Below are 115,343 nucleotides of genomic sequence, written 5' to 3' on the forward strand. Positions count from 1 at the left end.
CACGATGACCCCGATCAATGTGACTGCACTAGTTACAAATTGAGTCAAATTTTGTTGCAGCGTGCTTGCGATGTTATCCATATCATTGATTGCTCGAGACATGATATCGCCATTTGTATGTGTATCATAATAGGAAATCGGTACACGATTCATTTTGGCTTCCAAGTCATGACGCAACTCATAAACTGTCCGCTGTGAAACACGTGTCATAATAAACTGCTGTAAAAAGTTGAATACAGCTGAGATCAAATACATCACGATTACTGTTGCAATGATTTGCGCAATTTTATCAAAATCTATCGGAAATTTTGTTACTTGTTGCCCTTGTTGCATCTGTTGCGCGCCAGCCATTACACCTTTGAATATTTCTGTAGTTGCTTTCCCCAAAACTTTTGGTGTTTGGATTTGGAAAATCACGGCTGCTATTGCTAGTATAAATACAGCGATGATTGCAACCATACGTTTAGACATATAGCCAAACAATCGGCGTACTGTTCCCCAGAAATTTTTAGGCTTTTCCCCTTTTACACCGAGATTCCTGCCAGGTCCGCCGTGTCCTGGACCGCCTGCTGGTCCGTGAGAGGGACGTGTGTTTGTTTTACTCATGCTAAGTCCTCCTCTCTTAGTTGTGAATGAACGATTTCTTGATAAGTTTCATTTGTTGCCAATAGTTCTTCATGTGTTCCTTTGCCAACTAGTTTTCCTTCATCTAGTACAAGGATCATATCTGCATCCATTACTGTACTTACTCGTTGAGCAACTAAAACCGTGATACTTTCTTTCATATTCGTTTTCAATGCTTGGCGAAGATTGGCATCCGTTTTGAAATCCAATGCTGAGAAGGAATCATCAAACACATAAATGTCTGCTGTTTTGACTAATGCCCGTGCAATTGCTAGACGCTGCCTTTGTCCGCCGGAGAAGTTTCCTCCTCCTTGTTCCACATGGCTGTCTAATCCATCTTCCATCTCTGAAACAAAATCTTTAGCTTGTGCGATTTCTAACGCTTTCCAAATCATTTCATCTGTTGCATCCGGCTTACCATACTGCATATTGTCTCGGATCGTTCCAGAGAAAAGAACTGCTTTTTGAGGAACAAAGCCCATTAGCTCCCGCAAATTATATTGAGTCATTTCACTGATGTCCGTTCCGTTTATTTGGATCGAACCAGATTCGATGTCATATAATCGGGGGATCAAATTGACTAAGGTCGTTTTACCTGAACCAGTTCCTCCTATGATTGCGACGATCTCGCCTGACTTAGCTTGAAAATCAATATCTTCCAATGCAAGTTTTTCTGCTCCATGATATCGATAATTGACATGATTGAAGGCCAATGTTGCTTCTTTTCCAGCAAAAGAAACGGTTTTAGGATTTTCAGGGTCATGGATACCGATTTTTTCATCCAACACCTCATTGATACGGTCAGCTGAAGCTTGTGCACGAGGTACCATGATGAAAATAGCGGAAAGCATCATAAAGCTGATCAAGATCTGCATCGCATAAGTCATAAATGCAATCAGATTACCGACTTCTAAGGTCATATCTGCTATGTAGTGTCCACCAAACCAAGTGATTGCTACGTTTGTACCGCTCATGATCAATGTCATCATCGGCATCATCAATGCGACGATCGTATTCACTTTGATTGCCGTATTTGTATAGTCTTTATTCGCTAAATCAAAACGATTTTCTTCAAAGCGCGTCTTATCGAATGCGCGGATGACTCTGACACCTGTCAACCCTTCTCGAAATACCAAGTTCAAACGGTCAGTTTTCTTTTGCATGCTTTTGAATAATGGAACAGCAAAATACATGATTCCGCCAATCAAAATAATCATTACTGGGATGACGACTAAGAAGATTTTTGTCAACTGATGATCTTTTTGATAAGCAAGTATACTCGCGCCAATCAACGTGATTGGTGCATTGATCATCATACGTAAAAACATTTGTGTGACCATTTGGATTTGAGTCACATCATTGGTTGTTCTTGTGATCAAAGAGGCCGTTCCGTATTTGTCAAACGCATCTTTTGTCAGGCTCTCTGATTTTTTATAGACATCCGTACGCAATTGCTTACCCAGTTTCTGTGATTCTCGAGTAGCAAAAAATGTATTTGCAATAGCAGCTAAGATACTGATCAAAGAAAAGCCGATCATCACAAAACCTGTATGCCAAATATAATCGACATCTCCTTGCGCTACCCCTTTATCAATAATATTGGAGGTAAGTGTCGGCAAATATAAATCTGCCAGTACTTGGATCACCATGAAAACTGCAGCTGCAATTGCTGAAGTCAAGGAGATCCGTTTTACGATTTTTAGCATCTAGTTCCCTTCTTTCTATTTATATACTCCGTTTTTCAGCCAAGAAAGTTTCAAATTGAATTCACTGATTGCTTGCTCTACTGAGTAATCTTCAGATGTTGAAAATAAGCGATACGAATGCGCAATTGTTGTAAATACAGTATTCATCACTAATTGGATCAGTAATTCCAATTCATGATCATTTTTTACTTTCAACTTCGTCCGATCAATCAATTCAAGCAACTCTTTTGCATCTTGTTTGTGTTCTTTATGTGGATCATGAGGCGTTTTTTGGCGACTCGTATGAGGAGCGACTTTTCTTGAGGCACGGTAATCCATGTTCATAAACAAGTTACGATAAAAAGAAGCATTCTCACCTTCCAAAATCTCATAAATCATTTTAGAAAAATAGGATTCGAATCCTTTGAATAGATCACCATCGGATTCTTTCATTAGTTGCAACATATCTTTAGAGCTGTCACGTCTCATTGTCTCAAAGTAATAAAAATAAAGATCCTCTTTATCTTCAAAATACTGATAGAAACTGCCTCTAGGGATATCCGCTAATTTGACGATATTAGCGATCGAGGCTTCTTTCAAAGGTACTCTAGAAAACTCGATTCTCGCCGCTTCAATTAACCTTTTTTGTTTTTCTTTCGGCAAATGGAAAAATGTCTGTGTCGGCATATGGATCCTCCTTTCTTCTAAGATGACACATTGTCATATGACGCTATGTCATTATAACACCTCCCACCTGTTTTGCAAGACATTTGCATAGTTTTTTTCATTATTATCCGATACATTAAAAAAGTGATAAGAGGAATCCTTCCATTTGAATTAATGAGAGCTGCCCATTAAAATAGCCACATACTAAACAAAGGATGAGATAAATGGCCCAATCAATTAGTGTCCAAGACTTCAATAAATTGCCTCTCGATGCTGACAGCATCGTTTTAGATACAAGAAATACTTTAGATTACACAAAAAAACACTTGAGCCACTCGCTTTCTATCCCCGCTGCTATCTTGCCAAGACAATTAAAAAATCTAGATCCAAAAAAACTTTATTATATTCTAAGCTACACAGGCAGACGATCAGAAGCATTAGCCGATCAACTTACTGCTAGCGGATTTCGTGCTGTTTATATCATTGGTGGGATGGAAGCTCTTCAGTCAAGCGTTGCTTGAACATTGCTTGTTAGATTCAAAGGGGGCTGTGACAAAAATCGTGTCACAGCTTCTTTTATATCCTGTTTTTTTAGTTATTTATTCTTCAACCTTATCAATATGACTTGATAGCCTTTTCTTTTTCGAGTAAACTGATTTTGTTAGTCATAGTTATAACAATCATAGCAATAAAAGGAGAAGGTAAGCATATGGCATCTGTTTTAGTAGTCAAAGGTCATCCCCTAACTGCAGAAGAATCACGTACAGTTAAGGCATTGACGTCTTTTTTAACAAGTTATAAAGAAAATCATCCAGATGATGAAGTGACTGTTTTGGAACTTTATCGCGATGATATTCCAGAAATTGATGAAGAATTATTATCAGGTTGGGAAGCATTACGTGCTGGTGCAGAATTCACTTCCTTATCAGAAAGTCAACAACAAAAAATCGCTCGTTTCAATGAATTGACTGAGCAGTTCCTTGCTGCTGATAAAGTCGTTATCGCAAACGCCTTATGGAATCTAAATATCCCAACAAAATTAAAAGCTTGGTTCGATACTGTCAATGTAGCTGGAAAAACGTTCCGCTATACAGAAAACGGGCCAGAAGGATTAGTGACAGGTAAAAAAGCACTGCACATCCAATCTAATGGCGGTGTATACAACGGACAAGACTTTGCCTCTCAATATGTAAAAGGTATTTTGAACTTTGTAGGCATCGATCAAGTAGAACAACTATTCATCGAAGGAATCGATTATGACCCTGACCGTGCAGATGAGTTGATGCAAAATGCATTAGATAAAGCTGCTGCTTTAGGTAAATCATTTTAAAATTGAGGTAAATGTATATAAAAGAGACAGAGGGAAAAATCTTCAAAGCAACATTTGTGCTTTGGATATTTTCCTCTGTCTCTTTTTGTTATTCTTTCTGCTTTTTCAACGGATTTTCTTCATAAAGAGAAGAAATCGTTGTATACCATTCAAAAACATGAGTGATCACTACTTTAGCTGCTGCATAAACAGGAATCCCCAAGATCACACCAACGATCCCGAACAATTTCCCTGACGTCAGCAGCACTAATAAGATCGTTACTGGATGGATTGCTAACTGATTTCCCAATACTAACGGAGAGATCAAGCGTCCTTCTATTGTCTGTTCTACTGCAAAAACGATCAGTACCTTGATGATCATGAATGGACCTGCCACAATAGCTAAAAAGATGGCTGGAATCATTGCTAAAAATGAGCCTAAGTATGGGATCAGATTCAAGAACCCTGCAATGATTCCCAACGTGACAGCATATTCTAAACCAATGATTGCAAAACCAATCATAAACATGATTGCCACAGCAAAAGCCACAGTTAATTGCCCTCTTATATATGAGGAAACTTGACTATTCATTTCACTCAGCACATTCAACGTCGGTTTTTGCATGCGTGTTGGTAAAAACTTGACGAAATAAGGGGCTAATCGCTTACCATCTTTCAATAAATAAAATAAGATAAACGGCATCGTCAGCAAAGCTACTAAAATAGTCGCTACCGCACCAACAAAACTCCCAAGACTCTGAACTGTACTCTTAGATATGTCTTGGATCATATCACCTGCTGAATTCATGAACTTATCACCTGCTGTTTCCAACTGTTCTCGAAATTGGTTGAACAGCGGGTCTCTCAAGATCTCGGTCAATTTATTATCGATCGTATCAACGTATTGAGGAAAGTTACTGATAAAGCTGACTGTTTGTTCCTGGATCTTAGGTATGATCACTACGCTTCCCCATACGATTAATGCAACGACCAAAACAAACAGCCCAATGATACTATAGAGCCTTGGTACTTTTCGCTTCTCAAAGTAATCAACTACTGGATTCATCAAGTAATACAAGATGCCTGCTAGAATGATAGGTAGTCCTACGATTGCTAAAAATTGCCAGATCGGTGCAAACAAATAAGAAACTTTTGTAAATAAAAAGACGATCAGCAATATTAACAATACAACAAGTAAAGCTGTGACCACTTGATTATTTAAAAACCAGCGCCAAAACCAAGACACCGGTCTGTTCTTCTTATTTTTCCCTTCCATAAGTCCTCCCGTTAGTTATAAATAATTTGGCTTCCCAAACCAATAGCAGGCAGTTCATGCGGATGGAGATAGATTCCGTTTGCAATTTGTCCTTCTTCTGGACAGGTATCAAAAATCAATGATACGTGAGCTACCGTCTCTAAATTTCCATTGGCCATCGGACCGACATAATCGATTGTATACGACTGATCGTCAAAAGTAATCGTTCCGCCTGCTTTCAAAGAAAAAGGTTCGTCTTTCGACACCTCTTGAATCACCGAATATTTTCGCAAGGCAGCTGTTGCTGTTTTATCGAACAAAATCAGCATCGGTTCTTCCTTGTTTATTGCTTCTGTTCCAATTTCTGTAATCGTTGCCTGAATCATCGCACTCTCTCCTTTACTTGCTTTCAAAAACAGTATAACACATTCTCATTCTTTAGCCGTGGGGAATAATTATGTGATAGAATAAAAACGAAAACTATTTCATTACCATTAGGAGGAATCATCTCATATGATCGAAAAGATAATTTTAGGAACCTATACACGGCGCGAAAGCAAAGGAATCTATACGATCGATCTTGATACAGAAAAAGAAGAATTATCCAGTCTTTCATTGGCTGTTGAAGAGAACAGCCCTACCTACCTAGCAAAAAGCAAAGCTGGCAATCTTTACACGGTTACCAGTGTAGACGGATTAGGTGGTGCCGGTGCGTACGATAAGGATTTTCGTTTTTTGAATGCGGTAACAGAGTCTGGGGCTCCTTTATGTTATGTAGCGGTTGATGAAACACGGCAATTGCTCTATGGGGCCAACTACCATAAAGGCGAAGTAAATGTCTATCACATATTAGGAGATGGCGAGCTGAAAGCAGCGGATTCAGTATTCCATCAAGAAGCGACAGGCCCTCATAAAAACCAAGATCATGCGCATGTCCATTATACGGATCTGACTCCTGACCAACGATTAGCCGTATGTGATCTTGGTACAGATCGTGTGTATACTTATGATGTGTCCGAAAACGGCAAATTGAATCTTATAACTACCTTCACTGCAGAGCCAGGAACAGGACCTCGCCATCTCGTCTTTCATCCGAATGGACAATTCGCCTATTTATTTGGTGAATTAGACAGCACAGTCCGAGTGCTTTCTTATGATAAAGAAACAGGTGATTTTGAAGAATTACAGAAAATATCGACCTTGCCAGAAGAATTCGACGGTGAAAATGGAGGGGCTGCTATTCGCATTTCCAATGATGGCAAGTTCCTTTACGCTTCTAATCGGGGACACAACTCGATTGCCGTATTCGCAGTTTCTGAAGATGGTTCTCACATCCAAAATAAACAAATCATCTCAACAGAAGGAGATTCTCCTCGCGATTTCGCACTAGATCCAAGCAATGGTTTTGTCGTATGTGCCAATCAGAATACCGATAATCTGACATTATACCGCCGTCATCCTGAAACAGGATTACTGGAATTATTGCAAAAAGATGTCTATGCACCAGAATGTGTCTGTGTTTATTTTGATCGTTAGCAAGAAAAGGAGAATAAAATGAATCAGCAAGACGTATTAGACAGGCTGCGGGAAGAACTGAATATTCCTTTCTTTGATGGGAAAATCGAAGATAAAGAGTATAGCGAAGAGGAATATCAGAAACTCAAAGCCGTTTTACAGAACTACTTTGAACAATATGTACGGAATGTAGAAAACTAATCAACCTTCCATACTATCTGAAAAGGACATCAGCGCAAGACTTTTTCGTCTGTTCTGATGTCCTTTTCTATAAATAAAAAAACCGCCGAGTTGGTTAGACCCTGCGGAAAAGGAGTATTTACTCAATTTTGAGTAAGTACAAGGTTGTTGGTTATAGGTATGTTCTTATCATAAAGGATTTTGTTTACTCTATCATAAAGACAATATTACATTTATATTAGATAACTCTAGTTTTTATTGTCATCAAATTTTTCTTTTATTTTTTCAATAACAAATTAGTCATTTTTTGGATGGCAGCTGTCAATTGGTCAGTCGCTTGGTCTTGTTTTGCTTCAGATGTATTGAATAAATCTTTATCTACCCCTGACTCAAGATCAATACTTTGAATCATTTCTTCACAGCCTGCTACATATGAAAGATAAGCTTTTTCAAAATTTTTATGAATGCCCATTGCTTTTGCTGGTGGGCGCAATGTACTGACTTTCTTGAGCATTGCTCGATATTTTTTTGTTCCTTCTTCAAATAACTGGACGGTCTCTTCAAGGGTCGATCTGTCTAGTTCACTTGTTTTTCCTTCATCGATTGCGTTTCTGATCACTTCATATTTCGGATGCATTCCTTCTCCGATTGCTTCTGTTTCCTTGACGATTTGATCGATGGACTGCACATAATAGCCAATATTCGGTAACATGTTCGTTTTCCTACTTTCTCCATTGTTGTTATTATTTATTCTACTTGTTTTTATCCGCAAATGACAAGTACTTGAAAAAATTTAATGGTTTCTATACAGCTCGCCATTCTTATTCGTGCTCAAAGAAACCATCTGCTAAACTATATTGTTTCCCTGCGACAATGTCATATTGGATCAATTGATATTCGTCGTAAATCTCTTGTTGCGAGCGATTGAATTGCGCTTCTTTATACCACTGTCCGTTTTGATAGTACAGTTCTCGTTCAAACGCCGGAAGTTCTTGTTCTAATGATAAAAGCAGCTGATAAAAGCCATTCGTTGTCTGATTCGTCTGTTCCATTAGATTCGCTGCAAAATAAAAAGGACTGGTGATTGCATCTTGAGTCGTTTGCTTTTCTAATTTCCCTTTACTGTCAAACATCAAGAATTGTGTTTCATGTAATGTTTGTTTATCATTTTTGGCTTGGATGGTATCTGAATAGATCCCTGGCAGATGATCCCCCCAAAAAACAACTAGAGTCCTTCTAGAAAGATTCTTCAATTCTTCCGTGAACTGCTTCAGTGCCGTGCTGCTATAGGAAATATCTTGCAGATAATTCTCTAAGTCAAGCGTCCCACTTCCATCTGAAATTTCTGCAGAATAGCCCAGTCTATCATACTTTCCATTGTAAGGCATATGTGTCTGCATCGTGACTAAATGAATGAACTGAGGTGTTTTTTCTTCCTTGAGAAGTGTCATTACTTCTTTGTATGCTGACTCATCAGAAATATATGGATTATTCTCTATCGTATCCGTATAGGTCATCGTACGCTCGCTGATGAACTGGTCAAATCCTAATGTCTGATAAACATCCTCTCTTTTATACATCGAAGTATTGTATGGATGTATCGCTGTCGTCTGGTATGATTGTGCGTTTAACGCTGAAACGATAGAAGGAAGCTGATCCATTTTTGGTACAAGCATCGTGTAAGGGGTGGTGAGTTGCGCATTAAACAACGCCATAGAAAAACCAGTCAATGCTTCGAATTCGATATTTGCTGTTCCACCGCCATAGTTTTGAGAAAGCATATTGCCACTATATGTTTGATCAGCTACTTCATAATAATCTGCCAATGGCTCACCAGATACTTCTACGCCGTTTAATCGACTAGGATCTGAGAAACTTTCACTCATCACGAACACGATGTTCGGCGACTCTTCCTCTACAGCTTTATTTTTTTCATCGGCTAGCTTCTGGTATTTTTCAGTGATTTCTTTGATCTTTTCTTTCGAATATCCTTCAGGTTCATCCATTGGTTCTACCTTCAGATTGTACAAAAACCCACCGATAAAACCAGTGTTATAGTAGTTCATTTTCTGGCTGTAAGGTATCCATAGTGCCGTTTTATTATATGCTTTTCGCAACAAATTATCGGGATTGTTGAAATTACTGATATACCCTAGCAGTCCAATTGCCACAAGCAGTGTCGTTAATCGGATCAATTGGAATCGCCTTCCTTTTTTCAGGCTTCGAAACATGTACCAGCAAAACAATCCTAGCACGGTTCCTGCGGCAGCTAAGATCACTGTAAACAGCATAGTGCCGGTCATATCTTTCAGCAATCCGATTTCAGTAATCATCTTCAAATCGTCTGGATAAATCGGTTCTTGCCGATAACTCATTTTCATATAATTTGCAAAACCTAATACACCGATGGCTACGACATACGTAAGGGAACCTAAAGGGACAGATCCTGCTAGTGCAATCAGAAAAATAAGAATGATCAGCAAGACGAGACAGGCTAAGAAGAATTTTTCCGTATGCCAAGAAAAAGCAAATTTCAACGCAAGGTCTACGGATAGATCATTTTGACACCACTGCAAAAACAAATTACTAAAAACAACAAGAAAAAAGATACTGATGATCGTTGCTGTTCCTTTTAAAATCTTTTTCTGTTTGGTTGAAAGTCTGCTTATATATCTTTTCAAATGCTTGCTCCTTCATTTCTATCAATAAAAGAATGTTGTTTCTCTTATTTTAGTTGTACGAAATTCGAAAGTAAAGAACGGAAAGAAGAATTAATGAAATCCAAATATTCTCTTTCTTTATGGCCTTTCTGGTTTCTTTAATAAGCGGACCTTTCGTATTCCAGAAATTTTTTCTAGCTGTTGTTTCACTTGATTGAGCTGTTCAAAATCAGTACTGTCTATGTCAATCAATATGTAGACATGCTCATTCTTATGGTTTCGCGATATATCTGCGATCGCTAGTTCGTTCTCATTCAGCAGAGAAAATATCTCTGCTAATATATTGGTTTTCTTTTGATAAAATATAGTGAATCGAAACGGCGCTTGGAAAAACATTCGTGCGGATGGATAATTGACCGCTTCTCTAACCGTACCGAACAAAAGATAATCTTTTAAGGCTTCAACTGCCAAACGTCCGCTGTCTGCCAAAGCTTCCTGAGTCGATCCCCCTAGATGAGGCAACATAAGTATACGGTCATTTTCTAAGAACTCTTCTTCTGGAAAATCAGTCACGTATTTGGCCAGATGTTGTTTTTCCAATGCTTGCATAACAGCATATTTATCAACGATTTCACTTCTTCCTACATTGATAAGTACAGCATCTTTTTTCATTTTTTCTATATTCACCTGATCAATCAATCCTTTTGTATCTTCTGTCAATGGCAGCATGACTACGATGTAATCCGAGGCAGAAAGAACTGTTTCTAAATCTGCTTGCCGAACATAATCCAACTGGGCATCGCGGATAGAATAACCCAAGACATCCATCCCTAAGCCATAGCAACTTAGCGCTACTTTTGTACCTATCGCGCCAAGACCAAGAAGGCCAATGGTTTTGCCTTGCAACTCTCGTCCCACATAAGCACTTCTTTTGTTTTCTGCCTGTTCTAAAATATTAGGACCTGTTAGTGTTTGTACCATACGACTTGCTTCGATTATCGGACGGGAAGATAAGAGCAAACAGCACAAAACAAGCTCTTTTACTGCATTAGCATTTACACCTGGTGTATTCATGACGATCGTCCCGTTTTCAGAAGCTTTTTCAACATTGATCGTGTTCACCCCAACACCAGCTCTTGAAATTGCTAGCAAATCTGGTGTAAGCCATTCGTCTTTCACTTTCGTACTACGAATGACTATTCCTTCGGCTGGCAAATCATCTATTATTTTGAAATATTCCCCTTGTAACTTTTCTATCTCTTGTTCTGGAATAGCATCAATCAAATGAACGTGATACATAAAACCCCCTCCTTACTAACAAGTATCTCGAAATTTTTGCAATTAGACAACTGTTTACCATTTGACTTCCTAGAAGCAAAAATAGCAGTTAGAGCAAAGTAGGCTTAGTGATAAAAATAAGGCCATGACAAGTTACTGCCATAAGCCTTATTTTTGAGAGCAAAATATTGTGGGTGAGATTTCTTGATAAATGGTGTTCAGTTAGCTGACATTGATGATAAGCCAAAATTTCAAAAATAGTTGAAAAGCAAATTTCGTCAATCTCTTCTTATTTCTTAAAACTAAGTGGCTTTTTCACAACCTCTTTTTATCTAATAACAACTGTTTCCAACTCAACTAATTTTGCCCATGTTTCAATTTGATCTGTTGTTAGATTTAGCGAGACAACGGTATGATGACCGCCACCTGCCTGAATCCATGAATGGACACCTTCATGGAAATTCGGTTTAGTTTTCCATAACACACGTGCAACAGGCAAATTAGGTGCTTCAGTCGTTGGTTCAAAGGCTTCTACTTCATTGATCAGCAGTTTATAATGCGTACCGAAATCTGCCATCGATACGACTACCCCTTCTCCTGCTTTCCCATCAAATACAAGACGCGCCGGATCTTCTCTATCTCCCATTGATAAAGGAGAAACAACGATTCTTGGTTTCGTCGCAGCAAGCGTCGGATCTACTTCCATCATATGGGATTCCAAGATTGCTTCTTGGCCACTAGCTAGCTCGTAAGTATAATCTTCCATGAATCCTGTGTCTTTTCCTCGAGCCATGATTTTCAGCAAACGATCAATCGCTGCAGTTTTCCAGTCGCCTTCCCCAGCAAAACCGTATCCTTCTGCCATCAAACGTTGTACAGCTAGTCCGGGCAGTTGTTTCATTCCATAAAGGTCTTCAAAATTAGTCGTAAAAGCGTTATAGCCTCCTTCTTCTAAGAAACGGCGAATACCGATTTCCTGCTGAGCTTGTACTTTTACATGTTCTTCCCATGTCTTTTCTTCATAATCACCATAGTCGAAGGTATACAATTCCTTGTACTCTTCAAATAATTGTTCGACTTCTTCGTCTGATACGCGATCGATTACTTGTACAAGATCTCCGATACCAAAATAATCAACAGTCCAACCAAATTGAATCTGTGCTTCCACTTTGTCTCCTTCTGTGACACCCACGTTTCTCATGTTGTCACCAAAACGAGCCACTTTTATTCCAAAACTTTCATTATAGGCTACTGCAACATCCATCCAATCAGCAATCTCTTTTTGGATCTCAGGTCGTTTCCAGTAGCCAACGACGATTTTATTTTGTTTATTTAATCGAGCATTGATGAACCCATATTCGCGGTCGCCATGAGCGGATTGATTTAAATTCATGAAATCCATATCGATCGTTTTCCAAGGAATGCTTTCGTTATATTGCGTAGCTAAATGAAGCAATGGTTTTTGTAGAAGCTTTGTCCCACGGATCCACATTTTTGCTGGTGAGAAAGTATGCATCCAAGTGATCACACCTGCTACTTCTTCTCGATAATTGACCTCTTTCATGATTTTTGTGATCGTATCAGCAGTAACTGCTAATTCTTGAAGGCGGATAGGATAAGGCAATTGGCCATTTTCATTCAGTTCATCGACCATTTCTTGTGCATGTTTCTTTACTTCTCGCAGTGCTTCTTCCCCATATAAATGCTGTGATCCTACAACAAACCAAAATTCTTTTTCTCCAATATTCAACATAATTAGCCACTCCTTTTATTTGTTTTGTCCGTAATACGCATTTTTTCCGTGTTTTCGTAAATAATGTTTATCTAAAATCCGTTGAGGCAGCTCTTCTGAAAATGAATTGAGCTGTCTGGTAAATAAATTCATCTTGCATACTTCATCTAGTACGACTGCGTTCATTACCGCACTTTGCGCATCTTTCCCCCAAGTAAATGGACCGTGTCCGTGTAAAAGTACCCCTGGAATTGCTAAGGGATCAATTTTGCGTTCTTTGAATGTTTCTATGATAACTTTTCCTGTTTCATATTCGTATCCGCTGTCGATTTCCTGTTGTGTCAAAAATCGAGCACAAGGTACCGATCCATAAAAAGTATCTGCATGCGTCGTCCCCATCGCAGGAACATCCAATCCTGCTTGTGCCCAGATCGTCGCCCATGTCGAGTGAGTATGGACGATTCCTCCGATTTGAGGAAATGAACGATATAAAACAGCATGAGTAGGCGTATCCGAAGAGGGATTGAGTTTACCTTCAATGATATGATTGTCCAAGTCCACAACGACCATGTCGTCTGCTGTCATCTCTTCATAGCTGACCCCACTAGGTTTGATAACGAAATATCGTGTTTCAGGATCAAAAGCGCTCACATTTCCCCATGTATATTTGACAAGTCCGTGTTTAGGCAAGTCAAGATTTGCTTGATACACTTCTTCTTTCAGTTGTTCCAGCATTTTCTATCACTCCTTTTTCTTGCAATTGATGAATCGCTGTTTTTTCAATGTCGATCCCCTCACGGTAACGACTCATAAATATCTGATAGCCTGCTATTTCTTCTGCTGAAGGTATGATGGTGATTCCTTGGTCTTGTCCAAACACGTCTTCTGCCAAGAAGTTTTCTAAAGACTTCCCATGTCGATCCATCATATAGGCTGCTAATAACGCGATTCCCCACGCTCCACCTTCTCCGGCTGTGTCCATCACTGTAACTGGTGCCTCCATAGCAGATACTAGAATCCGCTGTCCAACTTCTGGTGTTTTAAAAATCCCCCCATGCCCCACTAAACGATCAATTTGGACATCCTCAGATTTCAATATATCCATTCCGATTCTCATTGCACCAAAAGCACTGGCTAAATGGATCCGCATGAAATTTGCTAAATCAAAACGGCTACCTGGTGTACGTACAAATAATGGCCTTCCTTCATTTACTCCTGTAATGTTTTCACCGGAAAAATAACCATAAGAAAGTAATCCCCCGCAATCCGTATCGCCTTCTAGCGCTTTGTTGAATAATACCGTGAATAATTTATCTCTGCTTATCTCCATACCCAAAGAATTGGTAAATTCTTCAAAAATATTGACCCAAGCATTGATATCCGAAGAGCAGTTATTCGTATGAACCATACCTACTAGTTCTCCTGAAGGTGTAGTGACCATGTCGATTTCCGGATGGACATTTTCTAGTTCTTTTTCTAATACGATCATAGCGAAGGCGGAAGTACCAGCCGAAATGTTCCCTGTCCGTTTGGCTACACTGTTCGTAGCGACCATACCGGTTCCTGCATCTCCTTCTGGCGGACAAATCGGGATTCCTGGCTTCAGGTTTCCCGTAGGGTCGATCAGATAAGCCCCTGATTCGCTCAACTTGCCAGCTTCTTCTCCTGCTACTAGAACTTTAGGCAAAATGTGATCCAAATCAATCGCTATACGCTCTTTTTCGATTAATTGACCAAAAATATTTTTCATTTCTTGATGGTAGGTTTTCGTTGAAGGATCGATAGGAAACATGCCTGATGCATCTCCTACGCCTAGTACTTTCTCACCAGTAAGCTGCCAATGAACATACCCTGCAAGCGTTGTCAAAAAATCAATTTCTCTCACATGTTCTTCTTTATTCAAGATAGCTTGATACAAATGAGCGATACTCCATCTCTGCGGAATATTGTATTGAAATTTTTCCGTTAATATTCGTTCTGCTTCTTCAGTGATTGTATTTCGCCAAGTACGAAATGGTACTAGTAACTGTTCCTTGCTATCAAATGCTAGATAACCGTGCATCATTGCACTGAACCCAATCGACCCGATTGTTGTAAGATTCTCGCCATAGATTTCGAATACTTCTGCTGCCATTTTTCGGTAACTGACGCGCAGTCCTTTCCAAATATCTTCTAATGAATAGGTCCAGATACCATTTTCTAGTTTGTTTTCCCACTCATAACTACCAGCTGCAATAGGAGTAAAAGATGAATCAATCAATACAGCTTTGATCCTAGTTGATCCAAACTCAATTCCTAAAGATGTACGACCATCTATGACATCTAACATACTTTGCGCATTTACTTCCTTCATAATGATCTAACTCCCTCCTTCTCGTCAAACCTGATCAAACCGTCTTTTTTAGTAGCGCTTACAATGATTATTGTATACTTTTGTACGTACGTGTCAAGTGGTTATTTTCAAGAATATAATAAAAAACGCTTGTTTTGTACGTACATAAGTTATAGAATGAAATTGCTTACAAAATCTGATCAACCGCCTTCTCGAAATTCTAGAAGGAGAGAATACTTATGAAAAAAGAAAAAAAGTTTCCTCATCGTTTATTTATTTTTTTGGCGCATTTGGCGGCATTCTATTTGGATATGATATTGGTGTTATGACCGGCGCTTTACCTTTTTTACAACATGATTGGGGTTTGGCAGGTAAGGCTTCTTTGATAGGATGGATCACGTCTTCGGTCATGTTAGGTGCGATCCTTGGTGGCTCTTTATCTGGTCTTCTTTCTGATAAGCTTGGACGACGAAAAATGATTCTTCTTTCTGCACTTATTTTTATGGCTGGTTCTGTCCTTTCTGCATCTGCCCCTCACAATGGTTCTTATTTTCTGATTGCAGCAAGGATTCTTCTAGGTTTAGCTGTTGGCGCTGCATCTGCCCTAGTTCCTGCTTATATGTCTGAAATGGCTCCTGCTAGACTAAGGGGAAGATTGTCAGGGATCAATCAAGTGATGATTGCTTCTGGCATGCTCCTTTCCTATGTTGCAGATTATTTGCTAAAAGGGTTACCTGAAACGATGGCTTGGCGCGTGATGTTAGGACTCGCTGCTGTCCCTGCACTGATTTTATTTTTCGGCGTTTTAGCTCTACCAGAGTCACCGCGTTTTCTTGTGCAATCTGGTCGCTTGGAAGAGGCAAAAAGAGTATTGAACTATATTCGGACACCAAACGAAGCTGAACAGGAATTCGAACAAATCCAGCTGAATGTCAAACAAGAAAAGACAACCGTAACTTCTTGGCATACTTTATTTTTAGAAAAGTATCGTTCGTTAGTTATTGCCGGTATTGGTGTAGCAGTATTCCAGCAATTTCAAGGAGCTAATGCTATTTTTTACTATATTCCACTGATCGTAGAAAAAGCGACTGGGCATGCAGCGAGCGATGCATTGATGTGGCCGATCATCCAAGGAATCATTTTAGTTGCTGGTTCTTTGCTCTTTTTGGTTATTGCAGACAAGTTCAATCGGCGAACTTTATTGAAAATAGGCGGTAGCGTGATGGGACTTTCTTTCATCCTACCAGCTGTTTTAGGAACTGTACTGGATGCTCATACAAATTCGTTGTTGATTCTCTTGTTTTTATGTATTTATGTCGCATTTTATTCTTGCACATGGGCTCCACTGACATGGGTAATCGTAGGCGAAATATTCCCACTAGCTGTCCGCGGGCGAGCATCTGGCCTGGCCTCTTCTTTCAATTGGATGGGTTCTTTCCTAGTCGGCTTGCTTTTTCCTGTGATGACTGCTTCTATGTCTCAAGAAATCGTTTTCGGTATTTTTGGGATCATCTGCTTTTTAGGGGTTTTATTTATTCAAGAGATCGTACCAGAGACTCGTGGGAAATCTTTAGAGGAAATCGAACAAAGTGCATCTAAAAAAACTTATCCTAAACGTATTTCTATCCATCATTCTTAAAGAGGTTGTGACAGAAGTAGGCAACTTCAAGAAACAAGAGGAGCCGCTTAGTTCCGAGACACAAGGAACAAGTTCAAAACACAGTTTCTCATATTTGATGATTTTTGCCACAGTCTCAAATTGATATAAAAAATAAGAGGCGGTAAAAACCCGTCTCTTATTTTTCGTTTTCTTTTACTGTTTCCCGTTCAACTAGTACAGGCTCATAAAGAATATTCGGCTGTGCCTGTCCTTTTTCAATCGTTGTGACGATCCACCGTGCGGCATCTTGTCCCAACTTTTCTTTTGGATGCGTCAATGTTGTCAATTTTTTATTTCCTAAATGGCTTAAAGAAGAATCGTCTGTTCCTACGATCGATAGGTCATCTGGAATTTGATAGCCATTTTCTGTCAGCTTATCTAGCAATAAACTAGCTATTTGATCGTTATAGCAAATGATGCCATCTAAAGCTTGTTCTTCTTTCAACCGTTGTACTGTTTTTTCAGCGATCGTTTCTCGTGTTTCCGTGGTGAAAGTAATGATATCTTCTGTCAAAAATCGCACATTATACTGTTCACACGCGCTGATAAAACCTTTCATCCTGTATTTTCCTTGAAGATCGTCGATTTTTGTAATGAACAACAGACGTTGATGTCCTTTTTTTATCAAATATTCTGCTGCCATAAAACCGACTTTCACATCATCTAAACAAATATAAGAGGCATTTAACTCTTCATAAGCAGCATTGATCATCACCATCGGAATACCTTGTTCTCTTAAAGCAACATAAAGTGCTAAGTTTGGATTATACTGATTACTTTTCGTAGGCTCAACGATCAAACCATCTACCCCATAAGCAATCATTTTCTTCAAACACTCTTTCTCCAATTCGTGATCGTTATTCGTACTGGCTAAAAGCAATGAATACCCAGATTTTCGTAATTCATTTTCGATTCCTCGGATAATCGACGGAAAAATATAATCAGAGAGATATGTGGTGATGACACCGATCGTTTTTGTTCTGTTCAATGGTGCTTTTTCTGTCTTATAGCTGTCATCTACATATGTGCCCGATCCTTTTTCTTTACGCAGATAGCCCTCATTTACCAACACAGCGATTGCTTGCCGAATCGTATGTCTGCTGACGTCATATATTTCTTGCAGCTTGAATTCTGAGGGAATGGTTGTATTTACTTCGTATTCCTCATGAAGGATCTTTTGTTTTATCTCTTCTGCAATATCTTGATATTTTGCCATTTACCTTGCCCCTTTTTATTTGTACGTACATATGTATCCATTATACACAAGAAAGAGACAACTTGGAAATATCCAGTTGTCTCTTTCTAATTATTTCTTTCTCCTGTTTTTAGGAAACTATATTCCTTTTTCTAAACCAACTGGTGTTATTCTTTTATCTGGATTCTTTAGTCCAATCGCACCAACAACCGTCACTACGAGCACCAATACTGCTAGAAAAATATATGTTTCTTTAAATCCTATGCTGTCATACATTTTTCCAGCAATAGTAGAGAATGCAAAAACTGAGATTTGCTTGGAGAAATTAAACCCTAGAAGATAAACAGTTGCTGACAATCGCCAATCGAATGCGCCAGAAATATATTTCATAACGGAAACAAGAAGCAGTGGCATTTCTACGGCTGCAATCAATCGAGCACCTGACAATACGATCCAGTTGGGAGCCAATGCACTAAGCATCACTCTTATAAAAATCAAACAGCCAAACAGGATCATCCCTTTTTTCGCACCGATTTTATTGATAAGGCTCGGCATTGGGATCATGATCATCGCCTCCAATGCTACTTGGATTGAAAGCAATCGACTGTAGATGATTGTTCCCTGAGATACCTCATGGAAAAAAGTCCGATAGTAGATAGCAAATTGCTGATCTACTACATCATAGATAGCGGCTGTCCCAACAAAGAATAGACACAAGAGCCAAAAGTTTTTATTTTTAAACAAAGTGAAAATCTCTTTTCTGGTCACTTCATTTTTTTCCTCTACTGGTACTTCACTGCTTTTAAGATTTACTTTATCTCCAAAAATCACTAATCCAGTTAAGATTGTCGCCATAAATGAGCAAAGCCAAAAAATAGAATTAGGATTTTGCGTAAAGATAATTCCGCCTACGAATGCCGCAACAGCGCCAGCAATCGAACCGCCTAAACGCGAATGTCCGTATTCGAATTTATTCACTAAACTTGCCCGTTCAACGTAAGTCTCAACTACTCCTACGCCACCATTTAAAACAAAAGCTAGATAAATACTGCCGATGATCGCTCCAAAAAAAGTATTGATTGATAAAAGAGGAATAAAGAGCCATTGGAAAAATGGGCCAATGAACATTCCAGCTATCGTGATAGTTATCAATAGATTCTTTTTGAATGCTAATTTATCCGACAATATCCCAAATATCGGCTGGTAAAACAAAGAAACGAATGCCATGAACGAAAAGATGATACCTGCTTGCGTTCCGTCAAGATTTGCTACTTGCTGCAGCCATAACGACAAAAATCCGAAAACTGTTGCCCAGATAAAGAAATACGTAAAATGGGTTCCCGCAAAGCTCCAAAAATGATTCGATTCGTTTTTCATGATTCTCCCTCTTTCTCTTAGTCATTCAAATATGGAAGCGGCTTGCCAAAAATTGGGAAACCATCGTTACCCCAACCAAAAGCTTGTACTTTTGTGTGTCTGTTCGGGTCGTATAGCGGATCACCTTTGATTTCCGTATAGTCCCGACAGTGATAAACCAGGATATCTGTTTCTCCATCTTCTGCAATAGTAAAAGAATTATGTCCAGGTCCGTATTGTTGTGTAGAAAGGTCGCTCTGGAAAACAGGTTCTGTCACCTTTGTCCAATTTTCTCTTTTCAATAAGTCAGATTCCAAATCAGCATAAATCATTCCCATACAATAATTTTCGTCGGTAGCGCTTGCAGAATAAGTGATGAAAATTTTTCCATTCCGCATCAATACTGCAGGCCCCTCATTCACTTTAAAGCCCTTACATTCCCACGCAAATTCTGGTTTTGTCAGCATAACTGGTTCTGTTTTCAATGTCCACGGATTAGTCATTTCTGCTATATATAAATTAGAATTTCCTTCAATAGCATTGTCTTTTTGTGCCCAAACATAATATAAATGATTATTATGTTCAAACACTGTGGCATCTAAACAAAAAGTATCTAAGTGCGACACCACTTGACCCTTTTCGTGCCAATTTTCGTCTACCATCGGATCTTGCGCTTCACACTCTAAACAATACATTCGATGAGTGAACAATCCATCAATAATCTCTTCTGTATGCGTTGCAGCAAAATAGATATACCATTTTCCAGCAATATAATGGATCTCTGGAGCCCAGATTAGTTTGCTCATCTCGCCCGTCTCATGTTTTCGCCAGATTGTACGGGGTGTTGCATAAGCTAGACCAGCAATCGTTCTTGAACGGCGTAATTCAATACGATCGTATGAAGGTACAGAAGCAATGAAATAATAATATCCGTCCTCATGTTTATAGATAAATGGATCTGCCCTTTGAATAATCAGCGGTTTTCGATAATTCTCATTCATCTCTTTGATTTTTACTTCTTCTTGTACTTCAACTGTCATTGTGTCTCCTCCTTAATTAATTTATAAATGAATGTTAACTCTTCGAGAAAGCGTTGTCAATAATATTTTTGTTAATTAAAAAATAAAAATTAGATATAATTAATATAAAAGTTAATAATAAAAGCTGTAATTTATAAAAAGATTGACTATATTAATGTTAGTGTTAATATATAGTTAACAGAAAAATAAGCGAGGAAAATTATGCAACTACAAATAAACGAGGAATCCTTACCGGTATATGAAGCATTAGCTAGCAAGACAAGAATCAGGATCATTCAGCTGCTTTCCAAAAAGAAGATGAATGTCAAAGATTTGGCAAAAGAACTTGGAGTAAGCAGCGCGATCACGACGATGCACGTGAAAAAGTTAGAAGAAGCGAACATCATCAAAACAGAGAAAATAGGACAACAAAAAATTTCGAGCCTCCGTGTCGATAAAATAGATATCAGTTTCCCAGAAAAAATATTCAATGCTTTTGACACGAAAGAAACATTGATACCTATTGGTCACTATACGAATTATGCAATTGAACCGACATGTGGTTTAGCGACGATCCATGACTTTATCGGAAAAGTGGATGAACCACGCTATTTTGTGGATCCTCGAAGGATGGATGCTCGTATCCTCTGGTTCACCAGCGGGTTTGTCGAGTATCAGTCACCTAATTTTTTGAATGCAGAGGATACATTAGAAATGTTGGAAGTTTCTGTGGAAATTTCTTCTGAATTTCCTTTTTCAAATGACAATTGGCCTTCCGATATCACTTTCAGCCTAAATGGCGTAGAGCTAGGAACATGGACGAGCCCTGGAGATTTTGCTGATATCCGCGGGAAATATACGCCTGATTGGTATCCAGATAATCTTAATCAATACGGCTTGCTGAAGACGATCCGAATCACCAAACATTTGACAAATATGAATGGGGAACCTTTGTCAGACATCACGATCAACGACATTCCTAAAGATCAAGACACTTGGCATTTGCGAATCGAAGTAAAAGAAGATGCCGAACATGTAGGTGGCTGTACTTTATTTGGTAAAGGATTCGGTAATTACGACCAAGATATCAAATTAAAAGTTTACTACAGCTGATAGTTTTCTTTTCTATTTTATAAAGCAAAAACAGCCAATCCCTATGAAGGGATTGGCTGTTTTTTTATTTTATTGTTATTTCCAAAAATCATCCAAAACAGAAATTGGCAAATGACGTTTATGCTGTGTCTTGTTCCACCACGCTTCGATTTTTTCTTGTGCTTGAGCGGGAACTTCTTTTCCTTCTAGATAATCATCGATTTCGTTATACGTAACACCTAGTGCGACTTCATCCGCAATCATTGGTTTTCCATCTTCAAGATCTGCAGTCGGAATTTTTGTGTATAGCTTTTCCGGTGCATTCAATGCTTGAAGCAATTGTTTCCCTTGCCGTTTGTTCAAACGGAACAATGGTAAGATATCGGCTCCCCCATCACCAAATTTCGTGAAAAAGCCAGTGATGTTTTCTGCAGCATGATCTGTCCCTAATACAGCTCCTGCTCTTTCTCCAGCTACGGCATATTGTGTAATCATTCGTTGTCGTGCTTTGATATTTCCTTTGTTAAAATCGCTGATTTCCACACCTGCTTCACTTAATACTTGTACTTGTGCATCAACAGCTGGTTTGATATTTACTCGCAGACTGACATCAGGCTGGATAAAGTCAAGGGCAGCTTTTGCATCTTCTTCATCTGCTTGTTCACCATAAGGAAGACGAACAGCGATAAATTGATAGCTTTCATCTTTCGTTTCTTCACGCATTTCTTCCATCGTTAGTTGCGCCAAACGACCGGCTAAAGTAGAATCTTGACCACCGCTAATACCTAATACGAAGGTTTTAAGAAACGGATATTTTTTCAAATAAGCTTTCATAAAATCAATACTTTTACGAATTTCTTCTGTTGGATCAATTGTTGGTTTGACACCTAATTCATGGATGATTTCTGTTTGCAGGCTCATTTATTCTCCTCCTATGCTTCTGTATGAAGTTCTGCTACGCTTTTTTTCATTCGTTCCATCGTAGCCATTTTATGGTTCCAGCATTCAGTAGATAGATCGACCGGATATTTTTGCGGATTCAAGTCTCGTTTGTACTCTTCCCACAGTGAATCTAGATTTTCTTTTGTATATTCTTTGATTTCGTTTAGCACGGGTAGTTCGTATACTCTTTTTCCTTCGATAAAGATATCTTGTAAAACGGGGCGAGCGGTAAAATCCCGAACAGTTTTATTGATAAACGTATGCACTGGATGAAACATAAAGATAGCCTCTTCTTCTCGAGGATCTTCATCCCATAATGTGACATAGTCTCCTTCAGATTTCCCATCAGAGTTTCGAGTAATACGCCATACTTGTTTTTTTCCTGGAGTTGTCACTTTTTCCGCATTGCTTGATAACTTGATCGTATCCACCATATTTCCTTCGCTATCTTCAATTGATACTAGTTTGAATACTGCACCAAGGGCTGGCTGATCATAAGCGGTGATCAGTTTTGTTCCGACACCCCATACATCAATTTTAGCTTTTTGCATCTTTAAATTCAAAATCGTTGCTTCATCTAAGTCATTTGAAGCATAGATTTTTGCTTCCGTAAATCCAGCTGCATCTAATTGTTCCCGAACACGCTTAGATATATAGGCCATATCTCCACTGTCGATACGTACGCCTTGGAAGTTGATTTTATCACCTAATTCTTTTGCTACGCGGATTGCACTTGGCACACCTGATTTCAACGTATCATAAGTATCGACTAAGAACACACAGTCTTTATGGGTTTTAGCGTACGCCATAAATGCTTCATAATCATTTCCATAAGATTGGACTAACGAATGCGCATGAGTCCCGCTAGCTGGTATCCCAAATATCTTTCCAGCACGTACATTGCTTGTAGCATCTGCTCCGCCGATATATGCCGCTCTAGTTCCCCAGACTGCCGCATCCAATTCTTGTGCTCGTCTAGTCCCAAATTCCAAGAGCGGATCTTCTCCGATCACAGATTTGATGCGAGCTGCTTTTGTCGCGATCAACGTTTGGAAATTGACCATATTCAACAGTGCTGTTTCTACTAATTGACAATGTGCCAAAGGACCTTCCACTTGGATCAATGGTTCATTTGCAAAAACTAATTCACCTTCACGAGCAGAACGAACCGTTGCTTTAAATTCAAAATTTTGTAAATACTCCAAAAACCCTTCAGGATAGACTTCTAAGCCACGTAAGTAAGCAATATCAGAATCACTAAACGTCAGATTCTCTAAATAATTGACTAACCGTTCCAATCCTGCAAAAACCGCGTACCCGTGGTTAAAAGGCATTTCTCGAAAATAACATTCAAAAACAGCATGTAAATCAGCTCGACCTAATTCCCAGTATGTCTGCATCATATTGATTTGATATAGATCCGTATGCAGCGTCAAACTGTCGTCTGGGTAAGTATTATTCATCTTGTATTACTCCTCTTGGCAAGTTTTCATTTCCTACCCATTATAACAAAAAAAATTGATAGGAAAAGAAATCTTCATTATTTTCTGAAAAAGAGGTTGTGAAAAAGCCGCTTAGTTTCGAGTATTAAGAAAAATTTTGTGAAAATGGCTTTCCACATTTTTGCATAAATTGGACTTAATACCGAGAAACTGGCTTTTGAGCACCGTTTATCCGGAAAAAAGGGCTGCAACAAGACTTTTGTCACAGCACCTACTCTTATCTTTACTACTTCTTATAAACCAGATTTCACTTAATATTCGATATGAATCACCTTCTGCGGAATTTCTTTCCTCTGCGATATACATAGAAACCACCGACTAAAAGAACCGCTGCTAGGGCTCCAATAATGATATACAACAAAGAATTTGTATTATTTTCTACAGTAAAAACCTCATGATTAACTGAGTTTGCTTGTTCTTTCGTAATCGTAAAGTCTTTTGTCAGCAACCACTTTTGCCCTGTCTCATCTTGTGCTTCGACTAAAAGCTGATAATCCCCAGATTCTAAAGGTTTCGTATTTCCCGCTTCCCCATGATAAATAGGCATAGCAAAAACTGATTCAGGAGCAATGCCACCATTTTCGATTTTTCGTGTCATTATCGGTTCTTCCCGTCCTTTTGAATGAACAGTTGCTTCAACGGTCACTCCCTTGATATTGATTGGTTGAGGATTTTCTAGCACAGCAACCACACCAGCATTGTTGGTAATCACTTCGGAACGTACCTCATTCAACTTCAGATCCGGCACAACTTCCTTGTCATTTGCGCTCATCATCAACCCAACCACATAAGCGTATTCGCTAAAAAAAGGCTGATTACTTTCTTCTTTTTCAGCTGAAAAATCTTTTTTCACTTGGATCCCGCCTAATAAGATTCCATCAAAGGAAGTATCAGGTGCTTGTACTTCTAAAGTAACGACTCCTGCTTTATTCCCTGGGATCACTGCTTCTTTTGGATAATCGACCAATGCGCAGATGGGTTGCTGAACGATTGACTCCTCTGGTAATTCATTTTGTCCGTAGTCAATCACTATGTTTCCGTTTGTCTGAGCTGTATTGACATTGATAAAATACGTTTGCTCCTGATCAGAAAAATTATTGATCTGGATCTGTAGTGTCTGTTTTGTTCCAGGTTCTACTCGTAAATCAAAGAATGAACGTCCTTCTCGCTGATTGTCCGGTAAAATAGGATGGACGCTATAGTCTGCTCCATGATTTTCATCAGCAAAAACGACGATTCCAGGAAAAATTAGCTGTATTAACAAAGTTATCAAAACCAATACTAAATGTCGTCTCACTTTTCATCCCTCCATTTTATGTAAAAAGGATGGAGTTAGCTTATCCGCTCCATCCTTTTGCGGTTGTTTACAAGTAAAACAAATTATTTTACTTGAAATACTGCTGTTAGATCGAATCAACTGCTGTGTAAGTAACTGTCCCAGTATACTCTCCAACCGGTGTATTCGCTTTGACTGTTAGTGTTGGCGCTTCTGATGTGAGTTCGTTTATATAATCAAAAGTACCGGAAACATAAGATATCGGAAGAGTTGTTGCAGATTCTAATACATTTTCTCCATTGATCGTAAGAGCAGAAGCAATATCATCTGTTAAGTTTGTTGCACTGACTGTCAATACCCAGTCTCCCGCAACTACAGCATTCTCCCAAGCTGCTGTCAGCTCTGTTGTATCTTCAACACCAGTGTATTCGCTGATCAATTCTAAAGCTTCTGTTTTGCTGACTTCTAGCGGACGAAAATCGGAAGCTTGCAATGCGCCATCAAAAGTACCATTGACAGTTGTGTTTGCGCTGATTTGCGCAACCGTATGTTCACCAAAATCGATATCAGGAACAGAATCTAGTGTAAAAACCCCTGGATAAGTTGGAAGTCCATCCTCTACTAAAAAGTCAGTAATCTCCACTCTGGTCGTTCCATCCATTGGTTCATCAAATTCTGCTGCCATGACTGTTGGTGCAAAACATGTAAATAACATCGCACTTGTACTTAAAACCCCTGCTAATTTTTTCATTTTTTGTCCTCCTTTTTTTCTCATCAAAATTCTGCATTCACAAATCGCCAATAATGTTTCGAGTAGTAATGACCACTAGATGTCCCCTCAGGAAAAGAGAGTGTTGACTGCTCGCCAGGAATCGTATATGTAACGATTCCACGTTCTTTGTTTCCTGTTGACTGGATGATCGTACGATACTCTTTTCCTGCATCTTGGTGATCATATTCGAAAGCTTCCAATCCTTCGACTGCTTCTTCGTTCTTTCCGCTGAACATTCCTCTGCCTAATTGATAATCGGCAGTCAAAAGATGGCCATCTTTTTTACAACGGAAGTCTTCTGTTTTCAGTTGTAGTTGCCATTTTGTGCTCTCTTTTCGAGAATCAAGAAAGGTAATCGATAAATCGTTGCTCTCTCGATGGATTTGATTGTGTTCATCTGTATAGCGCGATACGAACAGTAAATCATCAATGTATAGCATCCGTGGAAATTCTTCATTCAAAGGAACGATTTTCAGAGAAGTCGTGCCCTCGGTCTGTCCGTGAACAGCAGAAGAACAGCTAAACATTCCTATGAATAATGCACTCCATAACGCTAGCGAAAATCTAATTTTCATGTTTTTCGCCTCCACGTATTTGATGACGATAGACTAAAATAACGCCGATAATCAACAGCGTCCCAACAAATGAAATCAATCCTGCCTTTGCTTCATTTGCCTCTGGAAAACTGCTTTTCTGTTTTTCTTCTCCCTTTTCAGTCTGCTTTCCTATCTCCCGTTCATTGATTTCTATGACTGCATGCGTTTCACCAGCTTGGGTAGCAGCATTCACCACTGGCATCGATAACGAGAACAGGAGTAGAAGAAGAACAGAAATCATCCAGTCTCGGGTTTTTGATTTCATTGTTTTCTCCTTTCCACTTTTTTTCTAGTATCTAGCCAGCCATACGATCCCCCCTTTCAAAGCTAGCTTCTTGCTATAACACATCTTCAATTTTCCACGTGATCGTTCCAGAATATACGCCTAACGCCTCTTGATTGTTTAGCCGCAGCAATAGCCCTTCTTCCTCCGAAAATTCATACTTTTTGTCAATCTCAAGCGTTAAAGCAGAAAGTGCGATTTCTCCCCATTCATTTTTGAACACAAGATACTCTTCACTAATCGCATGTTGCATATCCACATGATTTAGTTCTTCAGCGGATACGGTCACTCTATATGAATCCGATGTATTCAACGTGTTTCTAGTAACAACACGCATCCCTTCCTCACGAGCTTGTGCTTGTCTGTTCATTGGCAATTGTGATCGAGCATACTTCCAGCTGTATTCTTCTGTCACGAATTCAAATCCGATAAATCCTTCAACAGTGAAGGTTCCATTTAGCTCTAGATAAGTAATCTCATCATTGATAGGTCGATTATCAGTAAGGGTGAGCTTGATTGTATTTTCTCCTAGTTTGAAAACACCTTCTGAATCTTTTAGATCGATTTTGAACCCTCGTGATTGATGCATTTTGAATTCTTCTTCTGCATCTGTGATTATCTGATTTTCAATCAATAACTCATCATTGATCCATACGCTGTAATACAAACGATCTAAGTCTGGATCAAGATAATCAAATGTAAAATGGAACGGATCTTGAAAATCAATAAATGTATTTTTTTCGCCAAACACTTCATTTGTCGTTCGTAAGTTGTCAATTTCTGGTGGGTGGTTAGGTTCACGCTGGATCTCGTATTCAACTGCATGTTCGACTTGAGCATGATAATACTCACCGGTTGTAGTGCCTGTTCTTCCAATAAACTCTACCCGTTCATAGACGTTATGGTTTTCAAGCCCTTGAAACTCTGATTTTACTTTTGTTTTGTAATGCAACGTCACTTCTGTTCCTATAGGGATCTCGATAGCTTCCTCTGGATAAAAGCGCTGGGTGGATGAAACATAAAAAGCATTTACATTTATTGATCTAGCATTTTCACCGTCACTATCTAGTTCTTGATACGTAAAATATGGTTGATAGCCATCTTCTAATAAGATTAATTCAGTAAACTCAAAAGGATTGGATCTACTTTCTTCTTCATCAGAAGTCAAGATAGTGATACCATTATCTTCACTAGGATTAAGGAAGATACTACCATCGCCTTCTTCGTTGTAAAATGTAACGGTGTGTTCCAATTCTGTATTGATAGGGATTTTTTTGCCATTCACATTCACCGTCACACCTTGCTCTTGCGTTGTAATCTCATGCACCAATTCCCCTTGGACCTCAAATCGTGGATTGGTTAAAAAGATTGCTGCATCTGCACGAGGACTAAGAAGAGAAAATTCAGCAGTCGCAGTGAATCCCCAATATAGTTTCTTCGATGGAAGATTGGTAAAATAGTCATTGATATTGATGACGCCTTCTGTTATGCCATATCCTCCTGTTTGGCGCAGATCCTCCATTGTAAAGGTAAGCATCCCTGCTGGGGTAATGTTGATATCCAATTTCCACCAGCTGTTAGTCGAAAATTCACTATTTCTGCCAAAGTCTTTTTTAAAAGATTTAGTAGTCGGACTACCTGAAGGCGCTGCTGCAATATGGGCACCAGAGAATTCTCGATCTCCTAATGCATCGGGATTTAGAAGAGGGCCATTAGAAATTTTATTATCGAATTCAAGAATCATTCCATTCGCTATATATTTATCAATAGGAGCTATACCTGTCAAAAGATCTGGGTGATAATACGCTCCTAATGACTTAGGTGAATGCCCTGCTGTAGGATCATACATATTGTAGATACCCCGTCTGCTGAAAAACAAATTAGTAGGATTCCCATCATGAAGAAAGAACGTGATTCCCTCTGTATCTTCATCAAAATAGAGGTAACTTGTAAATCCGATATCCGTAGACATGTTCGTAAAATCAATCCTGTTAGAACTTGTTGAAACCATATGCCCTCTGTTATATAGCAATGAACTCAAATTTGAAGGCGTCATATAACTTAATCGGTAGTCTTGATCTAATGTTGCGACATTAGGTGCAAGTGTGAAAATATGACTTGGTCTTGCAAACAAGTGATTTAAAGGAATAGCATCTGCAAAAGCACCATTCAAATTGGGATCTAATATACTGGGAGCGGCATAGTTTTCAACTTCTTCCGCTTCTGTTTGAGCTTCTTCCACTGGTTCTTCTCTTGATGCTTCTGGCTTATCAGAAATCTCAGTAGGCTCCCCATTTATTTCAGGTACGGCAGTATTTTCCGATAAATCGACTGCGACTACGTACTCTGTCTGGTCACCGATGAATATCTCTTCTAATTCATCTCCTGTTTGTTTCATCAGTCTTGGCGTAATTTTTAGATGGTATTGATTGTATTCTTCTACTATGAGGCTTTTAAAAACGATTTCAATTCTCTCATTCTCCGAAGAAAAATCACCTGCGTAGTACCATTCCTCATCAACTGGTCCTACTTTTCCAAAGGTTCGTTCGATTTCCTGAATGCTTTCTCTCAGTAATAATCCTTCATGTTCAACTATTTCCAGCTTAAATTGCATTTGATATTCAGCTTCATCTTTTGCATGCTTCTCATATGTCATACTCCATTGTATCTGCTTCAGTTCCTCATCCATTTCGTAATCGATCACAATATTCGCATGTTCATCAGCTACTACTTTTTCAGACTCAGTCTTGGCAAAAGTGATCTGCGACAGTCCCGTAAGTTGCGATAAAAATAGGACAGCAACCATAAAAACTACACTGCCATAATGTGAGACAGTTTTCGTTTTTTTCATTTCCTCTCTTCCCCTTCTTGAATATTAGTGAGATTTTTTCAAAAAGCTCCGATATAGTCGTTCTCATCTTTTATCCGATACCTAAAATTTAACTTAATTAAAATAAGATTGCAAATAGATTAGAAAAAAGGGGTGTTGAAAAATATAATAACAGAAAAATACCGTAAACAGCCATTAAATCCATAATAAAAGGGAACAATCAACTTAATAAAAAACATTGACCCCTAAACAATGGAAGTGTTTTCTCAAATAAATTGTATTTATCGATCAAATTTGAGACAATAAAATGGGAATAAAATCAAAAAAATGAGAAAAATATAATTTAAGTGGATATAAAGAAAAATGAAGAGGTATCTAGAAATGATCTGGAGTTGAATAATAGTTTATAAAATATTTGTATTTTTAATTATTTAAAGAAATAAGCAATCAAAAAGGAGGTCCTATGTTTTTCAATATTGTGTTTACCCAGAAAGAACGCCGCAAGTTAGCAATTTTTCATCTATTGGAGGAGCAACATGAATTAACTATCAAAGAAATCAGTAAAAAACTTGATTTATCTTCTAGTGTCGTAAAAAATATATTGAATGAAATGGAGAATGAATTTGATGACTTTTGCTTTTCTGGATTCAAATTATTGTCAAAAAACAAGATCAATCAGAATCTGCCAACTGATTTAAACTATGATTATTATTATTCCTATCTTATCCAGCATAGCCTCCCTTATCGCGCGATTAAATCTTCTCTTTTCTATCCAGAGAAAAATCTGATGGAATTTTGCCAAGAAAATTTCATTAGTCGTGCTTCTGCTATGCGGCATCTGCAGTCATTAGCCGATTATGTACAGGAATTCGATGTCATTTTTAATCGCAGCCAATTATCTTTCAAAGGAGACGAACGCTTGATTCGCTTGATATTATTCAATATTCTTTGGGCAGCTTCTCGCGGAAATGAAGATTATGCTTTTTACGTCTCAAAATCTGAGTTATTAAAAAAATTGGCTGAACTTACTAAGCATACATCTTTAAATTGGAGTTTCGTAGGAAAAAAAGAAGTTTGTCTTTTTGCTGGGATTACCACTCAGCGGATTGCACAAGGTCACTATGTAGAGGATGACCCTCGCTATAGCGAAGCAGTTTTTAGTAATGATCATCGAATAAAATGCCTTTTTGGTGAACATTTTTCTATTCCCGCCTCTCATCAAGATAGTGAATTTCGTTTTGCACAATTTATGGTGTTTTATGCACCGACCTTTCAATATGAGAATCCTACTCTTAATGAAGCTTTAGACATATTCGACAAAAAAGGACTGCTGCTTTCTTCATTATTGAAAGAACTTGACAATTATTGGCAAACTGAGATTTTTCCTAATGACCGTGTTTTTCAACACAATCAAATTGTTCACCTCCATTTATTTAATATTCTTTTTTGTTATTATCTTTTTCCAAAGCGTGTACCGACACTCTTCTTTCTAATGAATTACTTTCATAAAAAGAAGTCTTCAAGTTATTACTATTTAAAAGAGCATTTTACCTTTTTCTTGAATAAGTTGGGGCGTCGACATAATTATCAATGGCTTTCTATTTGCTGTAACGATTTAGCTGAAATATTTGCATGGCTGACTTTGCAATGTTGCGAGGACAATGAAAATTCAACTAAGTTACAAGTTTCTTTAGTGATGGAAACAAATTATTTTTTTACCCAAGATATCAAGAATTTTTTAAAAGACTTGTCCTTTATCGAACTGAAGGAATTATCCTATGAAGAAATACAACCCATTGATTTTCTAATCGTCTCTTCTGTACATCTTATGCCCAAAGAAACGGATACAAGTTATTATGTAGTGAATTTTTTGGAAGGAAAGACAGATTATGTCAAGTTGTACCTTGAATTGAAAAAAGCTCATGAAAATAAGAAGTTTCACTTGCTTTTAAAAAGACCTGAAAGAAAAAAGCTGCCGTCAATTAAACCACAACTGTTCGTATAATTGGACACCAAAAAAAGGGCTGCGACAAAAGTCTGTCACATTCCCTTTTTTCCGAATAAACGGTGTTCTCCTGCCAACTCCTCGGTCACAAGTCACAATATCCATAAAACATAAGAAACTGTTTTTTGAAATTGTTTCTTGTGACTCGGAGCTGAACGGCAGGCTTACGACCTCTTGGTAAACGGTGTTCAAAAGCCAGTTTCTCGGTATTAAGCCAAATTTATGCAAAAATGTAGAAAGCCATTTTCACACAATTTTTCTTAATACTCGAAACTAAGCGACTTTTTCACAACCTCTTCCTTAAACGGTGCTCAAAAGCTTGCATCTGCGGTAATAAGCCCAACCAAACAAAAAATATGACGAACTATTTTCGTTTGGCTGTTCTTATTACGTGATGCAGAACAGCTTTTTCACAACCTCTTTTTGCTGTATACATCATAAGTATGGAGCGGTTTAGCATAAATTAGGACATCAAGCCATCGTATTTTTTTGTTCGACAACTACAATATCTTTATTTGGACGTTTGAATTGTATTCCGGCACGTTCCAGCTCCTGTTTCACTCCTATATGGACTTTGACATCTTCCCGTGTCATTTTTAAAACGTGATGAATCGCATAGTCGATTTCTTGCCTTGTGATTTTTTTCTTCGTATTGATCATCACAACTTGCTTTTTGTCATATGTGTCCACTAGCAGCAACTGTGTCCGATCTAACGAAAATAATTTGTAATAATTAATGGCCGTATTCCCAAAAAAGAATTCTACTACTTTAGGATAAAATGTCTTAATATTTAAATTACTATTCACAGGTGTTTCGATTAGCTTCATCTCATTCCTCTTTTCTATATAGTCGATTTAGATTCAATCCCATATATATTCCCCGTCGTCCCCAACATGAAGGAATCGGTTACAATTGAACCTTAAAAAACAAAAGGATTTACCTTTTATCACTTAATAGTATAACATAATTTTATGAGAAAAAAATACACTTTTTTCTTGACCTTCTCGTTACGTAAAGGATTATGCTTACATTTGTCAGGAGGAAAAATAATGGAATACACAATAAAGAAAATGTCAGAGATATCGGGAGTCAGTCCGAGAACCTTGCGCTTTTATGATGAGATTGGACTGCTAAAGCCAGCTAGGATCAATTCCTCAGGCTATCGGATTTATGGCAAAAAAGAAGTCGATCGTCTGCAACATATCTTATTTTATCGAACGTTGGCATTCAAGTTGGAGGATATTCAAGAAATCTTAGATAATCCGCATTTTGACCACCAGAAAGCTTTAATCGAACATCAGCAGATGCTTCTAGAAAAACGGGCACAAATCAACATCCTCTTGGCAACTGTCCAACAAACACTTGATAGGTACGAAGGAGGAAGAAAAATGAGTGATAAAGAAAAATTTGAAGGGTTCAAACAACAAAAATTGAAAGAAAATGAAGAAACTTATGGACAAGAGATTCGACAAAAATACGGGGAAGAAAAGGTTACAGCATCCAACGAAAAATGGATGAATATGGATAAAGAAACGTATGAAGAAATGCAAACTGTTGAAAAGCAGATGTTAGCTGATCTCACTCTTTATTTACAAGCCTCTGCAGATGAAAACTTAGCAGATCGCATCTTTCAAGCTCATAAGAAGTGGCTATCTTACAGCTGGTCTGAATATCAGCCAGAAGCGCATAAAGGATTAGGGATGATGTACGAAGCCGATGAACGATTCACTGCATATTATGACGAACGAAGTGGTCAAGGTGCAGCGAAAGCATTAAATGAAATCATCCAAAAAAAGGCATAGCAGTTTACATGATCCGACAAAAACGACCGAACAACAAAACATCAGACACCAAAGTTAGATTTTTTATACTAACATTTGGTGTCTGATTCATTTTTTACAAGTGTTTTGCCAAAATTCAGCGCTGAATAAACGTATAAGGTATTTTCACTTTATCCTTTTTTTCTGTAAGAAACAATTGAAAAGCCATTTCTCCGCAAGCTTCCAGATGGTGATCGATCGTTGGAAAGCCAAGAAGCTCGCTGATCAGCAAATTATCGCGTCCAATCACCACTGGTGTCTTATCTTGCAGATAGCTTTGCAAGATGCCTGCTGCGACCATATCCGAATTTGTAAAGACCCCATCAACTCTATGATCTTTAAAAAAGATACCTGCTTGTTTTCCTTTCTCTGCATCTATGCAATCCCAAAAAACAAGTGACTCATCAAAAAACGGAAAAAGTCGACGACATAGTTGCAAAGTGATCTTTGAATTATAACTCAGCCTGCCACTTCGCCCCAATGTGATGCCCAATCGTTTTACCCCTTGCTGCTTCAAATAAGAAAGACCTTCTGTAATCGATTGTTCTCGATCAATAAAGACGCAACTTGCCTGTTTTTCCTTGATTTCTTCACAAAAAACTAGAGGACCATATTTTTGATAATCCAGCAAATCTTCTAGTGTATTGGCACGAGATGTGATGATCAAACCATCGAACGCTTTAGCTGCAAATTCTTCAAGATAGCTTCGCTCTTTTTCTTTCTGATAACCCGTCGGTAAAAGCGTCACTTTGTAATCATAATCAAACGCCTCTTCAATGATCCCACTGATCAGCTGATCAAAGTACGGATGGTTGGTATAAGGCAAGATTACTCCGATACTTTTCGTTTTTCCATAACTCAACTGTCTGGCTTTTGCATTAGGGATATAATCGACTTCTTTCATGACCGCAAGTATTTCTTTCCTTTTTTCCTCATCTACATATGGATGTCCATTGATCACACGTGAAATAGTAGAAACTGAATAACCTGTGAGCTTTGCGATATCTCGAATATTTGCCACTGCTGCTTCGCCACCTATACAAAAAGATTTTCTTGTAAATAGTCTACCACAGCTGGACCGCATTCAAAAAACTGATACATTTTTCCATCATGAGAAAAACTAATCCGCTGGCCACCCCAATATATATCTTTTGTCAACGTTTCGATTTCATTCATCGGTATTTCTTTTACTATATTCTTATTCAGTCCTTGAAAACTGTACAACGTTAATATGGAACCCTTAAACTCGACAAACGCATAAAAATAATTGTTCGTTGTGCCATCTGTTATCTCTACATAGGTATTCATTGCAAGCCCTCCTTTTGATACTTTGAGTATAGTGTATGAAACGCGTCTCATATCAAGGAGTTTGTTTTGCAATAGAAAAGTTCTATTCCTCTGGTTCACCTAAATTTGGATCTAAGCGGTTTGCTGCTAAAATAAATGGCGCCCAGATCAAAGCAGCTACTATTAAATTAATGATTGTTAAAACGATGGCTCGCCAATCTCCCGCAGTAGCTAAAAATCCACTAATGATCGTTGGCATGACCCAAATCACATTTACTACAACCGGACGAACAAGCCCAGCCATCGTGGCAAAATAGGCGATCGTTGCAGTCGCAAGAGGTGCCAAGATGAACGGAATCATCAACAGCGGATTCAACACAACAGGAAGACCAAACATCACTGGTTCATTGATATTGAAAATTCCTGGTGCAAGCCCCAACTTTCCTACCGTTTTATAATCTGCCCGCTTAGATAAAAATAAAATCATAACGATCAACACCAGCGTGACTCCAGCTCCCCCCGGCCAGACAAAAGCTTCAAAAGAACCTGCCACCCATTTGAAAGGAATGGGTTCATTATTTTGAAAGGCATTCGTGTTTTCGACCATCGCGGTACCATATAAGGTCTGCAAAACAGGTGACATGATATTTGTGCCGTGAAGACCAAAAAACCAAAGAACATGCACAAGAAGAACAATGATAAAGACCGCTCCATAACCTTGTGACAAGTTCATCAAAGGAGATTGGATGGCTTCAGAAATCCAGTCAATCAGCGGCTCGCCAGCTGTTTGTCTAAAGATATAATTAATCACTCCAACGACGTATAAAGAAACTAATGCAGGAATAATTGCCGCAAAAGCTCTTGCTACAGCAGGTGGCACAGAATCCGGCATCCGTATGATGATCTTTTTCTTGATCAGAATCGCAAAAATAATGACAGAAATAAATCCAAAGATCATAGCAGTGAACAAACCAGACCCACCCATATATTTACCAAAATTAAAATAGCCCCATGCGCCTACTGATAACGTTTGTCCTCCGTCTGGCGTTCCAGCAATCACACCACCTGCAGAAGTAATCAAATCTGCTGCGTCTTGCGAAAGCTTCTCGGGCAATGTCAACACCGCTGTTGCTGCATCGGGTAAGCCAATAATAAAAGCAACCAGAGAAACAATACTTCCTGAGACAGGATCGACCTCATAGGCTTTCGCTAGATTCGCTCCTAGTGATAAAGCAAAGACCACTGCCATAATAGCTAAAGTACCATTCCAGATCAATCCATTTACGCCAATGACTGGGGTAAAAAATGTCGTGATTGCATTCCCTTCACCTAGATACGTATTCGGAAAATCCCGCATAAATGCGTTCAGTAAAACAGCAATTGCTCCTGCCATCGTAGCTGGCATCGTACCAATAAAAGCATCTCTCAATGCAACCAAGTGTTTCTCCGACCCGATTTTCGTTGCAACTGGCAAAATATACTTCTCCATCCAACTCATTAATCCATTCATTTTTTCTCCTCCTGTTTTTATTGTTACCGAAGCTCCTTTTTTGAATACGCATACATTATAATGATATTATAAATATAGCATAGTTATTCCTATCTGGCTATCTGTTTTTAGCAGATAAAATAAATAACTATGCGAATTCAAAAAAATATGCATAATCCTTTATAAATAGTATAGTTTCCTACTACTAGCAAAAGCAAATGATACCATTTAAATAACATTTATTATGAATAAGTATACAAAAAAAGTAGAAAAGGAAGTATTTCGCTTCCTTTTCTACTTTTTTATCTATCTTTCTCAAATAATGGGCTACGCTAGATAAACAAGGTGCTTTTCTTACATCATACCGCCCATCATTGATGGATCCATTGCAGGAGCTGCTGGTGCTGCTGGTTCTGGTTTATCTGCAACGACTGCTTCTGTTGTTAATAACAAGGCAGAAACGGAAGCGGCATTTTGCAAGGCAGAACGTGTTACTTTAGTTGGGTCTACGATACCTGCTTCAACCATGTTTACCCATTCTCCAGTAGCAGCGTTGAAACCAGTACCTAGTTCTACGTTCTTCAATTTATCAACAATCACTGATCCTTCATAACCAGCGTTTTCAGCGATTTGACGAATTGGTTCTTCTAAGGCACGAACAACAATCTTGATACCTGTTGCCACGTCTCCTTCTGCTTCTACAGCAGAAACTTTGCTGATAACGTTCACTAGAGCTGTACCACCACCTGAGACCATTCCTTCTTCTACTGCGGCACGTGTAGCATTCAATGCATCTTCAATGCGTAATTTCAATTCTTTCAATTCTGTTTCAGTAGCTGCACCGACTTTAACAACAGCTACACCGCCTGCTAATTTAGCTAAGCGTTCTTGTAATTTTTCGCGGTCAAAATCAGAAGTTGTTTCAGCAATTTGGTTTTTGATTAATTGCACACGCGCTTCGATGGCTTCTTTTTCTCCTGAACCTTCTACGATCGTTGTATTGTCTTTATCTACAACGACTTTAGACGCATTTCCTAAGTTTTCGATTGTTGCATCTTTTAATTCTAGACCTAGATCGTCAGTAATTACTGTACCACCTGTCAAAATAGCGATATCTTCAAGCATTGCTTTACGACGATCACCGAAGCCAGGAGCTTTTACAGCTACTACATTGAATGTTCCGCGGATTTTGTTCAAAACAAGCGTTGGTAATGCTTCGCCATCTACATCGTCAGCAATGATCAATAATGGACGTGATTGTTGCAAGATTTGTTCTAACAATGGCAGAATGTCTTGGATGTTAGAGATTTTTTTGTCTGTAATCAAGATATATGGGTTTTCTAGAACAGCTTCCATTTTGTCGTTATCTGTTACCATATATTGTGATAAGTAACCACGATCAAATTGCATACCTTCTACAACATCTAGTTCTGTTTCGATTCCTTTTGATTCTTCAATTGTGATGACACCGTCGTTTCCAACTTTTTCCATTGCATCAGCAATCAAATGCCCAACTTTATCAGAGCCTGAAGAAACAGCTGCTACTTGTGCAATGGCTTCTTTTGAATCAACAACAGTTGAGATATTATGCAACTCTTCCACTGCTGCTTTTGTTGCCAATTCGATCCCGCGGCGAATGCCTAGAGGATTAGCACCTGCAGTTACGTTTTTTAAACCTTCGCGAACGATTGCTTGTGTCAAAACAGTTGCTGTCGTTGTTCCGTCACCGGCAATATCATTTGTTTTTGATGCTACTTCTGATACAAGTTTTGCACCCATGTTTTCAAAATGATCTTCTAACTCGATTTCTTTTGCGATCGTCACACCATCATTTGTGATCAATGGAGAGCCGTAAGATTTTTCTAGTACGACATTTCGGCCTTTAGGTCCTAATGTTACTTTCACTGTATCTGCTAATTTATCTACCCCGCGTAACATAGCTGCGCGTGCGTCTTCTGCAAATTTCAATTCTTTTGCCATGATTGATTCACCTCATCGATTATTTTTGATTATTTTTTCTATCTTCAAAATTTACTCAACAATCGCCATGATATCTTTTCCTGCGACGATCAGATATTCTTTTCCTTCGTATTTTACTTCTGTACCGGCGTATTTTTCGAACATAACTTGGTCGCCTGCTTTCACAGCGGCAGGAACTTTTTCACCGTTTTCCAACAAACGGCCCTCACCGACTGCAACAACTGTCCCAGTTTGAGGTTTCTCTTTAGCTGCAGAAGCTAAAACGATTCCTCCGACAGTTTTTTCTTCTTCTTTTGCGACTTCGATAATGACGCGATCACCTAATGGTTTTAACACGATAAATCCCTCCGATAACTCTTTTTTTAATTCGTTAGCACTCTTAACCTTCGAGTGCTAACCTACATTTTTAATAATACTCATTCTCCCTCTTTTTTGCAAGCTTTTAAATCAAAGAAAAGAAATTTTATTCTGACAGTTGCTTATTGAAATTATGATATAATTGAAATCAATCGATAAAAGCTTGCCTTGCATGCTTGTTATCCCTTAAAAGGAGGAATTACATGTCTTTAAAAAAATATAGTTTCCTCAGCATTTTTTGCTATGGTCTAATTTTTATCTCACCCTTGATCCTCGCTTCGATAGGACTTGTAAAATCTACGTCTGAGTTGATCACAGCAACTGCAGTCATGTATATATTGGGCGCGGTTGTCCTAGCTATTTTTTATTTTAAGCAACCTGAGCCTTTAGCGATCGAATCAGCAGTAAAAAAAGCTTCTGTTCCAAAGATCGTTATTTATGGATTAGTTGGGATCTTTGTCGCATTGCTTCTGCAAAGCATCGCTGTCATGTTGGAATCTGTATTGTTTGGCGAAGCAACCCCTTCTGAGAATACACAAAATATCATCCAGATGATCATGGAAGCACCTGCTTTTATTTTGGCGACAACTATTGCAGGACCCATCATGGAAGAGTTCGTATTCCGCCGCAGCATACTGGGGATCATCAGCCGGTATTCAAATTTTTGGGTCGGGGCAGTGATCAGCTCTTTGCTGTTTGCATTTGCTCATAATGATGGTCATTTGCTGATTTACTTTTTCTTAGGTTTCTTCTTCAGCCTAGAGTACAAAGCTACTGGTCGGATCTGGACATCAATGATCACACACGTAGGAATGAACACATTAGTTGTTCTTGTTCAATTAGCTGTCCAAAAAGGACTGGTATAAACATGATTAGAAATACTCCTGTCATCCTAGATTGGTGATTTTTCCAATCTAAAGCGACAGGAGTATTTTTGTTTTTTTAGTCGATGATCTTTTCTGCTGTTCCAGCATTTTTTGTCTGTCTTTCCTTTTTGAAGTTTGCAGAATCTATTTTTTTCAAAAATGGGAAATAAATGAAAAAACTAATTGCCAACACGATACCTTGTAAAATCGCTGCAGGCACTCCGCCTACTAAAAAACCCGAGAGGATCGGCGGTGTTGTCCAAGGAACTTGGACCGCTGTAAATAAAGGAACGAATCCAAAATATAAAGCGGAATAGGTAATCAATCCTGAGAGGATCGGCGCGAAAATAAAAGGAACAGCCATCATCGGGTTCATCACGATCGGTGTGGAAAAAATAATCGATTCATTGATATTGAAAAAGGCTGGTAAAAGAGAAAGTTTTCCTAATTCTCGGTACTTCCTCGATTTCGCAAAAAACATCATAAAAAATACAGCCCCTAACGTCAAACCTGCTCCGGTAACAGTCATGAATTGATCAAGAAATTGCTGAGTAACGATATGCCCGCCATTTGCCACAGTCAATTCTTTTCCAGAGGCTAAGATTTCTGCATTTGCTAATGAGTTTGCTTGTAAAATCGGACTAACCAACCCATTGACCATCGCAGATCCATGAAGACCAAATAGCCATAAAAACGGGACAAAAAAACCTAATAAAAGCACACCGAATAACGTGTCTATCAACGATTGGATCGGAAGCTGGACGTACGTCCATATTCCTTGAACAACAGTCATCCCGAACAACTGTTGAAAAACAGCTGAACCTATAAGCGTAAAAATGACTATAGCAAGTATTGGAATCAATGAAGTAAAAGACTGCCAAACATTTTCAGGAATCTTCCCATTTTGCCTCCACCCTTTCGCAAATCTTGCTAAACGTGCATAGCCCCATCCGATGAGGAGCCCGGTTGCAACTGCTCCTAGTATCCCTTCACCGCCTGTCCAGATATTATCTATCTCTCCCTGAACATTAAGTGGCTGAATAAGTAGTAGGTAAGCAGACAAGGCTGTCATGCCGACTGGCAAGCGATCGATGTTTTCTTCTTTTGCATAAGCATACGCAATAGCAAAAACGATCCAAAAGGCTATCACGTCAAATGTAGCCTGGTATACTTGTGTAAAATACATAGAAAATCCTGTTTTGTCTATCCACTGAGCGATGTAATCTACAGGAAAATGAGCAAATAAGAAAAACAGCGAGCCAGCTATAATTATCGGGATCGTATAAGTCATTCCATTACGCAAAGCAGTTAAGGGTCTAAGATTCACAACAGATGTTATCATTGGTAAAAAGGCACGATCTAACCACTCTTTCATTTCTTATCTCCTTCATCTTCTATTTGATTAACCAGTTTTCTTAATTTAACTATACCTAATGAACACGAACCATGAAAGGAATGCGCACTAAGCTTTTCAAAAAACGGATTCTTTGACGAATATCCAGTAACTGCTTACAATGGACAGGAATAAAAAAGGAGGTTTTTTATGAAAATCGCAATCATTAGCGCTACTGGTCATGCAGGTTCATTTATTTTAGACGAAGCATTGTCCAGAGAGTTAGATGTGACGGCAATCGTGCGTCATCCAGAAAAATTACCATCAGATGTTCCGTTTATACAAAAGGATTTATTTGAGTTGACAGCTACTGACCTTGCATCTTTTGATGTTGTCGTTGATGCTTTCAACGCTCCTAAAGGAAAAGAAGAAATGCATCAAACTTCTTTGTCCCATTTGATTGAGATACTTGAAGGAACCGATACACGCTTAATCGTCGTTGGGGGTGCCTCTTCGTTATTCTTGGATACAGAAAAGACGACTCGTATGATTGACCAAGTACCTAAAAATGCACCCTTCTATCCAACAGCTTTCAATATGTACGAAGGATTGCTAAAATTGAAACAATCTAAAAATCTACAGTGGACTTATATCAGTCCAGCTTCTTTATTTGATCCACACGGCAAGCGTACAGGCACTTATTTATTAAGTGATGATTATCTACAAAGAAACGCTGCTGGCGACAGTACGATCAGCATGGCAGATTACGCGATTGCATTAGTAGATGAGATACTGGATAAACAACATGAAAAACAGCATATCAGTGTAGTCAGCCGATAACACGGTTGTTTTGTCAATGTTCTGAAAAATAAAAACAGAAGATAAAACCAACACTAATTGATTTTATCTTCTGTTTTTATTTTTTTATTGACTGAACTATTTAAATCGAAAATAGCTCAGTTGCTTCATCTGGATCTGTGTCATAGATTTCAAAATCATGTCCAACGCCAAAATCTTTTTCTTTCAAAACATTTTCCATCGTTAAATGAGCAAGTTCTTTCATATTGTTTTCCTTGCTAAGATGACCAAGATAGATCCGTTTGGTCCGATTACCGATCACATCAGTCATAACAAGTGCACCATCTTCGTTGGAAAGATGCCCTCTATCTCCTAAAATACGCTGTTTTAGATTCCACGGATAAGGTCCCATGCGTAACATCTCAAGATCATGGTTACTTTCCATCAAATAACCATCGGCATTTTCAATGACACCTCGCATGTAATCACTGCAGTATCCGGTATCCGTCAACATGACGAATGAACGGTTTTCTTTATGGAAACGATAAAATTGCGGAGCTGCTGCGTCATGGGAGACGCCGAAACTCTCAATATCGATATCGCCGAATGTTCTTACTTTTCCCATCTCAAATAGATGTTTTTGTTCCACTGGTACATTCCCAATCAGCGGCTCCATCGCTTCCCAAGTCTGCTGATTGGCAAAAACATCCAAATGATACTTACGAGCCAAGACACCCACACCATGTATATGGTCTCGATGTTCATGCGTCACAAGTATTCCATCTAATTGGTCCGGTGTCCGATCAATTTGAGCCATCAAGGAAGTGATTTTTTTACCGCTAAGTCCTGCATCGATCAAAAGCCGTTTTTTTTCACTTTCGATATAAAGTGAATTACCCGAACTTCCACTTGCTAGGATACTGATTTTAAAAGCTGGTTTTTCTTCAGCCATTTGACTCCTACTTCCCTTCTTACTTTGTAAACTTTTTTCATTATACTCGCTTTTTTATTGATCTTCCACTTTTGGTACAGTGTTGTTTGTCACGATCGTATTGCTGAAAGCGTTGACGCTCTCGATTTGAACCACTTTATCACTTGTTTCGATCGCTACATGCCAAACAGGAACATACACATTTTTTTCCCGGACTTTCAGAATACAGGAATAAGCTAGTTGACGCCATAAGATTTTTGATCCTCTTGGTATTTTGTTATTGATGTACAATGTATTGATTGCTTCCTCTTCTGTATACAGTTCCGTCTTTTCACGCAGCTGCTCGATATCAGATAAATGCGTCTGCATGTATTTCGTGATACTATAATCGTTATCGTTTTTTTCTAAAGAAAGAACGATTTTTGCTGTATCATCATTGAACGGAATACCTTCATACTCTTGGCTTGCTTGGATTTCTAGTGGTTCTTCTTCTAAATGAGAAAAGTTTTTCGTATACACATACTCATTACCGAACAAAATATTGTCTTTGTTAGCTAAAAAATCTTCCAAAGAACTGCTGATCTTATCTGGATCAATCACGTTCTTTTCAGATTCTGAGCTGGATAAGGATTTTGTCAAAACATCGCCGTCTAAAAACACGCCACTTTCCAACAATCCGCTTTTACCAGCCTTGCGATAATTTGCTAATGAAGTGCTAAGATTGGTCTGTTCCGCGCTAAGATAATAGCCTTGCTTGCTCTCAGAAGAAATCTTCCCCGTATAAGTGATATCGTCACTAGCCAGACGTTGTTGGATGGATTCAGTCTGATCAGAACGAATAACATTGTTTTCTTGGTATACCGCATCATGATAACTGCTGAATAAAAACACATTCAACCCTAAAAAAGCGACGAAAAATATCCATTCGATTTTTTTAAAATCCAATTAATTCGCCTCCAATCCAGGTAATTTTTCCAGAAGGTCGTTAGCTGAATACCAGTTATCTTCATATTTCACATACCATTCAGGTAAGAGATCAACGACGCGATTCGTTTCTTTAACATTTTGCCATGTATAGCCAACGATTACTGAACCAATCTTGTTGCTATCTGCTCCCTTAGCTTCCAGCTGCTGGATGATTTCATTCGTACTTGCAAGTTCTACTTCTTCATCTGAAGGTATCGGTACTTGAATCGTATTCAAACTGGTTTGAATATTCACTTGCACCGAACCGTTCGTTTCACCGCCAACTTCCACACCGATCTGTCCTCTGCTGTCCGTCCCAAAAACCGGGAAGCCTTCCACGAAGATCCGGTAATCGATGGTATTGTCACTGCGGTCAAAATATCTGAGATTCCCTAAAGAACTGCCTAATTTGCTAATATAGGGAAAACTTTCAGAAAATACACTAGCATTTTCTTTTTTCTCTGGCAGCTCTCCTCGAAAATCAACTACTTGCGTTTCCGAATGGATAGACATCGTTTCATTCCCACCGTAAAAAATCAATTCATTGCTTTCATCATTATTCTTCACGCTATCTGGTTTCTGGAAAAAAGCATTTCTAAAAAGTGTATAGGGTTGCTGCGAAAGGATATAGCTGTACTTTTTCAACTTGATTGAATGTTTCGTAGCATATTGGGTGTCGATCGTCGACGGTTCTGTTGACATTTCTGTCCATTTCGTGTCGTTTGCTGTTAATTCTTTGTTGATATCCTCCCAATTCAACGAAATATTCGCTTCATATACAAGGTGGTTCGAATAATTCAAAAATCGGATTTTTTTGTTTCCTTGATCGAATTGTATTCTAGTAAAATACATATTTTCGCTTTCTTTTGCCAAATTCGAGACGTCTACATCTAAATCAAATGCTTCCTTATATTCTCTTAGCAAAAAAGGCGCATTATAGGCCAACTCGAAACCAGATGTCAGATTTTTCACTTGTTCGAATTGTGATTCATCTCCCGAAACGACTTCAGAAAGCTTCCCAAATCTTGCTTTATCGATGATCAATTGCAATCGGTACACGAGATTTTCACTGTTGGTTTCTTGGATCGTTCCCGAATGGTGCCACGTGACATGAAGCGGAAGAAAAACTTCAGAAGTTTTCCGATTGCTTTGAGACTCGATCATTTGAGTGTTTGTCTCATCGACGCTGATCGAACTTTTCCCTGCTGGACTCAGCCAGATGGCATAAGAGAAATATAAACTTAATGCAACCATCAAAATAAGTCCTACGCGAACGACTTTTTCAGAAATTCTCATTCCCACCATTCCTCCTCATAAGGTTCGTATGGCAGCGAGATATAAAAAGTCGATCCTTTTCCTTCCTTGCTCTCTGCCCAAATCGCGCCTCGGTGCGCCTTGATTACTTCTCTAGAAATAGCTAATCCAAGTCCTGTCCCACCTTGTGCTCTTGCACGTGCTTTATCTACTCGATAAAATCGTTCGAACACTCGGTTCAGATCTTTTTTAGGAATCCCCAATCCTTGGTCGGTAATACTTAAAATCACGTTATTATGCGTTTCTAATAAGCGACAGGTGATCGTTCCCCCATCTGGTGAATACTTGATCGCGTTATTCATGATATTATCGACTACTTGGATGATTTTATCTGTATCTACTTCGACCCAAAGATCTCTTTGCGTGAATTCGCGACGGATCTTATAATTTTTTTCTTGGTTTCCCACCATCATATCAAAACGGTCAAGAACAAAATTCACTAACTCGTTAAAATTGACATACTCTAATTGAAGCTGGGTATTTCCTGTATCCATGCGAGATAGATTCAGGAGATCATTGATCATTCGAATCATCCGATCTGTTTCATCCAATGTTACTTTCAAAAAATTTGGTGCTACTTCTTCGTCTTTCCATGCACCTTCGCTCAATGCTTCGATATAACTGCGCATGCTTGTCAGTGGTGTACGAAGCTCATGGGAAACATTAGAAACGAATTCACGGCGTTCCCGTTCTGTTTTTTCTTGTTCTGTCACATCATGCAAGACAGCTACTAATCCGCTGATAAAACCTGATTCGCGACGGATCATGGAAAAGTCTACTCGTAAGATCATCTGATCGCTCTCCAATGTACTGGTTGAACGGTCAAGTACCATTTCGTTTGGATCTTCTAATAATTTCCGCAAGGTATATTCTTCTTCGATATCCAAAAGTGTCAAAATCGATTGTCCAATTGCTTCCTCATTTTTGACATCTAGCAAGGAAACAGCCATATCATTGATCGTAATGACTTTCCCCCTGCGGTCTGTCGCGATGACGCCGTCTGTCATATGAGACAGCACGCTATCCAACCGATTGCGTTCAGCTTCCATTGTATCTTGAGCTTCTTCGATACGTTCAGCTAACTGATTGAAGGTATCAGCCAACTGCCCTAGTTCATCTTGTCCATGCACTTTGACTTTCCGGCTGTAGTCTCCTCTGGCGATTCGAATGGCTTGTTCTCTCATTTCACCGATTGGCTGAGTAATCGAACGAGCAACTAAAACGGAGACGATCATTGAAATAAACGCAGCAATCAGTGAGGCAGTAAAGAAAATGACTGCTGTATTATTGATTTCCGAATATTTTTGTTCGATATTACTTTTGACGTAAAGAGCCCCGATAACGGCATCGCCGGTCGGGGACAGGATCGGTTGAACATTGATATTCACCCGTTTATCGTCGTTATCTAAAGCAACATACCGTTTAGTTGTGAAATCATTGATATCGACATAATCATTTTTCTTTCCCACAGCGCTTTGTTCATTGACATCAGTTGTTCCTCGGATGATCCCTTTTTCGTCAACGACCCGTATTTCGATGATATCGCTAGTCGCACTGTTTTCAATAAATCTCTTGATATTCGCATTTACCTCTTCGTCATCTACGTTATCTTTGCGATTTAATTCCGGACTGATTGTCGTCGCTAATGATTCCACCGTTTGATTCATATCTTTAATAAATGTATTGATCGTGGAACGTTCCAATCCACGTATAAAATAGGCGCCAATAATTTCGATCGAGATCAATAAAATCAAAATAAAAGTAATAGCGATCTTAAAATTGACTGATCGAAAAAAGCGGACTTTTCTTTTCATCCAATTACTCCTGTTCTGGGTTACGCAAATAGTAACCGACACCACGGCGTGTCACTAAATAATTTGGATGGCTTGGATTATCTTCGATCTTCTCGCGCAACCGACGAACAGTTACATCCACTGTTCGTACATCTCCAAAATAATCATAGCCCCAAACCGTTTGTAATAAATGTTCTCTTGTCATCACTTGCCCAAGGTGCTTCGCCAAGTAAAAGAGTAGTTCGAATTCACGGTGTGTCAACTCGATTGTTTCTCCTCGTTTCGTCACCATGTAAGCTTCTGGATGGATGGTCAAATCACCAATCGTCAATTCCGCAGGAGCCGCATCTTCTGGTTCCTTCGTAGCCGTGGCACCACGACGAAGATTCGCTTTGACCCTTGCCACTAATTCTCGATTGGAAAATGGCTTAGTCACGTAGTCATCCGCGCCTAATTCTAAGCCTAGGACTTTATCAATTTCAGAATCTTTGGCTGTTACCATAATGATTGGCATGTCATACGTTTTGCGTACCTCACGAGCAACTTCTAAACCGTCCATTTTAGGTAGCATCAAATCAAGTAAAATCAAATCAGGTTCTACCTCAGCAACTTTTTCCAAGGCTTCTTCCCCATCATATGCAGTATAAACATCATAGCCTTCTTTGGCTAAATTGAATTTGACGATATCCGAAATCGGCTTCTCATCATCGACAACTAAAACTTTTTTCATAAAGAGCCACCTCTTATATATTATTGTCACACCTTTTCATTATACCGTATTTCTGGTTTTGTTTCATCTTTGCCTATAAAACAAAAGAGAAAATTAACATGGGAGTGCAAAATACTTCCTTTTTTGTTCTAACTTCAATAAAAAAAGGAAAACACTGATTTTCACCTCACTGTTTTCCTTTTTTTGATTTATCCTTCTAAAACTTGTACGCCGACACCTAATAATCCCGGACCAGTATGGACTACTAATGCCGGAGAAATTTGACCAAAGTAGATTTGGTTTGCTTGCGGGAACTCTCTTTTGAGCCTCGCTTCCATTTCAATCGCTTCTTCTTTCGCATCACCGTGGGCAACGGCTAAGTTAAAAACCTTGGCATTGCCGATTTTTTCTTTGACGTAAGCAACCGTCTTATCCAAACTTTTTTTACGTCCTCTAGCTTTTCCTACTGTGTAATAGATTCCTTCATCATTACAGGAGATGATTGGGTTAAGCTTTAAAGCGGTTCCTAAAATAGAAGCAACCAAACCAATCCGTCCACCTTTTTGGAGATATTCCAATGTCGCAACATTAAAGAAAACTTTTGTTCTTTCGACTAATTCATTCAAATTACTGATCAGCTGATTCCACTCGACACCGTCTTCTAGCCATTTCGCTGCTTGTATTGCAGAAAAACCCGCACCAATACCGATATTTTTCGTATCTAGTACATACGCTTCTAGTTCTTCTTGCTGTTCTGCAATCAAACGAACCACGTTATACGTCCCGCTCAATCCGCTGGAAATCGTTACCGCAAGTACTTTTTCATAACCATCTTTTTTGATTTGCTCAAAGATTTCTGTGATCGACTCACCATCAGGCAAAGATGTACCTGGAATTTCCTCTGGCAAACGTTGATAGATTTCTTCAGGTGTAATATCTATTTTATCTGTATATACCTGATCTTTATAAATAATTTTCAAAGGAATCATGTACATCTCATATTTTTTTATCAATTCTTCTGGCACATCCGTACCAGAATCTACTAAAATCGCGATTTTATCATTTTTCATTTGTTTTCTCCTCTTTTAAGTATTCGGTTTCTAGAACAATCGTTTTTTCCGCAAGAAGTTTCATTGCAAACGATAAAGTTGCTGCTCTTACAGCAATATATTCTACAGGGGTTGCCTGGTCGAATTTTTGGGGATGGGATTTGCCTTGTGCTAATTGGCTGACCATCCATACAGCTGCTTCTTGTTCATCACAGAATAGATTATAAGCTTCACGAATCCCCACTGTTTTTCCTTGGAACAATATTCCTTCTTTGATTTCAGGAATAGTCAATACTTGTTTCAATGTAGTGATTGCAAGTAAAAATGCTACATGTTCTTTGTTGTATCTTTTTTTAACTGGTGCTGGTATCAAACCCAGTTTAACGTAGTTGTTTACCATAGAGGAGGTTAGCAATGGATGTTTTTCTCCTTGTATCACAGGTGAAAGATAACGATCAACTAACGTTCTGACTTGATCCATATAAAGTTCTAGGTCGGGGAGCTCTTCCCAGTGAGGCAGACGGAATGTTTCCAGTTCTTTTCCCCACTCCATTAATTGCTGACGCATTTTTTCCATCGTAATCGCTCCTTTTTTCATTTCACTAACATGATACCAAAGTTACCATAAACATTCAATCTAGTTATTTGAACTAGATGATTTAATTAATGGAATTTTATAAAAGCAAAAAAACAAGAAGGCCAAGCCTTCTTGTCTTTTATCGTTAAGAACAGGAGACCCGCCGGGGAGACGGCGGGAAAGGAGTAAAAAATGAAAAAGTGTTAGGGTTTGTTCTCTTGCAAGAACTTTGTTTGTTGGTATGCTTATATAATAACGAGCAAATGTGAATAATCTATGAATGATTTCCTATAAGGAAGTAAAGATTTTTCTGATTTTCTTTAAATGTAGTCTTGCATTTTAAAATTCTTAGTGCTACTATTATTAAGTACTTTTTGTATGGGCCGTTAGCTCAGTTGGTAGAGCAGCTGACTCTTAATCAGCGGGTCGCGGGTTCGAGCCCCTCACGGCCCATTGGGTGCCAAACCCACGAGAATGGTAGTTTGTCGGCGTCTTCGGACGTTTCGAAGACGAACTGCGCATTCTCTTTTTTTATAGGCAAAAAAAGAGACAGACGAATATGGAGCTTCCAAAACTGGATTTTTGATCCAATTTTGGAAGCTCCATTTATTTTGTTTCCGTCTTTTTTATTTTTTCCAGCTTTCGACTAATTCTTGGTTCTCTTTGATCCATTCTTTTGCTGCTTGCTGTGGATCTTTTCCATTGTTGATTTCCAACATGACTTTTTCCATATCTTTTTCTGACCAATGGAAATTGTCTAATACTTTATAAGCTTCTGGCTGGTCTTCTTTCAATCCTTTTCGAACCATCGTATGGATCTGCTCTTCGCTTCCCATTCCGTTTTCAGGATCTTCCAAGTATTTCAGATCATATTTGGCAAACATCCAATGAGGTGTCCATCCTGTAACTACAATTGGTTCGTGTTTTTTGATTGCTTGTCCTAGTGCAACGGTCATTGCTCCTGAAGAAGATGTCTCGACTTTCCAGTCTTTCAAGTTGTCATATTTTTGGATCGTGTTTTCAGCAGCCGTAACTACACCAGCTCCTGGCTCAATTCCTATAATTTTCTTACCTGCCTGATCGGTTAACTCATCGATCGAATTTACATCCATGTAGGCTGGTACTGCTAAACCGACTTTTGCTCCTGTCAAATTGGCACCTAGGTCTTCGACTTGATCTTTATATTGTGCATACTGTGAACCATGAGTTTTAGGTAGCCAAGCTGAAACCATGGCATCTGACTCGCCATTTGAAACAGATTTCCACATGATTGAATTATCTAGCGGTGTCATCGTTACATCATAGCCCATTTGTTTCAACACTTCACCGACTACATTTGTTGAAGCAACTTCTGTATCCCATTCGACATAAGACAAGTTGATACGTTTTGTTTCTTTGGCAGAAGAAAAACTTCCTATACCAATCGCGCCTAAGATCACTACTACTACAGCACCAATGATCAATCCTTGACGTTTTTTACTTTTTTGTGTTGCAGCTCCTGCAACTTTCTTATTGTTTGGCTGATTCAAATGCTGCGTAAAACGGTCAATGATGATTGCTAAGATAACTAATGCAACCCCGTTGACAAATCCATTCCCGACTTGTGCTCTTTGTAAAGCGGACAATACTCCCCGTCCTAAGCCGGGTGCACCGATCATAGAGGCAATAACGACCATTGAAAGTGACAGCATCGTTGTTTGATTGATCCCTGCCATGATCGTACTTTTAGCTAAAGGCAATTCTAGTTTGAATAGTTTTTGACGACTTGTGCTCCCGAATGAATCAGAAGCTTCTACTAACTCTTTCGGTACTTGTCGAATCCCTAAATTCGTAAAACGAACGGTTGGTGGCAAAGCAAAGATGACTGAGGCAAATACCCCTGGCACCATCCCGATACCGAAAAATGCAACTGCTGGAATCAAATAAACGAATCCTGGCATCGTCTGCATAAAGTCAAGGATCGGCTTGATGATACTTTGAGCTTTACTGCTTTTTGCCATCAAGATCCCTAACGGTACACCTATGATGATGGAGATCACACTAGATAAAAGAACAAGTGTGACAGTATTCATCAAGTCATTCCATAGACCTTGGTTATAAATAAACCATAGACCAATCAATGTGAACAACGTAAGTCCTGGACGTTTCTTAGAAATAAAGAAAGCTGCTATCGTCAATAACAAGATAAACAAAGGCGCTGGGATCACTAACAGTAAATTTGTAATCCCCGACATCACTGCCTGTCCGATCGTTTGTAAAAATGAAAATAGGCCAGAAAAAGTTGTCGTAAACCATTCTGTGATATTTTCTACCCAGTTTGCCACTGGTAATTGATAGTTTAATAGATTATTCATGTTCACTCACCTCGCTTGTTTCTGCTAATGCTTCAATCACACTACCTCGGATGACGACACCTTTTAATTTTCCATCCTCTACAACTGCAAGCGGAGTCGGTGAATCATAAATAATATTGAAAATATCACTTACAACCATGTCTTTTCCGATCACCGTCACATTTTCATCTAAGAAGTCGATCAATGGACGTTTTTGCTTCCTAGCTTCTAACGCCTGATCTGCAGTAATGATTCCTTTCAGGTGTCTCTTTCGGTCAACAGCCATCAGCATGCTGACTTCTTCATTACGCATCCTTGTCAATGCGACATTTGGTCCATCAGATTCGATATTCGTCGTCAATGCAGGTACCATGATGTTTTGAGCAGTAAGCACTTTGGAACGATCGACTTCCTCCACAAATTCACGTACGTAATCATTTGCTGGATTGGTCAATATTTCTTCACCTGTTCCGATCTGCATGATTTCGCCGTCTTTCATTAATGCGATTCTGTCCCCAATCCGTAAAGCTTCATTCAAATCATGGGTAATGAAAATAATCGTTTTTTGAACATTGGCTTGCAGGTCCAGTAATTCGTCTTGCATTTCTCGTCGAATCAGCGGATCAAGAGCCGAGAACGCTTCGTCCATCAGCAAGATCTCAGGATCATTCGCTAAAGCTCTGGCTAAGCCGACCCGTTGCTGCATCCCACCAGATAACTGACTAGGATATTGGTCTTTAAATGAAAGCAGACTAGAATTTTCTAATGCTTTTTCTGCTTTTTCTTGTCGTTCTTCTTTAGGTACACCACGGACTTCTAACCCGTATTCTGTATTTTCCAAGATCGTTCGGTGTGGAAACAGACCGAAGTTTTGGAAAACCATATTGATTTTATGACGACGGACTTCTCGCAATTCTTCTTTACTTAACTTCGATACATCTTCTCCATCAATATAGATACTGCCTGAAGTTGGCTCGATCAGACGATTCAATAGACGGATCAATGTGGATTTCCCACTCCCGGAAAGCCCCATGATCACGAAGATTTCTCCTTCTTTTACGTCAAAGTTCACGTCATACACACCAACCGTCGCACCGGTTTTCTTTAAAATCTCCGTTTTCGGCTGGTGATCATTCATCATATCTAAAGCGGCTTGTGTCTTTTTACCAAATATCTTTGTTAAATGTTTTACTTCTACTTTTACCAAACAAATTCTCCTTTTTTATGTAAATTCATTTTTCTTTCTGAAAAAAGTGACCACACTATGTTAACATCATGTAGTCACTTTGTCAAAAATGAAAGAAATTTGCTTGTCCAAACAGAAAAAAACTTGGTTAAATCTTTATAAATAAAAGGTTTAGCCAAGTTAATATTTTTATAATATTTCACACAATCATTCTGCAAGCTGATGTTCCGGGTAAAAAAAGTTTGTCATACGCTGTAGCGTATATTCATTTCCAATAAAATGAACGATATCCCCTGCCGTAAATTTAGCATAAGGTCCAGGTGAAACAAGTAGTTCTTCGTTATGAGAAATTGCGATAACTGTAGCACCAGTCGCCTGCCAGATATTCAACTCACTAATCGAACGGTCCAGATGCATTGCTTTTTCTGATAAAGACAATTCAAACGGAAGTAACGGGTTCATCTTATGTATTCGCTTCGTTTGATTGACCAGCTGATCCAATAATTGAGAAAAATGATTCAGCTCATCTTGTTGCTTCTCCACACTCGCCATGATTTCTGCTTTTGTATCTTGGATAGATTGTACATCTTGATACTGCAATAGGAAATCTTTTGCTTTTTCTTTCGAAGCAACAAATGCCCCACTCCCATGCCGTACTTCCATGATCCCAAGATCTACCAGCACATTGATAGCCTTTCGGGTAGTCTCAGGAGAAGCATTGTACGTACTGGCAAGCGTTGAGCGAGCATGGATCTTCTCACCCACTTTATATCGGTTTTCAACGATACGTTCGGCTAAATCAACAGCAATCTGCTGATAGCGCGGGCGGACGATTTTTTTCTTTCCAGACATTTTCTTTCCTCTTTCTTTTTTTACTTTCCCTCATCTTACTATGCTCTAGCAAAATAAGCAAAAAAGGGGAGAACAGCCTCTTGCAACGACTGATCATCGCTTGATCTGTTCCTTTTTTACTGGGCAAGCTGTTTGACAGTCATCACAATTCTTTCCGGATTTTAAACGAGTATAGACAATCGCCCCTGCACTTCCAAAGATTAATACACTTAATAAGAATGTCGCCATCCTATTCCTCTCCTTCTAATGACAATATAGTATAAAACTCGTTCTTGGATTTTGGCTGACGGAACAAAACATAAACGAGTCCTATCATCAATAAAATAGCAAGATACGTCCCTAACGCTACCTGTCCACCTTCCAATAAGTGTCCCAACTGATAGATCACAAAACTAACTAAATAAGCTAAACCGCATTGATAGCCTATGGCGATCCAAGTCCATTTCTTGGCATTCATTTCCCGATGGATAGCCCCAATTGCCGCAAAACAAGGCGCACAAAGTAAATTGAAGGCTAACAATGAATAAGCTGCTGCGGGAGTATATGTGTGTTGTAGCACTTGCCAGATTTCTCTGCCATTTTCGGATACTTCCGCATGTCCAAACAAAATACCGAATGTGCCAATAATATTTTCTTTAGCAACTAATCCTGTAATCGCTGCGACAGTTCCTTGCCAATTCCCCCAACCAAGCGGCTGAAAAACAACAGCTAGGATTCGTCCGAAAAAGGCTAGGATACTTTGGTCTTCAGGAACAGGTTGAGCATAAAAATTATAAGAAGAGCTAAACCAGATCACGATACTAGAAACAAAGATAATCGTTCCTGCTTTTTTTACAAAAGACTTGCTGCGGTCATAGGTTTGTCTTAGGATCGTCGACCATTGAGGAAAATGATATGCGGGCAATTCCATGATAAACGGAGCTGTTTCTCCAGCAAACAAACGCGTTTTTTTCAAGCTGATTCCAGAGAAAATAATTGCAGTCATACCAAGAAAATAGGCAGAAGGAGCTACCCAAGATTGGTGAGGAAAAAAGGCCCCTGCCACTAAGGCAATAATCGGCAATTTTGCAGAACAAGGCATGAATGTCGTGACCATGATCGTCAACCGACGATCTTGCTCGTTTTCAATCGTGCGAGTAGCCATGACGCCTGGTACGCCACATCCTGTGGCAATCAGCATAGGAATAAAGGATTTTCCTGAAAGCCCGAATTTCCGGAAAAGTCGATCCATGACAAAAGCGATCCTCGCCATATATCCGCAGTCTTCTAGAAAGCTCAAGCATAAAAACAATACGATCAATTGCGGTAAAAATCCTAATACTGCTCCTACGCCTGCGATGATGCCGTTCAAGATCAGTTCCTGCATCCATTCCGCTACTTGCCATTCAGCTAGCAGTCTGCCAACATGTTCTGGTAGCCACGTTCCAAACAATGTATCATTGATCCAATCTGTCCCCATTGTTCCTACTGTTTGAATAGCCAAGTAATAAATCAGCCACATCACAAATGCAAAGATTGGCAAGGCTAACCAACGATTCGTTGCAATCTGATCGATTTTGTCACTCATCGATAATTGGAAAGAATCATTTGACACGACAGATAGTGCACATAATTGGGTAATAAATTCATAACGTTCATTGACTAGAATCGTTTCACTATCGTCATCCAATAGTTTCTCTGTCAACTGGATCAGTTGTTCGATTTCTTTTTGCTGAGAAATTGTTATCTCATCATCCTCATTCACCTTCTGATCTCGTTCAAAATATTTCATTGCATACCAGCGTTTCTTGCTGCTTTTTTCTCCTAGTACATCTTCAATTTCATGTAAAGCTGCTTCTAAACGCGGATCGTATGTACAGGGAACAGGAATAGAAGGCCGTTTTTTTGCAGACTCCTGAATCTTTTCGATTAATTTTTCGATTCCTTGCTTTTTCAATACGCTGATTGGTAAAACTGGTACACCAAGACCATAGGAAAGCTTTTCTAGGTTGATTTTTTTTCCTTCTTTTTTGATGACATCCATCATATTCAGACCAATGATCATAGGGATGTCTAAGTCCAATAACTGCGTAGTTAAATATAGATTCCGCTCTAAATTGGTAGCATCAATGATGTTGATGATCAGTTCAGGCTGTTCATGAACCAAATAATCTCTTGCAATCACTTCTTCGGGTGTATAAGGAGACAAAGAATAGATGCCAGGTAGGTCTTGAATATGAATGTTCGGATTTTTTTTCAACGATCCTTCTTTTTTTTCTACTGTTACGCCCGGCCAATTCCCTACATATTGATTCGAACCAGTCAAGAGATTGAACAAGCTCGTTTTTCCGCTGTTTGGATTTCCGACTAACGCGATATTCATTCGTTTTCCTCCCTTTGTACCAAGATTAGTTCAGCCTCTGACTTTCGTAACGTCAATTCATATCCTCGCACTGTCAGTTCGATTGGATCTCCTAGAGGGGCTAGTTTTCGGATGACTATTTTTACATTTCGCGTCAATCCCATATCCATCAACCGCCGCTTCACTGCGCCTTGTCCGTGGATGGCTACGACGATCCCCGTCTCTCCTGCTTTTAATTGATCAAGAGAAGTCCAGCTTTCAGAGGAAGCAGTCTTTTTATTGACAAAGATCTGACTTAGTATTTCCCGACTTACTGCCACTCGATGACTTTTTATCAGTAAAATGGCATTGTTGCCTGATAAATTGACGACGACGATTTTACTTCCGACAACGACCCCAATATTTTGCAAATGGCGTTTTGTTTTTTCTTCTGTTTCGATTCGTTCGACTTGATAAACGAAGTTTTGCTTTGCCTGCGCTAAGGTCTGCATATTGATTCCTCTCTTGTGAAATAAATCATGTGTTGAAACCATTCATTCTATGTTCTAGTTTTCTTACGTATTACGCAAATAAATGAGAATCATTCTCACATAGAATACTCTCGGTAATTGAGAATGTCAATTACACTTGTGATATTATGAGCGAATCTTTAGTATTGATAGATAAAAATGAGAAAAAAATATTTTTTCATAGTTTTCCACAATTTTTTCTCTATTAGATTTGCTATTTTCCCACACGATACTTGTTTTCAGCTCTTTTTTCAAAAACACAAAACTTAGTATTCCACAGTTTCCACAACACAATATGTAGTGTTTGTTGTTTGACTTTTTTACTAAGAGTTTTATACTATCTATTATAGATAATAAGAATGTGTTTAGAGGAGGCACTCATCATGAACGTAAAAATCTTTTCTAAAAATAATTGTATGCAATGCAAGATGGTCAAACGTTTTTTAACAGAAAATCAAATCGCTTTTGAAGAAGTCAATATCGATGAACAACCGGAAGCAGTAGACTGGTTGAAAGCACAAGGATTCCAAAGTGTTCCTGTCATTACTTCCGATGCAGAAACAGTTATCGGATTCCGTCCTGATCAGTTGCGTAAACTTGCCAGCTAACATGACTAAAAGAATCAAAACAAGATACATGGATTTGAAGGGCTTGAGACAGCACCAGTTTTTGTCGCAAACTTCCAAATCCTTTTTTAAAGCTTAAAAACAATGCAATGATTTGCAATCAAGCATCATCAAATACGAAATGAAGGTTGGGCGTACGTATGAGTCTTAAAAATTTACAAGATGTCAGTTATTTCAAGCTGAATAATGAAATCAATCGACCAGTCAATGGTCAAATCCCTTTGAATAAGGATAAAGAAGCTTTGGCTGCCTTTTTTGAAGAAAATGTCAAACCAAATACGATGACTTTTCCATCTATTATGGAAAAAATCAATTACTTGATCGATCAAGAATATATAGAAGCAGAATTCATCCAATTATATTCACCATCATTTATTGAAAAGCTATATCAATTTTTGGACGAACAACATTTTTCTTTCAAATCTTTTATGGCTGCTTACAAATTTTATTCTCAATATGCGTTGAAAACCAACGACGGTTCCGCTTATCTGGAAACTTATGAAGATCGAGTAGCCTTCAATGCGCTTTACTTTGCGAACGGGGATGAAGAATTAGCACTTGCTCTTGCAGATGAAATGATCCATCAACGTTATCAGCCAGCTACACCTTCTTTCTTGAATGCTGGACGTAAACGTCGGGGCGAATTGGTGTCTTGTTTCTTGACTCAAGTCACTGACGATATGAACTCTATCGGGCGTTCAATCAACTCTGCTTTGCAATTGTCCCGTATTGGTGGCGGCGTGGGGATTACTTTATCAAATCTTCGTGAAGCCGGCGCTCCTATCAAAGGATACGAGGGTGCTGCGAGTGGTGTCGTTCCAGTCATGAAATTATTCGAAGATAGTTTCAGCTATTCTAATCAATTAGGCCAGCGTCAAGGAGCTGGTGTGGTTTATTTGAATGTGTTCCATCCAGACATTATTGCTTTCCTTTCAGCAAAAAAAGAAAATGCAGATGAAAAGATTCGCGTAAAAACTCTTTCTCTTGGTGTGATCGTACCTGATAAATTTTATGAATTGACACGCAAAAACGAAGATATGTATTTATTTAGTCCATATAGTGTCGAAAAAGAATATGGTGTCCCATTCTCTTATGTAGATATTACAGCTGAGTATGATCATCTAGTTGCAAATCCAAACATTCGCAAACAAAAAATCAAAGCGCGTGATCTTGAAAATGAAATCTCAAAATTACAACAAGAATCTGGCTATCCTTACGTAATCAATATTGATACAGCGAACCGCGAGAATCCAATCGACGGTAAGATTATCATGAGTAATTTATGTTCAGAGATTTTACAAGTTCAAACGCCTTCTGTGATCAACGGCAAACAGGAGTATGAAGTATTAGGAACAGATATCTCATGTAACTTAGGTTCGACAAATATCGTGAATTTGATGCAAAGCCCTAACTTTGGTCAATCTGTGCGTACGATGACTCGTGCATTGACATTTATTACAGATGCATCTGATATCGATGTCGTGCCACCGATCCAAAACGGAAATAAGCTGAATCATACGATTGGATTAGGTGCCATGGGCTTACACACTTATCTTGCAAAAGAACAAATGGAATATGGCTCAGAGGATTCATTAGACTTTACAAATATTTATTTCATGCTGTTGAATTATTGGACACTTGTTGAAAGCAATAATATCGCTCGTGAAAGAAAACAAGTTTTCCATAATTTTGAAAAATCAGCTTATGCTGATGGCACTTATTTCGAAAAATACGTAACTGGAGAATTCCAGCCAAAATCAGAAAAAGTCAAAGCATTGTTTGAAGGAATCTTTATTCCAACTGCTGAAGATTGGAATGCCTTGAAACAAGCAGTAATGAAAGATGGGCTATATCACCAAAATCGCTTGGCAGTAGCACCAAATGGCTCAATTTCATATATCAATGATACGAGTGCAAGCATTCATCCTATCACTCGCATGATCGAAGAACGCCAAGAGAAGAAAATCGGTAAAATTTATTACCCAGCGCCTTATTTATCCAATGAGACGATTCCATATTACACTTCTGCTTATGATATGGACATGCGTAAAGTGATCGATGTTTATGCAACAGCACAACAACACGTCGATCAAGGCATGAGTTTGACTTTATTCATGCGTTCTGAAATCCCAGAAGGTATTTATGAATGGAAGACAACAACGAAGCAAACGACACGTGATTTGAATATTTTAAGACATTACGCTTTCCATAAAGGAATCAAATCCATTTATTATGTACGTACCTTTACTGATGATGCAGAAGAAATCGGAAGCAATCAATGTGAAAGCTGCGTGATCTAATATCATAGATAGATTCGCTTATTCATATTTTAATTAAAGGAGCATTCTCATGTCAGAAACATATTATGAAGCAATAAACTGGAATGAAATTGAAGATATCATTGATAAATCCACTTGGGAGAAGCTGACGGAGCAATTTTGGCTAGATACACGTATCCCACTTTCAAATGACCTAGATGATTGGCGCACATTGTCTCAATTGGAAAAAGATACAGTAGGACATGTATTCGGCGGTTTGACACTGCTGGATACTGTCCAATCTGAAAGCGGCATGGATCAGTTGCGTAAAGATGTCCGCACTCCCCATGAAGAAGCCGTTTTGAACAATATCCAATTCATGGAATCCGTTCATGCCAAAAGTTATTCTTCTATTTTTAGTACACTGAACACGAAAAAAGAAATCGAAGAAATTTTTGACTGGACGAATACGAATCCTTATCTGCAAAAAAAAGCTGAGCGTATCAATGAAATCTACAAACACGGTACACCGCTAGAAAAGAAAATTGCCAGCGTCTTTTTAGAAACATTCTTGTTCTATTCAGGTTTTTATACTCCTCTTTATTATTTAGGAAACAACAAATTGGCAAACGTAGCAGAGATCATCAAACTGATCATCCGAGATGAATCGGTACATGGAACCTACATCGGTTACAAGTTCCAATTAGGTTTCAACGAATTGCCTGAAGCAGAACAAGAAACGTTGAAAGACTGGATGTACAACCTTCTTTATGAACTTTATGAAAACGAAGAACGTTATACAGAAGAATTATACGATCCAATCGGTTGGACAGAAGAAGTCAAAACATTCCTCCGCTATAATGCCAACAAAGCATTGATGAACCTAGGGATGGATCCACTCTTCCCAGATACTGCCAATGATGTCAACCCAATCGTAATGAACGGGATTTCAACAGGCACAAGCAACCATGACTTCTTCTCACAAGTCGGAAACGGCTATTTGTTAGGTCATGTAGAAGCCATGAAAGATGACGATTATTTGATTGGATTGGAATAAGGATAAAAAATTACGCACAAGAATATTCTATTCTTGTGCGCTTTTTTTATTCCACGACAATTTGTTTTTGTGTATCCGATGTTTGCGAAAAATCAATAGTAAAGCGACCCATCTGCTCATCATAGGTAATTCCTTCACTCATGCTTCGAACAGTTTCAAAATCATTTGGTAATTCAATCGTTATTTTCGTCTTTGTATGAGCAAGATCAGCAAACGTATAACTTTTTTCTTGTTCGTTTATTTTCTTTAATACAGAAAGTGGTTTATCTGTTTTTAATCCATCTAATTCTCCACCAGTATTATCCCAAAAATTGATACCCAAATAACCGGATTCTTTTACTTTTACCGCTTGAATTTTTGGAGTATTTTGAAGAATAGTAACTGGTTCTTTTTCTGCATATTCTTTTAATCCTTTTTCGTTCACTCCTGGTAATATCACATATGCATAAGCTTCATTGATTGGATGTTTTCCATGATTGATCAAAAACTTCCGATAACTTCCATGATAAACTTCATCACTGGGAAATGATTCGTTGATTTCCCTATAAGTACCTTGCCGTTCTTCACTTATCACTTTTACTGTTTCTTTCTCAGGAAAATAATAACCGATCGATGTTTCTGGTTGACTTGATTGTAACAATAACCATTCTTTTTCACTTTGTTCGGTTGGCTGGGTAACTTCTCCTGTTTCTGTTACAACTTTATAAGTAAACTGATCGTTTAATAAACGATTATCTATAACCGTTTCAATAGACGCATTTGTGTTACCGGTAATTCCCGAACCAAGCGCAATCAATTGATCGTCAAGCACAAACCACGATTTTTTCCCTTTGACATCCATTGGCAAAACTGTCCCATTATTCTTTGTTCCAGTTTTATTTAGAGCCGTACCTACCACTGCCTGACCTTCATTTGATACACCGCCAACGGCTTTTTCATTTGATCGCACAGTCGTAAAAGAAGAGATTTCATCTTTTAAAGGGACTGTATCGACCGTTGTTCCTGGCAATCGATAAGGATCGACAGTCGGCCAATAGCTTTTACCGAATTGTACATCATCCTCATTATATAAGTAGACCATCCCATCCGATGTATGCCAGCCACGTTTGTTTTCTTTATTTCCTGCTTCAAAAGAAGAGATACGGTTCGAATACATACTGATTCCTACCATATACTTACTGGTACGCTGAACAAAACGATCCATTTTATGATACATTTTTGTCCCTATGAATGGTAAATCCTTCCCTAAAATCGTCTGGTCTTCTAATAAGGATAGTGTCATGACCAGGTCATTATAATCTCTTACATTCGTTATATAATACGAAGGGTTCAATTGCATCCAATATTTGACTGCTTCTTTTAGTTCCTTTTGCTTATCTTCTGGTGCAAATTTTGAAACAATCAATAAATTATACATCGTTGAAGACCCGTATCCTACCTTCGTCTTTGAAGGCGCACGTGAAATAGCGCGTCCATTCACCATGGGAAGCATTTCACCTTGGTAAATCAAAGGAATAAAGGCCTTCTCTACATTTTCTACGAAAGCGTGAATGGCATCAGAAGCTGCTGTATAAGAAGTCCCATCCACAATCGTAAAAATCTGTCCGACTCCTTTGATTAGTACATTCCCGTAAGAACCTGTATAAGGAATATCATTATGCTGGATAAAGGAACCATCTGCGTAAAACCCATCTCCACTTGTCACGAGTTGAAAAACATCTTTGATCCCATTCACTGCTTGATGGATTTTTGTGGCATCTTTTTGTAAAATACCTACTCCTAAAACAGTCAATGATAAGTCTGTTCGATTGGCACCGGTCGTTGAAAAGTTAGGGATAAATGCAAGGTCTACAAATGAATCTTGTGGTTTAGTATATAATTGCTGGAATGGATCAGGTACATATTGACTCAAAATAGCTGTATATTGTTGGATTTTTTCACTGGATAGCTCTTGGTGCAACAGTAGAAGGATATTCACAAATTTTTGTGGGATACCAATTTGCCAATCCCACCAATTTCCATAATACTTTTTCCCATCATATCCTTTTTTGGTAATCATAAAATCGATTCCCTCTTTAATTGCTGCAGCCACCTCTGGCTGTTGATAAAGTGTTGTCCCTTTTGTTTTATAGGCATAAGTAAGTTTCTGGAGTTTCGTAAATTGTGTCGTCAAATCTGCTGAAGAAGTATTTCCCGATTCAAGTGGCCATAGATAGGTCCGGTCAGGTGATTGATCCAATGTTTGATATAAATTTTCCGCTTCTTTTGATAACGCTTCTATATATGCTCTTAATGACTCATTTTCCGGACTTTCTTTTTCAAAGACAAGTTGACTTTTCCATCGTTCTTCCATCTTTTGAAATTCATCTTCCTCGGCAAAGGTTGATATACTCATTCCAAATAAACTAATTAAACTAAGCATACTCATCAAAAGAAGCCTTTTACCCAAACCTTTTTTCTCCATCTTTGCTCCCTCTTTCTCATCAGATTGTATGAATATACAGAGGCTAAAATCACATTTATCTTAGTGAATGAGAAAACCGCTTAGCCTCTACTTTTTGGACAAATGTGTGAACGGACGTATCTCACTTTTCCTTTTTTAAGCTAAAATACCAAACGCACTTAATGCAATGGAAAGAATCAAAATGATCCAGATTACTCGTGTGGAATTCAATTTCTTTTGTCCCAACATCCAATAAGTTAATAAAACAAGTAACACTGGAACAAGAGAGGGTAAAATAGCGTCTAATGTATCTTGGATAACTAATTCCACCCCATCTTTTTTATAAACAAATGGGACCGTTGCCTTTACCACGGAAGGAATCAAAGCACCAATTACCGTGACACCTAAAACTGTTGCGGCATTAGTGAATGCAGATAATTTGTTTTTCAAAGTTGTGACAAGTTTGACTCCTTGTTTGTATCCTAATGGTAATAATGCAGCCCGTCCAAATAATAAAGCGATATTCGCGATGACCCAAATCACACACCCAACAATTGAGCCACTTTGAGCTAATGTTCCTGCGATCGATCCAAAAATCGTTCCCCAAATCACATGGAACAATGAATCACCTACGCCAGCAAGAGAACCCATTAAAGCTGTTTTTAAGGCAATGATTGTGTCTTTTGCTTTGTAACCATCTTCTTCTTCGATTGCCACATCAATCCCCATGATCAAATTTCCGAAAATCGCGTTGGTATTGAAGAATTGATTATGTGTACGCATCATATCCTGTAATTGTGATTCGTCATTACCATAGAATTTTTTCAATACTGGTAATATCCCATATAAATAGCCAGAACTCATCATTCGTTCATAGTTCCAGTTCAGCTGACTTCCTAAAATATAGCGCCAACTAATCGCATTCAGCTCTTGCTTTGTTAATTTCTGGTTATTCATCCCCATCATATCCTCCTTCAAATGTTCCATTATTTGTGGCTGTCACTGTCGGATGTTCTGCTTTTTCACTATCTTTTTTAAATACAATAATTGCAGCAATCACACCGACGATTGAGATACCAAGCATTGGCACTTGTAAATAAGCGGCTAAAAAGAAACCCAATAGTAAATAAGGAATATATTGTTTTGTTGGAAGGTAATGCAACAAGATTCCTACACCAACGACTGGTAACACCCCACCAGCAGTTTTTAGTCCATTCATCAACCATTCTGGTGTATTTTCTGTGATCGTTGAAACAGCAGCATCACCGACTAAAAGCATCAATAAAATCGGAATGGCTCGTGATAATCCCCAAAGAAAAGAGCCAGATAAGACTAATCGCGGTATACGATTGATTTTCATATCATCAATTGCTCTATCTACACGATGCAAGAGATAAACATTACAAAAGCGAGCGACTACATCAAGTTGCAACATCAATAAAGATACTGGAACAGCCAATCCTATACCATACTCTGCACCTTTCCCAGAGATAACCGCAAATACTGTTCCCAAGACGGCTCCTGTGAAATAATCAGGAACTGATGCCCCACCGAAAGCCGCAATCCCTAGTCTCATTAGTTGCAATGTACCTCCAACCATCAAGCCTGTTTTTAAGTCTCCCATGATCATTCCAGAAATCATACCTGCGATGGCTGGTTGTGTTAATGTATTTGAAATAAGCGAATCATTGATTGCAATAAAAGCATAAACCGTAATAAGAATAATTTGATACGCTGCTAAGTGCATACTTTCTTCCTCCTCATTTTTATTTAATTTCTTAGTTTATCCATGAAGTCAATAACTGGATCATTTGGTACCAATTGAGCGGTTACATTTATATCCATTGCTGCAATTGATTCGAACACATCAATTTCTTCTTCTAATACTTTGATACTTTTTGTTATATCTTTTGATCCCTCTTTATAACTCATATTTCCAACATTTACGTGTGTTAGCTTTCCTCCGGCTTTCAAATAACGTAAGACATCTGTTGGATTTTTGAATACTAGGAATAGACGCTGTTTTCCATACTTTCCTGAACGTATATTTTTCGCAGCAGATTCAACCGGCAAAACTGAAAGTCTCATCGATGTAGGCGCTGCCATTCTTAAGGAAGATTTTTGTAACGGATCTGCTGCTGCTTCATCGTTGATCACAATGATTCGCTGTGTGTGCAAACTGGGCGCCCAGATGCCCGCAACTTGTCCATGGATCAAACGCTCGTCTATCCTGACATTCACGATATTTTCTTTTCCTTTATATGCCTCATACAATTGGCTATTATCCATTGGAAGGCTTGGTTCTTTTTCGATTTCTGTTTGTTTCATTTTTTGCTTCACATCAACAATGCCAGTTGTTGCTGCTTGGATCAATTCTTTTACCGTAGCAGTTGAATTCAACGTTGCTTCTATGACTAATGGTAAAGACATCCCTGCAATAATTTCTACATTTTCTGATTCTAGATAGTTGCTTAATGCTACATTACATGGCGTACCACCTAAAAGATCTGCAATAATCAAGGATGAGCCGTTAAGGGCTTTCATTTTTTTTAATAATTCTTCTTCGAATTGCCGATTGTCTCCATCAGGCGTCAACGCAACGACATGAACATGATCTTGCTTTCCGACGATCATTTCTAAACTTGCCTTGACGCCTTCAGCCATACTGCCATGACTAATCAATATAATATTCTGCATCACTTTTCCTCCCCAAAAATAAAATCCTACTTAACATATTATCTTTTGTACAAACACACTATAACATAGTTTATCTCATTCGTAAACCTAACATCTTAACATGTTATGTTTTTTTATTTCTGTACATTTATCTAAAAAGTATCAGCATACAAAAAAGGTGAGAGGCAAAAGTAGCTCTTAAACTTTTGCCTCTCACCTTTTTAACTATTTCCTTATTCTATACTTTTTCCAGTTGTTTCCTCATAGTCTCTTTTCATGATGGCCCATGATTTCTCAATGTCTTCGTCTAAACCAAATAATCCACTACGGCCGATGATATAGATATCTGGTCCGGCATGATCAATTCGCTTAAATGATTTTCGATTCGAAGATCCGTCCATTTCGATCAAATAATGATATCCCTTTTCTTGACGAAGTTTTCTTAAATCAACGATTTTATCTAATGTGCTTTCGATGAAGCGCTGTCCAGCAAAACCGGGATCGACTGTCATGATAGTGATTTTATCCACTAAATCAATATAAGGGAAAATAGTTTCAATAGGTGTTTCAGGATTTAATACGACTCCTGCTTTTAGCCCTGCAGCATGGATCTGATCGATCAATCGAAAGGCTAGCCCGTCTAAACATTCGACATGCATACAAATCCATTCGCATTTTTGTGCAATCAATTGATTTACCCAAAAACTTTGGTCTGTGACCATTAAATGGGCAGACATTGGTAAATGACTGATTTTTCGTACTTCCTCAATGAACCATGGAGACAATGTCAGATTAGGTACATAATGTCCATCCATGATATCGATATGATAAGAATCGACATGCTGATTCAAAAACTCAATTTGTTCCTTAAATTTATCTAGATCCATCGTCATTAAAGATGGTGAGAACAAAACTTTACTCATATATAAGACTCCTTTATTTAAAAATCAATGATTGAATCCCCGACTAAATGAAGGACTTAGAAAATCTGAATGTCTCCCAAGTCAATATCTTCTTCTTCCTTTTCCACTACGGATTCGACTTCTTTCCCCACATCTTTTTTGATAATTGCCAAAACAACGGCTGTCACAAGAACATTCACTAAGATTGCTATCACGCCTGCCCAAGGTCTGGACATCGTCGGAATCATCAATACGCCGCCAAAGGGTACTGTTGCATCGGCTCCTAGGATCATTGTCGTTGCACCACCAGCAAATCCGCCAATAGCCGTAGCAACCACACCTCGGACGATATCATTCATCACTAGTGGGATCACACCTTCGACGATATTGATCACACCCATTGGAACAGCTGATTTCAATGTTTCGACTTCCACTTTTGTATAGATGTTTTTCCGAAATATTTTTGCGACAAAGTAAGCTAATCCAAAACCGATAGGCGTCGCCGTATTCACCAATTGGAGGGCTGTAATTGGCCCATTGATTCCTTCTGCTTGCATTGTGAGAACAAAGGCAAAAACAGTTTTGTTAATTGGTCCACCATAATCAACGCCACTTAGTAAACCGATCACACCGCCAAAAATCAACAAGGACGAATTACCTAATCCATCTAAGAAATTCGTAAGAAAAGACGTAAACAAGGCAACAGGTGTTCCAATGATATAGACCATGATTAACCCACCTAGGATAGAAGCAACAAATGGAATAATCAATGTTGGCATCAGTCCTTTTGCCCAATTTGGGACTTTCACATGGTTTAAAATAGCTAACACGAGAAATCCAGAAAGATAGCCACCTAATATCCCCCCAATAAAACCAGCCCCAATAGCATTCGCTGTCAATCCGATGATGAACCCTGGAGCAATCCCTGGTTTTGCTGCAATAGAATAAGAAATCCCTGTTGCAATGACTACAGGAAGTAACCCTAAACCAGCGCCTCCCATTGTTGCTAAAGCATCAAAAAAAGAAAATTTACCTTGTACCAGTGTCCCTTGACTTGTTCCACCGAACGCCATCCCGATAGCAATCAAGAACCCTGCTCCACAAACGATTGGAATCAAATAAGAAATCGCTGTCAATAAATGTCCCTTTAAATTTAACTTTTTTATCTTTTCCATCTTTTTTCCCTCCTTATGATCAAACAAGTTGTTTTTCAATTATTTCTTGTGCTTTTTCGATCAGTTTATTGGGTGACTTTACGGCTATTTCAGTGGGGACTTGAATGATACGTTTTCCTTCAAATCGTTCTCTGCCGCTTATTTTCACATCAATTGCCAGAATCACGAGATCTGCTTCTTTTATTTGCTCTGGGGTTAATTCATTCTCGATTCCAATCGTTCCTTGTGTTTCGATATGCATCTCGTGTCCTGCTTTTTTGGCTGCATTTTCTAATTTTTCTTGTGCAATATACGTATGGGCAATCCCAACTGTACATGCAGCTACTCCTATGATCTTCATGTTTTCTTCCTCCTTTTTATGATGCAAATGCTGCGATGACCTCTTTTGTCTCTTTTGCTTTGATCAATTGCTCAACAACTTCATCATTTCCTAGTTTCCTTGCAAATAAAGATAACAACTTCAAGTGAGTTTTAGCCCCTTCATTATCATTGCCCACAGCAAACAAAATAATTCCTTTTACCCCTTTACCATCTAATGTTTCCCAAGGGATTTCTCGAGCTGTCACTCCAATTGCTACCCCGATCTTTTTGACAGATGCACTTTTTCCATGAGGAATTGCAATGTAGTTCCCAATACCTGTCTGCCCTTCTTTCTCACGAGCATATATATCTTTCATAAATTCTTTTACATCGGTGATATACGCATTTTCCAACAATATAGTTGCTAATTCTTCAAGTACTTCTTCTTTTGTCGTTCCTGCTAAGTTTGTTTTGATCGTATTCGGATCGATGATGTTTGTTACTTCCATGGCATTTCCACTCCTTCACGCTTGTTTTACGACTTCAACGCCTTTTTCGATTAGTTTATTGGGTGATTTGATGGCGATTTCTGTCGGTACTTGAATGATACGTTTTCCTTCAAATCGTTCTCTGCCGCTTATTTTTACATCAATTGCCAGAATCACGAGATCTGCTTCTTTTATTTGTTCTGGGGTTAATTCATTTTCGATACCAATCGTTCCTTGCGTTTCGATGTGCATCTCGTGTCCTGCTTTTTTGGCTGCATTTTCTAATTTTTCTTGTGCAATATACGTATGGGCAATCCCAACTGTGCATGCGGCTACTCCTACGATTTTCATCTTTTATCTCTCCTTATTTTCTTTAATGTTTGCATAAATGTTTCGTCCGCTAAACATCTCATAAAATTCGCTATTTTCTTCTTTTTTTCCGTAGTTTCGTTTGGTGAAAGCAATACAAAAAGAATCAAATCGACTTGTTCGATTGCTTCGTTCCATTGAATAATGGTTTTTTGGGGATACAAAATGATGATTTTTGATTCAGTGATCAACTCATGTTCAATATGAGGAAGAATGATCCCCTCTTCAATTTGAATATTTCCATTTTGTTCACGTATAAGAAAAGCTTCCATCAATATGCTTATTTTCTCTTCTTCTCCAGGGTAAAGTGAACTTGCTAACCAATGATATGCCTCTCGTTGAGAAGTAACGGATACTTCGATTCTTTCGATGAACTCATCTTTCATTATAGATTTCCCCAATCTTTTTCTGGATTCGTGATTGATCATCTGCTGTTAGCATCGCACTAACAAGTAATGTATGGACTCCTAATCGTGAGCGGATTCCAACAGTTGTCAAAATCAATTCGATATTCGGATTTTTTTCTAAAGCCGTACGATAGTTTTTTGTCGCAATGACATCTACTATATTTAAGTCTGGAAATTTTTTGATGATTTTTGCTTTTAACAATTCAGAAGTTCCAATACCTGTCGTACACATAATCAATGTCTGAATCGGTAATTGTTGTGTTTCTAACATCCGTGCGAAATACAACGTTATGAAGCCAATCTCATCTGCATTGATTAGAGGTAATTTGAAGTGCTGACTGACTTCTTTAGATACTTCAGACACACTGTTATAGATTTTTTCATAGGTCAGCTGAATTTGGTCCAACAAGCCATTTTTTACGTGGATACGATTTTTTAAGCGATTGATCATTGGTTTGATATGATTGGCTAGATCAATAAAAATACTTTCATTTGTCACTTTCATATTGATTCGTTTGCCTACTTCTTCTAAATAGTAAGTAGTGATTTTTTCTACCTCTTCTGGAAATTTTTTTATTTCTTTTGTTGTTTTTTCCATTCTTGAGGAAACTAGATACTGATAGAGATAGTAAGATTCATTCACAGATAACGAAGTTGCCAGATATTTTTCAACATTTTGTATAACGATTTCGGCTGTTTTTTTAATTTGGTTATCTTTTTCAAAGAATTCAATTTGTTCCGTGGTTAGTTCCTCTTCTCTGGCGGGAGCACTCCTTTTCCTTGAGCGACTGATCAAGATATACAGATGTGAAAAAATATTGACATTGTAAGGATAAGGAAGTCCACCTTCTAATATTTTTTCGATTAGCTTTAATTGATCTGAAACGAACAAGACATCGTAACGATTGAAGTTGAACGTTTTCGAAGCATTTATTTCATCGATATCAAGGATATTCATGCGCCAAATAACTTCTGCAAGCCCTCTACGTATATCTTCTTCTAAACCTTTGATGGCTAATGTCCGATTTTTTCGAATCAATTGAAGATCAAACTTCCTCAACTTTTGTGCGATACTTTTCTCATCATTGGAAATTGCCGAATCACCCACCTCGTAGGCATTAAAAAGCTCAGATATCCTGATTGCTCTTGGTGAAGACAGTAAAAGTTCCTCCATTACACGATTCTGACGTTCATTTGGCGATAGACTAATCGATAGATTATTTGTTTCTTTGTTTCGTTCAATAAATTTTTCGTAGTCTAATTTATACCCTTTCCCCTTTTCTGATAAAATCAAGTGACCATTTTGAAATTCTGTATTTATTTTTTTTACTAAGCGGTAGACCGTTTTAGTCGAGGTATCTAATAAATCAGCTAATTCTTCTGAAGTCATGTAATGATTTTGTTTTGACAAGAGCAACACCAATTTATTTTCTCGATTCATTTGACTAGTCATGATCCTTCCCCCTTTGCATCTTTATCATAACCATTTTTATTCCATCTGTTTCACTGAAATTTGTCCATTGCATCAGACATTTTTGTATCCGCTTTCTAAAGTGTGATGTTTTATCCCAATTTTACTTCTATTATTTTTATAAAGTTCCACTAATTTCATCTACCATCATAATTTTATTTACTTCTGCAATAGCAGACTTCATGGGTTTTAATTGATTTGGATATGTTAACATGTTATCCTATTAGATAATGATGTTGTAAGAAAGGAAGACTTCTAGTATGATTCCTAAATACGAGCAAATCAAGCAAGACTTACTTGAAGAAATCAAAAACCACCACTTTATTCCTGGTGATAAATTTTACTCAGAAGCAGATATCAAACGGAAATATTCTGTTAGTTCAATTACTGCAGTCAAGGCTCTCAATGAACTAACTGCTGCAGGCTATCTCTATCGTATCCAAGGAAAAGGAACATTCGTTTCAAAATCAAAAGTTTCTCAAAGTGTGAAATTCTCTGATATCGAACTACATTCTTTAGATAAAGAAAAAGTTAAAGTACTCTCGATTGAGGAAGAAAATGAAATGGATATTTTAAAGGAATTAGGCTTACCAGCAAATGCTTCTTACTATAAAATTAAACGTGTTCGTTTCTTTGAAGACACACCCTTTTTGGTCCACATCACTCACTTACCAAAAAAATTAGTGAAAGAACCAATAGCAAAAGATATTTCTGTCTATTCAAGTATATACGAAAAAGTTCGTAAAGATTTTGGGATTGATCTTTTTTCCCTTGCTTCTGTGGAAACAAATGAAATTGTTTTCCCAGAGCATGCAGAACTACTTAATCTATTAAATCTAAGTTTCCGAGAACCTGTTGTCCAACAAATCAAACACTCTTACTTAGCAGATCAAAGTGTAGCAGAATATATCATCAGTTATAAACATTGGAAATACTTTAAAACAAAAATTGAAGTGGAAGCGGAATAGCTTTCACTTTTTTGTTTGCTCTCTTCTAATAAACTTTTTTAAATCCTCTTCAATACTCGCTTTTTTTTCCTAAATACGGTATACTACTTTTAAGTTAATATGTTAACATTTTAAGAGGAGGTAACTATGAATATTCAACAAAAAAAGGAAATGTTGATTGAATTGGGAACATTTGTAGATAAAAATTGGTTGGATGAACAATTTGAATGGTGCATGATGCGTATCAAAAAAAATATGGTTCGTTTCGGGTTAGATTTCCCTTCAGCTTGTGCAACAAACGGAAAATATCGAATCAAAAAAAATGATGATTGGACAAATGGTTTTTGGACGGGAATGCTTTGGTTATCTTATGAATGGACAAAAGAAGAGAAATTTCTAGTACGTGCAATGGAAAATATCCATAGCTTTCAAAAACGCTTAGACCAACACTTCGTCCTTGATCATCATGATATCGGTTTTCTTTATAGTTTATCCGCTGGAGCCGGGTATAAAGTCGTGGATAGTCAGTTGTGTAAAGAATCGTTTTTACAAGCTGCAAATATTTTAGTGGCAAGATTTCAGAACAAAGGGAATTTTATCCAAGCTTGGGGAGCATACGGTGATCCTCTCGAATACCGTTTGATTATTGATTCTTTGATCAATCTTCCTTTGTTGTTCCAAGCGTGTACGCTTTCTAATGACCCACATTATAAAGAAGTGGCTTTCAAGCATTACCAGACATTGTTGCATACCGTGATTCGTGAAGATGCCACCACTTTCCATACCTATTACTTTGACTCAAACACAGGAGTTCCAACACATGGTGCAACGCATCAAGGTCATAGTGATGAGTCGATCTGGGCTAGAGGGCAAAGTTGGGCGATTTTAGGGATTCCACTAAACGAGCGATACTTGCATTCTGTTCCTTTTCCATTGAACTACAAAGCGATCGTCGATGTTTTCTTAGAACATTTACCTGAAGATTTTGTACCTTACTGGGATTTTGATTTCAATGATGATTTTCCATCAGATAAAGACAGTTCTTCTCTAGCGATTGCTGCATGTGGATTATTAGAAGCAGAAAAAATGGAAGCGTATCCTAAAGCAAAAGAAATAGCAAAAGGAATGATTTATCAATTAGGAACACACTATACTGCTAAAAATGATCCAGAAAATGAAGGATTGCTTTTACATGGCGTTTATGCTCATGCGGAAGGAAAAGGAGTCGATGAGCCAAATCTATGGGGCGACTACTTTTATTTAGAAGCACTTATGCGTTTAGCAAAACCTGAATGGAACACTTACTGGTAAGGAGAATGAATAGACATGCAAACATTTAAAATAAAAGACGAATTTTTAGTCGACGGTATTCCTACAAAAATCATTAGTGGGGCAATCCATTATTTCAGAATACCCCCTTCTCAATGGGAGCACAGTTTATATAATTTAAAAGCACTAGGAGCAAATACGGTTGAAACTTATATTCCGTGGAATCTTCACGAACCACAAGAAGGTTCCTTTGATTTTTCCGGATTCAAAGATATCGTTCAATTTGTAAAAATTGCTCAAGAATTAGACTTGATGGTAATTTTACGTCCTTGCGCCTACATTTGCGCTGAATGGGAATTTGGTGGATTACCTGCTTGGTTATTGAAAGAACCTGATATAAGAGTACGTTCTACCGATCCTCGATTTATGGAAAAATTGAAAAATTATTATCAAGTACTTCTACCAAAACTTGCACCTCTTCAGATCACACAAGGTGGTCCAGTCATCATGATGCAGCTCGAAAATGAATACGGTTCTTACGGAATGGAAAAATCTTATTTACGCCAAACAAAAGAATTGATGCTTGCACATTCGATTGATGTTCCTTTATTTACCTCCGATGGTGCTTGGCTAGAGGTGTTAGATGCTGGTACATTAATTGATGAAGACATTTTTGTGACTGGTAATTTTGGAAGCCACTCAAAAGAAAATGCGCAAGTCTTAAAAGAATTTATGCAGAATCATCAAAAAAATTGGCCGATCATGTGTATGGAGTATTGGGATGGATGGTTTAATCGATGGGGAGAACCTATCATTACGCGTGATCCCAAAGAATTAGCAACTGAAGTAAAAGAGATGTTAGAAATTGGTTCCTTGAATCTTTATATGTTCCACGGGGGAACAAATTTTGGTTTTTATAATGGGTGTTCTGCTCGAGGCAATACAGATCTTCCGCAAATCACAAGCTATGATTACGATGCACTATTAAACGAAGCTGGACAACCTACTGAAAAATATTATGCAGTTCAAAGGGTCATCAAAGAAGTTTGTCCATCTGTTTGGCAAGCAGAGCCCCGAACAAAAACGTTAAAAAATCTAGGGACTTATCCGGTAAATAAAAGCGTTTCTCTATTTCATATAAAAGAACAGATTTGTGAAGAAATCAAAACAGATTACCCTTTGACAATGGAACAAGCAAGCAATGGCTACGGCTATTTATTATATTCACTTACCTTAAAAAACTACGGACATAAAAATAAATTACGTTTAATCGAAACAAACGATCGTGCACAAATATATATTGACGGCAAATACAATCAAACGCAAACACAAGAAACACTGGGTGATGAAATGATGATTGAAGGACAAAAAAATCAGCCCACTATCGCATTAGATGTTCTAGTTGAGAATTTAGGAAGAGTCAATTACGGTGCAAAATTGAATAGTCCCTCCCAATCAAAAGGGATTCGCAATGGTGTTATGCAAGATATCCATTTCCATCTTGGATACCGCCATTACCCATTGACTTTCGAACAAGCTCAACTAGATAAAATCGACTATTCCGCTGGCAAAGACCCGTCACAGCCTTCTTTTTATCAATTTGAGTTTGATCTTGCTGAAGAAGCAGATACTTATATCGATTGTTCTTTATATGGTAAGGGGGTCGTCATCATCAATGGATTCAATCTTGGGAGGTACTGGAATCATGGGCCTGTTTTATCACTATATTGTCCAAAAGATGTACTAAAAAAAGGCAGAAATGAAGTGATTATTTTTGAAACAGAAGGTATATCGATTGATACATTGATTTTTTCAGATCAACCAATAAAAAAAGATTTGTCATGAACGATTCAAAATAATCATCCTGTAAATTAGCTTATACAAAAAGGGAGTCCTACGAAAATCATATTCGATTTTCAAAACGGATTCCCTTTTATAGTGAATAGCTTTTCTATCATTATTTCTCTTAATCAAGTACAAGTGATTACTTCTCGTCCGAAAATCTCAATTTGTGTTAATGCTGGGAATGGTGACGTATCTTCTGCTTTTTTCAAATTTTTCAAAGTAACTGAACTCGTCATTTTTTCAGGAAAGTAAAACGATTGAAATTCAAGCGTATCTGTTGTTGCTACTTTTATTGTTTCTCCATCAGAAAAACAAATAGAAACTTCTGTCCAATAGCTATCATGTGGATAATCTCCTCGAAACAAAAGATTTACTCGATCGGTTTGGATTGAGCGTCCAAAGTCGATCGTCAAAGTTGCATCTTTTTGCTGATTGATTCCCCAAGAAGTAAATGGATAGGATCCATGTGAGCGATTACCAAACTTTCCGTCAATCGCATTTTTAGCAAAAAAAGTCACATCATTTCTCGTCTCTACATTAGCATATGCATGTGGATATGCTCCACTGAACAATTTTTGATCATGAGGGTTTGTAGATACATTCCGATAGCTTTCCACTTCAAAAACATAGGCTTTACGAACATATATGTGATGTCTTTTTGAACGAAATCCCGTCTCTACTGAAGCTTTCGTTTCTTCTAGCGGAATCACATATTCCCATTTCTTCTCTGGAATATAAAGAAGTGTCGGTGCCAATGTTTCATCTAATTGCACAACAAAATAGTGATCATTTTTCTCTTTCTTTATGACCAGTTTGTCTCCTACTTCATATGTGTGATTTTTGATTGCTAAAACTGCTATTTCTTCTCCATTTGCAGAAAATGCGGTTTCTTTTTTCTCGTGATCGATTTTGCCAATAACTACTTGATTATTTTTATTTTTTAGATCAATTTGAATCATTTTTTTCTCCTCCATTTATTATTCCGCCAACTAAACAAATAAAGCGATGGGTACCAGGTTCGATTTTCTTTTTCAAATAGGGAAGATTGGTTCTTGGAAAGAATACAGAAGTATTTGGTTCTAGTACCTGAATCCCTGCTTCTTCATACCCCTCGATTGCAATGATTTGAGACACATGCGTTTCTTTTATTTTTGCACAGTCTTTCGCCAAAGTTATTTCTGGTTCTTTTACCAAAAGACTAAATCCGCCTTCTCTTATCTCTAAAGGAATCGTCGTATATATCTCATGGAATCGAACATGCCATTCACCAAATGGGTAAATTTCTGTTTGGATCAGCACTTCTTGGAATGGTTGCCATTCATACATAACAGAAGTCTCTGTTGCTTCACTACTTCGTACCTTTTTCTTTGTCCTGAAATATTCACCGTCTCTTGAAAGAGCTAATGTATTATCAAATGCCCCTTCTCCATATGTGATTCCCGCTTTTGGCACACTAAAGCCGAATTTAGTAGAGTAGACAAACTTACTATACTTCGCTGGGGCATGCGCTTGGCCATCAATCATCAAACCATATGGATAACCAAGTACATGTTTTCCTTCTTTTGCCTGACACAAAAGCATATTTCCATTATCAATCAATCTTTTCTCTTTGGTATTGACTGGTTCAGGTTTGGCTTTCCAATACGGATGTTCTTTTTTTGTTGCTAGTAATAAAAATACTTTTAATGCCCAATAGGGAGACCCCGGTGCGTTATAACCTTCTGCCATCACAAGGTTCTCATAATGATACCCAATGGATAGCCGTCCGTCATAAGTAAAGATATCGTGTGTCATCCACTGCTTCATATGGTTGGAAAGAAGCGTCTTTATCTGACCCCAAGGGATTGCTTCCACTTCTGCAAAAATCAATGCAGAAAAAAAAGCACCTTGTGCAAATCGATAGATGAGACTTCGTCCATAAGGTAACGCTTCTCCATCGGAATCGAAATAATAAATATAGTCCTTCGTAAACTCTTTTGCACGATAGATGAATTTTTCTGACCATTCAGGAAAGTCATCTTTCATTAATTTGGCAAAAATCAATCCATAATAATGAAAAGCAAAAGGAACATAGTAATCTTTTTGCGAAGATTTACCGTCGATATACCAGCCTTTTCCTACATACATCGTGTCAATAAAGCGTAATTCTGCTTCCATTTTTTCTTTATCTAATGATTCACCACAATGTTTTAAAGCGATTCGGATCAAAATTTTGAAAAATGTCCAATTATTTTTAGGTATTTTTTTATCTAAGGCTTGTTTTAGCCAATGAATCAACTGTTGTTTGGAAGTGCCTGACAGTTCATCAAAGAAATAGTTTCGATTCAATAACAGATTCAAAGATAACGCTGCTATTTCTACGATATATTGGTCATAATCATTAATATCTCCCCAATAAAATGAATCTTTTGGATTCATCCCTTTCAAGATTTTCTTTCGATAGACGTCTTTCAACTCATCTTTCGTCCCATTATTCATCCAATAAGGTGCCAGTCCCCATAATGGACGAATAAATGCCTCCATCTCTGCTCTCTTCTCGTCATAAACAGCGCCGCTACTCCCTAGACGTACTCCTGGTTTTTCACTATTGAATAGTCCCTGTTTTAAAGGCAGAATCATCTCCTCTAGTGCTTCTTCGAAATCGCGCCGCGTCAAAAATAGATTTTGTTTTAACTGATTCATGACAACCCTCCGAATTCTTTTTCTTTAGGATACCATGGTAGAAAATCGGTTTCAGGAGAGACTTCTGAGTGAGATGAAAATGAAATGAGTGAGAAAGCAGGATAATCAAAACTTAATATGTTAGCACACTTAGTATTGTTTTCTCTTGGAAGCATTTCTTGTGATTTCTTCTTTTTACTTACTCTATCTAAAATGAAAGAAATCTAATATACCTTTGAGCCATTTCCAGTAAACAATATTTACCCCATGATTTGTTAATTCGTCCACCCTAAACAGGACGGAACGGTTAGGTTATAAAAAATCATCCACTGGATCATATAAATAAGAATCTCAGCATACATCTAAATAAAATGAACGCTAAGATCCCCTTTTAAATAGGCTTATTCACTTGTTTCTTCCAGCACTTTTGGACTATCTAACTTTTCAGAAACATGTTCCATTCTTCTCAATAAATAGATTTTCCGGATATTTAATATTATCGTCTTAATGACTGCATAGACAGGTATACAAATCAGCATGCCTAATATTCCTGCGACACTTCCTGCTCCAATCAATACCAAGATGATCGTCAGTGGATGGATATTCATTGATTTCCCAAACAACAACGGCTTGATCAAATTTCCATCTAATTGTTGGATCACTAGAATCGACAACGCCATGTACAAAGCTTGAAATGGAGAGATAAACAAACCGACAATGATTGCTGGTACTGCTCCAATAAAAGGGCCGACATATGGGATAATATTCGTGATGCCGCAAATGACCGCAAGCAATAAGCTATAAGGCTGATTGAATATTCTCATTGCCAAAAAGCTCATCACACCAATAATCAAAGCATCTAAGATCGTACTGCTGATATAGGCAGACAATGTTTCATTTAATTCTTTCACTGTTTGGCGCAACTCTTTACGAATCGCTTTCGGAAAAAAATGAGACAACGCATCAATAAATTTGTGTCCATCCTTAAACATAAACAGCAAGATAAATGGAACGGTAAATAACAAAATAAAAAATTGCATCATGAATGAAATGATTTTAGTGACACTTGCAGATAAGCTGACCAATATGATATTGAACAAATTACTGAGAGATAAATTCGCTGATGCTAATTGTTCTTCCAAATTGAAATTTTTAAACTCTTCTCGCTGCGCCAATTCATTTAACCATTTGCTTGTTTCATCTGCATAGATTGGCAGGCTCTGAGTCAATTGAATCGTCTGCTCCACTAACTGAGGCACTACATTCATGACAGTCAAAACAACTAAAATGATCACGACCAAAAATGTCAATAAAAAACCGAACACTCTCGGAATCCGATGCTTTTCGAGAAAAACAACGATTGGATCGAACATATAATAGATAAAACCAGCCACAAGCAACGGCAAAAAAATAGCCGAAAGCATTTTCAATATTGGACTAAAAATATTCGGCATTTGTAAAATAAAATACACGCCGACGATCGTGAGTACTAGCTCCACTGTCCAGAAAAATAATTTTGATTGTTTAAAACGTGATTGCATACCTCTCCTCCAAATTCCTTTGATACTTCTATTTTATCATTTAACAAAGAATTACGCGCTGAGATTTTCATTTGCTTAAAAAAAACAAAATAAAAAAGGAAAGGTATTTTACTGATCATAAGAGTACTTCAACAAAAACACGATCCGCCCAAAATAAAAATCGTTTTGGGCAGATCGTTTATTGCGCAATACTGACTAAATGCAGCTTTGTGATATTTTTGTGCACGGACAATTCCTCGATCACATCGGCATAAGTGAGTCCTTTAGGAAGATCGATCGTATATATATTTTTATATACACGATAGTCATCAACGAATTTCACATCAAAATTCACATCTTCGATCACGATATTTTTCTCTTCAAAATAATCGGTAAGAAAATCTTTGGTTTCTTTTCTATGGATAAATTGGATTTCTAACTTTTTAGTCGTAGGTACATGGATCACGCGTTTCACTACTGTGAGTGCAATAGCAATCCCGATAAAACTGATGATCGCAATGGAATAGTAACCCATGCCGATGGCGATCCCTAATCCGGCAATAGCCCATAAAGAAGCGGCAGTCGTAAGTCCCGTCACTGATTGTTTCGTGACGATGATCGTTCCAGCACCTAAGAAACCGACGCCACTCACTACTTGAGCAATCAGCCTTGCTTCATCTGAACGGATCGTTCCAGCAAGCTGTGGATACGCTAAAGCATCTCTTAATGCTCCACTAGCGATCTCGACTTGGATCAATGCAATGATACATGCTCCCATACAAACTAAAATATGTGTACGCATCCCTGCTGGACGATTTTTATATTGTCGCTCAAAGCCAATTGCTCCGCCAAATAGCATAGCGATCCCTAAACGTAAAATAATCTCTGGAATTGTCAATACCATATCATTCATCTAAACACCCTCCAGTCCAATATATCATGTCTGAAAGGAGCAGACAAAAAAAGTGCAATTTTTACCTCTTACGAAAAAGAGCGTGGGACAAAAGTAAAGAAAAACTTTTGTCTCACACTCTAAACATGTGTAAACGGCGGAAGCAGAAGCAACTCCTTCGGAAATAAGCTGAAATTCACAAAAATTTGAAAAGCAATTTTCGTGAATTCCTTCTTATTTCTTGGAGTTAAACGCTTCTGTCCCAGCCTCTTTTGTAAATTACAATTTACTTGCTGCTTCTTCATCGATGATCACAACGACATTGTCGTGGTTTTGCAATACACTTGCTGGTAAATGATTCGTTACAGGTCCTTCAATCATCCCTTTGATTGCATCAGCTTTGCTTTCGCCAAACGCCATCAAGACGATTTCTTTACTTTTCATGATCGAGCCAATTCCCATTGAAACAGCTTTTGTTGGTACATCTTCTGCTTTATCAAAGAATCGTTTGTTTGCATTGATCGTTGATTCTGTCAAATCAACTACTGAAGTTGTTCCGTCAAATGAAGCACCAGGTTCATTGAAACCGATATGTCCATTTTGCCCGATTCCTAAAATTTGGATATCGATTGGATGAGCATCGATGATTTGATCATACTTTTTGCATGCTGCTTCCAGATCTTCTGCTTTCCCATCTGGTACAAATGTTTCTTTGAATGGTTTTTTATCAAATAATTGGACATCCATGAAATGGCGGTAGCTTTGTTCATCTGAACCACCTAGTCCAACGTACTCATCTAAGTTTACAGAAGTCATTTCACTGAAATCCAAATCGCTTGAAGTCATTTCTTTATATAAAGTAACTGGTGTGCTTCCTGTTGCCAATCCTAATACTTTTGCACCTTTGTTCATACCTTCTTTGATGATTTCAAATGCTTTTTTTCCGCCTTCTTCAGCGTTTTTTACACGAATGATTTCCATAGTGATTGCTCCTTTGTGTTTTGGTATAGCCCAATTATAGCATTCTTTTTTTCTTTTTACAATAATCAGTATAGACCAAATTCTATTTTTTTCATTTTCTTGACAACAAAAGGGCATCCGTGTTAGGTTTCATAAGATGGTTCAATCAAACAATCCATGTTGCATGAAAACCAAGCACTTGATTCACTGTGGACGCTTTATGTCTGCAGTTTTTTTATGAAAAAGGAGTTATTATGAGTATACTGACATTAAACAACATCACCCAGCAGTTCGGCGATAAAATCCTCTATGAAGGAGTCGATCTGCAATTAAACGCTGGCGAACATCTTGGGCTGATCGGACAAAACGGAGCCGGCAAAAGTACATTGATTAAAATCATCACTGGTGAGATCCTGCCAGATGACGGACAGATCCATTGGCAAAAAAATATTCATAAAGGTTACCTCGATCAATATGTAGAAGTCGATGAAACATTAACGATCGAAGAATTTCTAAAAACTGCGTACGCAAAAGAATACGAAAAGGAAGAAAAAATTGCTTTTCTTTACCAAACATATAGCGAGACCTTCGATGATTCCTTGCTGGAAAAAGCTGGGAAACTCCAAACGGAATTAGACCAAGGAGTGTTTTATCAAATCGACACCTTAGTTGCTGAGATGAGCAGCGGGTTGGGGATCGATGTCTTAGGTTTAGATTCACTGTTGAAAAATCTAAGTGGTGGACAACGTTCAAAGGTGATTTTAGCAAAACTACTTTTAGAAAACCCAGATGTTCTGATCTTAGATGAACCAACCAATCACTTAGATGATCAGCATATCCAATGGCTGACGCAGTTTCTTCAGGATTTTGACGGTGCGTATATCGTGATTTCCCATGACCAAGAATTTCTTGATCAGATCACCACCCATATCGCAGACATCGAGTTTGGAAAGATTACTAAGTATACTGGCCATCTAAAACAAGCATTAAAACAAAAGGAACAAAATCGCGAAAGCTATTTGCGCCAATATCATGCTCAACAAAAACAAATCGAAAAGACCGAAGCTTATATTCGGAAATACAAAGCCGGTTCCCGATCAACGATGGCAAAAAGCCGACAAAAACAATTAGATAAAATCGAACGGCTGACACCTCCCGCTTCAGCAAGTAAAGCTGTCTTTGATTTTCCATTCTCTCCTATTGTCACGACGTTGGCAGTGGAAACAACTGATTTAGTCATCGGCTATGATCGACCGCTACTTGCACCAATCAATTTGACCATCCGGTTTGGTGAAAATATTGCCATTCGAGGCTTCAACGGGATTGGGAAATCTACTTTGTTAAAAACATTGATTGGTGAGATCGAAAAAATAAGTGGCGATTTCCACTTCCCAGATAACACAAAAATCAATTACTTTTCACAAGATCTGTACTGGGAAAATCCATTAGAAACACCACTACAATACTTAAGTAGTCAATTTCCAAAAGCAACTATCAAAGAATTACGTCGCCAATTAGCTAAAGCTGGACTAGTCAATCAATTAGCAAGCGAACCTCTCACTACATTAAGTGGTGGAGAACAAACCAAGGTGAAACTTGCACAGTTGACAATGAACCAAGGTAATTTACTGATTCTCGATGAACCGACGAACCATATTGATCAAGAAACGAAAGAAAGCTTACAAGATGGCATTCAGAAATTTCCAGGAACGGTGATCATCGTCTCTCATGAACAAGAATTTTATCAAGATCTTGTTCAACGAGTTATTGAGATCGAGCCAAAATAATGAGACAAAAAGACAAAAAAACTGATGATAGCATGATCATCAGTTTTTTTGTTGTTCAGTTTTCTTTTTTCTCTCGAAAAACAACGAATTGAAAGAAAAACGCACATCCCTGAAAAACAAGTCCGCTAACCGTTACACCTAACCAACCATACTGCTGCCACATGGTCGTCCCTAGCAATGAACCAGCCGCACCTCCAATAAAGTACATAAACATAAATACAGTATTATTTCGGTTGCTTGCTGCTTCTCCTAGTCCTTGTACTCGTGTTTGATTGGCGACTTGACCAAATTGATTCCCGACGTCTAATAAAATAATAGCTAAAAGCAAAATGGCCAAATGGCTTCCGCCAACCAATAAAGCAATAAAACTTATTGTTTGCATAACAAGTCCCATATATACAATTTTTCTTTCAGAATAAGAATCTGCCAGTCGTCCCACGATAGGTGCAGCGACTGCTCCAGACAACCCAAAAATCGCTAATATCCCTGCTTCAAAAGTCCCCCAATTGTAAGCGGGACTGCTGATATAAAAAATCAACGTAGACCAAAAGATCGAAAATGTGCCAAACATAAAAAATCCGCTGACTGCCGCTTCTCTTAATAAACGTTGAGAGGCAACTAAATGCGGCAAACTTTTGAGTGAATCAAGGTATGAAACAGATGTACTACTTTGCTGAACAGAACGCGGCATCTTCCAGTAAAGCAGAAGTGTAAGAATCCCGACTGCACATAAAGCAAATAAATAGATCATCCGCCAAGAAAAAAGACTGGCAACAATACCAGATACCGTCCGAGAAAGCAAAATCCCCACGAGTAAACCGCTAAGCAATGTTCCCATGACTTTTCCTCTTGCTTTTGGTCCCGCTAGTACCGCACCGTAAGGAATGATGATTTGCGGCACGATCGAAAGTAATCCTATTAAAAAAGAAGCGCATGCAAATAACGTAAACGAAGGCGCAAAAAAAGCGGCCAACAGCGAGATAGCAGATAACGCTGCCATTCGTATAATTAATTTTGGACGATCCACCACGTCCCCTAAAGGAACTAAAAACAGTAGCCCTAGTGCATAGCCTAACTGGGTCAGCATTGTCAATATCCCGACTGCACTTGTGCTAACAGATAAACTAGCTGCTACTTTTGTTCCAATCGGCTGGATATAATACATATTAGCAACAACGACGCCGCAAGTGATTGATAATAATAAAATAAGCGATGTTGTTAAAGATGTTTTTTCTTTACTCTCCATTGATTTCCCCCATTTCCTATCTTAGTTTACAACTTATGGAAAAGATTGGAAATAGAAAAATACAACTATTCGCCATACTTATTATTTTTGTCTTTGTTTTCCTTGTTTTTTCTTGCGATCTTTATAAATGAAGACAACTAACCCTACTAACACAGTAACACTTGCAACCAACGTGACTGCAGTTTTGTTATATCCGTGAAACAGAGCTTCTCCCCCACACGCATACAACACAGATGAAGGGATGACTCCAATCACGATCGACATTACGATTTGCTGAAGAGGCAGTTTCATCGCATCTGCAGCAAAATTGACCATAGAAGATGGGATCACCGGTATCATGTAACCTAACATTACGCCTATTTTTGGATGTCTCATTTGCCGAATGGATCGCACCCAATGATTTTTTTCAGTTTTCTTGTCTAAAAACTTCAATCGGTGCATCAAAAACACAGCGGAGATATTGCCCAGAGCATTCCCTAAAACATTGATACCTGCCCCAATGAACGGACCAAAGCTCAATCCGGCAATGACACCAATAACCGAAGTAGGGATACCGGGAACAGCACACATCACTGCCGTTAATACGACTAAAAGAAGCCCTGCGAAAAATCCGTGAGAACGGATATGAGCCAGTAGCTGTGCTTTACTTGCTTTCGGGTTCAAAAATAATTGTATATCTGTCTGGTATTCCAAATACAACCGATAGCCCACCATCAGTATCAGAACGATTCCCAACGTGATCAAAATCAATCGGATTTTTTTCTTTTTCATATTACCTCCTGAAAAAAACTATATTCATTAAATAATAGTTTAACATAAAAACAAAAAAGCACCGAAATCCAAGATAGGATCTCAGTGCTTTTAAATAGTTAAAAAATTATTTAACAGTTACAGATGCGCCAACTTCTTCAAGTTTAGCTTTCAATTCGTCAGCTTCTTCTTTAGATACGCCTTCTTTAACTGGTGCAGGAGCGCCATCAACTACAGCTTTAGCTTCTTTCAAGCCTAAGCCAGTTGCTTCACGAACTGCTTTGATAACTTTAACTTTTTGGTCTCCAGCTGCAGTTAATTCTACAGTGAATTCTGTTTGTTCTTCAGCAGCAGCAGCGCCACCAGCAGCAGCTACAGCTACAGGAGCAGCAGCAGATACGCCAAATTCTTCTTCAATAGCTTTAACTAGGTCGTTAAGTTCTAGGATAGTTGCTTCTTTTAACTCAGCAACGATGTTTTCAATGTTCAATGCCATTATAATTTCCTCCGTTTAAATGTTCTTTTTTATTTAATACTTTATGCGGCAATTAAGCTGCATCTCCATCTTCTTTGTCTGCCACTGCTTTGACAGCGTAAGCCACGTTGCGGACTGGCGCTTGTAGTACAGATAGCAACATAGATAGAAGTCCTTCGCGATTTGGCAATTTTGCCAATGCTGTGATTTCTTCCAATGAAGATACTTTACCTTCGATGATACCGCCTTTGATTTCTAATGCTTTTGCTTCTTTAGCAAATTCGTCCATGATTTTCGCTGGTGCAACTACATCTTCGTTACTGAATGCAACGGCTGTAGGTCCAGTGAATACTTCGTCCATGCCTTCAAGGCCAGCTTTTTTAGCTGCACGTGAAAGGATTGAGTTTTTGATAACTTTCATTTCTACGTTAGCATCACGAAGTTGTTTACGTAAACGTGTTACTTCATCAACTGTTAATCCGCGGTAGTCAACGACTACTACTGATGCAGCTGCTGTAAATTTTTCGCTTACTTCATCAACGATTGCTGCTTTTTTTGCGATAATTGCTTCACTCATTTTTGAGTTTCACCTCCTGAATTTTGATGGAAGAGTTTTTTGAACTGAAAAGGCAAATCACTTGTATAGTTTCTTTGCTCAACCAGTATTGTTCATCATCTATTCACTTCGTTCATAGTGATTCTACTCGCTTTGCTCGAAAGGAAACTCCTTTCGCTTTGCTCAACCAGTATTGTTCATCATCTCTTCACTTCGTTCATAGTGATTCACAATAAAAAACTCTATGCCACCGCAGACATAGAGGGACTATTGAATATATTCAATAAACGTCCTCGGTAGGAAATTAAGGCTTGGAGCCACCTACTGTCTTCGGTACAAGTTAATTATTAACCTCAACTAGCTTAGCATGCTAAACTAGTTGAGTCAAGAATTATTTTTCAGTTGGATCAATCAACGTTCTAATATTTGATTAGAAAGAAGCTTGGTCAACATGGATACCAGGTCCAAATGTTGTTGTGATCGTTACATTTTTCATGTATTGACCTTTAGCTGCTGATGGTTTAGCTTTTAGCAATACATCATGGATTGTTGCAAAGTTTTCAACTAATTTTTCATCATCAAATGAAACTTTTCCGATTGGTACATGGATGTTTCCAGCTTTGTCTACACGGTAAGTTACTTTACCAGCTTTCACTTCGTTTACTGCTTTTGTTACATCCATTGTAACTGTACCAGTTTTAGGGTTTGGCATTAAGCCTTTTGGTCCTAATACACGTCCTAGACGACCTACAGTAGCCATCATATCAGGTGTTGCAACAACTACGTCAAAGTCAAACCATCCGTTTTGGATTTTTTGAACCATGTCGTCGTCACCTACGAAATCTGCACCAGCTGCTTCAGCTTCTTTTGCTTTGTCTCCTTTAGCAAAAACTAAAACAGTTTGTGTTTTACCAGTTCCGTTTGGTAATACAACAGCACCACGGATTTGTTGGTCTGCTTTTTTAGGGTCTACGTTCAAACGGTATGCAACTTCAACTGTTGCATCAAATTTTGCAATGTTTGTTTCTTTTGCTAAAGCTACTGCTTCGGCAACAGGATAAACTTTACTTGAATCAACTTTTTTTAATGCATCTTGCATTTTTTTGCTCTTTTTAGCCATTTTGGTTCCTCCTTGATTGTGGTTATAACGGTTGTACCTCCCACGTGTTCTATATCTTTCAATATAGAGCCAACTGAGAAGCTGCTGTCTTAGGGTGTAGAGATTATTCTACAGTGATCCCCATGCTTCGTGCAGTTCCTTCAACCATGCGCATTGCTGCTTCAACGTTAGCTGCGTTTAGGTCTTCCATTTTTAATTCAGCGATTTCTCTTACTTGATCGCTAGAAACTTTCGCAACTTTATTTTTGTTTGGTTCACCTGAACCTTTTTCGATTTTAGCTGCTTTTTTCAATAGAACAGCAGCTGGCGGTGTTTTTGTAACGAATGTGAATGAACGGTCTTCGTATACAGAAATAACAACCGGAATGATCAAACCTGCTTGATCAGCTGTACGAGCGTTGAATTCTTTTGTGAATCCCATGATATTGATACCCGCTTGACCTAGTGCAGGACCTACTGGTGGAGCTGGAGTTGCTTTCCCTGCAGGAATTTGCAATTTAACGATTTTTTCTACTTTCTTTGCCACGAGACATACCTCCTTAAGTCCGTGATGTGGTTAATTGGAGATGCATATTTCTCCTCCCACGTTTTATCTGATCTGAAAAAATCCAGACAAATAATGTGCAAAACAATGCACACTGGTACAGTATAGCAAATTTATTTGTTTTTTCAAGATTTTTTTCTGCTATTTTTACATTTTGCTTGAATAAACGCTAAATTTATTCTAAAAAAACAACAATTTTTCGTTCCCATTTCTTCTTTTATGTTACACTTGCGCTAGCATGGTTCAACAGATGAAAGCAAACAATAACGCGGTTTTTTTAGACCCTTGTACAAAGATTCCTACATAACAAAATGAGGTGGAGAAAATGAAAGATTTAAGGTATAGAAGTGTCTTTGATATTATTGGACCTGTGATGATTGGTCCAAGTAGCTCCCACACAGCTGGAGCAGCTAGAATTGGGAAGATCGTACGCAGTATATTTGGCGAGCAACCTGATTCTGTAGATATTTATCTATATGAATCATTTGCAAAAACCTATCGGGGGCACGGAACAGACATTGCATTAGTTGGCGGTCTATTAGGAATGGAACCTGATGATGAACGTTTAGCTGATTCTTTGAAATTGGCATATGAAGCAGGCATGGAAGTCTTGTTTGTTCCTAAGAGTGAAAAAGCCGAACATCCGAATTCTGTAAAGATGCTTCTAAAAAAAGGAACACGAAAGCTTTCAGTTACTGGCATTTCGATCGGCGGTGGCAATATCCAGATTTCTGAATTGAATGGATTCAAAATTTCTTTAAGCATGGGAACACCTACCTTGATCGTTGTTCACCAAGATGTTCCAGGGATGATCGCTAAAGTGACTGGTATACTTTCTGAAACCAATACGAATATCGGTACTATGACAGTGACACGGGAATCAAAAGGCGAAAGTGCCATCATGATCATTGAAGTAGATAATCCTCAAGTTGAAGAAACAGTAAGAAGACTCAAACATCTGCCAAATATCGACAGCGTAAACTATTTCGATTAAGGAGCTGAAAAAATGTTTTTATCGATTGAAGAATTAGTAGACCAAGCGAAAGCTTATTCAAGTGTAGCAGAATTGATGATTGCAGTTGAAATGGAAATGAGCGGTCGTTCCCGTAGTCAGATCATTGCGATTATGGAAAAAAATCTTTCAGTAATGGAACAATCGATCAACGAGGGAAAAGAAGGTGTCACCTCCGTCACAGGGATTACCGGTGGCGATGCAAAAAAATTAGATGATTATTTGAACGAGGCAGATTTTTTGAGCGGAGAAACGATCTTAAAGGCTGTACGCAACGCTGTAGCTGTTAACGAAGTCAATGCAAAAATGGGATTGATTTGTGCTACACCGACTGCTGGAAGTGCGGGGGTTGTTCCTGGTGTGTTAATGGCTGTCCGAGATCGGCTTGGTTTGTCACATGAACAGCAATTGGAATTTTTGTTTACTGCTGGCGCTTTCGGGTTAGTAATCGCGAACAACGCTTCTATTAGTGGCGCAGAAGGGGGTTGTCAAGCAGAAGTTGGTTCTGCAAGTGCAATGGCGGCGGCAGCTTTGGTTTGCGCAAAAAATGGGACTCCTCATCAAGCAGCTCAAGCAGTAGCCATCACATTGAAAAATATGATGGGACTGATTTGCGATCCTGTTGCAGGTTTAGTTGAAGTACCTTGTGTCAAACGTAATGCTTTAGGGTCTTCTCAAGCTTTCATCTCTGCTGACATGGCATTAGCGGGTATCGAAAGTGTCATTCCACCGGATGAAGTCGTTGCTGCGATGTATCAAGTCGGACGACAAATGCCATCGATTTTCAAAGAGACAGCAGAAGGCGGCTTAGCTGTTACGCCAACTGCTAAGCGACTTACAGAAGAGATTTTAAATAAGAGGTCGTAAAAAAGCTGCCTAGTTTCGAGTATTAAGAGATTAGTTATTTTCATCACAAAAAAACGAAGAGACGCACAGTTAGGCCTCTCTTCGTTTTTTTATTAATCCATCAATTTCGTATTTTTTACTTCATCAATCGTTTTTGTTCCTGCAAGTTGCATCGTGATCAACAATTCTTTGTTCAGGTGTTCAAAAACAGAAGTTACCCCTTCTGCCCCACCTAGATTCAATCCATAGATCACTGGTCGGCCAATCGCAACTAAGTCAGCACCACTTGCCAAAGCTTTAAAGACATGTTCTCCTCGACGGACGCCAGAGTCGAAAATCACTGGTACACGTTTATTGACTACTTCGGCAATTTTTGGCAATACTTCAAAGGAAGCAGGACCTCCGTCTAATTGTCGCCCCCCATGATTAGATACCCAGATACCATCTGCCCCTGCAGAGATAGCGATGACTGCATCTTCTGGCGATTGTATTCCTTTTACGATGACTGGAAGATTGGTGATTTCTTTGATTGTTTTGATGTCATCTGGTGTCAAGCCTTGTTTTGCAGCTGCATAAATTTCTGCAATTCCTTTTCCTTCGCCATTCCCACTTGCACTTTGTTCGCTATAAGCAGCTAAATTAGGCATTGGTAATGGAAATTGGAATTGATTGATCACATCTTCTTCACGGTAACCACCGAGCGTTGAATCTGCCGTTAAAATGATGGCTTTAGCTCCTGCTTCTACTGCTTTTTTCAAAATGAACTCATTGAATCCATCGTCTTTACTCATATATAATTGGAAAAACTGCGGTGCACCTGGCGCTGCATCTGCTGCATCTTTGATTGTCGTGTTCGCATAAGTGCTGATGGAAAAGATTGATCCAGCAGCAGCTACCCCTTTAGCTGTATCAGCTTCCCCTTTTTCATGTGCCAATCCTTGGGCCGCTGATGGCGCTTGGATAATCGGTGTGTCTAATTCAATTCCAAAAACTGATGTATGCAAATCTGCTGAGTCGATTCCGCGTAATATCCGTGGCATGATTTTTTTTGTATTAAAAGAAGTCGTATTTTCTTTCATCGTCCACTCATCTTCAGAACCACCGCGAATATAGCCAAAAGCTCCTGCTTCCATGCGCTCTTTTACAAGACCTTCTAGTGAGGCAATGTTTACGATATCGATTGGATGTTCTTCATTACTTGTATGATAAGTCATAGTAGATCCTTCTTTCATCTTCTTAATTACATATAAATCATACTATCCTTACAAAAAGTAAGCAAACATTTACTCTCGGATCCTTTTCTTGCTATTCGTTCCAAACAAATCGACTAACAAGCTGATCTACTTCTTGGTTTTCATGAAGCATACTATGAGCGGCATTTTCGCCTTTTACTATTTTTTCTTCTACTTCATTTCCGTGTTGTTTCAACAACGCATAGACAGCTAATGCACTGTTTAACGGTACTGTCCCATCACTCAAGTCTGCTTCATCTAATTGTCCGGCAATCAGGAAAAATCGAGTAGTTGTAGGCATATTTCCGATCATTTGCTGATAATCTTGATAGCGGCTAGAAACAACAGCAGGCCCCTTTGCTAACTCCTCTGTCAGAGATTGCCCACTGTCATCGACAAAATCATTAAAAGGTGCACCAATTGCCGTAAATGTCTGAACTTGCGGCAATGACGTATCCTGTCCATATGTTCCTAAATAGCGTAATGCACTAACTCCTCCCATGGAATGCCCCACTATGTTGACTTTGTCTATGCCCTCGTTTTCTTTCAGATACAAAAGACAAGATTTGATCCATTCTGCTTGGTTCCACTCGTTGTTTTTATTATCTTCAAACAATACTTGGACCATCGGATTGTCTGCTTTTCCAGACAAGTCCCCTTCTGCTTGTATTTGTCCATCTGCTCCTACTATTAAAACTAATTCTTTTACTGCTTTTTGATTTTTTTCCAAACGTTGCAACATCCCTTTAAAGGAATTTTCTGTCCCGCTGTAGCCATGGAAAAAAAGTGTTGGAATAGTGGTTTTTTCTATCACTTTACTGGATTCTACCGTTTTTTCTTTATCAGAAACTGCAGTAGTATTCGTCTTCGTCGTCTGGCAACCACTTATCGCAAACAAGCTGATAAGCACTAAAGCTGCTGTAGCCGCATGTTTGCATACATTTTTGATTTGATTTGTCATTCGCCTCTTCCTTTCCATATAGAAAAAAGAAAGACTTGAAAGGTCAATCGTATGATCGACATTTCAAGTCTCTTTATTAATCGATTTTATCTACTTGATCGAAATCAAGTTCTGTACTTGTTTCACGACCAAACATATCGATGTTGACTTTCAATTTTTCTTTTTCTCCGTCAACTTCTGTTACTTGTCCTTCTAATCCAGCAAATGCGCCTTCGATGATTTTCACAACTTCGCCAACTTCTACTTCTAGATCATTTTGTCGTAGACTCATGCCGATAGAACGCAAGATATGATTGACTTCTTCTGGAAGTAGTGGTGCTGGTTTGCTTCCAGCTCCGTGTGAACCAACGAATCCTGTCACGCCTGGTGTGTTACGGACAACATACCAGGAAGCGTCTGTCATGATCATTTCAACAAGAACATATCCTGGAAATGTTTTATGAACGATTTCTTTTTCTTTCCCATTTTTGACTTCTGTTTCTTTTTCTTCAGGAACAACGACACGGAAAATAAAGTCGGCCATTTTCATACTTTGCGCACGAGATTCGATATTTGCTTTTACTTTGTTTTCATATCCTGAATATGTATGCAAGACATACCAGTTTTTTTCAAAAGATTCCATTGAAGGCTCCTCATTTCATTGTAAAATAAAAAAACCTCAGTACACCCGAAGTTTTTCTTTCGCTTCATTATAGCACTAAAAGCACATTGTGGCTAGCGAGTTATTTTAAGATCCAGCCAAATAAACTTTGGATTGCTGTATCCATTACGTAAAACATCAACCCGAAAAGAATAGAAGTTTCGATAACTACCAACGTATCTTTACGAAGTTGTTTTCTGTTTGGCCAAGTTACTTGTTTGATTTCATCTTTTACGCTTTTTAGAAATTTCATGAGACATCCTCCTTTGCTGTTTATTTCGTTTCTTTATGTAATGTATATTGATTACAATATTTACAAAATTTGTTGATTTCTAAACGTTCGCCGCTTTTTCCTTCACTGACTGATTTTGTGTAGTTACGAGACCCACAAACGGAACAAGCGAGTGCTGCTTTTTTCTTTGCCATTTACTTCTGCCCCCTTGCTGAGAATCAGACTTATACTTAATAACAGTATCACGTAACTTTTTACTTGTCAATTTGTGAAATAAACTATCTATTGTTTTAGATAAAATTATGATATGATTAATTTGAAATTAAGCTAAAATGAGACAATTGGAGGTATAGCGATGCTATTAAAAACACTTGTATATAAGAAAAAAGATCTGACAACCGTTACAGAGACTAGTACATTAGAAGAAGCATTAAAAATTTTAGAAACTTCCGGATACCGTTGTGTGCCGATCTTAGATTCTTCAGGGAATATTTTCCGTGGAAATATTTACAAAATGCACATCTATCGTCATAAAGCAAACGGCGGTGATATGACGCTTCCTGTCACTCATCTTTTGAAAAATGCCACAAAGTTCATTTATCTGGATACTTCTTTCTTCAAAGTATTCTTTACGATCAAAGAGCTACCTTATATTGCTGTCCTTGACAGTGAAAATCATTTTTATGGTATTTTGACACATAGCACATTACTTAATATGCTCTCCCAATCTTGGAGCGTAGAACAAGGAAGCTATGTGCTGACAATTGCTTCTACAGGAAAGCAAGGAGATCTGGCTGCTATCGCAAAAATCATTTCAAAACACAGTAGCATTGCCAGCTGCATTACTCTTGATATTGAAAAAGACGAATATATCCGACGTACATTGATTACGCTGCCGGCGAACACTGAACCAAAAGTATGTGAAACGATCGTCAACCACTTAGAGAAAAAGAATTATAAAGTGGTAGAAATCGAAAATTTGCAAAACCAAGAAGCATAATAAAAACGACAAAAGAAATACAGCTCAGCTGCTTTCTTTTGTCGTTTTTTTACAATTAGACACGCTTTTCAAAATCAAGCGAACGATCTAAATAATACATCAGTGGTGCTGAAACAGCCATGATGATGAACTCGCTTAATGCAAGTGTACCATAGGTTGTCCAAAATGCTTGGCCACCTGTCGGAACTAGCATATAAGCAATCAATCCCATGCTGATGGTAAAGAAGATCGTGTTCAATACTAAACGCATCTTTACATTTTTCACTTTGTTTTGCAACAAAGCTGTCAGACCTAAAGAAAGCAATGTTTGGCCACCACCGAAAACCACATCCATGATACCAAATCCAAAGAAGGCATTATAGACGATGACCCCGCCCAAAACTCCCCAAAGTAATTTACGGTTAAAGACAACTAAATGATTCAAACTTTCTGAAATACGAAACTGGATCGGCCCTGAGGATACAGGCGCAACTAAAATAGTTAACGCTAGATAAAGAGCCATGACGATACCATTTACAACGATTACGGACAACCGTTGTCTGCTTTTCGTTTTTTGCATTTTCTCTCCTCGTTTCTCCTAGTTTTTTTAACGCGGGATGGTTGATGAACCGCGATTATGTGAAACAAACAATAATTATAACAGACTTTTCATTTATTTCAATCTGTCTTATCTACTTTTGAAAAAAGTAAATAAGCAAAAATGTAAACGTTTGCCAAAGGTCTCAAAATATGGTATAAGATAAGTGTAAGGGGTCATAAGAATTCCCAGTAAAGCAGACGAAGTAGGTTCTGCACGAACAGAATTGTTGTGAAACTTAAATAAATAAAAAAGGATGTGGGAATTTGAGCAACCTCTTACTAGAGAATAGTCTAGCAGGCAGCTGAAGGTCTAAGTGGACATACCGAACCTTGGAACTTCTCCTTACGTAAGTAATGGATGATGCGCTTGCTAGGCTTTTTTGTGTTTTTCGGTCTCCAGACCTTTTTCATTCTCCTAGTCTTCTGCTATAATAACCAAGAATTAATTTTGTAACAGGTGTTTTTTTGTAAAAAACAAGTTTCTTTCATTCCAAAAATAGAAAAAGCTTGCTAATTATTGGTTAACCAGCAAACAGGATGATTAAAATATCTTGTTTTATTGAATAGCAGGAGGAAAATATGAAATTCCATTATCATTTATTGATCAATCCATCGGCAGGCAGTGGAAACGGCCTTAAAGTAGCAGAAAAAATCTTGCCGGTATTAAAAAATAAACATGTCGACTATACCCTTCATTACAGTGAATACAAAGGACATGATGCGGAGATTGCTGAAATTCTGGCAAAAGAAACATTAGTACCTTGGACAGAAGAACAGGAAACAATCGAAACTTTCCCTCTTTTGATCATCGTAGGAGGAGACGGTACCTTGCATCAGGTACTTGATACTTTCTATCAGATGGAAGTTGAATTTCCTGTTGCTTATATTCCAGCAGGCTCTGGAAATGATTTTGCTCGAGGAGCGGGACTTTCCAAGAATCCTAAAAAAGCACTTCAGCTGATTTTAGCAGCTCAATCACCAGATAAAGTCCATATAATGGCTTATGAAGAAAAAATAAGTGAAAAAAAAGGAATAGCTGTTAATAATTTCGGTATTGGGTTAGATGCAGCTATCGTCCACGCGACAAATCATTCTTCTACAAAAGAGCGATTGAACAAATACAACTTAGGTTCTTTTTCGTATTTGTTCTCTATTCTCCGGACTTTATTTACTCAAAAAGGATTTCCAATTCTAGTGGATGCAGGAGGAAAGCAGTTAAGTTTTTCAAATGCATTTTTATGTACAGCAACGAAGCATCCTTTTTTTGGAGGAGGAATCGCAATTGCTCCAACTGCAGATGCGTCTAAACCAGTCATTGATTTTGTCATGGTCGAACGAATCAATATTTTTAAAATCATATGGCTTATCCTTTTACTTATGCAGAAAAAACAATTGAAATCGAAATATTTCCATCACTACACAACAAACAGATTACGAATTGTTTCAACAACGCCGCAATATGGTCAAGAAGATGGAGAAGATGTCGCTCCTCGTCCTTTTGATCTGCAATTTTCTACAAAAAACCAGTTATTTTTCAAGTAATTTCGAGTATAAAGAAAAATTTTGCGGAAACGGTTGCTCGCATTTTTGCAAAAATTTGTCTTCATACCGAGAAACCGGCTTTTGAACACCGTTTATCAAGAAGAGCCTACAATTTCACTCCAAGTCACCAAGAATAATTTCAAAAAGCGGATGAGGCACAAGTCGTGTCACATCCGCTTTTTAAGTGATCAATATTGCCAATAAATAGCGCATCCGTATCGTCAGATTCTTTTATAATGTATACGGTGTAATGTTTTCCATACCAATCATTGGATCTACTAATTTCTGATTAATCGCTTCTGCAGTAAGAACGAACTCCTTAGGAACAGCAGGTTCTATCTCTTCTTTCTTTTCTTCCACAATCGATGAAGAAAACAGATCTGGTTCCACTGTTTCCATTACTTGGTTTTTCGATTCATTCGTTCCACTGTCGTCTTTTATAGGTAACTGTTCTTTTATGTCCTGCGACTCTTTCGTATAGGTCCCATCTTCAAATGGATCATTTCCAATCAAAGAATCTTCATAAGCTGCTAATTTTGTCCGCAGAGTGATAGTCATTTTTTCATTATCGATGATTCTTGATTTCAACGTAGTCATTCGGCTTGCCGATTCATTCGCTACACAAGTGGCATACGCTTGCTCTTCCCCTAACAAAATCAACAGTTCCTTACTCCGAGTAACCGCCGTGTAGAGTAGATTACGCTGAAGCATGCGCTGATATTGATGAACCATGGGCAAAATGACCATTTTGAATTCACTGCCCTGTGATTTATGGATCGAGCAACAATAAGAAAGAGTAATTTTATTCCACTCGTTTCTTTTATAAGTGACCTCATTTGCATCAAACTGGATAACTAATTCATCCACTTTATCTTCCGAATCTTTTGCCAAGATAATCCCCGTGATTTCTCCCATATCCCCATTGAATACATTCAATTCAGGAGTATTGACTAACTGGAGTACTTTGTCTCCTATCCGATAAACGGTGTCGTTCCAATGCACTTCCTTTTTCCCAGGTCTCCCTGGATTGAATATCTCCTGCATCATTTTATTTAACGCATCGATTCCTGCAGGTCCCCGATACATTGGTGCTAATACTTGGATATCTTGTGCACGGAATCCCTTATTTTTCGCCTTTTCCACAATTTTAGAGATCAGGGGTTCAATTTGATACGCGTCGCTTCGGAAATAGGAACGATCTTTTTGATTCTTTGTGAAATCTTTTGGTAGACGCCCTTCTTTGATTTCATGGGCAAGAGGAATAATACTAGAACCATCACCTTGTCGATAGATCTGATTGAGTTCCATTTTAGGAATTTGTTCGATTTCCAAAAGGTCATGTAGCACTTGTCCAGGACCGACAGAAGGAAGCTGATCTTTATCTCCTACTAGGATAACTTGCATATTCGTCGGAATCGCTTTGAATAATGTGTTAGCCAGCCATGTATCGACCATAGACATCTCATCAACGATCAAAAGTCCGCCTTCTAATTCTTTCGTGCTGACTGAAGGTGTTTTTTCTCGTCCATTCAGCCCAAGTAAACGATGGATTGTGCTGGCAGGCAGACCTGTTGTCTCATTCATTCGTTTAGCTGCCCGGCCAGTGGGTGCTGCAAGCAGAATAGGAAAAATTTCTTGGGTATATTTTGACGGGTCCAATTCCAGACCATTCAACTCTGCAAAAAGATTAACGATCCCATTGATCACAGTAGTTTTCCCCGTACCTGGTCCTCCTGTTAAAATAAATAGAGGAGAACGGATGGCTTCAGCGATTGCTTGTTCTTGCGAGGGTCCATATTGTATACCGAATATTTTTTCGATACGCCGAATATTTTTCTGCACTTCTTTTTCAGGATAATGGATTTCTTTTTTACGGCTGAGCAGACGTTGGATGGAATTGCCGATTCCCCATTCAGAAAAATACAAACTGTTTTCGTAAAGATTCGTTTCTTCTTGTTGGATTTTTCCTTCTTCAACAAGCTGGATAATCACAGTAGCAACCTGATCAGGCAGAATTTCGATTGGACGACTTGTTTCTAAAATACGGATGGTTTGCTGAAGCAATGTTTCCGCCGGTACGTATGTATCTCCTGTTTGAACAGCATGCTGAAAAATCTGATGCAAGATGGCTGCTCGGATTCTTCTAGGTGAATCTGCTGCAATACCGATTTGTTCGGCTAGATTATCTGCACGTTTGAACCCGATTCCTTCTATGTCTTCGACTAGCTGATACGGATTTTCTTCGATGATATCCAAAGACTCGTTCTTATAGGTCTGATAAATACTGAAGGCTAACTGACTACCGAATCCATAACGATTCAATCCCATGATTACTTGATCCATCCCGTGATTTAGACGAATCGTTTCAGCAAGCATTTCTCTTTTTGGCTTAGTTAAACCAGAGACTTGTTTTAATACCGAAGGATCAGCAATGATTTTTTCGATAGCATCTTCTCCCAGCAACTCGACGATTTTCTCTGCTGTTTTCTTACCGATCCCAGGGAATTTTTCGCTGGAAAGATAAGCTACGATCCCATTCGCAGTTGTTGGTTTTTCTTGCTCATATCTTTCGACTTTAAGTTGTCTTCCGTATTTAGGGTGATCCACTAGTTCTCCATAAAAACGATAGGTCTCATTTTCTTGAATATCGCCAAAGCTTCCGGTAACTACAATTTCTTTTTCACGGTAATCAGCTGTGGTTTCGCTGATGTGTACCAAAAGCACTTTGTAAAAATTACTAGGATTTTGAAAAAAAATCGCGGCAACTGTACCAACGAAATAAGGCATTTCTTCTGGCTGCATCGGAAGCCGCCTCCTTCTTCTATAGTAAAGGTTCTGGTGCTGTTTCAGTTCCTAAAAAATCTGTTTGGTTCCATACTTTCAGTTCATACGGCAATAATTTGCAAGGCTCTTCAGTCTCTAAAATCGTCAGGCTGCTATTGAACAAACCGCCCATTTCCCGCAACTCACTTAGCTCTTTCCCTGTCATCCATTGAATGGCAGCAGTTAATGAGGCCCCATGACCTACGAATAAAAGAGGTCCGTTTTTATGTTGAGCAACCGCATCCGCTACAACAGTTTCAATACGTGTGATTGCTGATTCAATCGTTTCTCCATGAAAAGGAGAAGGATCATATAGATCTAAGTGATTACGCAAATTCGGCAGATTCTCTGGGTATTTCTGATACATTTCATCGATTGATTGTCCTTCTAAAGTACCTAGCCCTAGTTCTCGCAGTTTATCTGTATAAAAAATCTCTACCGGACGAGCAAGCTCTTTATTGATACCTTCTGCTGTATCGCGTGCTCGTTTTGCTGTACTGGAATAAATTGCTTTAAAAGGAACATATTTTACTTTTTTCCCAAATGCTTTGATTTCTTCATAACTTTGAGGCAAAAGCGGAGAATCGCCATTGCTCCCTTGAAAACGTCTTTCCTGATTCCATTGTGTCTTCCCATGTCGGGTAAAATATAGTTCCATACGCAGCAAACTCCTGTCTTTCTTTTATTTTACTATATAATAAACTGTCTAATCCAGCTTGTCATTTTCATAATGGTGCGTTAATTCTAAATTAGGGAATCCTTGCTGACGAAGTGCTTCGTACACAATCATTGCAGCTGTATTCGATAAATTCAATGAACGAACATGCTCATCATTCATAGGGATGCGCAAACACTTTTCCTCGTTTTCGCGCATAAACGCTTCTGGCAAGCCAGTTGTTTCCTTTCCAAATAAAAAGAAGTGCTCTTCTCCATCAGCAAAATTTTCTTCACTGTATACCTTATGGGCAAATTTTGAGATCAAGTGTAGTTTACGATCACCTAAAAATGCTAAAAAAGCTTCTAAATCACTGTGATAAGTAATATTTACATCATTCCAATAATCTAACCCTGCTCGTTTCAGGTGTTTGTCATCCGTTGAAAAACCTAGGGGCTCAATTAAATGAAGCGGCGTATTCGTGGCCGCACACGTACGGGCAATATTTCCGGTGTTTGCAGGTATTAACGGTTCGAATAAAACGATATGATTCATCAGGATCATTCCTCTCATATTTATGTTCGTTTCTATTTTCTGACAATTTGATTTTTGCATAAAAAAAAACGTATCAACTCGGTGTCAGTCACTGCGAGTCGTTACGTTAGTGAAGCTCTTCTCACTAACTTTTATCAGAACAGGAACCTGATAAAAACCAATGAAAAAACAACTTGTTGCTACTATAACACCCTCAACTTACTTTTGCAACCTCTACTCTTTAAAAACTACTAGAAAACCGTTTTCTCTTAGTTCCTTTTAATAATTCTATGTCAATTGTAATCTTATTCAAAGGATTCTTGTACAAGTCTGCTTTGATTTCTTCCTCCACTTGCCACTCTAAGGGCGACATTGCTAAAAGATCTTTTCGATTTTCTTCTGGTATCTCAAATTCATAGGTCACACGCTGACGTTCAGTTAGTTTCATCGATTCAGTAAACTTTGCGACTACACGATCATTGGAATAACTTTGCTTTTCAGGTTGATTCGGATAAAAAGCCTGACGCAGTTCTTTTAAATAATTTTCTTGCGGCACTACCTTCAGCACCTCTCCATCTTCTGACAGTACACGTTGAAATTCTTGGTAATGAGAAGGCGAAAAGATATTTAAGATCGTGTTAAATGTCTGATCAGCAAATGGCAAATTGGTCAAATCCGCTACACACCAAAATGCCTCGACAGATTGTTCCGTAGCTGCATAGACCCCTTCTTTTGAAATATCAAATCCAACAGCAGTTTGAATCTTTTTCAATTTTGAAAGTTCATTCAAGAAGCTTCCTTCTCCGCAGCCGACATCTAATAGCGAGACTTCATTAGGCAGATGCTGTGCAATAGTCTCAATAACAGGCTGGTACATGCCTGATTGGATCATTCTACGCCTTGGAACGAACATTTCTTGATCATATTCTGTTTTAACCGCGTGGGATAAAAAGTAAAGTGTTCCTTTTTTGGACAGATCAAAACGGTGATTCTTTTTGCATATCAAGCCATTATCAGACTTTTCTACCTCTTCTTGGCAAACTGGACAGCGGAACAGCTGATGTTTTTCTGCCAAAAACTGTCGTCCTCGGTCAATTTTTTTTAACATAGTTCCCCCTCATTTCTGTTTTATCTTACCGTTAGATGCTCACTTTGGCAACTGGTAAAAATATGATACAATGCCTAGAAGAAAGCGAAAGACAAAGGAGAAGATCAGATGATCAAAGAATTTTGTGCTGAAAACTACACATCTATTCCTCTGGCAATTGCCAGAGGAGCTAACCGAATCGAATTATGTGACAACTTAGCGGTCGGCGGAACGACCCCAAGTACTGGTGTGATCGAAGAAACATTAAGTTACGCAGGGGAAAAAAATATCCCTGTAATGACGATTATCCGTCCTAGAGGGGGCGATTTTGTCTATAACGATATCGAATTGAAAATTATGCATACTGATTTGATTGAAGCAAAAAAATTAGGGACGGATGGCGTAGTTTTTGGTTGTCTTACTCCCTCAGGATGGCTAGACGAAGAAGCATTGGAACTATTGATCGAAACCGCAGAAGGCGTACAGATCACCTTCCATATGGCTTTTGATAGTATTCCTGAAGAACGGCAATTTGAAGCAATCGATTGGCTAGCAGCGCACGGTGTTGACCGTATCTTGACGCATGGCGGCCCTGCTGATCAAACGATTGAAGAACATTTCCCACGGCTCAAAGAATTGATTGACTATGCAGATGGCCGTTTGATCATTTTGCCCGGTGGTGGCGTAACAGCAGCGAATGCAGCACATGTAGCTAAAGAATTAAACGTGAGTGAAGTCCACGGAACTAAAATCGTTGAACTTCAGCCATAATCTTATAAACAAAAAACATTGGCAACAAGCAGTATACTTGTTGCCAATGTTTTTGCTTTTTACATAAAATACCCCATAAATAAAGAGGCAATATTGAAATAAATCAGTACACTTGTCAAATCACTCAAGGTCGTGATAAATGGACCGCTTGCTACCGCTGGATCAAATCCTAGACGATCCATCAGCATCGGAATCAAACTACCTGCAAGATTCGCCACTGTTATTGCAAACAGCATGGCCATCCCTATCACAAACCCTAAGATAAAATTATGTTTCCAAAAGCCCACGATCAGAAAAATCGTAATCCCTGTAACAGCTCCTGTTACGACGCCGGTCAAGACTTCAGCCAAAACAAGTCGGACAAACCCGTGATCTTTGTCATCAGAGATTGCAAGTCGACGGACAGCCACAGCCAGCGACTGGGTTCCAGCATTACCAGCTGTTCCTGTGATCAGTGAAATGAAGACCGCTAAAATGCTCGCTTCACTTACCAAGTCTTCATAATGACTGATCAAAGAAGCAGTAGACATACCTAAAAACAACAGAGTGATTAGCCAAGGCAAACGTCGAGATGCTGCCTTTACTGGATTTTCATTGATTTCTTCCACATTGACCCCGGCAAGTCCTGAATAATCGCTGGCAGCTTCATCATCAATAACGTCAATGATGTCATCGACTGTGACGATTCCCAACAAATGATCATCATAATCGGTGACAGGAAGAGCTAAGAAGTCATAATCCCTGAATGTTTGTGCCACATCTTCTTGGTCGTCGCCTACATGAACTGAAAGCACCCGCTCGCTCATCAGATCAGAAATCATAGCATCATCATCATTCACGATTAGGTCGCGTAGAGAAATAACCCCCACTAGTTGACCTTCTTGATTAACGACATAGATGTAATAAATTGTTTCAGCAACATCTGCTTCATTCTTCAGCACATACATCGCAGAGCGAACGGTTTGATTTGCTACGATCGAAACAAATTCAGTAGTCATGATTGCACCAGCTGTTTCGTCTTCGTAATGGAGCAATTCCTTGATTTCACTGGCATCGTCTGCAGACATCAAACTTAAATATTTAGCAATTTGCTTTTTATCTAACGTATTAAGCAAATCGACAGCATTATCTGTATACATCTCAGAAAGCATATCCGCTGCATAGCTAGGACGCATCTCATCCAGATATTCTTTCATATGTTCGTTATCTTCTTCAATCACATCGAACATATCCGCTAATTCTTTAGGCGACAGATAGGAATAGATCAGCTGCCTGTTCTCTTCTGTAAGAGATTGGTAGAATTGCCCCTGCTCATAGATATGCATCTCTAAAAAACTGTTTCTGAATGCCTGAATATTATTTTCCCTTAAATCTTGAGTCAACTGGGCAAATCTTTCCTCTAATTCTTGATTTTCATCCAAACCAATCTCACCTCGCCTTATTCTTCAAACCGTCTCACAACTGCCTCCATGTCTGCGGCTAAAGGCTGCTTGAACTCCAGCAGCTCTTCTGTAAATGGGTGGTAAAAACGCAGATCATAACAATGAAGGGCTTGTCTTTTTATTCCCAGATCCATTCGTCCGCTATACATATCATCACCGAGCAGTGCACAGCCAATGGCGGAAAAATGAACTCTTATTTGATGTGTCCTTCCTGTATGCAGCTGGATATCAACTAACGCGATTTCTGTTAGTCGCTTCTCTATCCAGTACTCCGTCTGTGCAGAACGTCCTTCATCAGAGACCATTCGCTTCAGTAGCGAAGAATAATCTCGGGCAATCGGCAAATCGATATGTCCATGTGCCGATAAATTGGAAAGCATTCCACTGACTAATGCTTGATATTTTTTTACAAACTTCTTTTCACGAAGTTGCGTGTCTAATTTTGCGTGCGCAAACCCATGCTTGGCAAAAAGCATCAAGCCAGACGTATCACGGTCTAGTCGTGTAACTACATGAATTACTTGGTTTTCGTACCCTTGTTTTTTGTAATAAGCTTTTACACGATTTGCCATTGTCCCATTTGGATGGTATTGGGCAGGAATGGACGAAACGCCTGCTGGTTTGTTTACTACCAGAACATGTTCATCTTCATACACGATATCGATCGGCGTTTCGTCCAAAAGTACGGTTTCATGTTCTCCTTCAGCAGGAATCACAATGGTTACCTTATCATCCTTGGCTAGAGAAAACAAGACATTTTCTACTTGATCATTGACTTTGATTTGACCGCCTTGAAATTTTATTTTCGCTAACAGACCTTTTGAGATCCCTTTTTCTTTTAAAAAATATTTTACCTGCTGAGAATGATCTTTCTCATAATCCCATGTAAACTGCATATTAATCCTCACCAATAAAGGCATCTTTCACGCGATGCCAAAAATGCATATGTCGATAAGAAGCAAAATGGATCCGTTCTTCTGCTATTCGATAATAAATAGAACGGATATCGGCTTTTGCGACATTCAATTGATCAACCGTTACAAGATAATCTTCTGTATTTTCCAATTTTATTTCCAACCACTCATCATGGGCAATCACGATCGGAGAACCCAAAGTACGAAACACTCGATTATTCAGCGAAGCAATCTCAGCCAATTGAAAGGCATTGATACTAGGATGGATCACTGCGCCGCCGACACTTTTATTATAGGCAGTCGAACCAGTGGGTGTAGAAATCGTCAACCCATCTCCTCTGAAACTTTCAAACAATTCATTTTTAATGTATACATCGGCTACCATCGTACGATTGGCCCGTTTAATCGTTGATTCATTTAGTGCTAAAAAATGCTGATCAGGCGTTTCATCCAAATAACTGATCCGAACATCCAACAAGGGATAGCTGACACTTTGTTCCCGATTTGTTCGCAAGCTGTCTACTAGTTCTTCCAACTCGTAATCTCGCCAATCAGTATAAAACCCTAAATGACCTGTATGCACGCCTAAGAAACGCACGTCATTCAGACAATGACTGTAGTGATGAAATGCCGATAATAATGTGCCATCTCCACCAATTGAGATGACCAACTCTGGTTCATGATCATCTCGCTGGATCCCAGCTTGTTCTAATAGTGTGTTCAAGCGCTCAGCCACTTCTATGGTCTTTGCTTCTTTATTGTGAACGATCGCTACTTTCATCCCCTGCCTCCTCTCTTTCGCTTTCTTTCTTCAAAAGCGTTCGATAGTAGACATCATCTGATTTTCCTCTTCCATGGGAGAACAATCGCTGTGCTTCTTGGATTTCTTCACGGATACTAGACATCTCTTCATCCAGCTGATACGCAGCTTCTGCCGCACGCTGAAGTCGTTCACTCATTTCTTCTGGAAAAACGCCTTGATATTTATAATTCAGTGAATGCTCGATCGTTGCCCAGAAATTCATCGCAAGGGTCCGTATTTGGATTTCCGCCAAAATTTTCTTCTCACCACTGATCAACTGTACAGGATACTCGATCACCAGATGATACGAACGGTAGCCACTTGCTTTCTTATTAGTGATGTAATCCCGTTCTTGAAGAACTTTCATGTCTTTTCTTTTACGGATAATCTCAACAACTTGATGGATATCTTCTACAAACTGACACATGATCCTTAAGCCGGCAATATCAGACATTTCTTCTTCTAAGCGTCCCATCGGAATATGACGTAACTGTGACTTTGTTACGATGCTGTCAACTGGTTTGACTCTCCCAGTGACAAATTCAATTGGAACATGACGATTTTGTTCACGAAACTGTTTACGGATTCCCCGCAGTTTCACTTTCAATTCTGATACAGTTTGTTCATATGGTGCTAAAAATGCTTCCCAATCTCGTTCCATAGCTGATACCTCTACTTCATTAACATTCATTGTTTATTCTACCATATATGCAAAGTTTTTTCGTACTCTTGATTTATGCATTGACCAAAAAAAGAAAATTAGGCAGAATAGACAAAAAGGAGTCGATCAAATGACGCAAATGCTTGAAATCGAATATAAATCTATGCTGACAAAGCAAGAGTACGAGATATTCATCGCTCACTATCAATTAACAGATAAAGATTTCCGTGTACAGACTAATATTTACTTCGATACCGTTGATGAACAGCTGAAGAAACAAAATTGTGGCCTACGAATCCGTTTCGTTGGTCATCAAGCTGAATATACATTAAAAACACCTGCTGAGGAAGGACGTCTCGAAACGACGGATACCTTTGTAACAGAAGAAGCAGAAGCATTCATCTTTCAAAAACGTTTGCCTCGCTCGGGCGCAGTTTTTCAAAAACTTTCTGATTTGAATATCGATCCTGCTTCATTGATCCAAACAGGAAAGCTTACAACAAAACGGGCTGAGTTCCCTATTGAAGAAGGACTTTTAGCTATCGATGAAAGCTGGGGAGACAATCTTCACGATTTTGAACTAGAACTAGAGGTAGGGGATGCATCTGCAGGAAAAATTGCTTTTATAAATTTTTTAAAACGTTTTTCTTTGTCTTATCGTCCTGCTAAGAACAAAATCCAACGTATGCTTGAAGCTAAAAATTAGAAACCTTTCATTTTCACAAGGCACTTGAGTTCATTTTTTTACTTTTTTCTGTTAAGTTATAGGATGTGAAAGAATCTAGTCACTAGTTGTATAGAATCTATTTTGGGGGAGATTCATATGATCGAAATCTATTTATTTGTTAATCCTTTAGGGGAATATTGTTTCGAAATGGAGCAACAGTTATTACAATTTATTGAAGAAGAGTACGGAACACCATCAAAAGAAAAGATGCAATTTCGCTTTCTTCCTTTGGTCAATTTGCAGACAATTGGGGATGTCATGCAACAAAAAGGAATTTCTCAAAACAATCTTGAGAAACGCAACCACTTATTCTCAACGACTTATTCTGCCGCATTAGACTGCAAAGCGGCTCAATTCCAAGGAAAGAAAAAAGGCCGCCGTTTTTTGATCAAACTGCAAGAAGCAGTCGGCTGCAATAACATACCATATTCTCGTGCACTTGCTGAATCGATATTTGAAGAGATTGGCGGCGATTTGAATATGTTTAAAGAAGATCGGCAATCTGACTTTGTTAAAGAAGTATTCTTTTCCGATCAAAAAATTGCTCGGGAAATGGGCATCACGAAACATCCTTCCGCAGTCGTTTACAATTACGCTTGCGATCGTGATTTTGGTGTTTTAGTAGAAGTAGAAGGCACCAGCAGCCTTTGGAGAATCAAAGAGCTGTGTAAAACAACAGATAACTCGTATCAAGTTTTTAATGGTGAACATTTACATACAAATGATTCTCAGTTCCATTCACGAACTAGCCATTTACACTTGCTTTCTAATTAAAAAAATGCGTCGACTCCCTTACAAGAGAGCCGACGTATTTTTTTCGTTTCTATTCGAAAAAATCAAAAATCTTATAAACGATCAATCAATTCTTCTAATTCGTTTAGTCGTTGTTCAAACATCGACATTGCATCTTCGATATACGCAGCCTGTGTCATATCTACTCCTGCTTTTTTCATCACTTCAACAGGATAATCACTGTTACCAGCTTTTAGATAAGCCAAATAGTTCTCTAGCGCATCTGGTTCCTGACTGAGTATTCTTTTCGCCAACGCTGAAGCAGCAGAAAAACCAGTCGAGTATTGGAAGACATAGTAATTATAGTAAAAATGCGGGATCCGTGACCATTCAAATTTGATTTCTGGATCTTCTTCGACTGCCGGACCATAATATTTTGCATTCAATTTACCATAACTATCACTTAGATATTCACTAGTCAATGGCACACCTTTTTCATCTTCCGTATGCATGAAGTGCTCGAATTCAGCAAATTGTGTCTGGCGGAAAACTGTTCCTTTAAATCCATCCAAGTAATGGTTGAGCACATAAGCCCGGACACGAGGGTCTTTTTCTGTTTCCAATAAATATTCTGTTAGGATATTTTCGTTCGTTGTCGAAGCAATTTCTGCTAAAAAGATGGAGTAGTCACCGTATACATAAGGTTGGTTCGACCGTGTGAAATAACTGTGGACACTATGTCCCATTTCGTGGACAAGCGTAAACAGCTGATCCAATGTATCATGCCAATTCAATAAAATATATGGATTTGTGTCATAGCTTCCCGAAGAATAGGCACCACTTCGTTTTCCTTTATTTTCGACAACATCGATCCAACGTTCAGAGAATGCTTTTTCTACAATAGTCATGTACTCTTCACCCATTGGCTTCAGTGCTTCCAAAGCTTTCTCTTTTGCTTCTTCATACGTAAAGGTGATTGGAGCTTCTCCTAAGACCGGTGTATAAAGATCGTACATGTGCAGTTTTTCCACTTCTAATAAACGTTTCCGTAATTCCATATATCGATGCAGCAAAGGCAAATGCTTGTTTACCACGGCTACCAAAGTGTCGTATACACTTTCAGGAATATGATTATTGCTCAAAGATGCTTCTCTGGCAGAGCTGTAATTACGAACTTTTGCTTTAAAATTATGTCCTTTTATATGCGTACTTAAAGTAGAAGCAAACGTATTTCTAAATTGTTCATAAACACTGTACAACCCTTTAAATGCGGCTTCGCGAACACTTCGATCCGTGCTTTCTAGCAACTGACCGTACACGCCATGAGATAATTGGACTTTTTCACCATTCTCTCCTTCGATCGTTGGGAAAACTAAATCTGCATTATTCAAAACAGCAAATGTATCACTTGAAGCCTCAAAGATTTCACCTGCTCCTGCAAGAAGCGATTCCTGATCGGCAGATAAAACATGGGCACGATTATCTACTATTTGCTGGATATAGTGACGATAGACTTCTAACTTCGGTTCTTCTTTGAAATATTGCCAAATCCGTTCATCTGATAACTGCAATATTTCTGGTTCAAACCAGGAAACAGCTTCACTAACCTTTGAAAACAAACTACTTGCTCTTGCATAAAGCGCTTGATATTCTGTATTCCCAGTATCTTGATCGTTTTTAAGGTGCGCATAGACATAAATGATTTCAGTTTGGCGATAAACACTCAACACAAATTCAATCGCATCAAGAAATTGAGAAGCGCCTTGATCAAGTGTTCCTTTGTATTTTTCAGATTTTTTTAACTTTTCTGATAATTCTAGATACTTCTCATCAAATTCTTGGTCGCTTGAAAAGATCTTGGTCAAGTCCCAAGTTAAATTTTCAGGCAATTCTTCGCGTTTTGGCAACTGCTTTACTTCCATGAAATCCACTCCTTTTTATCCCTTTGTCTCGGTCTATCAAAATAGATCCTCGTCTAACATCCACATGTTACAGCATCTGATTTTTCTACTAATCTATGTGTCTGCTTCTATCAATTTTAGCACAACTGAAACTTGTTTTACATAGAAAACCGGTTCCTGTTCTATTTTTATACTTACTATAATTTCCAAGAGGACAAACGTGTGCATTCATCAAAAAATTGCCGATAGACCATCTCTTCCTCAATCATAGGGAAAAGCCACTGCATTTTATATTCTTTTACTTGGCAAAACCATGAGCTGAAATCAGGTACTTTCTGTTGTTTTAAGGATTCTTCGTACAACATTCGATAAAGAAAAACTTGTTCTCGTAAATAAAAGAAAAACCGACTGTTTTGATAGATCCACGGTGATAGATACAAAAGGTGCTTGTGACGCAAGTAGCACTGTTCTTGTATGGATACTGTATTTTTTTGTTTGTAAATCAGCTGGCGCGCCAGCCACTTCTTCCCATCCTCGCTTAACCTGTCTGTTTTCTTCATCTGATTTATTTTGATCTCATTATTAGTAAATATTTTTTTTAGATCATTACCAGAAAAAGTCCAGCAGCTACTGAAAAAGAAATGTGACCTGATACAGTCTCTGTAATATGATGATATAAATAAAGTTTTTGGTTCTTAAGGTCAGCTTTCCAGCAATGTACCCCCCTTTTTCTATTATAATAGCAGCAACTTTTTTCTATCAATGAAAATTGCCGCTGTCCAAGAAAAGAATGACCAAGTATCCACCATACTTGGTAACCGTTGTTCAAATAACTTTTGGTTCTTTCAACAAATCTCTGATGAGACAATCTAGAACATTGGATTTCTAATGCTAGATTAGCCAATAAAATATCTGGTCTCTGCCTCAATCTTGGCAAATAGGCTTCCAAAAATGCAGGTTCTGCTGACTGTCCCAGCCAATCCATGAAATATTCCTTTAACTGCAAGTGTTCTTCTGATTCCCCCTCACTAAAAACCGAACAGTTGTCGGTTTTTCGATGGGCAAAATGAGCACATTTTTTCTTTCCCCTTTTCAAAACCACTCTTTTCCGACAACTACGACAATAATACGTTTTCTCTTTTTCTGCATATTTAGCAGAACAGCATTCATGATATTCATTCATCGCAAGCAGCATTTTTCTCCCTCTGAACTTATTTACGTCTAGCAATTTATTTACACGAAAAAGAGCCATATCGATATATGATCGATACGGCTCTTACTATAATGGTGATTTATACAAAATAAAATTTCGTACGCTCGATAGCATTACGCGCCATCAGACACTTTCCATACTCATTCAGTGTTTCTGGTGTACGATCGCTCTTTTCTGCAAACTCCAAAATCCGAGCAATCTGATTCTCTACATCCGCTTGGTTGAGATTCTCCATCCAGAAATGAACGACTAGGTAATAACGCTCTTCGAATAAGTACAAATCAGTCCAAGCAGACTCTAGTTCAACATCTGTTGCCAGCTGGATCACTTGCTCAAAATCTTCAAAAGCAAAAATTGCTTGTCTTTCCTGTTCTTCTAGGGCGCTTCCAGATAATTCTTCTTCCGGATCGCTACCAATAATTTGCTGACGGAGAAATTCGCTCACGTCTTCTGAATCCACAGCAGAATCTTCTGATTGAGAAACTTCTTCATCTGGCAGGTTTTTACTGATAAACAGTTCTAATCCGTCTCCTTTTGGCAAAACTTGGAAAGTGACAGCTTCGCTTCCTCGGAACTCCTCTTCGATATCAACTTCTTCCAGAATACTATAAAAGAAATTTTCGATTTCTTTGTGATTGCCAAGTAAATCCAAAAATGAAACGCCCCGTTCTTCTAAATCTTCATGACCTATCAGTACACGGATCGTATTTTCATTAATATGTTCCATTTCCATTTTGCTACACCTCACTTTGCCGCAATGTTCAATATAGATTCATTGTAGCGAAATCAGCTTAAATGTAAAGAAAAAAAATCCCGCTGTTAAGTGAATTTAATAAAACCAGCAGATTTTTCCAATCGTTCAAGCTATCTTATTTAACTATAACATTTTTGGGAGATGAATACTATATAGCCGACTTTTTAGCTAATCAATCACTTCTGTTTTTCATACCATGATCACTCTCACACCTTTTTTTGTGCCCACAATAAAGAACGCTATTTATAAAAACAAAAAAACTTGGAAAAACTATCCTCGTAATAGTTTTTCCAAGTTTCATTTTATCTTCTATAATCCAGCCATCAATTGTGCTTGACGCAATTCTAATTGTCGTACATCGCGCGGCAGGAATCGACGAATCTCGTCTTCATTAAAACCAACTTGTAGACGTTTATCATCAATCATGATTGGACGGCGAAGCAATCCAGGATTGTTTTGCACAAGTTCCAATAGTTCTTGTAACGGCAGATCATCTAAATCCATGTTCAGTTTTTGGAATACTTTGGAACGTGTCGAGATGATTTCTTCTGTTCCGTCTTCTGTCATTTGTAAAATCGCTTTTAATTCAGAACTGTTCAATGGTTCTGAAAAAATATTACGTTCAACAAATGGAATCTGATGTTCTTGCAACCACGCACGAGCCTTTCTGCAGGAAGTACAACTTGGGGAAGTATATAATGTTAACAACGTGCACCACTCCTTTTCGTGATAAGAATCACTTTTTTGTAACAGAAGATCATAATAATCTCCCATCTGTTTCTATTATACATAATCAACTTTTAAATAGCTACCTTTTTTTCATAATTTTTTTAAAAAAATGAAAGTTATCTAAGGTTAATATACAGTAAAACCAGCGTTCTTGCTTTTTTCATCATTTAAAAATTAGAGTTTTCAAATCTAATTCAAATTTTAGAAGACAATGAAACAGCAAACAAAACTGTACTATTATTTTATCTAAAAACACAAATGAAACCGATTTCTTAAGATTTTTTATGTTTTTTATTTCTTTGATAGTAATGTTTCTTGTCATTTTAGATAATATTGTTCTTTATTATAACGCTTATTTTCTCTGTTATATAAGCGCAATATTTTAAAGCAATGATTACTAGATAAAATTTACTATAAACAAATAAACTAAATAACGTTATTTTATGTTTGAATAGTTATACTGAGACTGTATTAAAAAAATAAACCTTTCGAAAATTCCTCAGAGATTGCATTAAAATAAACCAACCGAGTTACACAATAATGATTAATTTGTTCATCAAACCTATTGACGTGTTTCATGATTTTTAGTGAAAAAAACTGAAATCTAAAAACCTTATTCTGTCAAGGAAACAGAAATATAGTAAGAAAAACCTTTATTTATCAGCTTTTTTAGATGATTTTTTCTGTTACAATAGTCAAGGATTTGTGAAAAAATCAATGAAAACCGAAAGGCGTGTAAAATTTTGATTAAATCAGTTGTGTTTGATGTTGATGATACAATGTATGATCAGCAGCAGCCATTTCGAAATGCGGTAAAAAGAGTCGTGCCGCTTGTTTCAGATGAAGATATGCATCCACTATATATCCGATTCCGTCATCATAGTGATGAAAACTTTCCAAAAGTAATGGCAGGAGAGTGGACGCTAGAATATATGCGAGCACATCGAATCAGCCAATCACTAAAAGATTTAGACTACCCTCACATCACAGAAGAAGAAGGTCTCCTATTTCAAAAAATTTACGAGGAAGAACTTGATAATATCTGTTTGCATGAGGAGGTCAAAAAAACACTTGACTTCTTGAAGGAAAAAAATGTCCCATTAGGAATTATCACAAATGGACCGACTGACCATCAGACAAAAAAATTAAAACAACTTCAATTGAACAATTGGATTCCTTCCCACAACATGCTGGTTTCTCAAGCAACAGGTTTCCAAAAGCCAGAAAAAGAGATTTTTCAGCTTGCTGAGAAAGAATTTCATATGCTTCCAGGAGAGACTCTATATGTTGGCGACAATTATGACAATGATGTTTTAGGTGCAAAAAGTGCCGACTGGCAAGCACTTTGGTTCAACCATCGAGAACGCAAAATCGACCAGACCCCTATTTGCGATATCGAAATTTCTTCTTTTGATCAGCTGTTAGAAACAATGAAGACAATCTTTGCTTAACGCCTATAAATAAAAACAAAAAATAATAGCAAGGAAATCGGGTTAAAACGGAAACCCAGCTTCCTTGCTATTTCTTAAATCAACTAAACACCTGCTTTTTTCGAAAGATCTTCTTATCCATTACTGAACGATTGTTTCGAATCTCTTACTTCTCAATCTCTCCTACACTTAAGATCATGCGGATATCTTCTTCAGTCAGTTTTGTCAGCTGTTCTTCATTTCCTTGGATCACTTTTTGGAACAGTTCGCGTTTTTCTTGTTGGAGCGAATCCATTCGTTCTTCAATCGTTCCTTCAGAAATCATACGCCACACTTCTACCACATTTTTCTGTCCGATTCGATGCGCACGACCAGCAGCTTGTTCTTCAATTGCAGGGTTCCACCAAAGGTCGTACAAGATGACCGTATCTGCTCCTGTCAAATTCAGTCCCGTTCCCCCAGCCTTTAAAGAAATCAGGAAAACATCTTTTTCGCCTGCATTAAATGCATCTACCATACTTAATCGATCTTGCGGTTTTGTACTGCCTCTTAAATAAAATGTTGAGATCCCCAGCTCGGCTAACTCTTCTTGTAAGATAGTAAGCATACCTGTAAATTGAGAAAACAGCAGAACTCTGCGTTTGTTCTCTTTGGCAGCGACTAATAGATCTTTTACTTGTTCGAGTTTGCCAGAACCGCCTTGGTAATCTTCAATAAACAGACGAGGATCGCAACAAATTTGACGCAACCTTGTCAGACCTGCTAGTATCCCGATCCGGTTTTTCTTGAATGCTTCAGAATCCATTGACGAGATTTCTTCACGCATTTGACGCAAGTAAGCTAAATAAACGGTCTTTTGTTCTTCTGTCAGTGCAGAATATAGATTCATTTCTGTTTTTTCTGGTAAGTCTTTCAACACAGTTTGTTTATCTCGCCGTAAAATGAACGGTCGGATCATTTGCGCAATTTCTTCTGCGGCAAGTTCTCTGAATTTTGTTTTGGTTGGGAAAAATCCTGGCATGATTGTTGCAAACAATGACCACAATTCTTCTAAATTATTCTCGATTGGTGTCCCACTTAATGCAAATCGCTGAGGCACAGCTAATTCTCTCAATGCTTGAGCAGTTTTCGTACTACTATTTTTGACCATTTGCGCCTCATCAAGGATCAAATAATCAATTTTTTGTGATTGGTAATCAGCTAAATCTTGTCTCAAACTGGCATAAGAGGTCACTCGAATATCTGTGTCTTTAGCCAGCAATTCTTCCCGTTCTTTTTTATTCCCATTGATTACTTGGATACTCAAAGAAGGAGCGAATTTTTTTACCTCTGCCTGCCAGTTGTAGATTAAGCTGGCCGGCGCTACGATCAAAGCAGAAAAGCTTTCCCGTTCTTCTTTTTCCGAAAGTAAAAAGGCAATCGTCTGCAGTGTTTTCCCAAGTCCCATTTCATCGGCTAAGATACCGCCAAACTGATAATGGCCTAACATCTTCAACCATCGGAACCCTTGCTTCTGATACTCTCTCATCTTTGCATTCAATCCTTTGGGAAGTTGCGCCTGATACCCTTCTGGATGAATGAGATCTTGGACCATCGTTTGAAACGATTCGCTAAAAGTAGCATTGCTTTTTTCCAATTGATTTTGAATGATCAGTCCTTGATTCTTAGGTACATGGATCGTCCCTTCTTCTGAACGTATTGACTCTCGTAATTGTTGCAATACTTGACTTGTTTGTTGGAATTCCTCTGAATCAAAAGAAAGAACCTGTCCATTTTCCAATGTATAAAAAGCATCATTTCGCAACAAGCTTTGCAGTACATGATCAATCTCTTGCTCTTCTATCCCCGATACGTCGAACCGAATATCAAGCCATGAACCAGTCTCGGTTACTTCGATTTGCGGTTGATGTTTATGCGCATCTAAATACAACTCCCGCAACTTTCTGCCAAGTCTGACTTCACCAAACTGACGGAAGACAGATAGTTCTGTACGGAAAAAGGCATATAGTTCCTCCCCGCTTGGCAATGGACGCTCATAGCCAGTTTCATTTTTCTGGTAGCGATACATCCTGAATAAATCAAGGACTCGTTTTTCTTCAGCTCTGTCACGCAGCACCTGAAAGTCCTGATTGGCCGAGACCTCATGTTTTGGATCGGTCGAATAGATGACTTCGCCATAGACGAAATCGACTCGAGCTTGGATTTTTCCTTTGGCTTTTCGAAAAAAGAAAATAAATTCGACTGGAATATCTGCTACTTCCTTTTCTACTTCAGAGGCAACCACTACGTCTCCGATCTCCGAAAGAAGAGGAATGATTTCTTTAAACAAGGCCGGTAGTTCTTTTTTCTTGAATACTACTTCTGGTTTCTCCAATCGGCGAATCAATTGTTTCCAAGTTTGATAAACTGTTTGTTGATGCTTCGTTAGAGCATAGAATACTCCCTGGATAAGCCCCCACTGATAATGCATAAAGAAAAAATCAAAATCATTCAATGCTTGCAATAAATAGTCTTCTCCCTGTTTTTCCACTTTGAATGATAAAGGCTTGTTTTGATCGGAAAATTGGATTCCTTGATCGTTTTGTTCATTTATCTGCAGATGCAAACGTGTCGTCTGATTCATCTGTTCTAGTAGGAAGCGGGCTTGTTCTACTGGGAGAAGCAGGTATCTTTTGTCTAGTTTCCCTTTGACTTGCAAGCCATTCGTGCCTAATAATTGATGCGTTTGGGCACTTCCTGCAAGATGAGCGAGTATTTTTTGATCTTCTTTTTGAAAAGCCCGTTTATCTAGACGAAACTGATACTGCTTATTGACTGTGTAGGTTTCTTTTTCTGTGTAAGCCTGTAAAAAATCATAGATGTTTTTTACGATATATGTTTTTTTCGGCGATGCCAAAGAACCGATACGTAAGTAAAGCGCCAAAATAGAAAGCTCTGGATGATACTGATTTGTCTCAATCGTTTCTACTTGGTATTCAATAATCAAGGGTTGCACCGCTTGAGGATTTTTTTGTATTTTTAGACGAGAAAAACCTTTTGCAATGATTTCTCCTTCACTTGTTGTTTTTACCGGTTCTAACATCGGCTGGTCTTTTTTCATGATACGAGATAGATTTTTCGACCGT

At 38.4% G+C, this 115,343-nt stretch carries 107 protein-coding genes, 1 tRNA gene, 1 pseudogene, 1 riboswitch and 1 other annotated feature (2 of these 111 running past the window's edge); of the genes and pseudogenes, 27 read left to right on the forward strand and 82 right to left on the reverse strand.

Annotation, left to right across the window (positions count from 1 at the left end; translation table 11 throughout):
• The 3 genes in view from RWU19_RS04600 to RWU19_RS04610 are tightly spaced (at most 15 nt apart) and all read right to left on the reverse strand, a layout consistent with a single transcriptional unit that may run on beyond the window.
• Positions 1–606, reverse strand: partial view of an ABC transporter ATP-binding protein gene (locus RWU19_RS04600; protein WP_123837658.1) — the beginning only. 1,287 nt of this gene lie to the left of the window's left edge; the window shows 606 of its 1,893 coding nt (coding positions 1–606); the start codon lies at positions 604–606; its stop codon lies beyond the left edge, outside the window.
• Positions 603–2,330, reverse strand: a complete 1,728-nt coding sequence (locus RWU19_RS04605) for an ABC transporter ATP-binding protein (protein WP_002314103.1) — start codon at positions 2,328–2,330, stop codon at positions 603–605. The genes RWU19_RS04600 and RWU19_RS04605 overlap by 4 nt, the downstream gene beginning before the upstream one ends.
• Positions 2,331–2,345: 15 nt before the next feature.
• Complete coding sequence (locus tag RWU19_RS04610) at positions 2,346–2,996, reverse strand: TetR/AcrR family transcriptional regulator (protein ID WP_002287269.1); 651 nt, start codon at positions 2,994–2,996, stop codon at positions 2,346–2,348.
• 203 nt (positions 2,997–3,199) lie between these two features.
• Here RWU19_RS04610 and RWU19_RS04615 point away from each other — a divergent pair, with 203 nt between their 5' ends.
• Positions 3,200–3,496 (forward strand): rhodanese-like domain-containing protein, encoded by a 297-nt coding sequence (locus tag RWU19_RS04615; protein WP_002291478.1) that lies wholly within the window; start codon positions 3,200–3,202, stop codon positions 3,494–3,496.
• Positions 3,497–3,684: 188 nt separating this feature from the next.
• Positions 3,685–4,305, forward strand: coding sequence for an NAD(P)H-dependent oxidoreductase (locus tag RWU19_RS04620; protein WP_002315726.1), 621 nt, complete (start codon positions 3,685–3,687; stop codon positions 4,303–4,305).
• 88 nt (positions 4,306–4,393) lie between these two features.
• Here RWU19_RS04620 and RWU19_RS04625 read toward each other — a convergent pair whose 3' ends face one another.
• Entirely contained in the window at positions 4,394–5,560 is a 1,167-nt protein-coding gene (locus tag RWU19_RS04625) for an AI-2E family transporter (RefSeq protein WP_002291475.1), read from the reverse strand.
• Positions 5,561–5,571: 11 nt separating this feature from the next.
• The gene (locus RWU19_RS04630; protein WP_002291472.1) at positions 5,572–5,925 is read right to left on the reverse strand and encodes a PTS glucitol/sorbitol transporter subunit IIA; all 354 of its coding nucleotides are present in this window, start codon (positions 5,923–5,925) and stop codon (positions 5,572–5,574) included.
• 127 nt (positions 5,926–6,052) lie between these two features.
• On the opposite strand from RWU19_RS04630, the gene RWU19_RS04635 reads away from it, so the two are divergent.
• Positions 6,053–7,075 carry a lactonase family protein gene (locus tag RWU19_RS04635; protein WP_123837659.1) on the forward strand — a complete coding sequence of 341 codons (1,023 nt, stop codon included), beginning with the start codon at positions 6,053–6,055 and terminating at the stop codon, positions 7,073–7,075.
• A gap of 18 nt (positions 7,076–7,093) precedes the next feature.
• A complete protein-coding gene (locus RWU19_RS04640; RefSeq protein ID WP_185022583.1) occupies positions 7,094–7,255 on the forward strand; it encodes a hypothetical protein in 162 nt (53 codons plus the stop codon).
• A gap of 256 nt (positions 7,256–7,511) precedes the next feature.
• On the opposite strand, the gene RWU19_RS04645 is transcribed toward RWU19_RS04640, so the two are convergent.
• Positions 7,512–7,946, reverse strand: coding sequence for a hypothetical protein (locus tag RWU19_RS04645; protein ID WP_002310078.1), 435 nt, complete (start codon positions 7,944–7,946; stop codon positions 7,512–7,514).
• 109 nt (positions 7,947–8,055) lie between these two features.
• A complete protein-coding gene (locus tag RWU19_RS04650) occupies positions 8,056–9,915 on the reverse strand; it encodes an LTA synthase family protein (RefSeq protein WP_123837660.1) in 1,860 nt (619 codons plus the stop codon).
• Between RWU19_RS04650 and RWU19_RS04655 the strand changes: the two genes are divergently transcribed.
• A complete protein-coding gene (locus RWU19_RS04655; protein ID WP_002321042.1) occupies positions 9,916–10,056 on the forward strand; it encodes a hypothetical protein in 141 nt (46 codons plus the stop codon).
• On the opposite strand, the gene RWU19_RS04660 is transcribed toward RWU19_RS04655, so the two are convergent.
• From RWU19_RS04660 to RWU19_RS04675, 4 genes are all read right to left on the reverse strand, one after another.
• Entirely contained in the window at positions 10,033–11,193 is a 1,161-nt protein-coding gene (locus RWU19_RS04660) for an NAD(P)-dependent oxidoreductase (protein ID WP_123837661.1), read from the reverse strand. The genes RWU19_RS04655 and RWU19_RS04660 overlap by 24 nt on opposite strands.
• A gap of 307 nt (positions 11,194–11,500) precedes the next feature.
• Positions 11,501–12,925 carry an L-arabinose isomerase gene (araA, locus tag RWU19_RS04665; protein ID WP_002291462.1) on the reverse strand — a complete coding sequence of 475 codons (1,425 nt, stop codon included), beginning with the start codon at positions 12,923–12,925 and terminating at the stop codon, positions 11,501–11,503.
• 15 nt (positions 12,926–12,940) lie between these two features.
• On the reverse strand, positions 12,941–13,639 hold the full coding sequence (locus tag RWU19_RS04670; RefSeq protein WP_002287284.1) for an L-ribulose-5-phosphate 4-epimerase: 699 nt from the start codon (positions 13,637–13,639) through the stop codon (positions 12,941–12,943).
• Positions 13,596–15,257, reverse strand: a complete 1,662-nt coding sequence (locus RWU19_RS04675) for an FGGY-family carbohydrate kinase (protein ID WP_316002822.1) — start codon at positions 15,255–15,257, stop codon at positions 13,596–13,598. The genes RWU19_RS04670 and RWU19_RS04675 overlap by 44 nt, the downstream gene beginning before the upstream one ends.
• A 277-nt stretch (positions 15,258–15,534) precedes the next feature.
• On the opposite strand from RWU19_RS04675, the gene RWU19_RS04680 reads away from it, so the two are divergent.
• On the forward strand, positions 15,535–16,875 hold the full coding sequence (locus RWU19_RS04680; RefSeq protein WP_260241633.1) for a sugar porter family MFS transporter: 1,341 nt from the start codon (positions 15,535–15,537) through the stop codon (positions 16,873–16,875).
• A 157-nt stretch (positions 16,876–17,032) separates the two neighbouring features.
• On the opposite strand, the gene RWU19_RS04685 is transcribed toward RWU19_RS04680, so the two are convergent.
• The 3 genes from RWU19_RS04685 to RWU19_RS04695 all read right to left on the reverse strand — a co-directional run bounded on the left by RWU19_RS04685 (position 17,033) and on the right by RWU19_RS04695 (position 20,487).
• The gene (locus RWU19_RS04685) at positions 17,033–18,112 is read right to left on the reverse strand and encodes a GntR family transcriptional regulator (RefSeq protein ID WP_002291458.1); all 1,080 of its coding nucleotides are present in this window, start codon (positions 18,110–18,112) and stop codon (positions 17,033–17,035) included.
• 117 nt (positions 18,113–18,229) lie between these two features.
• The gene (locus tag RWU19_RS04690) at positions 18,230–19,468 is read right to left on the reverse strand and encodes an oligosaccharide MFS transporter (protein ID WP_123837664.1); all 1,239 of its coding nucleotides are present in this window, start codon (positions 19,466–19,468) and stop codon (positions 18,230–18,232) included.
• Between the two features lie 17 nt (positions 19,469–19,485).
• Complete coding sequence (locus RWU19_RS04695; protein ID WP_002291456.1) at positions 19,486–20,487, reverse strand: family 43 glycosylhydrolase; 1,002 nt, start codon at positions 20,485–20,487, stop codon at positions 19,486–19,488.
• A 201-nt stretch (positions 20,488–20,688) separates the two neighbouring features.
• On the opposite strand from RWU19_RS04695, the gene RWU19_RS04700 reads away from it, so the two are divergent.
• A complete protein-coding gene (locus RWU19_RS04700) occupies positions 20,689–21,579 on the forward strand; it encodes an ArsR/SmtB family transcription factor (RefSeq protein WP_123837665.1) in 891 nt (296 codons plus the stop codon).
• A 75-nt stretch (positions 21,580–21,654) separates the two neighbouring features.
• Here RWU19_RS04700 and nadE read toward each other — a convergent pair whose 3' ends face one another.
• The 7 genes from nadE to RWU19_RS04735 form a co-directional block, all read right to left on the reverse strand.
• Positions 21,655–22,479, reverse strand: coding sequence for an ammonia-dependent NAD(+) synthetase (gene nadE, locus RWU19_RS04705; RefSeq protein ID WP_002310056.1), 825 nt, complete (start codon positions 22,477–22,479; stop codon positions 21,655–21,657).
• An 11-nt stretch (positions 22,480–22,490) separates the two neighbouring features.
• Complete coding sequence (locus RWU19_RS04710) at positions 22,491–23,963, reverse strand: nicotinate phosphoribosyltransferase (RefSeq protein WP_002291453.1); 1,473 nt, start codon at positions 23,961–23,963, stop codon at positions 22,491–22,493.
• A 307-nt stretch (positions 23,964–24,270) separates the two neighbouring features.
• On the reverse strand, positions 24,271–25,299 hold the full coding sequence (locus RWU19_RS04715; protein WP_123837666.1) for a DUF916 and DUF3324 domain-containing protein: 1,029 nt from the start codon (positions 25,297–25,299) through the stop codon (positions 24,271–24,273).
• A gap of 106 nt (positions 25,300–25,405) precedes the next feature.
• Positions 25,406–26,029, reverse strand: a complete 624-nt coding sequence (locus tag RWU19_RS04720; protein ID WP_123837667.1) for a hypothetical protein — start codon at positions 26,027–26,029, stop codon at positions 25,406–25,408.
• 23 nt (positions 26,030–26,052) lie between these two features.
• Complete coding sequence (locus RWU19_RS04725; RefSeq protein ID WP_070770124.1) at positions 26,053–26,625, reverse strand: hypothetical protein; 573 nt, start codon at positions 26,623–26,625, stop codon at positions 26,053–26,055.
• Positions 26,615–26,911: a hypothetical protein gene (locus tag RWU19_RS04730; RefSeq protein WP_123837668.1), complete on the reverse strand. Its 297-nt coding sequence runs from the start codon at positions 26,909–26,911 to the stop codon at positions 26,615–26,617. Before RWU19_RS04730 ends, RWU19_RS04725 begins: the two co-directional genes overlap by 11 nt.
• A gap of 73 nt (positions 26,912–26,984) precedes the next feature.
• Positions 26,985–29,780, reverse strand: coding sequence for a hypothetical protein (locus tag RWU19_RS04735; RefSeq protein ID WP_316002823.1), 2,796 nt, complete (start codon positions 29,778–29,780; stop codon positions 26,985–26,987).
• Between the two features lie 442 nt (positions 29,781–30,222).
• Between RWU19_RS04735 and RWU19_RS04740 the strand changes: the two genes are divergently transcribed.
• Positions 30,223–31,764 (forward strand): helix-turn-helix domain-containing protein, encoded by a 1,542-nt coding sequence (locus RWU19_RS04740; RefSeq protein ID WP_123837670.1) that lies wholly within the window; start codon positions 30,223–30,225, stop codon positions 31,762–31,764.
• Positions 31,765–32,235: 471 nt separating this feature from the next.
• On the opposite strand, the gene RWU19_RS04745 is transcribed toward RWU19_RS04740, so the two are convergent.
• Positions 32,236–32,592 carry a DUF1827 family protein gene (locus RWU19_RS04745; protein ID WP_070770128.1) on the reverse strand — a complete coding sequence of 119 codons (357 nt, stop codon included), beginning with the start codon at positions 32,590–32,592 and terminating at the stop codon, positions 32,236–32,238.
• Positions 32,593–32,814: 222 nt separating this feature from the next.
• Between RWU19_RS04745 and RWU19_RS04750 the strand changes: the two genes are divergently transcribed.
• Positions 32,815–33,567 (forward strand): MerR family transcriptional regulator, encoded by a 753-nt coding sequence (locus RWU19_RS04750; RefSeq protein WP_123837672.1) that lies wholly within the window; start codon positions 32,815–32,817, stop codon positions 33,565–33,567.
• A 115-nt stretch (positions 33,568–33,682) separates the two neighbouring features.
• On the opposite strand, the gene RWU19_RS04755 is transcribed toward RWU19_RS04750, so the two are convergent.
• The 5 genes from RWU19_RS04755 to groES all read right to left on the reverse strand — a co-directional run bounded on the left by RWU19_RS04755 (position 33,683) and on the right by groES (position 38,677).
• A complete protein-coding gene (locus tag RWU19_RS04755; RefSeq protein ID WP_002293627.1) occupies positions 33,683–34,606 on the reverse strand; it encodes a LacI family DNA-binding transcriptional regulator in 924 nt (307 codons plus the stop codon).
• Between the two features lie 14 nt (positions 34,607–34,620).
• Positions 34,621–34,893: a hypothetical protein gene (locus RWU19_RS04760; protein WP_002293626.1), complete on the reverse strand. Its 273-nt coding sequence runs from the start codon at positions 34,891–34,893 to the stop codon at positions 34,621–34,623.
• 82 nt (positions 34,894–34,975) lie between these two features.
• Positions 34,976–36,382, reverse strand: coding sequence for a PTS sugar transporter subunit IIC (locus tag RWU19_RS04765; RefSeq protein WP_002315700.1), 1,407 nt, complete (start codon positions 36,380–36,382; stop codon positions 34,976–34,978).
• Positions 36,383–36,715: 333 nt separating this feature from the next.
• Positions 36,716–38,341, reverse strand: coding sequence for a chaperonin GroEL (gene groL, locus RWU19_RS04770; protein ID WP_002290607.1), 1,626 nt, complete (start codon positions 38,339–38,341; stop codon positions 36,716–36,718).
• Between the two features lie 51 nt (positions 38,342–38,392).
• A complete protein-coding gene (groES, locus tag RWU19_RS04775) occupies positions 38,393–38,677 on the reverse strand; it encodes a co-chaperone GroES (RefSeq protein WP_002288862.1) in 285 nt (94 codons plus the stop codon).
• Between the two features lie 224 nt (positions 38,678–38,901).
• Here groES and RWU19_RS04780 point away from each other — a divergent pair, with 224 nt between their 5' ends.
• Complete coding sequence (locus RWU19_RS04780) at positions 38,902–39,564, forward strand: type II CAAX endopeptidase family protein (RefSeq protein WP_316002696.1); 663 nt, start codon at positions 38,902–38,904, stop codon at positions 39,562–39,564.
• 76 nt (positions 39,565–39,640) lie between these two features.
• Here the strand turns inward: RWU19_RS04780 and RWU19_RS04785 are convergent, their stop codons facing one another.
• Positions 39,641–40,939, reverse strand: coding sequence for a PTS sugar transporter subunit IIC (locus RWU19_RS04785; protein ID WP_123837673.1), 1,299 nt, complete (start codon positions 40,937–40,939; stop codon positions 39,641–39,643).
• A 168-nt stretch (positions 40,940–41,107) separates the two neighbouring features.
• On the opposite strand from RWU19_RS04785, the gene RWU19_RS04790 reads away from it, so the two are divergent.
• Positions 41,108–41,737, forward strand: coding sequence for an NAD(P)-dependent oxidoreductase (locus RWU19_RS04790; protein ID WP_123837674.1), 630 nt, complete (start codon positions 41,108–41,110; stop codon positions 41,735–41,737).
• Between the two features lie 100 nt (positions 41,738–41,837).
• Here the strand turns inward: RWU19_RS04790 and RWU19_RS04795 are convergent, their stop codons facing one another.
• From RWU19_RS04795 to RWU19_RS04825, 7 genes are all read right to left on the reverse strand, one after another.
• On the reverse strand, positions 41,838–42,647 hold the full coding sequence (locus RWU19_RS04795) for an MBL fold metallo-hydrolase (protein WP_104867097.1): 810 nt from the start codon (positions 42,645–42,647) through the stop codon (positions 41,838–41,840).
• 54 nt (positions 42,648–42,701) lie between these two features.
• Complete coding sequence (locus tag RWU19_RS04800; RefSeq protein ID WP_002290596.1) at positions 42,702–43,571, reverse strand: two-component system regulatory protein YycI; 870 nt, start codon at positions 43,569–43,571, stop codon at positions 42,702–42,704.
• Positions 43,572–44,888 carry a YycH family regulatory protein gene (locus tag RWU19_RS04805; RefSeq protein ID WP_123837675.1) on the reverse strand — a complete coding sequence of 439 codons (1,317 nt, stop codon included), beginning with the start codon at positions 44,886–44,888 and terminating at the stop codon, positions 43,572–43,574.
• The gene (gene walK, locus RWU19_RS04810; RefSeq protein WP_002290593.1) at positions 44,885–46,720 is read right to left on the reverse strand and encodes a cell wall metabolism sensor histidine kinase WalK; all 1,836 of its coding nucleotides are present in this window, start codon (positions 46,718–46,720) and stop codon (positions 44,885–44,887) included. The genes RWU19_RS04805 and walK overlap by 4 nt, the downstream gene beginning before the upstream one ends.
• Before the next feature lie 4 nt (positions 46,721–46,724).
• Positions 46,725–47,429, reverse strand: coding sequence for a response regulator YycF (gene yycF / locus RWU19_RS04815; protein ID WP_002374828.1), 705 nt, complete (start codon positions 47,427–47,429; stop codon positions 46,725–46,727).
• 188 nt (positions 47,430–47,617) lie between these two features.
• Complete coding sequence (locus tag RWU19_RS04820) at positions 47,618–48,478, reverse strand: DegV family protein (RefSeq protein WP_002374830.1); 861 nt, start codon at positions 48,476–48,478, stop codon at positions 47,618–47,620.
• Positions 48,468–49,034, reverse strand: coding sequence for a DUF1836 domain-containing protein (locus RWU19_RS04825; protein WP_002290590.1), 567 nt, complete (start codon positions 49,032–49,034; stop codon positions 48,468–48,470). Before RWU19_RS04825 ends, RWU19_RS04820 begins: the two co-directional genes overlap by 11 nt.
• 380 nt (positions 49,035–49,414) lie before the next feature.
• On the opposite strand from RWU19_RS04825, the gene RWU19_RS04830 reads away from it, so the two are divergent.
• Positions 49,415–49,487, forward strand: a tRNA-Lys gene (locus RWU19_RS04830).
• 173 nt (positions 49,488–49,660) lie between these two features.
• Here RWU19_RS04830 and RWU19_RS04835 read toward each other — a convergent pair.
• The 6 genes from RWU19_RS04835 to RWU19_RS04860 form a co-directional block, all read right to left on the reverse strand.
• Positions 49,661–51,388, reverse strand: a complete 1,728-nt coding sequence (locus RWU19_RS04835) for an ABC transporter permease/substrate binding protein (RefSeq protein ID WP_002290589.1) — start codon at positions 51,386–51,388, stop codon at positions 49,661–49,663.
• Positions 51,381–52,574, reverse strand: coding sequence for a glycine betaine/L-proline ABC transporter ATP-binding protein (locus tag RWU19_RS04840; RefSeq protein ID WP_002287805.1), 1,194 nt, complete (start codon positions 52,572–52,574; stop codon positions 51,381–51,383). Before RWU19_RS04840 ends, RWU19_RS04835 begins: the two co-directional genes overlap by 8 nt.
• Before the next feature lie 186 nt (positions 52,575–52,760).
• Positions 52,761–53,405, reverse strand: coding sequence for a GntR family transcriptional regulator (locus RWU19_RS04845; protein WP_002287801.1), 645 nt, complete (start codon positions 53,403–53,405; stop codon positions 52,761–52,763).
• Positions 53,406–53,498: 93 nt separating this feature from the next.
• On the reverse strand, positions 53,499–53,633 hold the full coding sequence (locus tag RWU19_RS04850; RefSeq protein ID WP_002290587.1) for a hypothetical protein: 135 nt from the start codon (positions 53,631–53,633) through the stop codon (positions 53,499–53,501).
• 1 nt (position 53,634) lies between these two features.
• Entirely contained in the window at positions 53,635–55,767 is a 2,133-nt protein-coding gene (gene feoB / locus RWU19_RS04855) for a ferrous iron transport protein B (protein ID WP_104764210.1), read from the reverse strand.
• Positions 55,764–56,237: a ferrous iron transport protein A gene (locus tag RWU19_RS04860; protein WP_002290585.1), complete on the reverse strand. Its 474-nt coding sequence runs from the start codon at positions 56,235–56,237 to the stop codon at positions 55,764–55,766. The genes feoB and RWU19_RS04860 overlap by 4 nt, the downstream gene beginning before the upstream one ends.
• A gap of 401 nt (positions 56,238–56,638) precedes the next feature.
• On the opposite strand from RWU19_RS04860, the gene nrdH reads away from it, so the two are divergent.
• The 3 genes from nrdH (at position 56,639) to nrdF (ending at position 60,196) form a co-directional block, all read left to right on the forward strand.
• Entirely contained in the window at positions 56,639–56,863 is a 225-nt protein-coding gene (nrdH, locus tag RWU19_RS04865) for a glutaredoxin-like protein NrdH (RefSeq protein WP_002287795.1), read from the forward strand.
• A gap of 158 nt (positions 56,864–57,021) precedes the next feature.
• Positions 57,022–59,181 carry a class 1b ribonucleoside-diphosphate reductase subunit alpha gene (gene nrdE / locus RWU19_RS04870; protein WP_002290582.1) on the forward strand — a complete coding sequence of 720 codons (2,160 nt, stop codon included), beginning with the start codon at positions 57,022–57,024 and terminating at the stop codon, positions 59,179–59,181.
• Between the two features lie 49 nt (positions 59,182–59,230).
• On the forward strand, positions 59,231–60,196 hold the full coding sequence (gene nrdF, locus RWU19_RS04875) for a class 1b ribonucleoside-diphosphate reductase subunit beta (RefSeq protein ID WP_002287792.1): 966 nt from the start codon (positions 59,231–59,233) through the stop codon (positions 60,194–60,196).
• Between the two features lie 46 nt (positions 60,197–60,242).
• Here the strand turns inward: nrdF and RWU19_RS04880 are convergent, their stop codons facing one another.
• From RWU19_RS04880 to RWU19_RS04930, 11 genes are all read right to left on the reverse strand, one after another.
• Positions 60,243–62,660, reverse strand: coding sequence for a polysaccharide lyase 8 family protein (locus RWU19_RS04880; RefSeq protein ID WP_123837677.1), 2,418 nt, complete (start codon positions 62,658–62,660; stop codon positions 60,243–60,245).
• Positions 62,661–62,795: 135 nt separating this feature from the next.
• Positions 62,796–63,602 carry a PTS system mannose/fructose/sorbose family transporter subunit IID gene (locus RWU19_RS04885; protein ID WP_033650113.1) on the reverse strand — a complete coding sequence of 269 codons (807 nt, stop codon included), beginning with the start codon at positions 63,600–63,602 and terminating at the stop codon, positions 62,796–62,798.
• The gene (locus tag RWU19_RS04890) at positions 63,589–64,386 is read right to left on the reverse strand and encodes a PTS mannose/fructose/sorbose/N-acetylgalactosamine transporter subunit IIC (RefSeq protein ID WP_002341162.1); all 798 of its coding nucleotides are present in this window, start codon (positions 64,384–64,386) and stop codon (positions 63,589–63,591) included. Before RWU19_RS04890 ends, RWU19_RS04885 begins: the two co-directional genes overlap by 14 nt.
• Before the next feature lie 23 nt (positions 64,387–64,409).
• Positions 64,410–65,336 carry a PTS mannose/fructose/sorbose transporter subunit IIAB gene (locus RWU19_RS04895; protein ID WP_123837678.1) on the reverse strand — a complete coding sequence of 309 codons (927 nt, stop codon included), beginning with the start codon at positions 65,334–65,336 and terminating at the stop codon, positions 64,410–64,412.
• 212 nt (positions 65,337–65,548) lie between these two features.
• Positions 65,549–66,238 carry a D-allulose 6-phosphate 3-epimerase gene (gene alsE / locus RWU19_RS04900; protein ID WP_002290574.1) on the reverse strand — a complete coding sequence of 230 codons (690 nt, stop codon included), beginning with the start codon at positions 66,236–66,238 and terminating at the stop codon, positions 65,549–65,551.
• 56 nt (positions 66,239–66,294) lie between these two features.
• On the reverse strand, positions 66,295–67,392 hold the full coding sequence (locus RWU19_RS04905; protein ID WP_002315682.1) for a PTS fructose transporter subunit IIC: 1,098 nt from the start codon (positions 67,390–67,392) through the stop codon (positions 66,295–66,297).
• 19 nt (positions 67,393–67,411) lie between these two features.
• Entirely contained in the window at positions 67,412–67,732 is a 321-nt protein-coding gene (locus RWU19_RS04910) for a PTS fructose transporter subunit IIB (protein ID WP_002315681.1), read from the reverse strand.
• Between the two features lie 16 nt (positions 67,733–67,748).
• A complete protein-coding gene (locus RWU19_RS04915) occupies positions 67,749–68,201 on the reverse strand; it encodes a fructose PTS transporter subunit IIA (protein WP_002290571.1) in 453 nt (150 codons plus the stop codon).
• Between the two features lie 15 nt (positions 68,202–68,216).
• Positions 68,217–68,531: a PTS fructose transporter subunit IIB gene (locus RWU19_RS04920; protein ID WP_002316825.1), complete on the reverse strand. Its 315-nt coding sequence runs from the start codon at positions 68,529–68,531 to the stop codon at positions 68,217–68,219.
• Positions 68,528–68,935, reverse strand: coding sequence for a PTS sugar transporter subunit IIA (locus RWU19_RS04925; RefSeq protein ID WP_123837679.1), 408 nt, complete (start codon positions 68,933–68,935; stop codon positions 68,528–68,530). The genes RWU19_RS04920 and RWU19_RS04925 overlap by 4 nt, the downstream gene beginning before the upstream one ends.
• Positions 68,925–70,409, reverse strand: a complete 1,485-nt coding sequence (locus tag RWU19_RS04930; protein WP_002343959.1) for a BglG family transcription antiterminator — start codon at positions 70,407–70,409, stop codon at positions 68,925–68,927. The genes RWU19_RS04925 and RWU19_RS04930 overlap by 11 nt, the downstream gene beginning before the upstream one ends.
• Before the next feature lie 278 nt (positions 70,410–70,687).
• Between RWU19_RS04930 and RWU19_RS04935 the strand changes: the two genes are divergently transcribed.
• The 3 genes from RWU19_RS04935 to RWU19_RS04945 all read left to right on the forward strand — a co-directional run bounded on the left by RWU19_RS04935 (position 70,688) and on the right by RWU19_RS04945 (position 74,488).
• Positions 70,688–71,395: a GntR family transcriptional regulator gene (locus RWU19_RS04935; RefSeq protein ID WP_002290565.1), complete on the forward strand. Its 708-nt coding sequence runs from the start codon at positions 70,688–70,690 to the stop codon at positions 71,393–71,395.
• Between the two features lie 126 nt (positions 71,396–71,521).
• Entirely contained in the window at positions 71,522–72,685 is a 1,164-nt protein-coding gene (locus RWU19_RS04940; protein ID WP_123837680.1) for a glycoside hydrolase family 88 protein, read from the forward strand.
• Positions 72,686–72,700: 15 nt separating this feature from the next.
• Positions 72,701–74,488: a glycoside hydrolase family 35 protein gene (locus tag RWU19_RS04945; RefSeq protein WP_123837681.1), complete on the forward strand. Its 1,788-nt coding sequence runs from the start codon at positions 72,701–72,703 to the stop codon at positions 74,486–74,488.
• Between the two features lie 125 nt (positions 74,489–74,613).
• Here RWU19_RS04945 and RWU19_RS04950 read toward each other — a convergent pair whose 3' ends face one another.
• The 5 genes from RWU19_RS04950 to nagB all read right to left on the reverse strand — a co-directional run bounded on the left by RWU19_RS04950 (position 74,614) and on the right by nagB (position 80,542).
• Positions 74,614–75,447, reverse strand: a complete 834-nt coding sequence (locus tag RWU19_RS04950) for a hypothetical protein (RefSeq protein WP_316002695.1) — start codon at positions 75,445–75,447, stop codon at positions 74,614–74,616.
• Entirely contained in the window at positions 75,434–77,170 is a 1,737-nt protein-coding gene (locus RWU19_RS04955; RefSeq protein ID WP_123837683.1) for a DUF2264 domain-containing protein, read from the reverse strand. Before RWU19_RS04955 ends, RWU19_RS04950 begins: the two co-directional genes overlap by 14 nt.
• Before the next feature lie 380 nt (positions 77,171–77,550).
• Positions 77,551–78,690, reverse strand: a complete 1,140-nt coding sequence (locus RWU19_RS04960; protein WP_002290560.1) for an AI-2E family transporter — start codon at positions 78,688–78,690, stop codon at positions 77,551–77,553.
• 178 nt (positions 78,691–78,868) lie between these two features.
• Entirely contained in the window at positions 78,869–79,582 is a 714-nt protein-coding gene (locus RWU19_RS04965; protein ID WP_002290559.1) for an MgtC/SapB family protein, read from the reverse strand.
• A gap of 258 nt (positions 79,583–79,840) precedes the next feature.
• Positions 79,841–80,542, reverse strand: coding sequence for a glucosamine-6-phosphate deaminase (gene nagB, locus RWU19_RS04970; protein ID WP_002287787.1), 702 nt, complete (start codon positions 80,540–80,542; stop codon positions 79,841–79,843).
• A 233-nt stretch (positions 80,543–80,775) separates the two neighbouring features.
• On the opposite strand from nagB, the gene RWU19_RS04975 reads away from it, so the two are divergent.
• Positions 80,776–82,308, forward strand: a complete 1,533-nt coding sequence (locus tag RWU19_RS04975) for an ABC-F family ATP-binding cassette domain-containing protein (RefSeq protein WP_002290558.1) — start codon at positions 80,776–80,778, stop codon at positions 82,306–82,308.
• Between the two features lie 55 nt (positions 82,309–82,363).
• Here RWU19_RS04975 and RWU19_RS04980 read toward each other — a convergent pair whose 3' ends face one another.
• The 6 genes from RWU19_RS04980 to rplK form a co-directional block, all read right to left on the reverse strand.
• Positions 82,364–83,554, reverse strand: a complete 1,191-nt coding sequence (locus RWU19_RS04980) for an MFS transporter (RefSeq protein WP_024635125.1) — start codon at positions 83,552–83,554, stop codon at positions 82,364–82,366.
• An 81-nt stretch (positions 83,555–83,635) separates the two neighbouring features.
• Positions 83,636–84,325, reverse strand: a complete 690-nt coding sequence (locus RWU19_RS04985) for a TVP38/TMEM64 family protein (protein WP_002291632.1) — start codon at positions 84,323–84,325, stop codon at positions 83,636–83,638.
• Positions 84,326–84,431: 106 nt separating this feature from the next.
• A complete protein-coding gene (gene rplL / locus RWU19_RS04990) occupies positions 84,432–84,800 on the reverse strand; it encodes a 50S ribosomal protein L7/L12 (RefSeq protein WP_002291633.1) in 369 nt (122 codons plus the stop codon).
• A gap of 52 nt (positions 84,801–84,852) precedes the next feature.
• Positions 84,853–85,356 carry a 50S ribosomal protein L10 gene (gene rplJ / locus RWU19_RS04995; RefSeq protein WP_002291634.1) on the reverse strand — a complete coding sequence of 168 codons (504 nt, stop codon included), beginning with the start codon at positions 85,354–85,356 and terminating at the stop codon, positions 84,853–84,855.
• Between the two features lie 203 nt (positions 85,357–85,559).
• Positions 85,560–85,687 (reverse strand) — a sequence feature (ribosomal protein L10 leader region).
• Positions 85,688–85,765: 78 nt separating this feature from the next.
• Complete coding sequence (gene rplA, locus RWU19_RS05000) at positions 85,766–86,455, reverse strand: 50S ribosomal protein L1 (protein ID WP_002291636.1); 690 nt, start codon at positions 86,453–86,455, stop codon at positions 85,766–85,768.
• Positions 86,456–86,558: 103 nt separating this feature from the next.
• Positions 86,559–86,981, reverse strand: coding sequence for a 50S ribosomal protein L11 (gene rplK, locus RWU19_RS05005; protein WP_002291638.1), 423 nt, complete (start codon positions 86,979–86,981; stop codon positions 86,559–86,561).
• A gap of 343 nt (positions 86,982–87,324) precedes the next feature.
• Here rplK and sdaAB point away from each other — a divergent pair, with 343 nt between their 5' ends.
• Both sdaAB and sdaAA read left to right on the forward strand, forming a co-directional pair.
• Positions 87,325–87,993, forward strand: a complete 669-nt coding sequence (gene sdaAB, locus RWU19_RS05010) for an L-serine ammonia-lyase, iron-sulfur-dependent subunit beta (RefSeq protein ID WP_002315670.1) — start codon at positions 87,325–87,327, stop codon at positions 87,991–87,993.
• A gap of 12 nt (positions 87,994–88,005) precedes the next feature.
• Positions 88,006–88,878, forward strand: a complete 873-nt coding sequence (gene sdaAA, locus RWU19_RS05015; protein ID WP_002309997.1) for an L-serine ammonia-lyase, iron-sulfur-dependent, subunit alpha — start codon at positions 88,006–88,008, stop codon at positions 88,876–88,878.
• Between the two features lie 92 nt (positions 88,879–88,970).
• On the opposite strand, the gene RWU19_RS05020 is transcribed toward sdaAA, so the two are convergent.
• The 5 genes from RWU19_RS05020 to rpmG all read right to left on the reverse strand — a co-directional run bounded on the left by RWU19_RS05020 (position 88,971) and on the right by rpmG (position 92,116).
• Positions 88,971–90,071, reverse strand: coding sequence for a lactate oxidase (locus tag RWU19_RS05020; protein WP_123837684.1), 1,101 nt, complete (start codon positions 90,069–90,071; stop codon positions 88,971–88,973).
• A 91-nt stretch (positions 90,072–90,162) separates the two neighbouring features.
• Positions 90,163–91,068 (reverse strand): alpha/beta fold hydrolase, encoded by a 906-nt coding sequence (locus RWU19_RS05025; RefSeq protein ID WP_123837685.1) that lies wholly within the window; start codon positions 91,066–91,068, stop codon positions 90,163–90,165.
• Between the two features lie 58 nt (positions 91,069–91,126).
• The gene (gene nusG / locus RWU19_RS05030) at positions 91,127–91,672 is read right to left on the reverse strand and encodes a transcription termination/antitermination protein NusG (RefSeq protein ID WP_002294580.1); all 546 of its coding nucleotides are present in this window, start codon (positions 91,670–91,672) and stop codon (positions 91,127–91,129) included.
• A gap of 100 nt (positions 91,673–91,772) precedes the next feature.
• Entirely contained in the window at positions 91,773–91,943 is a 171-nt protein-coding gene (gene secE, locus RWU19_RS05035; protein ID WP_002309994.1) for a preprotein translocase subunit SecE, read from the reverse strand.
• 20 nt (positions 91,944–91,963) lie between these two features.
• Complete coding sequence (rpmG, locus tag RWU19_RS05040) at positions 91,964–92,116, reverse strand: 50S ribosomal protein L33 (protein ID WP_002294578.1); 153 nt, start codon at positions 92,114–92,116, stop codon at positions 91,964–91,966.
• A 161-nt stretch (positions 92,117–92,277) separates the two neighbouring features.
• Here rpmG and cbpA point away from each other — a divergent pair, with 161 nt between their 5' ends.
• Positions 92,278–92,922, forward strand: coding sequence for a cyclic di-AMP binding protein CbpA (cbpA, locus tag RWU19_RS05045; protein ID WP_002315667.1), 645 nt, complete (start codon positions 92,278–92,280; stop codon positions 92,920–92,922).
• 55 nt (positions 92,923–92,977) lie between these two features.
• Here the strand turns inward: cbpA and RWU19_RS05050 are convergent, their stop codons facing one another.
• Positions 92,978–93,481: a QueT transporter family protein gene (locus tag RWU19_RS05050; protein WP_002315666.1), complete on the reverse strand. Its 504-nt coding sequence runs from the start codon at positions 93,479–93,481 to the stop codon at positions 92,978–92,980.
• A 12-nt stretch (positions 93,482–93,493) separates the two neighbouring features.
• A riboswitch (PreQ1 riboswitch) is annotated at positions 93,494–93,540 on the reverse strand.
• A gap of 540 nt (positions 93,541–94,080) precedes the next feature.
• On the opposite strand from RWU19_RS05050, the gene RWU19_RS05055 reads away from it, so the two are divergent.
• A complete protein-coding gene (locus tag RWU19_RS05055) occupies positions 94,081–95,043 on the forward strand; it encodes a diacylglycerol/lipid kinase family protein (protein ID WP_086323010.1) in 963 nt (320 codons plus the stop codon).
• 231 nt (positions 95,044–95,274) lie between these two features.
• Here the strand turns inward: RWU19_RS05055 and RWU19_RS05060 are convergent, their stop codons facing one another.
• The 4 genes from RWU19_RS05060 to RWU19_RS05075 form a co-directional block, all read right to left on the reverse strand.
• Entirely contained in the window at positions 95,275–97,845 is a 2,571-nt protein-coding gene (locus RWU19_RS05060; RefSeq protein WP_002315664.1) for an ATP-dependent RecD-like DNA helicase, read from the reverse strand.
• 19 nt (positions 97,846–97,864) lie between these two features.
• Positions 97,865–98,524 (reverse strand): histidine phosphatase family protein, encoded by a 660-nt coding sequence (locus RWU19_RS05065; RefSeq protein WP_024635131.1) that lies wholly within the window; start codon positions 98,522–98,524, stop codon positions 97,865–97,867.
• A gap of 48 nt (positions 98,525–98,572) precedes the next feature.
• Positions 98,573–99,076, reverse strand: coding sequence for a tRNA (uridine(34)/cytosine(34)/5-carboxymethylaminomethyluridine(34)-2'-O)-methyltransferase TrmL (gene trmL, locus RWU19_RS05070; RefSeq protein ID WP_002328916.1), 504 nt, complete (start codon positions 99,074–99,076; stop codon positions 98,573–98,575).
• 220 nt (positions 99,077–99,296) lie between these two features.
• Entirely contained in the window at positions 99,297–100,163 is an 867-nt protein-coding gene (locus RWU19_RS05075) for a methyltransferase domain-containing protein (RefSeq protein ID WP_002315661.1), read from the reverse strand.
• Between the two features lie 108 nt (positions 100,164–100,271).
• Between RWU19_RS05075 and RWU19_RS05080 the strand changes: the two genes are divergently transcribed.
• Positions 100,272–100,913: a copper homeostasis protein CutC gene (locus RWU19_RS05080; protein ID WP_002309986.1), complete on the forward strand. Its 642-nt coding sequence runs from the start codon at positions 100,272–100,274 to the stop codon at positions 100,911–100,913.
• Between the two features lie 59 nt (positions 100,914–100,972).
• Here the strand turns inward: RWU19_RS05080 and mgtE are convergent, their stop codons facing one another.
• Genes mgtE through RWU19_RS05100 form a run of 4 tightly spaced genes read right to left on the reverse strand, consistent with a single transcriptional unit; the run spans position 100,973 to position 104,732 of the window.
• Positions 100,973–102,334: a magnesium transporter gene (mgtE, locus tag RWU19_RS05085; protein ID WP_002315660.1), complete on the reverse strand. Its 1,362-nt coding sequence runs from the start codon at positions 102,332–102,334 to the stop codon at positions 100,973–100,975.
• 17 nt (positions 102,335–102,351) lie between these two features.
• The gene (locus RWU19_RS05090; RefSeq protein WP_002335218.1) at positions 102,352–103,251 is read right to left on the reverse strand and encodes an RluA family pseudouridine synthase; all 900 of its coding nucleotides are present in this window, start codon (positions 103,249–103,251) and stop codon (positions 102,352–102,354) included.
• A 1-nt stretch (position 103,252) separates the two neighbouring features.
• Complete coding sequence (locus RWU19_RS05095; protein WP_002315658.1) at positions 103,253–104,050, reverse strand: NAD kinase; 798 nt, start codon at positions 104,048–104,050, stop codon at positions 103,253–103,255.
• Positions 104,025–104,732, reverse strand: a complete 708-nt coding sequence (locus RWU19_RS05100) for a GTP pyrophosphokinase family protein (protein ID WP_002309982.1) — start codon at positions 104,730–104,732, stop codon at positions 104,025–104,027. The genes RWU19_RS05095 and RWU19_RS05100 overlap by 26 nt, the downstream gene beginning before the upstream one ends.
• 130 nt (positions 104,733–104,862) lie before the next feature.
• Here RWU19_RS05100 and RWU19_RS05105 point away from each other — a divergent pair, with 130 nt between their 5' ends.
• Positions 104,863–105,438: a CYTH domain-containing protein gene (locus RWU19_RS05105; protein ID WP_123837687.1), complete on the forward strand. Its 576-nt coding sequence runs from the start codon at positions 104,863–104,865 to the stop codon at positions 105,436–105,438.
• Positions 105,439–105,555: 117 nt separating this feature from the next.
• Positions 105,556–106,233 (forward strand): ClpXP adapter SpxH family protein, encoded by a 678-nt coding sequence (locus tag RWU19_RS05110; protein ID WP_002315656.1) that lies wholly within the window; start codon positions 105,556–105,558, stop codon positions 106,231–106,233.
• Positions 106,234–106,304: 71 nt separating this feature from the next.
• Here the strand turns inward: RWU19_RS05110 and pepF are convergent, their stop codons facing one another.
• From pepF to spxA, 4 genes and pseudogenes are all read right to left on the reverse strand, one after another.
• Positions 106,305–108,113, reverse strand: a complete 1,809-nt coding sequence (pepF, locus tag RWU19_RS05115; RefSeq protein WP_002315655.1) for an oligoendopeptidase F — start codon at positions 108,111–108,113, stop codon at positions 106,305–106,307.
• 176 nt (positions 108,114–108,289) lie between these two features.
• Positions 108,290–109,287, reverse strand: a pseudogene (locus RWU19_RS05120) (competence protein CoiA).
• Between the two features lie 97 nt (positions 109,288–109,384).
• Entirely contained in the window at positions 109,385–110,038 is a 654-nt protein-coding gene (locus tag RWU19_RS05125; protein ID WP_002315653.1) for an adaptor protein MecA, read from the reverse strand.
• A gap of 330 nt (positions 110,039–110,368) precedes the next feature.
• Entirely contained in the window at positions 110,369–110,767 is a 399-nt protein-coding gene (gene spxA / locus RWU19_RS05130; RefSeq protein ID WP_002296384.1) for a transcriptional regulator SpxA, read from the reverse strand.
• A 764-nt stretch (positions 110,768–111,531) separates the two neighbouring features.
• On the opposite strand from spxA, the gene RWU19_RS05135 reads away from it, so the two are divergent.
• Positions 111,532–112,239 (forward strand): HAD family hydrolase, encoded by a 708-nt coding sequence (locus tag RWU19_RS05135; RefSeq protein WP_002309968.1) that lies wholly within the window; start codon positions 111,532–111,534, stop codon positions 112,237–112,239.
• Positions 112,240–112,384: 145 nt separating this feature from the next.
• Here the strand turns inward: RWU19_RS05135 and RWU19_RS05140 are convergent, their stop codons facing one another.
• A protein-coding gene (locus RWU19_RS05140) for a DEAD/DEAH box helicase (RefSeq protein ID WP_123838213.1) crosses the window boundary here: on the reverse strand, positions 112,385–115,343 show its 3' portion. Its footprint extends 236 nt past the window's final position; 2,959 of the gene's 3,195 nt are visible here — the last part of the coding sequence; its start codon lies beyond the right edge, outside the window; the stop codon is at positions 112,385–112,387.

Origin of the sequence: Enterococcus sp. 2STP, from assembly GCF_032465635.1 — a bacterium.
GTDB lineage: Bacteria > Bacillota > Bacilli > Lactobacillales > Enterococcaceae > Enterococcus_B > Enterococcus_B lactis.

Coding starts and splice junctions, on each gene's coding strand:
- RWU19_RS04605 (WP_002314103.1), bottom strand. CDS start 2,330: ATGCTAAAAATCGTAAAACGGATCTCCTTGACTTCAGCAATTGCAGCT.
- RWU19_RS04610 (WP_002287269.1), bottom strand. CDS start 2,996: ATGCCGACACAGACATTTTTCCATTTGCCGAAAGAAAAACAAAAAAGG.
- RWU19_RS04615 (WP_002291478.1), top strand. CDS start 3,200: ATGGCCCAATCAATTAGTGTCCAAGACTTCAATAAATTGCCTCTCGAT.
- RWU19_RS04620 (WP_002315726.1), top strand. CDS start 3,685: ATGGCATCTGTTTTAGTAGTCAAAGGTCATCCCCTAACTGCAGAAGAA.
- RWU19_RS04625 (WP_002291475.1), bottom strand. CDS start 5,560: ATGGAAGGGAAAAATAAGAAGAACAGACCGGTGTCTTGGTTTTGGCGC.
- RWU19_RS04630 (WP_002291472.1), bottom strand. CDS start 5,925: ATGATTCAGGCAACGATTACAGAAATTGGAACAGAAGCAATAAACAAG.
- RWU19_RS04635 (WP_123837659.1), top strand. CDS start 6,053: ATGATCGAAAAGATAATTTTAGGAACCTATACACGGCGCGAAAGCAAA.
- RWU19_RS04640 (WP_185022583.1), top strand. CDS start 7,094: ATGAATCAGCAAGACGTATTAGACAGGCTGCGGGAAGAACTGAATATT.
- RWU19_RS04645 (WP_002310078.1), bottom strand. CDS start 7,946: ATGTTACCGAATATTGGCTATTATGTGCAGTCCATCGATCAAATCGTC.
- RWU19_RS04655 (WP_002321042.1), top strand. CDS start 9,916: ATGCTTGCTCCTTCATTTCTATCAATAAAAGAATGTTGTTTCTCTTAT.
- RWU19_RS04660 (WP_123837661.1), bottom strand. CDS start 11,193: ATGTATCACGTTCATTTGATTGATGCTATTCCAGAACAAGAGATAGAA.
- araA (WP_002291462.1), bottom strand. CDS start 12,925: ATGTTGAATATTGGAGAAAAAGAATTTTGGTTTGTTGTAGGATCACAG.
- RWU19_RS04670 (WP_002287284.1), bottom strand. CDS start 13,639: ATGCTGGAACAACTGAAAGAAGAAGTGTATCAAGCAAATCTTGACTTG.
- RWU19_RS04675 (WP_316002822.1), bottom strand. CDS start 15,257: ATGAAGGAAGTAAATGCGCAAAGTATGTTAGATGTCATAGATGGTCGT.
- RWU19_RS04685 (WP_002291458.1), bottom strand. CDS start 18,112: ATGGCAAAATATCAAGATATTGCAGAAGAGATAAAACAAAAGATCCTT.
- RWU19_RS04690 (WP_123837664.1), bottom strand. CDS start 19,468: ATGAAAAACGAATCGAATCATTTTTGGAGCTTTGCGGGAACCCATTTT.
- RWU19_RS04695 (WP_002291456.1), bottom strand. CDS start 20,487: ATGACAGTTGAAGTACAAGAAGAAGTAAAAATCAAAGAGATGAATGAG.
- RWU19_RS04700 (WP_123837665.1), top strand. CDS start 20,689: ATGCAACTACAAATAAACGAGGAATCCTTACCGGTATATGAAGCATTA.
- nadE (WP_002310056.1), bottom strand. CDS start 22,479: ATGAGCCTGCAAACAGAAATCATCCATGAATTAGGTGTCAAACCAACA.
- RWU19_RS04710 (WP_002291453.1), bottom strand. CDS start 23,963: ATGAATAATACTTACCCAGACGACAGTTTGACGCTGCATACGGATCTA.
- RWU19_RS04720 (WP_123837667.1), bottom strand. CDS start 26,029: ATGAAAAAATTAGCAGGGGTTTTAAGTACAAGTGCGATGTTATTTACA.
- RWU19_RS04725 (WP_070770124.1), bottom strand. CDS start 26,625: ATGAAAATTAGATTTTCGCTAGCGTTATGGAGTGCATTATTCATAGGA.
- RWU19_RS04730 (WP_123837668.1), bottom strand. CDS start 26,911: ATGAAATCAAAAACCCGAGACTGGATGATTTCTGTTCTTCTTCTACTC.
- RWU19_RS04735 (WP_316002823.1), bottom strand. CDS start 29,780: ATGAAAAAAACGAAAACTGTCTCACATTATGGCAGTGTAGTTTTTATG.
- RWU19_RS04740 (WP_123837670.1), top strand. CDS start 30,223: ATGTTTTTCAATATTGTGTTTACCCAGAAAGAACGCCGCAAGTTAGCA.
- RWU19_RS04745 (WP_070770128.1), bottom strand. CDS start 32,592: ATGAAGCTAATCGAAACACCTGTGAATAGTAATTTAAATATTAAGACA.
- RWU19_RS04750 (WP_123837672.1), top strand. CDS start 32,815: ATGGAATACACAATAAAGAAAATGTCAGAGATATCGGGAGTCAGTCCG.
- RWU19_RS04760 (WP_002293626.1), bottom strand. CDS start 34,893: ATGAATACCTATGTAGAGATAACAGATGGCACAACGAACAATTATTTT.
- RWU19_RS04765 (WP_002315700.1), bottom strand. CDS start 36,382: ATGAATGGATTAATGAGTTGGATGGAGAAGTATATTTTGCCAGTTGCA.
- groL (WP_002290607.1), bottom strand. CDS start 38,341: ATGGCAAAAGAATTGAAATTTGCAGAAGACGCACGCGCAGCTATGTTA.
- RWU19_RS04780 (WP_316002696.1), top strand. CDS start 38,902: ATGTCTTTAAAAAAATATAGTTTCCTCAGCATTTTTTGCTATGGTCTA.
- RWU19_RS04785 (WP_123837673.1), bottom strand. CDS start 40,939: ATGAAAGAGTGGTTAGATCGTGCCTTTTTACCAATGATAACATCTGTT.
- RWU19_RS04790 (WP_123837674.1), top strand. CDS start 41,108: ATGAAAATCGCAATCATTAGCGCTACTGGTCATGCAGGTTCATTTATT.
- RWU19_RS04795 (WP_104867097.1), bottom strand. CDS start 42,647: ATGGCTGAAGAAAAACCAGCTTTTAAAATCAGTATCCTAGCAAGTGGA.
- RWU19_RS04805 (WP_123837675.1), bottom strand. CDS start 44,888: ATGAGAATTTCTGAAAAAGTCGTTCGCGTAGGACTTATTTTGATGGTT.
- walK (WP_002290593.1), bottom strand. CDS start 46,720: ATGAAAAGAAAAGTCCGCTTTTTTCGATCAGTCAATTTTAAGATCGCT.
- yycF (WP_002374828.1), bottom strand. CDS start 47,429: ATGAAAAAAGTTTTAGTTGTCGATGATGAGAAGCCGATTTCGGATATC.
- RWU19_RS04820 (WP_002374830.1), bottom strand. CDS start 48,478: ATGAAAAATGATAAAATCGCGATTTTAGTAGATTCTGGTACGGATGTG.
- RWU19_RS04825 (WP_002290590.1), bottom strand. CDS start 49,034: ATGGAAAAAATGCGTCAGCAATTAATGGAGTGGGGAAAAGAACTGGAA.
- RWU19_RS04835 (WP_002290589.1), bottom strand. CDS start 51,388: ATGAATAATCTATTAAACTATCAATTACCAGTGGCAAACTGGGTAGAA.
- RWU19_RS04845 (WP_002287801.1), bottom strand. CDS start 53,405: ATGTCTGGAAAGAAAAAAATCGTCCGCCCGCGCTATCAGCAGATTGCT.
- RWU19_RS04850 (WP_002290587.1), bottom strand. CDS start 53,633: ATGGCGACATTCTTATTAAGTGTATTAATCTTTGGAAGTGCAGGGGCG.
- feoB (WP_104764210.1), bottom strand. CDS start 55,767: ATGAATATCGCGTTAGTCGGAAATCCAAACAGCGGAAAAACGAGCTTG.
- RWU19_RS04860 (WP_002290585.1), bottom strand. CDS start 56,237: ATGCAGACCTTAGCGCAGGCAAAGCAAAACTTCGTTTATCAAGTCGAA.
- nrdH (WP_002287795.1), top strand. CDS start 56,639: ATGAACGTAAAAATCTTTTCTAAAAATAATTGTATGCAATGCAAGATG.
- nrdE (WP_002290582.1), top strand. CDS start 57,022: ATGAGTCTTAAAAATTTACAAGATGTCAGTTATTTCAAGCTGAATAAT.
- nrdF (WP_002287792.1), top strand. CDS start 59,231: ATGTCAGAAACATATTATGAAGCAATAAACTGGAATGAAATTGAAGAT.
- RWU19_RS04880 (WP_123837677.1), bottom strand. CDS start 62,660: ATGGAGAAAAAAGGTTTGGGTAAAAGGCTTCTTTTGATGAGTATGCTT.
- RWU19_RS04885 (WP_033650113.1), bottom strand. CDS start 63,602: ATGGGGATGAATAACCAGAAATTAACAAAGCAAGAGCTGAATGCGATT.
- RWU19_RS04890 (WP_002341162.1), bottom strand. CDS start 64,386: ATGCACTTAGCAGCGTATCAAATTATTCTTATTACGGTTTATGCTTTT.
- RWU19_RS04895 (WP_123837678.1), bottom strand. CDS start 65,336: ATGCAGAATATTATATTGATTAGTCATGGCAGTATGGCTGAAGGCGTC.
- alsE (WP_002290574.1), bottom strand. CDS start 66,238: ATGAGTAAAGTTTTGTTCTCACCATCTTTAATGACGATGGATCTAGAT.
- RWU19_RS04905 (WP_002315682.1), bottom strand. CDS start 67,392: ATGGAAAAGATAAAAAAGTTAAATTTAAAGGGACATTTATTGACAGCG.
- RWU19_RS04910 (WP_002315681.1), bottom strand. CDS start 67,732: ATGAAGATCATAGGAGTAGCTGCATGTACAGTTGGGATTGCCCATACG.
- RWU19_RS04915 (WP_002290571.1), bottom strand. CDS start 68,201: ATGGAAGTAACAAACATCATCGATCCGAATACGATCAAAACAAACTTA.
- RWU19_RS04920 (WP_002316825.1), bottom strand. CDS start 68,531: ATGAAAATCGTAGGAGTAGCCGCATGCACAGTTGGGATTGCCCATACG.
- RWU19_RS04925 (WP_123837679.1), bottom strand. CDS start 68,935: ATGAAAGATGAGTTCATCGAAAGAATCGAAGTATCCGTTACTTCTCAA.
- RWU19_RS04930 (WP_002343959.1), bottom strand. CDS start 70,409: ATGACTAGTCAAATGAATCGAGAAAATAAATTGGTGTTGCTCTTGTCA.
- RWU19_RS04935 (WP_002290565.1), top strand. CDS start 70,688: ATGATTCCTAAATACGAGCAAATCAAGCAAGACTTACTTGAAGAAATC.
- RWU19_RS04940 (WP_123837680.1), top strand. CDS start 71,522: ATGAATATTCAACAAAAAAAGGAAATGTTGATTGAATTGGGAACATTT.
- RWU19_RS04945 (WP_123837681.1), top strand. CDS start 72,701: ATGCAAACATTTAAAATAAAAGACGAATTTTTAGTCGACGGTATTCCT.
- RWU19_RS04950 (WP_316002695.1), bottom strand. CDS start 75,447: ATGATTCAAATTGATCTAAAAAATAAAAATAATCAAGTAGTTATTGGC.
- RWU19_RS04955 (WP_123837683.1), bottom strand. CDS start 77,170: ATGAATCAGTTAAAACAAAATCTATTTTTGACGCGGCGCGATTTCGAA.
- RWU19_RS04960 (WP_002290560.1), bottom strand. CDS start 78,690: ATGCAATCACGTTTTAAACAATCAAAATTATTTTTCTGGACAGTGGAG.
- RWU19_RS04965 (WP_002290559.1), bottom strand. CDS start 79,582: ATGAATGATATGGTATTGACAATTCCAGAGATTATTTTACGTTTAGGG.
- nagB (WP_002287787.1), bottom strand. CDS start 80,542: ATGGAAATCATTCGTGTAAAAAACGCTGAAGAAGGCGGAAAAAAAGCA.
- RWU19_RS04975 (WP_002290558.1), top strand. CDS start 80,776: ATGAGTATACTGACATTAAACAACATCACCCAGCAGTTCGGCGATAAA.
- RWU19_RS04980 (WP_024635125.1), bottom strand. CDS start 83,554: ATGGAGAGTAAAGAAAAAACATCTTTAACAACATCGCTTATTTTATTA.
- RWU19_RS04985 (WP_002291632.1), bottom strand. CDS start 84,325: ATGAAAAAGAAAAAAATCCGATTGATTTTGATCACGTTGGGAATCGTT.
- rplL (WP_002291633.1), bottom strand. CDS start 84,800: ATGGCATTGAACATTGAAAACATCGTTGCTGAGTTAAAAGAAGCAACT.
- rplJ (WP_002291634.1), bottom strand. CDS start 85,356: ATGAGTGAAGCAATTATCGCAAAAAAAGCAGCAATCGTTGATGAAGTA.
- rplA (WP_002291636.1), bottom strand. CDS start 86,455: ATGGCTAAAAAGAGCAAAAAAATGCAAGATGCATTAAAAAAAGTTGAT.
- sdaAB (WP_002315670.1), top strand. CDS start 87,325: ATGAAAGATTTAAGGTATAGAAGTGTCTTTGATATTATTGGACCTGTG.
- sdaAA (WP_002309997.1), top strand. CDS start 88,006: ATGTTTTTATCGATTGAAGAATTAGTAGACCAAGCGAAAGCTTATTCA.
- RWU19_RS05020 (WP_123837684.1), bottom strand. CDS start 90,071: ATGACTTATCATACAAGTAATGAAGAACATCCAATCGATATCGTAAAC.
- RWU19_RS05025 (WP_123837685.1), bottom strand. CDS start 91,068: ATGGAAAGGAAGAGGCGAATGACAAATCAAATCAAAAATGTATGCAAA.
- nusG (WP_002294580.1), bottom strand. CDS start 91,672: ATGGAATCTTTTGAAAAAAACTGGTATGTCTTGCATACATATTCAGGA.
- secE (WP_002309994.1), bottom strand. CDS start 91,943: ATGAAATTTCTAAAAAGCGTAAAAGATGAAATCAAACAAGTAACTTGG.
- rpmG (WP_002294578.1), bottom strand. CDS start 92,116: ATGGCAAAGAAAAAAGCAGCACTCGCTTGTTCCGTTTGTGGGTCTCGT.
- cbpA (WP_002315667.1), top strand. CDS start 92,278: ATGCTATTAAAAACACTTGTATATAAGAAAAAAGATCTGACAACCGTT.
- RWU19_RS05050 (WP_002315666.1), bottom strand. CDS start 93,481: ATGCAAAAAACGAAAAGCAGACAACGGTTGTCCGTAATCGTTGTAAAT.
- RWU19_RS05055 (WP_086323010.1), top strand. CDS start 94,081: ATGAAATTCCATTATCATTTATTGATCAATCCATCGGCAGGCAGTGGA.
- RWU19_RS05060 (WP_002315664.1), bottom strand. CDS start 97,845: ATGCAGCCAGAAGAAATGCCTTATTTCGTTGGTACAGTTGCCGCGATT.
- RWU19_RS05065 (WP_024635131.1), bottom strand. CDS start 98,524: ATGGAACTATATTTTACCCGACATGGGAAGACACAATGGAATCAGGAA.
- trmL (WP_002328916.1), bottom strand. CDS start 99,076: ATGAATCATATCGTTTTATTCGAACCGTTAATACCTGCAAACACCGGA.
- RWU19_RS05075 (WP_002315661.1), bottom strand. CDS start 100,163: ATGTTAAAAAAAATTGACCGAGGACGACAGTTTTTGGCAGAAAAACAT.
- RWU19_RS05080 (WP_002309986.1), top strand. CDS start 100,272: ATGATCAAAGAATTTTGTGCTGAAAACTACACATCTATTCCTCTGGCA.
- RWU19_RS05090 (WP_002335218.1), bottom strand. CDS start 103,251: ATGCAGTTTACATGGGATTATGAGAAAGATCATTCTCAGCAGGTAAAA.
- RWU19_RS05095 (WP_002315658.1), bottom strand. CDS start 104,050: ATGAAAGTAGCGATCGTTCACAATAAAGAAGCAAAGACCATAGAAGTG.
- RWU19_RS05100 (WP_002309982.1), bottom strand. CDS start 104,732: ATGGAACGAGATTGGGAAGCATTTTTAGCACCATATGAACAAACTGTA.
- RWU19_RS05105 (WP_123837687.1), top strand. CDS start 104,863: ATGACGCAAATGCTTGAAATCGAATATAAATCTATGCTGACAAAGCAA.
- RWU19_RS05110 (WP_002315656.1), top strand. CDS start 105,556: ATGATCGAAATCTATTTATTTGTTAATCCTTTAGGGGAATATTGTTTC.
- pepF (WP_002315655.1), bottom strand. CDS start 108,113: ATGGAAGTAAAGCAGTTGCCAAAACGCGAAGAATTGCCTGAAAATTTA.
- RWU19_RS05125 (WP_002315653.1), bottom strand. CDS start 110,038: ATGGAAATGGAACATATTAATGAAAATACGATCCGTGTACTGATAGGT.